This window comes from Serratia sp. M24T3 (assembly GCF_000257645.1).
Classification (GTDB): domain Bacteria; phylum Pseudomonadota; class Gammaproteobacteria; order Enterobacterales; family Enterobacteriaceae; genus Rouxiella.
Genome location: NZ_AJHJ01000005.1, coordinates 1 through 112,716 on the forward strand (window position 1 = coordinate 1; position 112,716 = coordinate 112,716).

General features: G+C 49.3%; 120 protein-coding genes, 1 pseudogene and 1 other annotated feature (1 of these 122 only partly in view). Of the genes and pseudogenes, 74 read left to right on the top strand and 47 right to left on the bottom strand.

What is annotated here, in order from left to right; translation table 11 throughout:
- The 9 genes from SPM24T3_RS05740 to SPM24T3_RS05780 all read left to right on the top strand — a co-directional run.
- Nucleotides 1-701: hypothetical protein (locus SPM24T3_RS05740; protein ID WP_009635773.1), on the top strand; the 701-nt coding region annotated here is incomplete at its 5' end.
- Nucleotides 622-1,494, top strand: coding sequence for a hypothetical protein (locus SPM24T3_RS05745; RefSeq protein ID WP_157135253.1), 873 nt, complete (start codon nt 622-624; stop codon nt 1,492-1,494). The genes SPM24T3_RS05740 and SPM24T3_RS05745, both read left to right, overlap by 80 nt.
- 207 nt (nt 1,495-1,701) lie before the next feature.
- On the top strand, nt 1,702-2,052 hold the full coding sequence (gene hinT, locus SPM24T3_RS05750; protein WP_009635775.1) for a purine nucleoside phosphoramidase: 351 nt from the start codon (nt 1,702-1,704) through the stop codon (nt 2,050-2,052).
- 64 nt (nt 2,053-2,116) lie between these two features.
- A complete protein-coding gene (locus SPM24T3_RS05755) occupies nt 2,117-2,485 on the top strand; it encodes a YcfL family protein (RefSeq protein ID WP_009635777.1) in 369 nt (122 codons plus the stop codon).
- A gap of 21 nt (nt 2,486-2,506) precedes the next feature.
- Nucleotides 2,507-3,121, top strand: coding sequence for a penicillin-binding protein activator LpoB (lpoB, locus tag SPM24T3_RS05760; RefSeq protein WP_009635778.1), 615 nt, complete (start codon nt 2,507-2,509; stop codon nt 3,119-3,121).
- On the top strand, nt 3,072-3,965 hold the full coding sequence (locus tag SPM24T3_RS05765; RefSeq protein WP_202799588.1) for a phosphotransferase: 894 nt from the start codon (nt 3,072-3,074) through the stop codon (nt 3,963-3,965). The genes lpoB and SPM24T3_RS05765 overlap by 50 nt, the downstream gene beginning before the upstream one ends.
- Nucleotides 3,966-3,994: 29 nt before the next feature.
- Nucleotides 3,995-5,017 (top strand): beta-N-acetylhexosaminidase, encoded by a 1,023-nt coding sequence (gene nagZ, locus SPM24T3_RS05770; protein ID WP_037377732.1) that lies wholly within the window; start codon nt 3,995-3,997, stop codon nt 5,015-5,017.
- 261 nt (nt 5,018-5,278) lie between these two features.
- Nucleotides 5,279-6,583 carry an NAD(P)/FAD-dependent oxidoreductase gene (locus SPM24T3_RS05775; RefSeq protein WP_009635781.1) on the top strand — a complete coding sequence of 435 codons (1,305 nt, stop codon included), beginning with the start codon at nt 5,279-5,281 and terminating at the stop codon, nt 6,581-6,583.
- 261 nt (nt 6,584-6,844) lie between these two features.
- On the top strand, nt 6,845-7,387 hold the full coding sequence (locus SPM24T3_RS05780) for a glycine zipper 2TM domain-containing protein (protein WP_009635782.1): 543 nt from the start codon (nt 6,845-6,847) through the stop codon (nt 7,385-7,387).
- A 171-nt stretch (nt 7,388-7,558) separates the two neighbouring features.
- Here SPM24T3_RS05780 and mfd read toward each other — a convergent pair whose 3' ends face one another.
- Nucleotides 7,559-11,008: a transcription-repair coupling factor gene (gene mfd / locus SPM24T3_RS05785; RefSeq protein ID WP_009635783.1), complete on the bottom strand. Its 3,450-nt coding sequence runs from the start codon at nt 11,006-11,008 to the stop codon at nt 7,559-7,561.
- 222 nt (nt 11,009-11,230) lie between these two features.
- On the opposite strand from mfd, the gene lolC reads away from it, so the two are divergent.
- From lolC to pepT, 5 genes are all read left to right on the top strand, one after another.
- Nucleotides 11,231-12,433 carry a lipoprotein-releasing ABC transporter permease subunit LolC gene (gene lolC, locus SPM24T3_RS05790; RefSeq protein WP_009635784.1) on the top strand — a complete coding sequence of 401 codons (1,203 nt, stop codon included), beginning with the start codon at nt 11,231-11,233 and terminating at the stop codon, nt 12,431-12,433.
- Complete coding sequence (gene lolD, locus SPM24T3_RS05795; protein ID WP_009635785.1) at nt 12,426-13,130, top strand: lipoprotein-releasing ABC transporter ATP-binding protein LolD; 705 nt, start codon at nt 12,426-12,428, stop codon at nt 13,128-13,130. The genes lolC and lolD overlap by 8 nt, the downstream gene beginning before the upstream one ends.
- Nucleotides 13,131-13,138: 8 nt before the next feature.
- Nucleotides 13,139-14,380, top strand: a complete 1,242-nt coding sequence (lolE, locus tag SPM24T3_RS05800; RefSeq protein WP_157135259.1) for a lipoprotein-releasing ABC transporter permease subunit LolE — start codon at nt 13,139-13,141, stop codon at nt 14,378-14,380.
- Between the two features lie 52 nt (nt 14,381-14,432).
- Nucleotides 14,433-15,263: a Sir2 family NAD+-dependent deacetylase gene (gene cobB / locus SPM24T3_RS05805; RefSeq protein ID WP_009635787.1), complete on the top strand. Its 831-nt coding sequence runs from the start codon at nt 14,433-14,435 to the stop codon at nt 15,261-15,263.
- 99 nt (nt 15,264-15,362) lie between these two features.
- Nucleotides 15,363-16,592, top strand: a complete 1,230-nt coding sequence (gene pepT, locus SPM24T3_RS05810) for a peptidase T (protein WP_009635788.1) — start codon at nt 15,363-15,365, stop codon at nt 16,590-16,592.
- 47 nt (nt 16,593-16,639) lie between these two features.
- Here pepT and SPM24T3_RS05815 read toward each other — a convergent pair whose 3' ends face one another.
- The 5 genes from SPM24T3_RS05815 to hflD all read right to left on the bottom strand — a co-directional run bounded on the left by SPM24T3_RS05815 (nt 16,640) and on the right by hflD (nt 22,305).
- A complete protein-coding gene (locus SPM24T3_RS05815; protein ID WP_009635789.1) occupies nt 16,640-17,761 on the bottom strand; it encodes a cupin domain-containing protein in 1,122 nt (373 codons plus the stop codon).
- A gap of 124 nt (nt 17,762-17,885) precedes the next feature.
- On the bottom strand, nt 17,886-19,340 hold the full coding sequence (gene phoQ / locus SPM24T3_RS05820; protein WP_009635790.1) for a two-component system sensor histidine kinase PhoQ: 1,455 nt from the start codon (nt 19,338-19,340) through the stop codon (nt 17,886-17,888).
- Between the two features lie 5 nt (nt 19,341-19,345).
- Nucleotides 19,346-20,020, bottom strand: a complete 675-nt coding sequence (gene phoP, locus SPM24T3_RS05825) for a two-component system response regulator PhoP (RefSeq protein WP_009635791.1) — start codon at nt 20,018-20,020, stop codon at nt 19,346-19,348.
- A gap of 214 nt (nt 20,021-20,234) precedes the next feature.
- Complete coding sequence (gene purB, locus SPM24T3_RS05830; RefSeq protein ID WP_009635792.1) at nt 20,235-21,605, bottom strand: adenylosuccinate lyase; 1,371 nt, start codon at nt 21,603-21,605, stop codon at nt 20,235-20,237.
- A gap of 73 nt (nt 21,606-21,678) precedes the next feature.
- Nucleotides 21,679-22,305: a high frequency lysogenization protein HflD gene (hflD, locus tag SPM24T3_RS05835; protein ID WP_009635793.1), complete on the bottom strand. Its 627-nt coding sequence runs from the start codon at nt 22,303-22,305 to the stop codon at nt 21,679-21,681.
- A gap of 247 nt (nt 22,306-22,552) precedes the next feature.
- On the opposite strand from hflD, the gene SPM24T3_RS05840 reads away from it, so the two are divergent.
- Nucleotides 22,553-22,984, top strand: a complete 432-nt coding sequence (locus tag SPM24T3_RS05840; protein WP_037377735.1) for a lysozyme inhibitor LprI family protein — start codon at nt 22,553-22,555, stop codon at nt 22,982-22,984.
- 123 nt (nt 22,985-23,107) lie between these two features.
- Here the strand turns inward: SPM24T3_RS05840 and mnmA are convergent, their stop codons facing one another.
- From mnmA to rluE, 3 genes are all read right to left on the bottom strand, one after another.
- Nucleotides 23,108-24,217, bottom strand: a complete 1,110-nt coding sequence (gene mnmA / locus SPM24T3_RS05845) for a tRNA 2-thiouridine(34) synthase MnmA (RefSeq protein ID WP_009635795.1) — start codon at nt 24,215-24,217, stop codon at nt 23,108-23,110.
- Between the two features lie 168 nt (nt 24,218-24,385).
- Nucleotides 24,386-24,832: an NUDIX hydrolase gene (locus tag SPM24T3_RS05850; RefSeq protein WP_009635796.1), complete on the bottom strand. Its 447-nt coding sequence runs from the start codon at nt 24,830-24,832 to the stop codon at nt 24,386-24,388.
- The gene (rluE, locus tag SPM24T3_RS05855) at nt 24,825-25,451 is read right to left on the bottom strand and encodes a 23S rRNA pseudouridine(2457) synthase RluE (RefSeq protein WP_009635797.1); all 627 of its coding nucleotides are present in this window, start codon (nt 25,449-25,451) and stop codon (nt 24,825-24,827) included. The genes SPM24T3_RS05850 and rluE overlap by 8 nt, the downstream gene beginning before the upstream one ends.
- A 146-nt stretch (nt 25,452-25,597) precedes the next feature.
- Between rluE and icd the strand changes: the two genes are divergently transcribed.
- A complete protein-coding gene (gene icd / locus SPM24T3_RS05860; protein WP_009635798.1) occupies nt 25,598-26,851 on the top strand; it encodes an NADP-dependent isocitrate dehydrogenase in 1,254 nt (417 codons plus the stop codon).
- Nucleotides 26,852-26,930: 79 nt separating this feature from the next.
- On the opposite strand, the gene SPM24T3_RS05865 is transcribed toward icd, so the two are convergent.
- From SPM24T3_RS05865 to SPM24T3_RS05875, 3 genes are all read right to left on the bottom strand, one after another.
- Nucleotides 26,931-27,323, bottom strand: a complete 393-nt coding sequence (locus tag SPM24T3_RS05865) for an amino acid-binding protein (RefSeq protein WP_009635799.1) — start codon at nt 27,321-27,323, stop codon at nt 26,931-26,933.
- A 101-nt stretch (nt 27,324-27,424) separates the two neighbouring features.
- Entirely contained in the window at nt 27,425-27,946 is a 522-nt protein-coding gene (locus SPM24T3_RS05870; RefSeq protein WP_009635800.1) for a GNAT family N-acetyltransferase, read from the bottom strand.
- Between the two features lie 175 nt (nt 27,947-28,121).
- On the bottom strand, nt 28,122-28,364 hold the full coding sequence (locus SPM24T3_RS05875; protein WP_037377788.1) for a hypothetical protein: 243 nt from the start codon (nt 28,362-28,364) through the stop codon (nt 28,122-28,124).
- Between the two features lie 305 nt (nt 28,365-28,669).
- On the opposite strand from SPM24T3_RS05875, the gene SPM24T3_RS05880 reads away from it, so the two are divergent.
- Nucleotides 28,670-28,957, top strand: a complete 288-nt coding sequence (locus SPM24T3_RS05880) for a hypothetical protein (protein ID WP_009635802.1) — start codon at nt 28,670-28,672, stop codon at nt 28,955-28,957.
- Nucleotides 28,958-28,974: 17 nt separating this feature from the next.
- Here the strand turns inward: SPM24T3_RS05880 and SPM24T3_RS05885 are convergent, their stop codons facing one another.
- Together SPM24T3_RS05885 and SPM24T3_RS05890 are read right to left on the bottom strand one after the other, a co-directional pair.
- The gene (locus SPM24T3_RS05885) at nt 28,975-29,187 is read right to left on the bottom strand and encodes a hypothetical protein (RefSeq protein ID WP_009635803.1); all 213 of its coding nucleotides are present in this window, start codon (nt 29,185-29,187) and stop codon (nt 28,975-28,977) included.
- Between the two features lie 172 nt (nt 29,188-29,359).
- On the bottom strand, nt 29,360-30,988 hold the full coding sequence (locus tag SPM24T3_RS05890) for an ABC transporter substrate-binding protein (protein ID WP_009635804.1): 1,629 nt from the start codon (nt 30,986-30,988) through the stop codon (nt 29,360-29,362).
- A 264-nt stretch (nt 30,989-31,252) separates the two neighbouring features.
- Between SPM24T3_RS05890 and SPM24T3_RS05895 the strand changes: the two genes are divergently transcribed.
- Entirely contained in the window at nt 31,253-31,498 is a 246-nt protein-coding gene (locus SPM24T3_RS05895; RefSeq protein WP_009635805.1) for a DUF2766 family protein, read from the top strand.
- Nucleotides 31,499-31,566: 68 nt separating this feature from the next.
- On the opposite strand, the gene SPM24T3_RS05900 is transcribed toward SPM24T3_RS05895, so the two are convergent.
- The gene (locus SPM24T3_RS05900) at nt 31,567-31,803 is read right to left on the bottom strand and encodes a YobH family protein (protein ID WP_009635806.1); all 237 of its coding nucleotides are present in this window, start codon (nt 31,801-31,803) and stop codon (nt 31,567-31,569) included.
- 285 nt (nt 31,804-32,088) lie between these two features.
- Here SPM24T3_RS05900 and SPM24T3_RS24540 point away from each other — a divergent pair, with 285 nt between their 5' ends.
- From SPM24T3_RS24540 to cspE, 7 genes are all read left to right on the top strand, one after another.
- Nucleotides 32,089-32,226: a PhoP/PhoQ regulator MgrB gene (locus tag SPM24T3_RS24540; RefSeq protein WP_369699983.1), complete on the top strand. Its 138-nt coding sequence runs from the start codon at nt 32,089-32,091 to the stop codon at nt 32,224-32,226.
- A 103-nt stretch (nt 32,227-32,329) separates the two neighbouring features.
- Nucleotides 32,330-32,599 carry a YebO family protein gene (locus tag SPM24T3_RS05905; protein ID WP_009635808.1) on the top strand — a complete coding sequence of 90 codons (270 nt, stop codon included), beginning with the start codon at nt 32,330-32,332 and terminating at the stop codon, nt 32,597-32,599.
- A gap of 117 nt (nt 32,600-32,716) precedes the next feature.
- Nucleotides 32,717-33,019, top strand: a complete 303-nt coding sequence (locus SPM24T3_RS05910; RefSeq protein WP_009635809.1) for a phage protein NinX family protein — start codon at nt 32,717-32,719, stop codon at nt 33,017-33,019.
- A gap of 136 nt (nt 33,020-33,155) precedes the next feature.
- A complete protein-coding gene (locus SPM24T3_RS05915) occupies nt 33,156-33,392 on the top strand; it encodes a DUF4060 family protein (protein ID WP_009635810.1) in 237 nt (78 codons plus the stop codon).
- A gap of 298 nt (nt 33,393-33,690) precedes the next feature.
- Nucleotides 33,691-34,677, top strand: a complete 987-nt coding sequence (locus SPM24T3_RS05920) for an MBL fold metallo-hydrolase (protein ID WP_009635811.1) — start codon at nt 33,691-33,693, stop codon at nt 34,675-34,677.
- A gap of 1,195 nt (nt 34,678-35,872) precedes the next feature.
- Nucleotides 35,873-35,989, top strand: a complete 117-nt coding sequence (locus SPM24T3_RS24545) for a DUF2627 domain-containing protein (protein ID WP_071988409.1) — start codon at nt 35,873-35,875, stop codon at nt 35,987-35,989.
- Nucleotides 35,990-36,030: 41 nt separating this feature from the next.
- Complete coding sequence (cspE, locus tag SPM24T3_RS05925) at nt 36,031-36,240, top strand: transcription antiterminator/RNA stability regulator CspE (protein ID WP_002221949.1); 210 nt, start codon at nt 36,031-36,033, stop codon at nt 36,238-36,240.
- 75 nt (nt 36,241-36,315) lie between these two features.
- Here the strand turns inward: cspE and SPM24T3_RS05930 are convergent, their stop codons facing one another.
- Nucleotides 36,316-37,065, bottom strand: coding sequence for a polyphenol oxidase family protein (locus SPM24T3_RS05930; protein WP_009635813.1), 750 nt, complete (start codon nt 37,063-37,065; stop codon nt 36,316-36,318).
- 247 nt (nt 37,066-37,312) lie between these two features.
- Between SPM24T3_RS05930 and rlmA the strand changes: the two genes are divergently transcribed.
- Entirely contained in the window at nt 37,313-38,131 is an 819-nt protein-coding gene (rlmA, locus tag SPM24T3_RS05935; protein ID WP_009635814.1) for a 23S rRNA (guanine(745)-N(1))-methyltransferase, read from the top strand.
- Between the two features lie 49 nt (nt 38,132-38,180).
- Here rlmA and SPM24T3_RS05940 read toward each other — a convergent pair whose 3' ends face one another.
- The 4 genes from SPM24T3_RS05940 to manX all read right to left on the bottom strand — a co-directional run bounded on the left by SPM24T3_RS05940 (nt 38,181) and on the right by manX (nt 41,423).
- The gene (locus SPM24T3_RS05940) at nt 38,181-38,639 is read right to left on the bottom strand and encodes a DUF986 family protein (protein WP_009635815.1); all 459 of its coding nucleotides are present in this window, start codon (nt 38,637-38,639) and stop codon (nt 38,181-38,183) included.
- Between the two features lie 60 nt (nt 38,640-38,699).
- Nucleotides 38,700-39,542: a PTS mannose transporter subunit IID gene (locus tag SPM24T3_RS05945; protein ID WP_009635816.1), complete on the bottom strand. Its 843-nt coding sequence runs from the start codon at nt 39,540-39,542 to the stop codon at nt 38,700-38,702.
- 11 nt (nt 39,543-39,553) lie between these two features.
- On the bottom strand, nt 39,554-40,354 hold the full coding sequence (locus SPM24T3_RS05950) for a PTS mannose/fructose/sorbose transporter subunit IIC (RefSeq protein ID WP_009635817.1): 801 nt from the start codon (nt 40,352-40,354) through the stop codon (nt 39,554-39,556).
- A 94-nt stretch (nt 40,355-40,448) separates the two neighbouring features.
- Complete coding sequence (gene manX, locus SPM24T3_RS05955; RefSeq protein WP_009635818.1) at nt 40,449-41,423, bottom strand: PTS mannose transporter subunit IIAB; 975 nt, start codon at nt 41,421-41,423, stop codon at nt 40,449-40,451.
- A 539-nt stretch (nt 41,424-41,962) separates the two neighbouring features.
- Between manX and SPM24T3_RS05960 the strand changes: the two genes are divergently transcribed.
- Nucleotides 41,963-43,522, top strand: coding sequence for a TerC family protein (locus SPM24T3_RS05960; protein ID WP_009635819.1), 1,560 nt, complete (start codon nt 41,963-41,965; stop codon nt 43,520-43,522).
- Nucleotides 43,523-43,703: 181 nt separating this feature from the next.
- On the opposite strand, the gene SPM24T3_RS05965 is transcribed toward SPM24T3_RS05960, so the two are convergent.
- From SPM24T3_RS05965 to pabB, 3 genes are all read right to left on the bottom strand, one after another.
- A complete protein-coding gene (locus tag SPM24T3_RS05965) occupies nt 43,704-45,068 on the bottom strand; it encodes an L-serine ammonia-lyase (protein ID WP_009635820.1) in 1,365 nt (454 codons plus the stop codon).
- Nucleotides 45,069-45,266: 198 nt separating this feature from the next.
- Entirely contained in the window at nt 45,267-45,857 is a 591-nt protein-coding gene (locus SPM24T3_RS05970; protein WP_009635821.1) for a CoA pyrophosphatase, read from the bottom strand.
- Nucleotides 45,854-47,239, bottom strand: a complete 1,386-nt coding sequence (gene pabB / locus SPM24T3_RS05975) for an aminodeoxychorismate synthase component 1 (protein ID WP_009635822.1) — start codon at nt 47,237-47,239, stop codon at nt 45,854-45,856. Before pabB ends, SPM24T3_RS05970 begins: the two co-directional genes overlap by 4 nt.
- A gap of 139 nt (nt 47,240-47,378) precedes the next feature.
- Here pabB and SPM24T3_RS05980 point away from each other — a divergent pair, with 139 nt between their 5' ends.
- Entirely contained in the window at nt 47,379-47,561 is a 183-nt protein-coding gene (locus SPM24T3_RS05980) for a YoaH family protein (RefSeq protein WP_009635823.1), read from the top strand.
- 81 nt (nt 47,562-47,642) lie between these two features.
- On the opposite strand, the gene purT is transcribed toward SPM24T3_RS05980, so the two are convergent.
- The gene (purT, locus tag SPM24T3_RS05985; protein ID WP_009635824.1) at nt 47,643-48,821 is read right to left on the bottom strand and encodes a formate-dependent phosphoribosylglycinamide formyltransferase; all 1,179 of its coding nucleotides are present in this window, start codon (nt 48,819-48,821) and stop codon (nt 47,643-47,645) included.
- Between the two features lie 263 nt (nt 48,822-49,084).
- Between purT and cspC the strand changes: the two genes are divergently transcribed.
- The 3 genes from cspC to SPM24T3_RS06000 all read left to right on the top strand — a co-directional run bounded on the left by cspC (nt 49,085) and on the right by SPM24T3_RS06000 (nt 53,023).
- Entirely contained in the window at nt 49,085-49,294 is a 210-nt protein-coding gene (cspC, locus tag SPM24T3_RS05990; RefSeq protein ID WP_009635825.1) for a cold shock-like protein CspC, read from the top strand.
- A 252-nt stretch (nt 49,295-49,546) separates the two neighbouring features.
- Nucleotides 49,547-50,929 carry an ATP-dependent RNA helicase DbpA gene (gene dbpA, locus SPM24T3_RS05995; protein WP_009635826.1) on the top strand — a complete coding sequence of 461 codons (1,383 nt, stop codon included), beginning with the start codon at nt 49,547-49,549 and terminating at the stop codon, nt 50,927-50,929.
- Between the two features lie 54 nt (nt 50,930-50,983).
- Nucleotides 50,984-53,023: a S9 family peptidase gene (locus SPM24T3_RS06000; RefSeq protein WP_009635827.1), complete on the top strand. Its 2,040-nt coding sequence runs from the start codon at nt 50,984-50,986 to the stop codon at nt 53,021-53,023.
- Between the two features lie 155 nt (nt 53,024-53,178).
- On the opposite strand, the gene exoX is transcribed toward SPM24T3_RS06000, so the two are convergent.
- Nucleotides 53,179-53,844 carry an exodeoxyribonuclease X gene (exoX, locus tag SPM24T3_RS06005; RefSeq protein ID WP_009635828.1) on the bottom strand — a complete coding sequence of 222 codons (666 nt, stop codon included), beginning with the start codon at nt 53,842-53,844 and terminating at the stop codon, nt 53,179-53,181.
- 17 nt (nt 53,845-53,861) lie between these two features.
- Nucleotides 53,862-54,626: a carbon-nitrogen hydrolase family protein gene (locus SPM24T3_RS06010; RefSeq protein WP_009635829.1), complete on the bottom strand. Its 765-nt coding sequence runs from the start codon at nt 54,624-54,626 to the stop codon at nt 53,862-53,864.
- 490 nt (nt 54,627-55,116) lie between these two features.
- Between SPM24T3_RS06010 and pip the strand changes: the two genes are divergently transcribed.
- Nucleotides 55,117-56,070: a prolyl aminopeptidase gene (gene pip / locus SPM24T3_RS06015; RefSeq protein WP_009635831.1), complete on the top strand. Its 954-nt coding sequence runs from the start codon at nt 55,117-55,119 to the stop codon at nt 56,068-56,070.
- 31 nt (nt 56,071-56,101) lie between these two features.
- Here pip and SPM24T3_RS06020 read toward each other — a convergent pair whose 3' ends face one another.
- Complete coding sequence (locus tag SPM24T3_RS06020) at nt 56,102-56,332, bottom strand: DNA polymerase III subunit theta (protein WP_009635832.1); 231 nt, start codon at nt 56,330-56,332, stop codon at nt 56,102-56,104.
- Between the two features lie 429 nt (nt 56,333-56,761).
- On the opposite strand from SPM24T3_RS06020, the gene ftnA reads away from it, so the two are divergent.
- From ftnA to SPM24T3_RS06040, 4 genes are all read left to right on the top strand, one after another.
- Nucleotides 56,762-57,268 (top strand): non-heme ferritin, encoded by a 507-nt coding sequence (gene ftnA, locus SPM24T3_RS06025; RefSeq protein WP_009635833.1) that lies wholly within the window; start codon nt 56,762-56,764, stop codon nt 57,266-57,268.
- 239 nt (nt 57,269-57,507) lie between these two features.
- Nucleotides 57,508-57,891 (top strand): copper homeostasis periplasmic binding protein CopC, encoded by a 384-nt coding sequence (gene copC / locus SPM24T3_RS06030; protein WP_009635834.1) that lies wholly within the window; start codon nt 57,508-57,510, stop codon nt 57,889-57,891.
- A 4-nt stretch (nt 57,892-57,895) separates the two neighbouring features.
- Entirely contained in the window at nt 57,896-58,780 is an 885-nt protein-coding gene (gene copD, locus SPM24T3_RS06035) for a copper homeostasis membrane protein CopD (protein ID WP_009635835.1), read from the top strand.
- 57 nt (nt 58,781-58,837) lie between these two features.
- Nucleotides 58,838-59,173 (top strand): YebY family protein, encoded by a 336-nt coding sequence (locus tag SPM24T3_RS06040; protein WP_009635836.1) that lies wholly within the window; start codon nt 58,838-58,840, stop codon nt 59,171-59,173.
- Nucleotides 59,174-59,693: 520 nt separating this feature from the next.
- On the opposite strand, the gene SPM24T3_RS06045 is transcribed toward SPM24T3_RS06040, so the two are convergent.
- From SPM24T3_RS06045 to SPM24T3_RS06055, 4 genes and pseudogenes are all read right to left on the bottom strand, one after another.
- A complete protein-coding gene (locus tag SPM24T3_RS06045; RefSeq protein ID WP_237712983.1) occupies nt 59,694-59,975 on the bottom strand; it encodes a hypothetical protein in 282 nt (93 codons plus the stop codon).
- 307 nt (nt 59,976-60,282) lie between these two features.
- A complete protein-coding gene (locus SPM24T3_RS25840) occupies nt 60,283-60,468 on the bottom strand; it encodes a hypothetical protein (protein ID WP_009635838.1) in 186 nt (61 codons plus the stop codon).
- Complete coding sequence (locus SPM24T3_RS25415; RefSeq protein WP_157135254.1) at nt 60,469-60,606, bottom strand: hypothetical protein; 138 nt, start codon at nt 60,604-60,606, stop codon at nt 60,469-60,471.
- 108 nt (nt 60,607-60,714) lie between these two features.
- Nucleotides 60,715-60,942, bottom strand: a pseudogene (locus SPM24T3_RS06055) (tyrosine-type recombinase/integrase); the annotation flags it as partial.
- 86 nt (nt 60,943-61,028) lie between these two features.
- On the opposite strand from SPM24T3_RS06055, the gene SPM24T3_RS25100 reads away from it, so the two are divergent.
- The 4 genes from SPM24T3_RS25100 (at nt 61,029) to SPM24T3_RS06065 (ending at nt 62,995) form a co-directional block, all read left to right on the top strand.
- Nucleotides 61,029-61,211: a hypothetical protein gene (locus SPM24T3_RS25100; RefSeq protein WP_237712984.1), complete on the top strand. Its 183-nt coding sequence runs from the start codon at nt 61,029-61,031 to the stop codon at nt 61,209-61,211.
- A 3-nt stretch (nt 61,212-61,214) separates the two neighbouring features.
- Nucleotides 61,215-61,322: a helix-turn-helix domain-containing protein gene (locus SPM24T3_RS26125; RefSeq protein ID WP_083836212.1), complete on the top strand. Its 108-nt coding sequence runs from the start codon at nt 61,215-61,217 to the stop codon at nt 61,320-61,322.
- Nucleotides 61,323-61,382: 60 nt separating this feature from the next.
- A complete protein-coding gene (locus SPM24T3_RS25110) occupies nt 61,383-61,613 on the top strand; it encodes a hypothetical protein (RefSeq protein ID WP_050956141.1) in 231 nt (76 codons plus the stop codon).
- A 752-nt stretch (nt 61,614-62,365) separates the two neighbouring features.
- Nucleotides 62,366-62,995, top strand: a complete 630-nt coding sequence (locus SPM24T3_RS06065; protein ID WP_009635840.1) for a hypothetical protein — start codon at nt 62,366-62,368, stop codon at nt 62,993-62,995.
- A gap of 199 nt (nt 62,996-63,194) precedes the next feature.
- Here the strand turns inward: SPM24T3_RS06065 and SPM24T3_RS06070 are convergent, their stop codons facing one another.
- Entirely contained in the window at nt 63,195-63,449 is a 255-nt protein-coding gene (locus SPM24T3_RS06070; protein ID WP_009635841.1) for a hypothetical protein, read from the bottom strand.
- Nucleotides 63,450-63,489: 40 nt separating this feature from the next.
- Entirely contained in the window at nt 63,490-63,735 is a 246-nt protein-coding gene (locus SPM24T3_RS06075; protein ID WP_009635842.1) for a biofilm development regulator YmgB/AriR family protein, read from the bottom strand.
- Nucleotides 63,736-64,243: 508 nt separating this feature from the next.
- Here SPM24T3_RS06075 and SPM24T3_RS06080 point away from each other — a divergent pair.
- From SPM24T3_RS06080 to idi, 3 genes are all read left to right on the top strand, one after another.
- Complete coding sequence (locus SPM24T3_RS06080) at nt 64,244-64,513, top strand: hypothetical protein (RefSeq protein ID WP_009635843.1); 270 nt, start codon at nt 64,244-64,246, stop codon at nt 64,511-64,513.
- 167 nt (nt 64,514-64,680) lie between these two features.
- Complete coding sequence (locus SPM24T3_RS06085; protein ID WP_157135256.1) at nt 64,681-65,112, top strand: hypothetical protein; 432 nt, start codon at nt 64,681-64,683, stop codon at nt 65,110-65,112.
- A gap of 4 nt (nt 65,113-65,116) precedes the next feature.
- A complete protein-coding gene (idi, locus tag SPM24T3_RS06090) occupies nt 65,117-65,686 on the top strand; it encodes an isopentenyl-diphosphate Delta-isomerase (protein ID WP_009635845.1) in 570 nt (189 codons plus the stop codon).
- On the opposite strand, the gene SPM24T3_RS06095 is transcribed toward idi, so the two are convergent.
- Nucleotides 65,649-66,365, bottom strand: coding sequence for a peptidase E (locus SPM24T3_RS06095; RefSeq protein WP_009635846.1), 717 nt, complete (start codon nt 66,363-66,365; stop codon nt 65,649-65,651). The two genes, idi and SPM24T3_RS06095, sit on opposite strands and share 38 nt — an antisense overlap.
- Nucleotides 66,366-66,448: 83 nt before the next feature.
- On the opposite strand from SPM24T3_RS06095, the gene SPM24T3_RS06100 reads away from it, so the two are divergent.
- The gene (locus SPM24T3_RS06100) at nt 66,449-67,147 is read left to right on the top strand and encodes an extensin family protein (RefSeq protein ID WP_009635847.1); all 699 of its coding nucleotides are present in this window, start codon (nt 66,449-66,451) and stop codon (nt 67,145-67,147) included.
- An 11-nt stretch (nt 67,148-67,158) separates the two neighbouring features.
- On the opposite strand, the gene SPM24T3_RS06105 is transcribed toward SPM24T3_RS06100, so the two are convergent.
- Complete coding sequence (locus SPM24T3_RS06105) at nt 67,159-68,337, bottom strand: M20 aminoacylase family protein (protein ID WP_009635848.1); 1,179 nt, start codon at nt 68,335-68,337, stop codon at nt 67,159-67,161.
- A gap of 480 nt (nt 68,338-68,817) precedes the next feature.
- Between SPM24T3_RS06105 and SPM24T3_RS06110 the strand changes: the two genes are divergently transcribed.
- The 4 genes from SPM24T3_RS06110 to SPM24T3_RS06125 all read left to right on the top strand — a co-directional run bounded on the left by SPM24T3_RS06110 (nt 68,818) and on the right by SPM24T3_RS06125 (nt 75,684).
- Entirely contained in the window at nt 68,818-71,592 is a 2,775-nt protein-coding gene (locus tag SPM24T3_RS06110; RefSeq protein ID WP_009635849.1) for a WG repeat-containing protein, read from the top strand.
- Nucleotides 71,589-74,489 carry a WG repeat-containing protein gene (locus tag SPM24T3_RS06115; RefSeq protein WP_009635850.1) on the top strand — a complete coding sequence of 967 codons (2,901 nt, stop codon included), beginning with the start codon at nt 71,589-71,591 and terminating at the stop codon, nt 74,487-74,489. Before SPM24T3_RS06110 ends, SPM24T3_RS06115 begins: the two co-directional genes overlap by 4 nt.
- 67 nt (nt 74,490-74,556) lie before the next feature.
- A complete protein-coding gene (locus tag SPM24T3_RS06120; protein ID WP_009635851.1) occupies nt 74,557-74,949 on the top strand; it encodes an ASCH domain-containing protein in 393 nt (130 codons plus the stop codon).
- Nucleotides 74,950-75,006: 57 nt separating this feature from the next.
- The gene (locus SPM24T3_RS06125; RefSeq protein ID WP_009635852.1) at nt 75,007-75,684 is read left to right on the top strand and encodes a hypothetical protein; all 678 of its coding nucleotides are present in this window, start codon (nt 75,007-75,009) and stop codon (nt 75,682-75,684) included.
- Here the strand turns inward: SPM24T3_RS06125 and SPM24T3_RS06130 are convergent.
- The 3 genes from SPM24T3_RS06130 to yebS all read right to left on the bottom strand — a co-directional run bounded on the left by SPM24T3_RS06130 (nt 75,668) and on the right by yebS (nt 80,019).
- Complete coding sequence (locus SPM24T3_RS06130; protein ID WP_009635853.1) at nt 75,668-75,910, bottom strand: DUF1480 family protein; 243 nt, start codon at nt 75,908-75,910, stop codon at nt 75,668-75,670. The genes SPM24T3_RS06125 and SPM24T3_RS06130 overlap by 17 nt on opposite strands.
- A 259-nt stretch (nt 75,911-76,169) precedes the next feature.
- Nucleotides 76,170-78,803 (bottom strand): PqiB family protein, encoded by a 2,634-nt coding sequence (locus tag SPM24T3_RS06135; protein ID WP_009635854.1) that lies wholly within the window; start codon nt 78,801-78,803, stop codon nt 76,170-76,172.
- Nucleotides 78,769-80,019: a membrane integrity lipid transport subunit YebS gene (yebS, locus tag SPM24T3_RS06140; RefSeq protein WP_009635855.1), complete on the bottom strand. Its 1,251-nt coding sequence runs from the start codon at nt 80,017-80,019 to the stop codon at nt 78,769-78,771. Before yebS ends, SPM24T3_RS06135 begins: the two co-directional genes overlap by 35 nt.
- Before the next feature lie 287 nt (nt 80,020-80,306).
- Between yebS and SPM24T3_RS06145 the strand changes: the two genes are divergently transcribed.
- The 6 genes from SPM24T3_RS06145 to htpX all read left to right on the top strand — a co-directional run bounded on the left by SPM24T3_RS06145 (nt 80,307) and on the right by htpX (nt 87,077).
- Complete coding sequence (locus SPM24T3_RS06145; RefSeq protein ID WP_009635856.1) at nt 80,307-80,804, top strand: GAF domain-containing protein; 498 nt, start codon at nt 80,307-80,309, stop codon at nt 80,802-80,804.
- Between the two features lie 95 nt (nt 80,805-80,899).
- Entirely contained in the window at nt 80,900-81,589 is a 690-nt protein-coding gene (gene proQ / locus SPM24T3_RS06150; protein ID WP_009635857.1) for an RNA chaperone ProQ, read from the top strand.
- Between the two features lie 19 nt (nt 81,590-81,608).
- A complete protein-coding gene (prc, locus tag SPM24T3_RS06155; protein WP_009635858.1) occupies nt 81,609-83,660 on the top strand; it encodes a carboxy terminal-processing peptidase in 2,052 nt (683 codons plus the stop codon).
- Between the two features lie 250 nt (nt 83,661-83,910).
- Nucleotides 83,911-84,852, top strand: coding sequence for an RHS repeat-associated core domain-containing protein (locus tag SPM24T3_RS24265; RefSeq protein WP_009635859.1), 942 nt, complete (start codon nt 83,911-83,913; stop codon nt 84,850-84,852).
- A gap of 107 nt (nt 84,853-84,959) precedes the next feature.
- Nucleotides 84,960-86,006 (top strand): RHS repeat-associated core domain-containing protein, encoded by a 1,047-nt coding sequence (locus SPM24T3_RS06165; protein WP_009635860.1) that lies wholly within the window; start codon nt 84,960-84,962, stop codon nt 86,004-86,006.
- Nucleotides 86,007-86,195: 189 nt separating this feature from the next.
- Entirely contained in the window at nt 86,196-87,077 is an 882-nt protein-coding gene (gene htpX, locus SPM24T3_RS06170) for a protease HtpX (RefSeq protein WP_009635861.1), read from the top strand.
- 70 nt (nt 87,078-87,147) lie between these two features.
- Here htpX and SPM24T3_RS06175 read toward each other — a convergent pair whose 3' ends face one another.
- Nucleotides 87,148-88,530 (bottom strand): MFS transporter, encoded by a 1,383-nt coding sequence (locus tag SPM24T3_RS06175; protein ID WP_009635862.1) that lies wholly within the window; start codon nt 88,528-88,530, stop codon nt 87,148-87,150.
- 243 nt (nt 88,531-88,773) lie between these two features.
- Between SPM24T3_RS06175 and kdgR the strand changes: the two genes are divergently transcribed.
- On the top strand, nt 88,774-89,565 hold the full coding sequence (kdgR, locus tag SPM24T3_RS06180; protein WP_009635863.1) for a DNA-binding transcriptional regulator KdgR: 792 nt from the start codon (nt 88,774-88,776) through the stop codon (nt 89,563-89,565).
- 70 nt (nt 89,566-89,635) lie between these two features.
- Here the strand turns inward: kdgR and SPM24T3_RS06185 are convergent, their stop codons facing one another.
- Nucleotides 89,636-91,027: an L-cystine transporter gene (locus SPM24T3_RS06185; protein WP_009635864.1), complete on the bottom strand. Its 1,392-nt coding sequence runs from the start codon at nt 91,025-91,027 to the stop codon at nt 89,636-89,638.
- Nucleotides 91,028-91,263: 236 nt separating this feature from the next.
- Between SPM24T3_RS06185 and SPM24T3_RS24570 the strand changes: the two genes are divergently transcribed.
- Both SPM24T3_RS24570 and SPM24T3_RS06190 read left to right on the top strand, forming a co-directional pair.
- Entirely contained in the window at nt 91,264-91,404 is a 141-nt protein-coding gene (locus SPM24T3_RS24570) for a type II toxin-antitoxin system RelE/ParE family toxin (protein ID WP_009635865.1), read from the top strand.
- 11 nt (nt 91,405-91,415) lie between these two features.
- The gene (locus SPM24T3_RS06190) at nt 91,416-91,703 is read left to right on the top strand and encodes a HigA family addiction module antitoxin (RefSeq protein ID WP_009635866.1); all 288 of its coding nucleotides are present in this window, start codon (nt 91,416-91,418) and stop codon (nt 91,701-91,703) included.
- Nucleotides 91,704-91,809: 106 nt separating this feature from the next.
- Here the strand turns inward: SPM24T3_RS06190 and SPM24T3_RS06195 are convergent, their stop codons facing one another.
- From SPM24T3_RS06195 to hxpB, 4 genes are all read right to left on the bottom strand, one after another.
- Nucleotides 91,810-92,367 (bottom strand): metal-dependent hydrolase, encoded by a 558-nt coding sequence (locus tag SPM24T3_RS06195; protein ID WP_009635867.1) that lies wholly within the window; start codon nt 92,365-92,367, stop codon nt 91,810-91,812.
- A gap of 149 nt (nt 92,368-92,516) precedes the next feature.
- Complete coding sequence (gene kduD / locus SPM24T3_RS06200; RefSeq protein WP_009635868.1) at nt 92,517-93,278, bottom strand: 2-dehydro-3-deoxy-D-gluconate 5-dehydrogenase KduD; 762 nt, start codon at nt 93,276-93,278, stop codon at nt 92,517-92,519.
- A gap of 35 nt (nt 93,279-93,313) precedes the next feature.
- Entirely contained in the window at nt 93,314-94,150 is an 837-nt protein-coding gene (gene kduI, locus SPM24T3_RS06205; protein ID WP_009635869.1) for a 5-dehydro-4-deoxy-D-glucuronate isomerase, read from the bottom strand.
- Between the two features lie 217 nt (nt 94,151-94,367).
- On the bottom strand, nt 94,368-95,036 hold the full coding sequence (hxpB, locus tag SPM24T3_RS06210; RefSeq protein ID WP_009635870.1) for a hexitol phosphatase HxpB: 669 nt from the start codon (nt 95,034-95,036) through the stop codon (nt 94,368-94,370).
- Between the two features lie 179 nt (nt 95,037-95,215).
- On the opposite strand from hxpB, the gene SPM24T3_RS06215 reads away from it, so the two are divergent.
- Nucleotides 95,216-95,767: a YniB family protein gene (locus tag SPM24T3_RS06215; protein ID WP_009635871.1), complete on the top strand. Its 552-nt coding sequence runs from the start codon at nt 95,216-95,218 to the stop codon at nt 95,765-95,767.
- A 108-nt stretch (nt 95,768-95,875) separates the two neighbouring features.
- Here the strand turns inward: SPM24T3_RS06215 and SPM24T3_RS06220 are convergent, their stop codons facing one another.
- Entirely contained in the window at nt 95,876-96,739 is an 864-nt protein-coding gene (locus SPM24T3_RS06220; RefSeq protein WP_009635872.1) for a fructosamine kinase family protein, read from the bottom strand.
- A gap of 4 nt (nt 96,740-96,743) precedes the next feature.
- Complete coding sequence (locus tag SPM24T3_RS25845) at nt 96,744-96,971, bottom strand: hypothetical protein (RefSeq protein ID WP_009635873.1); 228 nt, start codon at nt 96,969-96,971, stop codon at nt 96,744-96,746.
- Nucleotides 96,972-97,061: 90 nt separating this feature from the next.
- Between SPM24T3_RS25845 and SPM24T3_RS06230 the strand changes: the two genes are divergently transcribed.
- The 9 genes from SPM24T3_RS06230 to ihfA all read left to right on the top strand — a co-directional run bounded on the left by SPM24T3_RS06230 (nt 97,062) and on the right by ihfA (nt 105,228).
- Nucleotides 97,062-97,694, top strand: a complete 633-nt coding sequence (locus SPM24T3_RS06230; protein WP_083836214.1) for a transglycosylase SLT domain-containing protein — start codon at nt 97,062-97,064, stop codon at nt 97,692-97,694.
- 359 nt (nt 97,695-98,053) lie between these two features.
- Nucleotides 98,054-99,982 carry a threonine--tRNA ligase gene (thrS, locus tag SPM24T3_RS06235; protein ID WP_009635875.1) on the top strand — a complete coding sequence of 643 codons (1,929 nt, stop codon included), beginning with the start codon at nt 98,054-98,056 and terminating at the stop codon, nt 99,980-99,982.
- A gap of 3 nt (nt 99,983-99,985) precedes the next feature.
- A complete protein-coding gene (infC, locus tag SPM24T3_RS06240; protein WP_071988410.1) occupies nt 99,986-100,537 on the top strand; it encodes a translation initiation factor IF-3 in 552 nt (183 codons plus the stop codon).
- Between the two features lie 100 nt (nt 100,538-100,637).
- Nucleotides 100,638-100,835: a 50S ribosomal protein L35 gene (rpmI, locus tag SPM24T3_RS06245; protein WP_009635877.1), complete on the top strand. Its 198-nt coding sequence runs from the start codon at nt 100,638-100,640 to the stop codon at nt 100,833-100,835.
- Between the two features lie 59 nt (nt 100,836-100,894).
- On the top strand, nt 100,895-101,251 hold the full coding sequence (rplT, locus tag SPM24T3_RS06250) for a 50S ribosomal protein L20 (protein WP_009635878.1): 357 nt from the start codon (nt 100,895-100,897) through the stop codon (nt 101,249-101,251).
- An 88-nt stretch (nt 101,252-101,339) separates the two neighbouring features.
- Nucleotides 101,340-101,464 (top strand) — a sequence feature (Phe leader region).
- Nucleotides 101,345-101,389 (top strand): pheST operon leader peptide PheM, encoded by a 45-nt coding sequence (gene pheM / locus SPM24T3_RS25420; protein WP_106120997.1) that lies wholly within the window; start codon nt 101,345-101,347, stop codon nt 101,387-101,389. Its footprint overlaps the feature before it by 45 nt.
- Before the next feature lie 77 nt (nt 101,465-101,541).
- Complete coding sequence (pheS, locus tag SPM24T3_RS06255; RefSeq protein WP_009635879.1) at nt 101,542-102,525, top strand: phenylalanine--tRNA ligase subunit alpha; 984 nt, start codon at nt 101,542-101,544, stop codon at nt 102,523-102,525.
- Nucleotides 102,526-102,539: 14 nt separating this feature from the next.
- Nucleotides 102,540-104,927: a phenylalanine--tRNA ligase subunit beta gene (pheT, locus tag SPM24T3_RS06260; protein ID WP_009635880.1), complete on the top strand. Its 2,388-nt coding sequence runs from the start codon at nt 102,540-102,542 to the stop codon at nt 104,925-104,927.
- Between the two features lie 4 nt (nt 104,928-104,931).
- Nucleotides 104,932-105,228 carry an integration host factor subunit alpha gene (ihfA, locus tag SPM24T3_RS06265; RefSeq protein ID WP_004717732.1) on the top strand — a complete coding sequence of 99 codons (297 nt, stop codon included), beginning with the start codon at nt 104,932-104,934 and terminating at the stop codon, nt 105,226-105,228.
- A gap of 417 nt (nt 105,229-105,645) precedes the next feature.
- On the opposite strand, the gene SPM24T3_RS25705 is transcribed toward ihfA, so the two are convergent.
- On the bottom strand, nt 105,646-105,798 hold the full coding sequence (locus tag SPM24T3_RS25705) for a hypothetical protein (RefSeq protein WP_009635881.1): 153 nt from the start codon (nt 105,796-105,798) through the stop codon (nt 105,646-105,648).
- 284 nt (nt 105,799-106,082) lie between these two features.
- Between SPM24T3_RS25705 and SPM24T3_RS06270 the strand changes: the two genes are divergently transcribed.
- The 7 genes from SPM24T3_RS06270 to arnA all read left to right on the top strand — a co-directional run.
- Nucleotides 106,083-106,472 (top strand): DUF2502 domain-containing protein, encoded by a 390-nt coding sequence (locus tag SPM24T3_RS06270; protein ID WP_037377805.1) that lies wholly within the window; start codon nt 106,083-106,085, stop codon nt 106,470-106,472.
- A 165-nt stretch (nt 106,473-106,637) separates the two neighbouring features.
- Complete coding sequence (gene btuC / locus SPM24T3_RS06275; protein WP_009635883.1) at nt 106,638-107,645, top strand: vitamin B12 ABC transporter permease BtuC; 1,008 nt, start codon at nt 106,638-106,640, stop codon at nt 107,643-107,645.
- 74 nt (nt 107,646-107,719) lie between these two features.
- A complete protein-coding gene (locus SPM24T3_RS06280) occupies nt 107,720-108,271 on the top strand; it encodes a glutathione peroxidase (RefSeq protein ID WP_009635884.1) in 552 nt (183 codons plus the stop codon).
- Nucleotides 108,272-108,359: 88 nt separating this feature from the next.
- Nucleotides 108,360-109,109 (top strand): vitamin B12 ABC transporter ATP-binding protein BtuD, encoded by a 750-nt coding sequence (gene btuD, locus SPM24T3_RS06285; protein ID WP_009635885.1) that lies wholly within the window; start codon nt 108,360-108,362, stop codon nt 109,107-109,109.
- A 365-nt stretch (nt 109,110-109,474) separates the two neighbouring features.
- Nucleotides 109,475-110,617, top strand: a complete 1,143-nt coding sequence (arnB, locus tag SPM24T3_RS06290; protein WP_009635886.1) for a UDP-4-amino-4-deoxy-L-arabinose aminotransferase — start codon at nt 109,475-109,477, stop codon at nt 110,615-110,617.
- Complete coding sequence (gene arnC, locus SPM24T3_RS06295) at nt 110,617-111,603, top strand: undecaprenyl-phosphate 4-deoxy-4-formamido-L-arabinose transferase (RefSeq protein ID WP_009635887.1); 987 nt, start codon at nt 110,617-110,619, stop codon at nt 111,601-111,603. Before arnB ends, arnC begins: the two co-directional genes overlap by 1 nt.
- On the top strand, nt 111,603-112,716 hold the 5' portion of the coding sequence (gene arnA, locus SPM24T3_RS06300) for a bifunctional UDP-4-amino-4-deoxy-L-arabinose formyltransferase/UDP-glucuronic acid oxidase ArnA (protein ID WP_009635888.1). Its footprint extends 869 nt past the window's final position; 1,114 of the gene's 1,983 nt are visible here — the first part of the coding sequence; it begins with the start codon at nt 111,603-111,605; its stop codon lies beyond the right edge, outside the window. Before arnC ends, arnA begins: the two co-directional genes overlap by 1 nt.

Consider the following 112,716-nt stretch of genomic DNA (forward strand, 5'->3'; position numbering starts at 1 on the left):
CCAGCGTTGATAAAGAAGGGCTAGTCACCGCGCACGGCAAGGGCAGCACGACCCTGACCGTCATCGAGGCGGAGAGTGCCAATTACTGGGGGCAGCAGGCAGAAGCATCCGTCACCGTGGATGTGAAAGACGCGATGCCGCTGAAGGCCACGCCGGTCGCGGTAGAGTTTGGCGCAGCCAAGCAGCAACTGAACATTACCGGCGGCAACGGCGGCGAATTGAGCTACCGCTCGCTGGACGAGAAGGTGGTCAGCATCAGCGCCAAGGGTGAAATGACGTTCGTAGGCGTAGGCAACACAAATATTGCCGTGAGTCAGGCGGCAACGGCGAAGATAGCGGCACCCGAAAGCATTACCGTTTCCATTACGATTGCAGCTGGCAGGCCGTCTATTGAAAATTTGGAAATCACAGGAAAAGGGGTTGTCGGTAGCTTATTAACATCATCATATAAGTATGTGGGTAAAGGTATTACAGAGGGGCAATCAACTTATCAGTGGATGCGAGGTGCTGAGCTTGCGATTAGTGGAGCGAGGCAAAAAAATTATTTGCTTCAAGCCGCCGATAAGGGCCACCAAATCTTTGTTAAAGTCCGGCCCAAAAATATCAATGGTGGGTATGGAGATGTTAGTAACTCACAAAAAAACATCGGTAATTATCGCCTTACCGAGGGTAACTCTGCTGAGCATCAGTGGAACAGCTAAAATAGGCCATACCTTAACTGCGAACTATAAGTTGGAAGATGGCGATGCAGATAAAACCCAAAAAACAATCTTTTGGGAGCGCACCAGTGGAAGTCATCCAGGCAGAATAGCGGGCGCAACCCAGCGGCAATACAAGCTTACTGCTAATGATATCGGCGAAGAAATTCGCTTTGCTATTACAGCAACCAATAGTGATGGGGTAACGGGTGGAAATTCATCGGCAGAAACTGTAGGCCCTATTTTGGGTATTCCAGTCGCAGCAGACTTGAAAATCAGTGGCAAACCCGTGGTCGGTGAACTATTAACCGCCAGCTTTAGTTTGCAAGACGGCGATGATGCAAAAACCAGAAAAACAATCAAATGGACCAGCAAACGAGGAGTAGTAGCCTCCGACACTCGATATTATACGCCGCTGTCGACAGATGTCGGTGGGAATATCAGTTTCGAGGTGACACCAATCAGTGCTGAAAATCTCATCGGCGCCTTGCGTAAGTCAAATCCCATTGGACCTGTTAAAGGAATAGAAATACTAAGGCCCAAGGTGAGTAATCTCGGTGCAACTATCCAAAAGTGCGGCTATGGTTCAAGGGGATATACCGCTAATTATGACTATGATGCCCAAGGGGGGAGTGAGGAACAGGGGACGGTAATAATGTGGACTGGTTCTGCGCCAACGGCCTACGGTAGAAACGTTTGTGTAAACATCTTAAAATATAATGGATTCAACACGCTGACTATCACGCCTAAAAACAAAGAGGGTATCGTGGGTGACGTTGTTAAAAAGAAACTTTGATGGTTCAAAATGATCAGTGATGTCGAGTAAATTATAGTCAATTAAAAGTGGCAGCAGATATTGAAAAGCATGTTTGATTTCTGTTGCCACATCTCCTTATTCTCTTATTAATTTGCAAACTCCTTAATAAACTTGAAAATAGCAGAATGGCTGACTCATACTGCGCTCGCAGTTTTTGTAATATAGAGCTATCAACGGAGAGAAATTATGGCCGAAGAAACGATTTTCAGTAAAATTATCCGCGGCGAGATCCCGGCGGATGTGGTTTATCAAGACGAACTGGTGACCGCTTTTCGCGATATCGCGCCGCAGGCACCCAGCCATATACTCATCATTCCCAATATCCTGATCCCGACGATGAATGATGTCACTGCAGAACACGAGGCAGCGTTGGGGCGCATGATGACCGTGGCAGCTAAAATTGCCGAGCAAGAGGGAATTGCAGAAAATGGTTACCGTTTGATTGTTAACTGCAATAAAGACGCCGGTCAGGTGGTGTATCATATACATATGCACTTGGTTGGCGGTCATAATCTTGGCCCTCTGCTGGCGCACTAAAATGCGGTTACCACATTCAGATGCTCACACCGGTGGGTATCTTGCCGCTTAACGAGGGAAAGGTATGCGATTTTTGATGGCCTGTGCTGTGTTGTTTTTTCTGGCGGGTTGTAGCACTAAACAAGGCATTGCTTTAAATAATCAACAAAGCGTGATTATGGAATCGCCAGTGCTTACCGCCGGTATTATTCCGGGCACGCCGTCGCTTGGCAGCGATCAGGGGCGTCAAAAGGCCACCCTGTCGCTCAGCAATAATCAGCCAAAATCCATACAAGTGCGCTATGTTTTCTATTGGTATGACAAGCAGGGCCTGGATCTGCTGCCTTTTGCCGAACCGCGAACCATTACCGTTCCGGCAGACTCAAGCGTCGATATCTACTCGCTAAACGGCAATCTTGATGCGTACAGCGTGCGTGTACACATCTATCTTTAATATCCCGTACGGAGAGGGTTGATGAAAAAGTATTTAATCGTGGCATTGGCAACTTTAGCGTTAAGCGGTTGTATTTCCACACAGCAAGAACAACAGCAGCAAACACAGACCCAACCTCCGGCGACTACTGCACCTATCACAACGGTGCCGCCTATTGGTGCGCCCGAAACTTCGGGCCAGCCTCCGGTTGAAACTATCCCCCAGCCGCCAAAACTGCAGACTATTGACTGGAGTGCAACGGTACAGCCCCTGGTCGCTAAAATGCTGAAGGCTGAAGGCGTTCAGTCAGGCAGCGTTTTACTGTTGGATAATGTAAAAAACAGCACCAACGGTTCGCTGCAAACCGGTAAAATTACCGACGCAATGCACACTGCACTGGCATCCAACAACACCTTTACTGTCGTCCCTGCCTCACAGTTGGCATCTGCCAAGCAGGCAATGGGATTATCCGCCGATGACAACCTGGTTTCTCGTAGCAAGGCCATCGCGCTGGCGCGTCAGGTGAATGCTCAGTATGTGTTGTACAGCGATGCCAGCGGTAACGTGAAATCACCGACGCTGGATATGCAGCTGATGACTGTGCAAAGTGGCGAAATTGTTTGGTCAGGCAGCGGTGCAGTTCAAAATCAGAATTAATCCTCTCCTCGAAACTTGGGTAGAAAAATATCTTCCGGCGGATTATTCCGCCGGTTGCATTTTTACACCTGTAGAAGGTCTCAGCAGTGAGAGCTGGCGTATCGAAGCAGCAAGCGGTGTGTATCTTGCGCGATTGCAGTCGACTGAAAAACGACAGCTGGGTATCGACAGGCGCAGGGAAAATCGGTTGTTGCGTCATCTATCTTCAAAGCACATTGCCCCACAGGTTTATGCCTGGGCCTGTCCGTGGCTGGTGGTGAATTGGATCGCCGGAGAAACGCTTGATGACAAGCACTTTTTTGCCGCTCAGCCTCAACAACAGCTGGCCGCTCTGCTGGCAAAACTTCACCGCAGCCAGCCGTGTGGCGAAACGCTGGATATCAAAAAGCGTTTTGCCGACTATTGGCAACTGATTGACCGCCGCCGGTTAACGCCGTCCTGGCTGCATTTACATAAACGGTTACTCAAGCAACGATTGCCCAGGGCGTTAAAAATATCTCTCGCGCATATGGATATTCACCCGCAAAATTGGGTCAACAGCCCTGAAGGAATACGTTTGATCGACTGGGAGTACGCGGTGTCTGCGGATATAGGCCTTGAATTTGCCGCGCTATTTAGCGGTAATGCCTATAGCAAAACTCAGCGGTATGAATTGTTGCAACAGTATGCCCGGCAGGGTGGTTATGGCGATGCTGCAAAGCTTGAACGTCAGGTTCGCCAGTGGCGACTTTGGCTCGAATATTTGATGCTGATGTGGTTTGAAGTGCGCTGGCAGCAAACGGCCGATATTCGTTATGCAAGCTGGGCGCAGCCACTGCGTCAGAAATTATTATCTGAATTTTAGAACAGGAGTATTGGGTCTTGGGTCCAGTCATGTTAGATGTTGCCAGCTTCGAGCTGGATGCTGAAGAGCGCGAAATTTTACAGCACCCGCTGGTGGGTGGATTGATATTGTTTACCCGTAATTATCACGACGTTGAACAGTTGCAGGAGCTGATCCGCCAAATCCGCGCGGCTTCCCGCGAGCGTCTGGTGTTGGCGGTCGATCAGGAAGGCGGTCGTGTTCAGCGTTTCCGCGAAGGTTTTACCCGTATCCCTGCGGCTCAGTCTTTTGCTGCTTTAAACGATGAGCGCGAAGCCGGTCGCTTGGCGGAAGAGGCCGGTTGGCTGATGGCGGCAGAAATGATCGCCATGGATATTGATATCAGTTTTGCCCCAGTGTTGGACATCGGCCATATTAGCGCTGCGATTGGCGAGCGTTCTTTCCATCGTGACTCGCAAAAAGCGCTGGATATCGCCGAGCGCTACATTCGCGGTATGCACGTGGCTGGCATGAAAGTGACCGGCAAGCATTTTCCCGGACATGGCGCAGTCACTGCCGATTCTCATAAGGAAACGCCACGGGATAATCGTCCGCTGGAAGTCATCCGCCAGCATGACATGGCCATTTTCCGTCAACTGATTGAACGCAAGATGCTCGATGCTGTGATGCCTGCACATGTGATTTATACCGATGCCGATCCTCTTCCAGCGAGTGGATCGCCTTACTGGTTAAAGAAAATCTTACGCCAGGAACTCGGTTTTAAAGGCATTATTTTCTCCGACGATCTGTCGATGGAAGGGGCTGCGGTAATGGGCAGTTACGCCGAGCGCGGTCAGGCTTCATTGAATGCTGGCTGCGACATGATTCTGGTTTGCAATAACCGTGCTGGCGCAGTTAGCGTGCTCGACAACCTGCCGCCAATGAAAGCCGATGGTGTAGCCTCGCTGTATCACGGCGGTGGCTGGCACGGCAAATCGAGTCGACAGGCATTACGCGACTCCGATCGTTGGAAAAAATCCCACCAAGAGCTTACCGAGCTAGATACTCGTTGGCAGGCACACAAACAGGCTTAATATTTTCTGCGCCAAACATCTGCTGTAACGATTCTCCTCCTCGGCTTCCCGGTGCTAACTAATTGAATAGCAAGATGCAAAATTATTGTTATCACCGGGGATTATCAAAAACAATTGATGTAGATCAATTTTGGTATAATCAACGGACTCCCGCGTGTTATCCTCATTCTTGAAGATGATTTAACTTGAGCAACCCTATGTTATCTAAGGATAATAACGTTACCCTTAGATAACATTTGGTTTACATTTGAGGGAGTCATAGTGACTGAAGCAAAGAAAAAAATTGTGATAATCGGCGGTGGAGCGGGCGGTCTTGAGCTTGCGACCAGCCTGGGTCACAAACTTGGCCGCAGCAGCAAAGCCGAGATAGTGTTGGTCGACCGCAACCACAGCCATCTGTGGAAGCCGTTGCTGCATGAAGTTGCCACCGGAAGTCTTGACGACGGCGTCGATGCGTTAAGCTATCTGGCTCACGCGCGCAATCATGGATTTACATTCCAAATCGGCTCTTTAACCGATATCAATCGTGAAAATAAAACCATCAAGTTGGCTGAAATCCGTGACACCAACGGTGAGCTGCTGGTGGCCGAGCGCGACCTGGCTTATGATCAGCTGGTTATGGCGCTGGGCAGTACTTCAAATGATTTTGGTACGCCGGGCATTAAAGAAAACTGTATCTTCCTGGACAACCCGCATCAGGCGCATCGCTTCCACAATGAAATGCTTAACCTGTTTCTGAAATATTCGGCCAATCCTGATAAAACCGGGACAGTTAATATTGCGATTGTTGGCGGCGGCGCGACGGGCGTTGAACTGTCTGCCGAGCTGCATAATGCAGTAAAAGAATTGCACAGCTATGGCTTTGAAGGCCTTCAAAATAGTGCGTTAAACGTGACACTGGTTGAAGCTGGTGAGCGAATTCTGCCTGCACTGCCTGCGCGTATCTCCGAGGCGGCGCATCAGGAATTGACCAAGATTGGCGTTCGGGTCTTAACCAAAACCATGGTAACAAGCGCGGAGAAAAAAGGTCTAAACACCAAAGATGGCGAATTTATTGCTGCCGATCTGATGGTGTGGGCTGCGGGTATTAAAGCGCCTGATTTCCTTAAAGATATTTCAGGTTTGGAAACCAACCGCATTAATCAGCTGGTGGTCGAGCCTACGCTGCAAACCACGCGCGATCCTGATATCTATGCCATTGGTGACTGTGCTTCCTGTGCCTTGCCGTCAGGTGGTTTTGTGCCTCCGCGCGCGCAGTCTGCGCATCAAATGGCTTCTCGCTGTTTTGCCAATATCATCGCACAGCGCAACGGTCGAACGCTGAAACCTTATGTCTATAAGGATCACGGTTCTCTGGTCTCGTTGTCGCGCTTTAGCACTGTTGGCAGTCTGATGGGGAATCTGACCAAGGGCTCGATGATGATTGAAGGCCGTCTGGCCCGCATGGTGTATGTTTCTTTATACCGCATGCATCAGATTGCTCTGCACGGCTATATTAAAACAGGTTTAATGATGTTTGTTGGCAGTATTAATCGGGTTTTGCGCCCGCGACTCAAGCTTCACTAAGTGGCTATTTGGCCTCCGGTTTTTTTAACTGGAGGCTGAATCGATTCGAGTTTCTTTCTAATTAATGTTTATTAACTTCTTGGCTATTCACCCTATCTTCGGGACAACTTTTAAACTGGTTTGTTAACACTGTTTTCCTGAGAATTATCTTAAAGATAGATTTACACCTCTCACTTCCCGTGTTTTATCCAAATGTCTTATTGTCCGTCGTAGGCTAATTGAGCAAACTTTACCGTGATATCACTTTCAGGAGGATGTCCTGTGAATAAGTCAATGTTAGCTGGCGTCGGGATAGGCGTCGCAGCAGCCCTGGGGGTTGCGGCAGTAGCAAGTATGAACGTTTTTTCTTCCGGTCCTCAATATGCGCAGGTCGTCAGTGCAACGCCTATCAAGGAAACCACGAAAACCCCGCGTCAGGAATGTCGTAATGTGACCGTGACGCATCGTCGTCCAGTACAGGATGAGAATCAAATCGCGGGCTCATTGCTGGGGGCGGTTGCCGGTGGGGTGATTGGTCATCAATTTGGTGGTGGTCATGGGCGCAGTTTGGCGACAGTTGCGGGAGCAATCGGCGGTGGTTATGCGGGTAATCGTGTCCAAAGCAGCATGCAGGACAATGATACTTACACCACTCAGCGTCAGCGTTGTACCACAGTGTATGACAAGTCAGAAAAAATGCTGGGCTATGATGTGACCTACAAAATCGACGGCCAGCAGGGCAAAGTACGGATGGATCACGATCCTGGTACCAAGATCCCGTTGGATAAGAGCGGGCAGTTGGAATTAAGCACCGTTCGTAGTTAAGAACTTGTCCAATAATACGCTCTGCCAAATATCGTGCATTTAAAAACAATAGTTGAAGGTGTTTAAATGACGATGTAGGACACCCATGGCACAGTCGTAAAAGATAAATTGCCAATGAAAAGCCCGAGTTTTAAGCTCGGGCTTTTTTGTGCCTGTTATTTAACCAATAATTTAGCCAGGGAGCTGATTGGCGGCGAACTCTTCCAGCAGCTCATCAACAAACTTCAGACGTTTTGGTCGGTCAGTAAGATCCAGCATAAACTTCAGTTTGCTCGGACCATCGAGGCGATAAACCTGTGGCTGCTTCTGTAACAGGCCAATCAAGTAACTCGGATTGACACGATTTTTGTCGCTGAAATCAACAAAGCCGCCGCGCTCGTTGCCTTCAATGCGCTTGATGCCGAGTTGTTTGGCTTTCAGGCGCAGTATGGCGATGCTGAGCAGGTTGCGCGCGCCGTCGGGCAGGGTGCCAAAGCGGTCAATCAGTTCGACCCGCAGTTCGTCGACCTCCTGTGTGGTACGCGCACTGGCGATGCGTTTATACAGCGACAGGCGAGTGTTAACATCGGGGATAAACTCTTCTGGCAGCAGCGCGGGCATGCGCATTTCGACTTCGGTCTGGCTGGTAGTCAAGTCTTCCAGAGAAGGTTCACGGCCTTCTTTTAACGCTTCGACAGCGTTCTCCAAAAGCTCCATATACAGCGAGAAGCCAATGGTACTCATCTGGCCGCTCTGGCCTTCGCCGAGTAGCTCACCGGCACCGCGGATCTCGAGGTCATGAGTTGCCAGTGCAAAACCAGCACCTAAATCTTCAAGCGAGGCAATAGCTTCGAGGCGTTTATGTGCATCGACGGACATCGCCTTCGGATTTGGCGTCAGCAGGTAAGCGTAGGCCTGATGATGCGATCGGCCTACGCGGCCTCGCAGCTGGTGCAACTGTGCCAGACCGAAATGGTCGGCGCGTTCGATGATGATGGTATTGGCGCTGGGAATATCGATCCCGGTTTCGATAATGGTGGTACATACCAAAACATTAAAACGCTGGTGATGGAAATCATTCATCACCCTTTCGAGATCGCGTTCGCGCATCTGGCCGTGTCCGATGGCAATTCGCGCCTCGGGCACCAATTCAGCCAGGCGTTCGGTGGCTTTATCGATATTGGCCACGTCGTTATAGAGGTAGTAAACCTGCCCACCGCGCAGGATTTCGCGCAGGATTGCCTCGCGAACGACCAGGCTGTCGTACTCTCGCACGAAGGTTTTTACCGCCAGACGTCGTGCCGGTGGCGTGGCGATAATCGACAGATCACGCATGCCGCTCATCGCCATATTCAAGGTCCGTGGAATAGGCGTGGCGGTCAGCGTCAGGATGTCGACATCGGCGCGCATTGCCTTGATTCGTTCTTTGTGACGCACGCCAAAACGGTGTTCTTCATCGACGATCAGCAGGCCCAGATCTTTCCAGCGTAAATCGCTTTGCAACAACTTATGAGTACCGATAATGATATCGACTTTGCCCTCAATGGCCTCTTCCAGCACCGTTTGCTGCTCTTTGGCGCTGCGAAAACGTGACATCATTTCAATACGGATTGGCCAGTTTGCGAATCGATCGCGGAAATTATCGAAATGCTGTTGGGCCAGCAGGGTGGTCGGCACCAGAACGGCAACCTGCTTATTGTTGGAGACGGCAAGAAACGCGGCACGCATCGCAACTTCGGTTTTACCAAAGCCCACATCACCGCATACCAGGCGATCCATAGCCAGTGGCTGGGTCATATCGGTCAGCACGGCGTTAATGGCCTGTGACTGATCCACGGTGGTCTCAAACGGGAAGGTTTGGCAGAACAGCTGGTATTGTTCCTTGTCGTGCTTGAAGGCGAAGCCTGTCTTGGCCTCTCGCTGAGCATAGATATCCAACAGCTCGGCGGCCACGTCACGTACTTTCTCTGCTGCTTTTTGCCGCGCTTTAGACCAGGCTTCACCGCCGAGTTTATGCAACGGCGCAGATTCGTCGGCACCGCCGGAATAGCGGCTAATTAAATGCAGCGAGGAAACCGGCACGTAAAGCTTGTCTTCCCCCGCATAGGTTAAAATCAGGTATTCGGCCTTGATGCCGCCCGCTTCTAGAGTCGTCAGGCCGAGATAGCGTCCGACGCCGTGTTCGAGATGCACTACCGGCTGGCCGGGGCGCAATTCGGCAAGGTTGCGGATCAGGGTATCGGTATTAATCGCCCGGCGAGTATCCTGCCTGCGACGGGCAACGCGCTCGCCGAGCATGTCACTTTCGCACACCAGCGCGAGCTGATTTGCGGTATCGAGGAAACCCTTTTCGCAGGCACCGATCATGATGTATCGGCCCGGGGCGACGACTTCTTCAATTCGCGTAATCAGCCGTGGATTGATCTTGATACGGCCAAGCAAATCTTGCAGCGTTTCGCGACGACCCTCACTTTCCACCGAGAATACCAGGCTGCCGCTAAAGGATTCGTTAAAACGGCGCAGGTTATCCATCGGCGCTTTGTTTTGCGGCACCACAGATAAGTCGGGCAAAGTCTGATAGCCAAGATTCGTATTGGCGGCTTTAGCGGATAACTCATCGGTTTTCAGCTGAACCCGTGGCCACTGTTTCAGTTCGGCAAACAGCCCATCGACTTTTAGCCACAGCAGTTCTGGCTCCACCAGCGGACGCATCGGGTCAACGCGGCGGCTCTCATAGCGCGTCACCACGTCAAGCCAGAAGCGCTCGGCGGCGTGTTCGAGATCGCCAGTATTGAGCAGCAACGTATTTTTCGGCAAATAGCTGAACAGGCTGCTTAGCGGCTGGCTGAAAAACAGCGGCTGCCAGTATTCAATACCCGCCGGGAAAGTGCCTTTAGTCACCTGCTGATAAACGTGCTCGGCGTCGCGGCGCACTTCAAACTTCTCGCGAAACTGGCTGCGGAACAGCTCGATAGCGTTTTTGTCGGTAGGAAATTCGTGTGCCGGAAGCAGATTAATAAAATCGACTTCACTCAACGTGCGCTGGGTGTCGACGTCAAACAGGCGCAGGCTGTCGATTTCATCGTCAAAAAAGTCAATGCGGAACGGTTCGTCGCTGCCCATGGGGTACAGGTCAAGCAGGGCACCACGGGTGGCAAACTCGCCGTGTTCCATCACCTGGTCGACACTGCGATAGCCCGCCTGCTCAAGCTGCGAACGGAGCTTGTCGCGTGACAGGCGCTGGCCTTTCTTCATCACCAGTGCATGGCCGTGCAAAAACTCGTGCGGGCAAACGCGCTGCATCAGAGTATTCACCGGCAGAATAATAATTCCCCGTTCCATTGTCGGCAGTTGGTACAAGCTCGACAGGCGGGCAGAAATAATTTCCTGATGTGGGGAGAAACTGTCATAAGGCAGCGTTTCCCAGTCAGACAAACTGATGACTTTATGCTCGGTAAACTGCTGGATCTCATCGCGTAAACGCAGAGCATTCTGCATGTCAGGAGCGATAAGCATCACCGGACCTGGGTGGCGTTCACTGATTTGCGCACACTCCAGCGCACAGGCTGACCCCGTCAGTTGCCCGAGTTGGCGGGTGTCGCCGGGACGTTCTGGCAGTGAGTAACGCGTTCCTTGAGGCATTTTTTGAAGCATAAGCTATTTCGCTATCTCTTTAGTCGGCGGTAAGGGCCAGATTTATAAACCGTATCTTGCGATGGTGTTTACTATCAGGTCAATCCGATTTGTACACGACTCTTCATAAATAAAAGCCGCATAGTTACACCGTTAATGGTTCCATAAAGCGCATGTAGCCTTTATTATCCTTGATCACTTTGCAATGAGCTACTGCACTTAACGGATTTCATGTATCAACCTGTCGCGTTATTTATCGGCCTGCGTTACATGCGCGGGCGTGCTTCAGACCGCTTTGGGCGGTTTGTCTCCTGGCTATCCACCATTGGCATTACCCTTGGGGTGATGGCGCTGGTCACTGTACTGTCGGTTATGAACGGATTTGAGAAAGAACTCGAAAGTAATATTTTGGGTCTCATGCCTCAAGCGTACATCACCACGCCGCAGGGATCGCTGAATCCACAACAAATTACCCACGATGACGCCGCAAAACTGCAGGGTGTGAATCGAGCTGTGCCGTTTACTACCGGCGATGTGGTGCTGCAAAGCCCCGCCAGCGTAGCAGTTGGCGTGATGCTGGGAATTGATCCGCAGCAAAAAGACAATTTGTCCAATACGCTGGTGGGTGTGAGTCAGCAGGAGCTGCAGCCGGGTCAATTCAAGGTCATTCTTGGCGACCAGCTTGCGCAGCAGCTGAAAGTCAAGCGCGGCGACCAGCTGCGTCTGATGGTCACCAGCGTCAGCCAGTTTACGCCGATGGGCCGTATTCCCAGCCAGCGTCTGTTTACTGTAGCAGGCACTTTTGCTGCCAACAGCGAAGTTGATGGCTATGAGATGCTGGTCAATATTCAAGATGCTTCGCGCATGATGCTTTACCCGTTGGGCAACGTCACCGGCTGGCGTTTGTATCTGAATAAACCGCTGGATGTCGACTCACTGAGTACCCAGTCGTTGCCGAAGGGAACGCAGTGGAAAGACTGGCGCGAACGTCGCGGAGAGCTGTTCCAGGCGGTGCGCATGGAGAAAAATATGATGGGCCTGCTGCTTAGCCTGATTGTGGCGGTTGCGGCGTTCAACATTATTACTTCTCTTGGCCTGCTGGTGATGGAAAAGCAGGGCGAAGTCGCCATCCTGAAAACCCAAGGCCTGACTCGCCGGCAGATTATGGCGATCTTTATGGTGCAGGGTGCCAGCGCCGGTATTATCGGAGCACTGCTTGGTGCCTTGCTGGGCGTGCTGCTTGCAACCCAACTTAACACCATCATGCCTGCGATTGGCGTATTGCTCGACGGCGCTTCATTGCCGGTGGCAATCGAGCCGACGCAGGTCGTGGTTATTGCGCTGGTGGCCATGGTCATCGCGTTGTTGTCTACGTTTTACCCTTCATGGCGCGCCGCCGCCGCCCAACCCGCAGAGGCTTTACGTTATGAGTGATTCTTTGTTGTTGCAGTGCGAAAACCTCTGTAAAACTTACCAGGAAGGCAAACTGCATACTGACGTGCTGCGTAATGTTTCGTTTGCCATCAAGCCGGGTGAGATGATGGCGATTGTCGGCAGTTCTGGTTCTGGTAAAAGTACTTTGTTGCACCTGCTGGGCGGTCTGGACTCTCCCACTTCCGGCGAAGTGGTATTTAAAGGCAAGTCGCTTAACGAGATGTCTTCAGCCGCCAAGGCTGAATTGCGTAATCGTCAGTTGGGCTTTATCTACCAGTTCCACCACTTGCTGCCAGATTTCACGGCGCTGGAAAATGTGGCAATGCCGTTGCTGATTGGCAAAAACAAGGCTTCCGAAGTGCAGGATAAAGCCCGTGAAATGCTGGCTGCTGTAGGGCTTGAGCATCGCAGCAAGCATCGTCCTTCCGAGCTGTCGGGCGGTGAGCGCCAGCGTGTGGCGATTGCTCGTGCGCTGGTGAATAACCCGTCTCTGGTACTGGCCGATGAACCGACCGGTAACCTTGACCAGAAAAATGCTGACAGCATTTTTGAACTGCTTGGTGAGCTTAACGTCCGTCAGGGCACGGCGTTTCTGGTGGTCACCCATGACTTGCAGTTGGCTAATCGTCTTAGCCGTCAGTTGGAAATGCGCGACGGCAAGTTACAGCAGGATTCTACCCTGCTGGGGGCGCGTTAATGTCAGCGATGCCTTTTTCCCTGCTTATCGGCCTGCGTTTTAGCCGTGGCCGCCGTCGTGGCGGCATGATTTCACTCATTTCGGTGATTTCCACACTGGGAATCGCGCTGGGGGTGGCAGTATTGATCGTCGGCCTGAGTGCGATGAACGGTTTTGAACGTGAACTTAAAGATCGCGTGCTTGCGGTCGTGCCTCACGGGCAAATTAGTCCGGTCAATCAGCCTTTTAACGGCTGGCAGGGCGTAATGGATCGCGTTGAGAAGGTGCCGGGTATTGTTGCCGCCGCGCCTTATGTGCAGTTTAGCGGGCTGATTGAAAATGGTGCCAAGCTGCGTGCTTTACAGGTTAAAGGTGTTGATCCACAACAGGAAGGGCGCGTTAGCGCTGTGCCAAACTTCGTACAGGGCGACGCCTGGCAGAATTTTAAAGCCGGCGAGCAGCAGATAATCCTGGGTAAAGGGGTCGCTGATGCCCTAAACGTCAAGCAGGGTGACTGGGTCACGGTCATGATCCCCAACAGTGACCCCGAAATGAAGCTGCTGCAGCCCAAGCGTATTCGTCTGCACGTCACCGGTATTCTGCAATTAAGTGGTCAGCTCGATCACAGCATGGCGATGGTGCCGTTGGCCGATGCTCAGCAATATCAGGAGATGGGAACCAGCGTGACCGGAATCGACATCAAAGTTAACGATGTCTTTGCTGCCAACAAACTGGTTCGTGATGCGGGAGAGGTCACAAAAGCCTACGTTTACATTAGCAGTTGGATAGGTACTTACGGTTATATGTATCGTGATATCCAGATGATCCGCGCCATTATGTTTCTGGCGATGGTGCTGGTGATCGGCGTGGCCTGCTTCAATATTGTCTCTACGCTGGTGATGGCGGTCAAAGATAAAAGCAGCGATATTGCCGTGCTGAGAACCTTGGGCGCTAAAGACGGCCTGATCCGCGCGGTGTTTATCTGGTACGGTTTGATGGCCGGTTTGGTCGGCAGTGTTTGCGGCGTAGTGATCGGCGTGATTGCATCGCTGGAATTGACCAATATTATCAACGTATTGCAAAAACTGGTCGGGCATAAGTTTTTATCCGGTGATATTTATTTCATCGATTTTTTGCCATCGGAACTGCATTGGTTAGACGTGGTCAGCGTTTTGGCTACCGCACTGGTATTGAGCCTGCTCGCCAGCTGGTATCCTGCGCGTCGCGCTAGCCGTATTGATCCCGCACGCGTGTTAAGCGGCGGTCAGTAAACAATCTTAACGATTAAACACGTTTTCCGAGTCAAGAAAAGGAGCGGTGAATATGCGCACAAGCCATCGGCTGCGTCGATTTCGCAAAAATAAGCGCATACGCCATCAGCGTTTTCGGTCAAATATCTTCCATCGCGACAGCATGGCCGCGGCGCAGTTAAAGAGACCGTTTGTTGTGGTGCTCACCGGAGCCGGAATTTCGGCCGAGTCAGGGATACGTACTTTCCGCGCCGCAGACGGCCTGTGGGAAGAGCATAAAGTCGAAGACGTGGCGACGCCTGAAGGTTATCGCCGTGATCCACAGCTGGTGCAGGCGTTTTACAATGCCCGCCGCCAACAGCTGCAGGAAGAAGAAATCAAACCTAATTCCGCGCACTACGCGCTGGCTACGTTGGAAGAGGCGTTGGGCGATAACTTTTTACTGGTCACGCAAAACATTGATAACCTGCATGAGCGCGCAGGCAGTTCACGGATTTTGCATATGCATGGTGAATTGATGAAAGTGCGTTGTACCGAGTCCGGACAGGTATTTGACTGGCCCAAAGACTTATCGGTAGACGATCGCTGTCACTGTTGCCAGTTTCCGGCACCGCTGCGCCCGCATGTGGTGTGGTTTGGTGAGATGCCGGTGCGCATGGATGAAATTTATACGGCGCTTTCCAGGGCGGATTTCTTTATCGCTATCGGTACTTCTGGCCACGTTTATCCGGCTGCAGGATTTGTTCACGAAGCTCGCATACAGGGAGCTCACACCTTTGAACTTAACCTTGAGCCTAGCCAGGTCGAGAGCCAGTTTGACGAGCGTATTTACGGCCTGGCCAGCGAGGTAGTGCCGGAGTTTGTGCACGCCTTCCTAACCAATAAGAGTGAAAGTTGGGGTTAAATCTCGGGTTCCAGTAACGCAAGGTATAATGACCTGAAGCAATATCCGTGATATTCAGGCTGCGCATAATGAGGTCTTATCGCCTCTGGATGCCTGAATATGGATATGTTACTGGAACGCTTCTTGCACTATCTGACTTTTGATACCCAATCAAAAGTGAACGCCAAGTCTACCCCAAGCAGTGACGGGCAAACCCGACTCGCTTACTCACTGCGGGACGAACTTATCTCTTTAGGATTCGACGCGGTAACGTTAAGCCCCAAAGGCTGCGTAATGGCAACCCTTGCCACCAACGTCAGCTGGCCGGTGCCAACTCTGGGGTTTATCGCCCATCTGGATACTTCGCCTGATTTTTCCGGCAAAAATGTCAACCCACAGATTATCGAAAACTATCGCGGTGGTGATGTCGCACTGGGTCAGGGAGAAGAGTATCTCTCACCAGTGATGTTTCCTGTCATGCACCAGCTGCTGGGCCAAACATTAATCACCACCGACGGTAAATCTCTGCTCGGTGCCGATGACAAAGCCGGGATTGCAGAAATAATTACTGCCATGCAGCGTCTGAAAAACAGCAATCTGCCGCACGGCACGCTGCGTATGGCTTTTACGCCCGATGAAGAGATTGGCAAGGGCGCGCAGAATTTTGATGTTGAGCAGTTTGCAGCCGATTGGGCCTATACCGTTGATGGTGGCGGGCTGGGCGAGCTTGAATTCGAAAATTTTAATGCTGCTTCAGCTACCATAAAAATCGTCGGTAACAGTGTGCATCCCGGAAGTGCGAAAGGAGTGATGGTCAATGCCCTGTCATTGGCGATGCGTTTTCATCTCGCTTTACCTGATGATCAAACACCGGAAACCACCTCTGACTATCAAGGGTTTTATCATCTTACCAGCGTCAAGGGCACGGTAGAGCGCGCCGAAATGCATTACATCGTGCGTGATTTTGACCACGCAGGATTTTCTTCGCGTAAACAGAAGATGGTGGAAGTGGCTGAGTGGGTAGGAAAAGGGCTGCATCCTGATTGTTATATTGAAGTGACGTTGGATGACCATTACTACAACATGCGCGATGAAATCCTCAAACATCCGCACACCATCGAATTGGCGAAGCGGGCAATGACAGATTGCAATATCAAACCTGTAATCAGGCCTATTCGCGGCGGCACCGATGGAGCACAGCTCTCGTTTCGCGGATTACCCTGCCCGAATATTTTCACCGGTGGCTATAACTTCCACGGCAAGCATGAGTTCATTACTTTGCAGGGAATGGAAAGTGCGGTTGAGGTGATCATGCGTTTGGCACAATTGGTGGCTGAGGATCATCGTTGATCCTGGTCTTCCCCCGCAAGCAGGGGAAGGAACCAGCAGCGTTAATATTATTCGTTAAAATACCAGTAGCCGTTGTTTACCAGAGCACAAAGCAGTGCAAGGAAGGAAGGATCTTCCATCGCATCGCCGAGCATAGCGTGGGTAACAGTCAGATTACGGCTCAATGCATCAGTCGCATGCAGATGCTCAGTCTCAATCTTTTCGCCGTTTACGTAGCAACGATCGCCAACACGCAGCACGCGCAGGCCACCGAGACGTTGCAGCGTTTCGCCTGCTTCCAGCAATTCGTAAACTTCACCAGGCTGATAAGGCGGCTCGGGTGGCGCAACGTCAAGCTCATGGCGCGATTGGGAAATAAATTCACCCATCCAATTGTTGAAGTGCTCAGGGTTGCCTATCAGATCCTGCATCATGCTGCGCATACCGTCGAGCTCGTGTTGCTGGATCTCGGCAGAGTTTTCGCGTTTCACCAAGTCTGCATCGGTATAGCGTTTGCCACCTAATTCACGTGACAAAACGTAATCTGCAAAGCCGCTTATCATCTCGCGCGAACTTGGCGCACGGAAGCCAACGGAATAGTTGATGGCATTTTCCAGTGAGTAACCTTCGTGCGGGAAACCTGGTGGAATATAGATAATATCGCCCGGTTCCATCTCTTCATCGATGATGGCATCGAAAGGCTCAACCTGCAGCAGATCAGGATGAGGCGTGTGCTGCTTCATCGGGATCTTCTCGCCTACTCGCCAGCGACGACGGCCAGTGCCCTGAATGATAAATACATCGTATTGGTCAAGATGTGGGCCAACGCCGCCGCCGGGAACCGAGAAGGAGATCATCAGATCATCCATGCGCCAATCGGGTATCTGGCGGAAAGGGCGCATCAGGCGTGCTGAAGGCTCGTGCCAATGATCGACAGCCTGAACAAGAATCGACCAGTTGTTTTCGCCAAGGTGATCATAGCTTTCGAAAGGACCGTGTTTCACATCCCAGCGCCCTTGGTCATGGCTGACCAAACGGCTATCGACTTCATTTTCCATGGCAAGACCTGCCAGTTCGTCGGGAGAAATCGGATCGATAAAGTTTTTAAAGCCGCGTTTAAGCAGGACTGGACGTTTTTGCCAATAACGAGCAAAAAATTCGTCCCAGTCTAAATCAAGTTGATAATCCATTTAGTTTTTCCACGGATTGCTAAAGTCTGTGATGGATTATAACGGAACATCGCGGTGCTGGCTTAGGCAATCGCCAGCAAATTTGTACAATGGTGCGTCAATCACATCATGTTGGCACGCTAAATCAGGATTGATCGCTGTCATGCTGCTGGCCAAAGCAGATGCGCATGCTGGCACCCCCCAACTCACTTTCACCGATCAGGATCTTGCCATCATACTGCTCGATAATTTCGCTGGCGAGAGACAGCCCAAGACCCTGACCAGGTCGCAGAGTATCCGCTCGCTGTCCTCGTTTGAAAATTAGCTCACGCTGATGTTCAGCAATTCCAGGGCCGTCGTCCTCAACCAAAATCACTAGCTCGTTTTCAGTGTGCACCGCGCTGATTTCTACAAATTCAAGACAGTATTTGCAGGCGTTGTCGATGACATTGCCCAGAATCTCCATGAAATCGTTTTTTTCGCCGATAAAGGTGATTTCCGGTGAAATGTCTACCGTTAGCTCAACGCCTTTTCGTTGATAAACCTTATTCAGCGCCGAACACAGGCTGTCGAGTAACGCAGGAACCGAGTGGATTTCTCGCACCAGAATCAAATGTTCGGAACGCAACGTGGCGCGATGCAGGTAATAGCCAATCTGTTGTGAAATACGGCTGATCTGCTCGAGCATGATCGGTTCGGCTTTCTCGATTGTCATCTGCTGGCTGTTACGCAGAGAGCGCAGGGTGGTCTGTAACACCGCCAGAGGTGTTTTCAGACTATGAGTCAGGTCGGCAAGTGTCGTGCGGTAACGGTCATAACGACTACGTTCGCTGCTGAGCAAAATATTCAGGTTACGCACCAGCCCGCGCAGTTCGTGCGGCGTGTGCTCGTCAAGCAGTTCACGCTCTTTGGTTTCCAGCTCGGCAACCTGTCCGATGAGCGCCTTGATGGGTCTCAGGCTCCAATAGGCCACCAGCCACAGCAGTGGCACCACCAGCAGCAAGTTGGCGAGCAGCACATAGCTAAACCATTCCCACACTAGGTCAGAGTGCTGCAATTCTTGCGGAATACTGTCGATGACCACGATATTCAGCGCCGGTAAACGAGAGGTCGCCGCATAGGTATTGACCGCCACCGAGTGCGTCATTGCCGTGGCGTTGTTGGCATCATAATTTTTGAGCTGATTCTGTGCGCGCGGATTATTGCCTACTACTTCACTGGAGGTGAGTGGGTCGGTGTCCAGATCGTAAAAGCCGGCTTTGTTCAGCCAGCTTTTTTGTATTTGCGCCTCAAGATCCGGCACGCGGCGCTGCGCCCAGAGTAGCTTGCCGTTATTGTCGTAGATAAATACTAGCGTCGGGAAGTTGAGATCCAAATCCGGGGGCACATTGATGCTGAGTTTGTTGTCTCGCCATTGGGCAAGGCTAAAAAACAGGTTACTTTCACCGCGCAGCAGGCGGTAAGCCGTTTTATCAAAGCTCACCATGTAGCCGACCACCGCCACCAGGCCATAGGCCAGTGAAAGGGCAAGCACCACCGCCGCAGTCGCCATCATATAGCGCGAACGCAGCGAGAACGGATTTTTACTCTTGGATCTCATTAGATTCAAGGCCGAATATCAAAGCGATAACCTTGACCTCGAACCGTTGTAATCACCTCGACCGGATGTTCAACCTGCAGTTTTTTACGTAAGCGACCCATCAAAACGTCAACGGTGTGGCTCTCGCGCAGTTCGGCATCGGGGTAAAGCTGCAACATCAGGCTGTCTTTGCTGACTACTTTTCCAGCATTGCGGATCAACGTTTCAATGATGGTGTATTCAAAAGCGGTAAGTTTAACCGGTTGATCGTTAACGGTAAGCTCACGACGAGACAGGTCAATACTGAACGGCGGCAGGGCAATGACCTGTGAGGCAAGCCCGCTGTTGCGGCGCATCAAGGCCTGCATGCGAGCAATGACTTCTTCCAGATGAAAAGGCTTGGTGACGTAATCGTCGGCACCGGCTTCCAGCACCGCAACTTTGTCTTGCCAGCTTTCACGCGCAGTCAGTACTAGAATCGGCAATTTTACCTGATGATTGCGCCAGCGCTGGATCATGCTGAGTCCGTCTTCACCGGGCAAACCCAGATCGACGATAGCGATATCCGGCGCATGTTCCTGCAGAAAATAGTCGGCCTCTTTGGCATCCTCTGCGGAATCTACCTGATTACCCATTTCCCGCAGCTGCACAGAAAGGTGATGGCGCAAAAGCGCATTATCTTCAACGACTAAAATTCGCATAACGTTCTCCGGTTTCGGCTAAGGCTCATTATGATCGTCATAAGATAAACCTGTTATCAACCATAAGGTGGAAAATATAAACGAAATATAAATGAGAAACGGAAGGCGCGTCGGGTTATTTGTTCATAACGTTACGAAATCGGGCGAGAGTTAAAAAAATAGGGCAAAAACGCGTGGTTTCTGCCCCATCGAACTTATTTTGAACTGACGAGGATTATTTCAGTTCGTCAACCATGGTGGTCGCACGGCCAATATAGTTGGCTGGGGTCATGGCTTTCAGGCGTACTTTCTCTTCTTCCGGCAGCTCCAGGCTGTCGATGAAGACTTGCATGCCCTGAGCATCAACGCGTTTACCACGAGTCAGCTCTTTCAATTTTTCGTATGGCTTTTCAATACCATAACGGCGCATCACCGTTTGAATTGGCTCAGCCAGCACTTCCCAGTTGCGGTCCAGCTCGCCAACAAGGTTAGCTTCGTTGACTTCCAGCTTGCTGATGCCTTTCATGGTTGCCTGATAGGCAATCAGCGCATAGCCAAGACCCACGCCCAGGTTACGCAGCACAGTGGAGTCGGTCAGGTCACGCTGCCAGCGCGAAACCGGCAATTTGCTCGCCAAATGTCCCAGAACGGCATTCGCCAGACCCAGATTGCCTTCGGAGTTTTCGAAGTCAATTGGATTAACTTTATGCGGCATGGTTGAAGAACCGATTTCGCCAGCAATAGTTTTCTGTTTGAAGTGGTTCAGCGCGATGTAACCCCAAATATCACGATCGAAATCGATCAGGATGGTATTGAAGCGTGCAACACAGTCAAACAGCTCGGCAATGTAGTCGTGCGGCTCGATTTGCGTGGTGTATGGGTTCCAGGTAATGCCCAGCGAGGTCACAAACTCTTCGCTGAACTGATGCCAGTCAACCTCAGGATAAGCCACAATGTGCGCATTGTAGTTGCCAACAGCACCGTTAATTTTACCCAGAATTTCAACCTGTTGCAGCTGCTTAACCTGACGATCCATGCGGTAGGCGACGTTAGCCAGCTCTTTACCAATGGTTGACGGGGTCGCAGGCTGTCCATGGGTGCGAGACAGCAGTGGAATGTCGCGATACTGGTGTGCAAGCGCTTTAAGAGAATCAACAATTTTTAACCAGTACGGCAGAACCACGTCCTGACGGGCAGTTTGCAGCATCAGCGCGTGAGACAGGTTGTTGATATCTTCAGAGGTACAGGCAAAGTGGATGAACTCGGAAACCGCATGCAGAGCCGGGATGTCTGCTACTTTTTCTTTCAGGAAATATTCCACAGCCTTGACGTCATGGTTAGTGGTTTTTTCAATGTCTTTAATACGCTGTGCGTCTTTTTCATCGAAATTGGCCACCAACTGGTCAAGGAAAGCGTTTGCGTCGGCATCAAAAGCAGGAACTTCTTTGATTTCTGCACAGGTGGCCAATTTTTGCAGCCAACGTACTTCAACCTGCACGCGAAATTTCAGCAAACCAAATTCGCTGAAGATTGAGCGCAGCGCGCTGACTTTGTCACCGTAGCGTCCATCAACGGGGGAAACGGCTGTCAGTGAGGATAATTCCATCGGTAGCAACTCCAGGATCTTATTAACAGTAGAATTTCATACCTGCTTGCAGCAGGTATAACAAATCAGATTTTCAGCAACGGGCGAGGATGCTTTTCGCCTGTTCGAACAATCGGTTACGGGAAAACATTAGCTGCAGACGGCCACCGCCTACTTGCTGCCAAAGTACTGCTGCGCGGATACCCGCGAGAAGCAAGGCCCGGACTTTAGCCTGAATTTGCGTGTTCTGCAAAATTGCCGGTGTGCCGATCACTTGAATGCGCGGACCGGCAGGGCTGACAATATCGACATATATCGACGCCAGCGAACTCATTACCTGCTCCGATTCCAGTTCAAAATGTGCCAACTGGCGATCTAACTGATCGATGCGCTGACCCAACTGATCCATGGACGATTTTTTTGCGTGCAGTTTACGCTCAAGCACCATCAGACTCAAAGTATAGCGCGTCAATTCCGCGCCTAATCCCTGACGATTGGCGTTGAGCACGCCGAGCAAGGTTTCGAGCCCCATTTTGAGGTTGGCTTCATTATTGCCATACACTGCCAGTGTGGAAGCCGGATTCATTTCGAGCAGGCTGCGCAGTGAAACGGTCATTTCTTCCTTGGCGCAGTTACCTTCGTGGGCCAATTGCTGAACTAAACGCGCAGATTGGCACATACCAGCCAATGCCAGCGTAATGTCATAATAGTTTTTGGCCACGATTACTCCTGTAAGCGTTGCTCAATAGCAACATTCTGCGACTTTTTCTGAGTGCCCAACTAATGGCGACAGATCATGCCATAAAACGGCGGCTAAACACAGCGCCGAAAGGCAGCGAATCCATTGCTAAAGTCGATAACATAAGTCCAAGAGCGTAAACCTGGTGGGTAATAAGCGTTTTATGGCAGAATTATCGTCCAGTTGCGCGCAGAATCAGCAACTGGGTCACCTCAAAAAGGAAAATCAGATGAAGAAGTTAGCCTCATGGGTGTGCTGCATTGGTGTGTTACTTACTGCTATGGCGGCACATGCTGCTACGCCGGGTAAGGCAATCGATAAAAAAATTGAGGATTGCTCCAAAAAGGCCGTCTCGACCTTGGACTCTGAAAGCTGTTTGCAACAGGGGTACACCGACTGGGACAAGGAGTTGAACGTCCAATATCAGGCTCTGTTAAAAGGGCAATCTGCGGCGGCTAAAAAGGCTATCATTCAGTCACAGCGCGATTGGCTGGTTTATCAGAAATCGTATTTCGCCGCGTTGGATAAATTTTATCAGCAGCAGCAGGGCACCGTCTGGGGAATTGTCGATTTGCAGGCCAAGCTCGACTTTATTCGTAACAAGGCGATCGAGTTAAATACCATGGCGGCGAGTCTGGACGTTAGCGGCGGGAATGGCTAATACCTTTCATTTTTCATGCTGCAGCTGTCATGCTTCCTTATTACCCCAGTCACTTATCTATGTAAGCTCATAGGGGAAATTAGGTTGCCACCTTGCTGCAGCATCAAATCTATTGGGTATGAATTATTGAATTAGCGGGATGCGTTGCTCAATAACGCCGCCGCCAAGGCAGATTTCACCCTGATAGAACACGGCTGACTGGCCCGGAGTGACTGCCGCGACAGGTGATTCAAAGCGAACTTCGATACGGTTGTCGTCGAGCGGTGTAATCACGCAGGGAATATCTTCCTGACGATAGCGTGTTTTCACTACGCATTGCACAGCAGCAGAAATTGGCTGGCGATCGACCCAATCCAATTGCTGGGCGATCAGTCCAACGGACATCAGACGCGGATGCTCGTGGCCCTGTGCGACATAAAGAATATTGTTGGCCACGTCTTTATCGACCACATACCACGGATCTTCTCCGCCGTCTTTTTGACCGCCAATGCCCAGACCCTTGCGTTGGCCAAGGGTGTGGTACATCAGACCCTGATGCTGCCCCATGTCCTGACCGTCAACGCTTTTGATAGGACCCGGTTGGGCTGGCAGATAGCGACCCAAAAAATCACGGAATTTACGCTCGCCGATAAAGCAGATGCCGGTGGAATCTTTTTTCTTCGCCGTCACCAGCTCTTGCTCTTCCGCGATGCGGCGAACCTCTGGTTTCTCGAGTTCTCCGACAGGGAACAGGCTTTTGGCAATTTGGTTGCTGCCGAGCGTATACAGGAAATAGCTTTGATCTTTATTGCCATCGAGGCCGCGCAGCAGCTGGCTTTGCCCGTTGCTGTCCTTGCGACGCACGTAGTGCCCGGTGGCAATATAGTCAGCACCTAAATCTTCAGCCGCGAACTCCAGGAAAGCCTTGAACTTGATTTCCTTATTGCAAAGAATATCCGGGTTTGGCGTGCGTCCGGCCTTGTATTCCTGCAGGAAATGTTCGAAAACGTTGTCCCAGTATTCGGCTGCAAAGTTAATGGTATGCAGCTTGATGCCCAACTTGTCGCTTACCGCTTGCGCATCGGCAAGGTCAGTCGCGGCGGAGCAGTATTCTTCATCGTCGTCCTCTTCCCAATTCTTCATAAAGAGCCCCTCGACCTGATATCCCTGTTGTTGGAGCAGGTAAGCAGAGACTGAGGAGTCGACGCCGCCGGACATCCCGACGATCACTTTTTTCTGGCTGTTGTCTGACATAGCAGTTCCAAAACATAGAGTCATAACCCGTTTAATGCCGTTCAGGCGAGGATGAAGGCCGCGCGCCAACGACATTTTTTACGGGGGCTTAAAAATAGCGGGAAGAATTTTATCACGTTGCCGCCTTTGCTGCACCGCCGATCGGTGCGGCGGGCAAGAGAGCGTCAATTAGTGTGGAAGATTGTAATTGCCCAGAAGATCCAGCGGATAGCGTGCGCCTTGTTGATACAAACGAATACTTTCTGCCACTAGCGGGGAGCGCAGCTCGGCCGAGTTGATAATTTGTTCGGCACTTAGCCAACGACAGCCAGAGATATCGCTATCTTGCGGGGAAGTGGCCACAATCTCAGGTAAATCAATCACAAACGAGAAACGCAGGAAAGAGGTTTTATCCGGAGCCTGCCATTGGTGCAACCCAAGGAAAAATTGCGGTGGCGCATCAAGGCCCGTTTCCTCAAACAGCTCGCGTTGAACAGCGGCAATCAGCGTTTCATTGGCCTCAAGATGTCCCGCAGGCTGGTTTAGGGTCAGCTTGCCGTTGACAATTTCCTCAACCAGCAAAAATTGTCCCTGGGCATGAACCACACAGGCGACAGTTACGTTCGGTTTAAACATAAGGTATTTCCTTCCATTGTCCCGGAGCCAAATCGCCAAGGGTAAGATCACCCATGCTGTAACGGATAAGACGTAAAGTAGGATAGCCGATATGCGCCGTCATGCGCCGCACCTGCCGGTTTTTACCCTCATAAAGCGTAATTTTGAGCCAGCGGGTAGGAATATTTTTACGTTCACGGATTGGCGGCACGCGCTCCCAAAGCCATTCAGGTTCTGCAACGAGTTCAACTCCGGCCGGGAGAGTTTGACCATCTTTAAGCGGCAATCCTTGGCGGAAGGCTTTCAAAGCAGATTCTTCTGGTTCACCTTCAACCTGGGCAAAGTAAATTTTGGCGGTGCGTTTACCTGGCTGAGTGAGCTTCGCCTGCAACTGCCCGTCATTAGTCAGCACTAACAGACCTTCACTATCGCGGTCTAAGCGACCGGCCGCATAGACGTCGGTAACAGAAATATAGTCTTTTAACGTTGCTCGCCCAGCTTCATCGGTAAATTGCGGTAACACATCGAAAGGCTTGTTGAAAAGCAGCACCTTACGTGGCTTTTTCGAGTCTTGATTTTCTCGATGAGACTGGGTGCTGAAACGTTTAACCTTGTGATTCTTAACAAATAATTTATTCATGATGGTTGTAGTTGAGAATAATTAGCGCATTATACTTGAAAAAGGTTTCGGTTTGGCGTCGGCAAATTATTGAAGTAATATTAACCGGCATCTTACAAATAATTAACATAAATCATTAACATAATAGTGCGCTGAAGGAGAGGTTAATGGAAAGCAAAGTTGTTGTTCCTACTGAAGGTACCAAGATTACCGTTGATGCCAAAGGTAAACTGGTCGTTCCCAATAATCCTGTCATTCCTTACATCGAGGGGGATGGTATTGGTGTCGATGTGACCCCGGCAATGCTCAAGGTTGTCGATGCGGCGGTCAAGAAAGCGTACAACGGTGAGCGCAAGATTTCCTGGATGGAAATTTATACCGGTGAGAAATCCGTTGAACTTTATGGTCAAGACGTTTGGCTGCCGCAGGAAACGCTAGATCTGATCCGCGAGTACCGCGTTGCGATCAAAGGCCCATTGACCACTCCGGTCGGTGGCGGCATTCGCTCACTGAATGTGGCTTTGCGTCAGCAGCTTGACCTGTATGTCTGTCTGCGCCCGGTTCGCTATTACACCGGTACGCCAAGCCCGGTCAAACGCCCGGAAGATATCGACATGGTCATTTTCCGTGAAAACTCAGAAGATATCTATGCTGGCATTGAATGGAAAGCAGGTTCTGCCGAAGCAGATAAAGTGATTAAGTTCCTGCAAGACGAGATGGGCGTGAACAAAATTCGCTTCCCACAGCAATGCGGCATCGGCGTTAAACCTTGTTCGGAAGAAGGCACCAAACGCCTGGTACGTGCGGCCATTGAATACACTATCACCAACGATCGTGATTCACTGACTCTGGTTCACAAGGGCAACATCATGAAATTTACCGAAGGTGCCTTCAAGGATTGGGGCTACCAGCTGGCTCGCGAGGAGTTTGGCGGTGAACTCATTGACGGCGGGCCTTGGGTTAAAATCAAGAATCCTAACAATGGCAAAGACATCATTATTAAAGACGTTATTGCCGATGCCTTCTTGCAACAGATTCTGCTGCGTCCGGCTGAATATGACGTGATCGCCTGTATGAATCTCAACGGTGACTACATTTCCGACGCATTGGCGGCGCAGGTTGGCGGCATTGGTATCGCACCGGGCGCAAACATTGGTTCTGAATGCGCACTGTTTGAAGCTACCCACGGCACGGCACCGAAATACGCCGGACAGGATAAAGTGAACCCTGGTTCAGTGATCCTGTCTGCGGAAATGATGCTGCGTCATTTGGAGTGGTTCGAAGCGGCAGACCTGATCGTTAAAGGTATGGAAGCGGCGATCGCCAAGAAAACCGTGACCTACGATTTCGAACGTCTGATGGACGGCGCCAAGCTGCTGAAATGCTCAGAGTTTGGCGATGCGATGATCGCGAATATGTAATCTCGGAAAACGAGGTTGCAAACGACGGGAGCCGAGAGGGTCCCGTTTTTTATTAGGCGAACCTTTGTGGGATCCACTATCAGTACGCCGTTGCTATCCAAGGTGCAGTAACTTCCTCGGCAACAAGGTTATTGTCGGTAACTAGAATCAGCCGATTGGCGTGATCGCTGTATTGAGTAATTATATTAATCCCAAACTCGGACAATCTGGCGGCAATATTTCCCAGCTCACCAGGCTGTTGCTGATCCAGCTTTCTGATTAGAGGTTTGTGAATTCCCTGCACTGCAAAGCCTTCGGTCTCAAGCGCAGACTTGGCCTTTTCGCCATCCTTCACCAGAAAATGTGCATGGCATTGCCCATTGACAGTAAACACACCGCCACCTTCCTGACTGATCCCATAGAGACCTAAGATCTTGCCGAGCCACGCCAGCTCTCCGGGTTCATTTTTTAAAATCACATGAATATCGTACATCCGTTTACCATTGCAAATTTCTTAAGAGGAGATGACATGACTGAAGATGCAATGCTTCCACACCCAGCTCGAAACCCATTATTCAAAAACAAAAAAATTCGTTAACCTGCTAAATTTTCTGGTTTTTCCCAATAATATCTTAACGCGTTGAGAGTCGTTCCACCGGGGACTGTCTCACTTTTGATTTCAACAATCTTGCCGCCGCAGCGTTCATAAAACTGGCGTGATGGAAGGTTTTGTTCGTAGCACCAAAGATAGAGGCCATCGCCTGGATGGTTGTTAAACACCCAGCGCGCCGCCGCTTTTAGCAGGGCAATACCAAATCCTTTACCTTTGGTCGCAGGGAGCACGTGCAGGTTGTCAACTAATGATCCCCAGTGAGGATCTTTCGCGCCAAAAACGCTTACAAAGCCAACCGGATGGGAATCATCTTCAGCCACGATCACCGTGTGGTCGGCTTGCTGAGTGTCAAACTTTTCCAGCCAATAATTTAAGCGTTCCTGCTCAATGGCTCCGGCCAAATACTCGGCAGAAAAAATCCCCTGATAGGCGCTACGCCAGCTGGTGGTATGTAGCCGTGCAATAAGAGGAGCATCATGTGAAACAGCGTCCCTGAGCTTCATGTTGTGTCCTTAAAATCATGATAAAAACCTGATTTTACAGATTAACTCTTGTCTGCCAACCGAAAATTACCCACAAAAATTTAACAAAAAAACCAGCCATTAATGGCTGGTTTTATATATCAAAAAAAACGGGTTTCCTGCAATTTATCCAGAGAAACTCCCGTAATGGCAGGAGTTAGTGCTGTGGTTGTTGCAGTTGCTGTTTTTTCGCTTCTGCTTCTTTCTGCTCTCTGGCTTTAGTCGCCATATGGTGACCCACTACGCACCCCCCCACGGCACCCAACACAGCGTGATGATGGGCTACGTGGCCTGCAACAGCGCCTACAGCAGCTCCTTTAATACATCCTTCCGCATGGGCCATTGAAGTTGCTGACATCAGCACGGCGAAAGCAGCGGCATAGCAAGAAAACTTGTTCATAAAATAATTTCCAAAGAAAAAAAGACTCATGATGAAGATCTCACAACTTGCCGTTGTCGTCATGGAGGCTTCTGTAAGCAATTAATGCTATTTTGCCACTAATTTTACAGATGAGTAAAGACGGGGGGATAGCTCTCAGCAGTGCTGCAAGAGGTATTTACAAATCACAGCGCTGTCGTGCAATGATTTGTGAAGGTTTAAGATTGGTTAATCGCGGATTTTGCTTTAAAGTGAAATAGCTGTATGAAATATGCTCAATCAGTTTAGTTGTCAGTTTTTTCTGCAACACAAATGAGGATGCCGCTATGTCCAACCAAGAGCAGTTACAGGCGCTGATAGCACGTATCGATGCGCTGGAACAACGCGAAAAGCAACTCACCTATGCCTCTAATGCCTATCAGGCAATATTAACAACCCTGTTGGGCAATCTCGATAAAACGACTCGCGATAAAGTGATCACGATGGTTGATCAGGCTCACGATATTGCCTATGCCAGAGCCAACGTGGAGCAGAAAAGCAATATTTTGGGAGCTGATGACATTACCCAGCGCATTTTTCTGTTTGCTCAGGGGCGCGCATCTCAGTCCAGATAATGGCTTAACGATAATTATCAGGAACGCCTGTCAGCTTTGAGCAGGTTGATGGCCGCGCCAATCAAAATGCGCTGCTGCACGCCAGCCGTGTTTAGCTCGTCTTCCAAATAATGAATCAACGAATCTGCCGTAAGGGGTTCTCCGCGATGCCGCAGCTGAATCACAGCTTCACCAATAATACGAGCAACTTCGTCCCAAAGGGGTTGGATCTCGCTTTCCGAGAATTGCATAGGGCCTCCCATCTGTACGATTGATGTTCAATTTATCATCTGAGAAACCTGAGGCAAGGGCATTAACCTAACAATTCTGCCTACGTGGGGGAGTAGAAAGGGGATATTTGAGTAATCAACCCCGCCTTTCAAGTACTTGGCGGGGTGATTCTGGCCTGAGTAAATTCTGAAATCAGTGTTTAATCACATAAAGATCTTTAGCAAAAACTCGGCCTTGTGGGTCATGCTCATCAAAACCGCCGATAAAAGGCTTCACCAGTCGGGCGCTGACGTAGTGATAAAGTGGCACCACCGGAGCCTGCTTACTCAGAATATCTTCAGCTTCCTGATAGTCTTTTTGCACCTGATCTTTGCTGGTAGCTGCCAGTGCATCATCCATCACTTTGTCATACTCGGCATTTTTGAAGTGCGGAGTATTTTCACTGTTGCCACTGCGGAAGGTATTCAGAAACGTTGATGGCTCGTTGTAGTCTGCAATCCAGGCATAACGCACTACCTCATAGTTACCTTGATGCATGGTGTCCAGCATGGTTTTCCATTCCTGATTCTGCAACACGGCGGTCACGCCCAGGTTTTTCTTCCACATCGACGAGGCCGCTATAGCAATGCGCTGATGAGATTCATTGGTGTTATAAAGCAGATTGAATTTCAAAGGGTGATCGGGGCCAAAACCCGCTTCGGTCAGCAGTTTTCGCGCCTCGACATTGCGCTGCTCCTGCGTCCAGCTGGCGTAGGCCGCAGGTTTGAAGGTGTATCCGCCGGTATTTTGCGGCGTGATGGTATAAGCAGGAGTTTGCCCCTGTCCCAACACTTTATTGGCAATAATGTCGCGATCCAGCCCCAATGCCAAGGCCTCTCGAACTCTGACGTCGTTAAACGGCGGCTTCTGGTTGTTGAACGCATAATAGTAGACACCGAGATAAGGATTGGCGTGGACTTGAGAACCCAACTCCTTCTTCAACGAGGCAAACTGGATTTCCGGAACACTTCCGGTGATATCAATCTCACCGGCCTTGTAGCGGTTAATATCGGCTGCGCCCGAGCCCACCGGCAAGTAGGTCATTTGCGACAGTACAGTGTGGTCGTTGTCCCAGTATTGGGTATTGCGCACCGCAACGACACGCTCGTTCACTGTCCAGGTTTTTAGTTTAAAAGGCCCGCTGCTAACCATATTGCCAGGTTGGGTCCATTTTTCTCCATACTTTTCAACATTAGCCTGACTTACCGGGAACAGAGAATAGTGGGCAACCATTTGCAGGAAATAAGACATCGGACGGGTTAATTCAATCTGCAGTGTTTGTGGATCCAATGCCTTGATACCTAGCTGGTCAGGAGGCAATTTACCGGCAATGATTTTGTCGGCGTTAACGACGTTAACCGTGCCGAGATAGCTCTCATAGGGCGAGGCGGTTTTCGGGTCGATCAGGCGACGCCAGGTGAAAACCACATCCTGCGCGGTAATGGGGGTGCCATCAGACCAGCGGATGCCGGGGCGCAAATGAAAGGTCCAGGTTTTATTATCTTTAGTCTCCCAGCTGGTTGCGAGCTCGGGATGGGCATTACCGTTATCATCGATGCTGACCAGTCCGACAAACAAATCGCTGAGAATATTACTTTCGACGTCGCTTTCGGCCTTTTGTACATCAAGAGTTGCAGGCTCTGAGGCATTGTTACGCACCACTTCCTGTTTTTGGGCCAGCACGACGCCCTGTGGTACGACGGCGGCCTGAGCGGATAATCCAAGACCTGAAACCAGTGCGGCAAGAGGAAGTAATTTAAGGACGATGTTGCTTCTTTGCATCAGTATTTTCCCATTCAATTAATAGTCAAAATATCAATGAATAACAGGTAATTGATAACGCTAACCGTAAGATTAAGCAACAATTAATGAATGGTTTATTATTAGTGGTTTCAGAGTTTTAAATTTGAAAATCGATGATGAAGAACTCGCCTTCTAAGCTTTTTACTCGATTCAGCCCAGAAGCTTTGATGAAATTCAGCGATGACGTGTTATCCTTTGCGCCGAATTTTTTATGCCTATTTTTAGTACCGAGGAGTCACCGGGATGTCAGAGAGCTTATCCAAAGATCAGGAACTTGAGTCAGACTTGGTCGCGTGCCAACTGGTTATCAAACAGATTCTGGATGTCATCGACATTATTGCGCCGACCGAAGTGCGCGATAAAATGTCTCATCAGCTTAAAAGTATTGATTTCAGCACGCATCCTGCGGGTGCGGATCCCGTTACCCGTCGGGCAATCGAGAAAGCCATTTCGCTGATCGAACTGAAGTTTACCAAACACGACAGCTAATTATTGATGTCGGATTAACCCGCAAGCCTATCCTGCGGGTTAATCCTTAATTCAAACAGCGTTGCTGATTAAGATTTATCGACAACCTTATCAACCTGTTTGAGTATCGGGCATTTGGCAACACCGATTACGCCACTGTCCGTGTGCAGATACTGTGAGTCAACGATACCGCGAGCCGTCAGGTATTGGCACTTGAGGCCCAGGCCAGCTGCATTTTCACTGCTACCGACCGTCACGCCGTAGCCTGAAAACAGAAAAACAGCATAAATGACCGCCAGTACAACAATTGTTTTAATCAAACCCATTTTATACACTCCCTTTATGGCTTAAGCCGCGGAGCAGTATAACCTCAGTGTGGTGGGATCTGCTTCTCTAATTCTCTGAAAAAAATCATGAAAAGACTTAAGCGTTTGAATGATTTGTGCGCGGCCAACCACCTATTGGGCTTACTCTGTTTGAAGTTTGTTTAACTTAGGCAGAGTAGGATAGGCTGATGTTTTACTCGTGTCGGACGCAGTGTTTTGGGCATCTACAAACGTGTGATAAATCCTAAGAGAACTGCTATCAAACTAAAGAAACCGCTATTTTCTATCAGGAAAATTATTGCCTTTATCATTTTTGGGCTACTTTGTGTCGGGCTTTATTTGCTGGCCCTTAACAGCTATTGCGATCAGGGGGGGAATTTCGACCTCGGAATTTGCTCGGTCACCTCATTTATTCCCTGGTAGCCTCTGCCGCCTGTCGGAAGCTTCTGTATTTTTGCTAATACCTTCCCTGTATCTCTGACGATGATAAGATAGTTATCTGGTTAACTACATTGTGGGATCGTCAATGTTCGATCAATTTTTGGGCCAAACTAGTCTGGCCACGATAGTGCTGGGATTACTGTCAGCCTTGCTATTTTTGCTGGTGTGGTTTGTCGTTAACCGGGCCAGTGTCAAAGCTAATCGCCAAGTTCAACTACTGACTGAAATCGCCGAGCAGCAACGCCGTCAAACCGAACTGCTGGAAGTTTTGGCCAAAGCGCAGGGAAAGGGTGTAGTCGATGAATACGATGATGATTCTGTTTCTGGCCTGCGCGGCTTCATTCCTAAAAGATAGTGACACGTCTCTTAAGCCACTGCTGCGCTGGTAGTTCCTCGTTTATTTTTCCATTCATAAAAATGTATTAATTCTGCTGTAGCGTGTTGCATAACAACTCAGCAGGATAATTTCCAGATGATTAAATGGTCTGAAGAACACGACAACGAATTGAATCACAACATCGCTTTACTCACCGGGGAAGATCCCGACAAGTGGTATCCCTACGGTGGAATGAAGGGGAAAGACTACTGCAACAATCCTTCCGATGCCTGGCCAATCATTTGCGCCAACAAAATAAATCTTAATTTCAATGAATTACCAGACAGCAAGTCTTGGTGCGCGCACATTTCCAGTGAAGAAGGCAAGTGGCAGGCGAGCAGCGCCAAGCCATTGCGTGCGGCTATGATTTGTTTTTTATTAAGTAAAACTTGCGCATAGAGAAAAGCAGACAGATACTCATTCTGTTACAAGATCCAAGCAAAGCAGTGATTCGAATAAGCGTCGCGTAAAGCGATGAGTATCAAGTGAGTAATGTTTCCTCAGTTTGACAGTATTGTCTAAGACGGAGTCCATTATGAAGCGCATCATTAAAGGTGATAAAACTCTCTCTCATCTGGTCGTGGCTCATGCAGCCATCGACAGCCACGAAAAAGCCTATGGCAAAAGACGCCAGGGCTGGCCTTCTACGTACATGATCAAATACAAAGACAAACGCGTTGCCGTGGAAGTTGTCACGCGCAGGCAGTCTTATGTTGCGACTTTAATGATTGGAGCCCGAAACCTGACCAAGCTTTGTGGGATGGCAGCCTGAGCCTTGGGCTGACAGTGAAAACAGTTAACCGACCTGATTTGTAACAGTCGTCTTAGTGTAAAGAGTTTAAAGCTGTAAAAACAAAAAGCCCTGCCGGTGCTTTAATCATCCGGCGGGGCTTTTTATTTTTCCTGCCAGGGGCCGTGCTTAAACACACCTGACCGTGATTGACATCTCTTTGCAAATACCCCTTTGCACTTTTTGTAGTGAAAAGCATCAAACCTTTATGATACTAAAGAGATAGAGGTTGGTTTTGTATCAACACTGCCCGCCAAAAAACTTATCGATAAGGGAAACTATGGCCGAAAAAAATCCCTACTATGATCCTGCGAAACCGCATCATACCCCGCAAGGTTTCACTAATCCCGAACCGGACACGCGCAACGAGGGCGATCTCAAACGCTGGCGCAAAGAGCGAAAAGCACAGGGGCATCCTCGCCCACCGGGCAACGGCTACGATCATTTTATTAATCAATGGTGTCAGACCCCTGATTTTGGCGGGACTGAAGATCGTCTGTGGTTTTTGGGACACGCCTGCCTGCTGCTGCGCATTGCAGGGCGTTATATTTTGACCGATCCTGCACTTTCCGAGCGTGCGTCGCCGCTGAGTTTTTATGGCCCTAAACGCAGGACGCCTGCGGCAGTTACCGTGGCCAGCCTTCCGGTGATCGATTACGTCATGATCTCGCACAACCATTATGATCATCTAGATAAATCGACAGTTCGTAAACTCGTCAAACGTTTCCCTCAGGCTATTTTCCTGGTGCCGCTGGGTATGAAGCCTTGGTTGGAAAGGCAGGGCGCTCATTACATTGAAGAAATGGATTGGTGGGATGCGCTGATTTTAGAGGGCGTCAGTTTTCACGCCGTTCCTGCCCGTCACTGGAGTATGCGCACGCCATGGGACAGAAATCGTTCTTTGTGGTGTGGATGGGTGGTCAAGCATCGTGATCTGAGTTTTTATTTCTCGGGCGATAGCGCCTATAGCGAACAATTTATTCAGATTGGTGAGCGACTGGGACCATTTGATATTGCAGCGATTCCTATCGGTGCCTATGCACCAAGATGGTTCATGCATTCTCATCATATGGACCCGCAGCAGGCAGTTCAGGTGTTTAAGGAAACACGGTGTCAACGAGCAGTTCCCATTCACTGGGGGGTGTTTGAATTAGCCGATGAGTCTTTAGATGAACCACCAAAAGAATTAGTGATGGCGATTGAAGAGGATGGGTTAAGCGTAGAGAATTTTGCACCGCTGAAAATAGGCGAGCATATTTCGCTATGAATTGACGGGCGCTTTATTTTCGTCACGAATAATTAGCGCCCGAATACTCACAGATGAGAGTTTTTATCATTTAAAATCTGCTTTTAAACCCGGGTAATTATCTTAACTCAGGCTCATTTTCATCAAAATCTCATCGTTGAATTTTATAAAACTCAAAGTCATCTTGTTCCATTATTCAGAACAAAAAGCTGTCAGGGTTCAATATTAGCCTAGTATCTTGAGATAAATTGATTTTTAGCCCGCAGATGGCCTTTCTGGTCTTAATGAGCGGCCTGCATTTTTGCTCCTGCCTGCAAGCTGCGCCCTGACTGGGTTTGTATATTAAATGTTAACGGAATGATGCCACTCTGAAAATGATGGGGTCGTGCTGTGTGCGTAAACTGGGATAATAATTAATAAAAATTCCAATAAAATCACAGTTATTATTAATTCAAATTTTGAATATGTATTGTCGATTTTTGTATATATTTTTTAAGATCAACTTAGGCCTTTTAATATAAAATTCATCTCACTGTAAACTTTCTGGTTTATAGCGGTGGCTTTGTGATTCACTAATTATGGGTGGCGCGAAAAGTAGACAATTTTCTATGATCTCAACTGCGATAAACTTTATTTTGGTTATCATAATTGCGCACGCTTAAGGTGCAGTCTAATAATAATCAACAGTGTTTTGCACCAGATTAGTACCATTATGCCTGATTTGAATAGTGCATAAACAATCAATCGCTGCTTTGTTCTGGCGCAATGTTTGTGCAGATTTTTTCATTGCCCAGGTTTAAGGTTGTGGGTGGCATTATGCCGCCTGTAAAACTCAAAGAAGCCTGCTATGACTGATAGCAGGGGATGGCGAGGTGCTTAAAATTTGACTGGAAAAAATGCGTAAAAACTTGCGAAAAACCCATTTGTGTTATATCAAATACGATAATAATGCATTAAAAATTGAATTTAACTCTTACTGTCCGCTGATTATTGATCAATAATCAGATGTGAGTCGTTATTGATTTGATTGTTAGGCCCTGCAGAGTTCCGAGCAGAAAGTACTAGTCCTATCAACCTATTTTGGCCTCACTTGACAGTAAGTGCCTTTAAGCGGCTCAAATATGTGCGACAAGTCCATCGCTGATTAAAAATGGCTTGCCATTAAATTCAGAGTATGTGATAACGCATCTGGGTAAAACGAGGTACAGTTCTGTATATGTGTGGCATTTTCAGTAAAGAAGTTTTGAGTAAAGACGTTATCGTTGAATACCGCTTCCTTGCCGATTTTTATCTTAGTGCCTCAAGCAGTAACGACTCAAGTTTGTCTGTGTAACGCCGAAGGGCGGTTTAAACAATCCAAAGGAAATACTCAAAATGGCAAAGATCAAAGGTCAAGTTAAGTGGTTCAACGAGTCTAAAGGTTTCGGTTTCATCACTCCAGCTGACGGCAGCAAAGACGTGTTCGTACACTTCTCTGCAATCCAGGGTAATGGCTTCAAAACCCTGGCTGAAGGCCAGAACGTTGAGTTTGAAATTCAAGATGGCCAGAAAGGCCCATCTGCAGTTAACGTAACTGCAATCTAAGCAGCGTTAGCTGTCAAAAAAAACCCGCCTGGTTGCGGGTTTTTTTGTTTTTGTCTTAAGGCGGCAACGCGATACTTAATCCGGCAAAATGATAATCCCCGATTGCTGATTGCGGCCACTGATACCTGGAATTGAAGGGTCCTGCGCGCGCTTGAGGCTGTTGCGCCGAAAGCTGGTGTATTTGTGGCGGTAAACCTTTCTCGTTTCATCCCGTTGCGCCAAGTCGATTCCTGCCACTGTTGAGGCCTCGGTACAAATCGTGCAGCTGCCGGCATAATCAACGGATGCGAATCCTGCCTGAGTCAACTTGGCGTAGGCAATCGCTGGCAGGTCGAGATGCCGATAAGAGGGGGAAATCAGCGCCGGTGGTAAATCCAGGCCGTGCCGAAACTCATCTACCAGTTCCTGACTGACCTCATAGCAGCAGGCGCCTGCCGCAGGCCCAATAGAAACTACCCAATCCCGAGTTGAACCCGACTGATTAATACGCTGCGCCATTTGTTCAAGAATACCGTTGCGCAAGCCGCGCCACCCGGCGTGTACTACGGCTACCCCGCGCCCCTGCTTGTGGCTAAATATCACCGGCAGGCAGTCGGCGGTAAACACGCTCAGCAAAATTCCCGGTTGTTCAGTATAAAAACCGTCGGCCTCGCCGCAGGCCTGTTGAGGGAATAAGACATCAACAATCCTGACTCCGTGAACCTGTTTCTTTTCCGGCAAACTGGCACTAAAGGGCTGTAGCGATTCGGGCAACAGCGCTTGTTTACAGCCAAATCCGTGCCTGATAGACGGGATTTGGCTGAGCAGGACAGAAATATCACTCATGGCATCACTTATGGTTAATCAGCGCAGGTTAATGATAAGAGATTAATAGAATAGATTTAGTCGCACGAGTCAAATCCAGTTTAGCCTGTTTTTTAGCTCGCCGACCATGCTATTTGTCTTGTTCTCCAGCCTGTCTCGGAACAATCAGGGCAAAAGTTGCAACCTGCAATCGGCTTCTTTAGACTTAGCGCAGCCATCCGCAAGACGCCCGAATAAAATCGGCAGCATCACCTTTCTGGAAACATGCATGACCTATCAATGTCCTCTTTGCCATCAACCCCTGCAACGCCTCGATACACAGTGGCGCTGTGAAAACAATCATCAGTTTGATAATGCCAAAGAGGGATACGTAAACCTGCTGCCGGTGCAACACAAACGCTCCAAAGAGCCGGGCGACAGTGCTGAGATGATGATTTCGCGGCGCACTTTCCTTGAGGGCGGGCACTATCAGCCGCTGCGCGACCGTTTGGTCACTCTTTTGGACCAGCATTTACCGGCAGGAGCTGAATCACTGCTGGATATCGGCTGCGGCGAAGGCTATTACACCTCTGCCATGGAGCAGGGGCTAAATACCCGCCGTGAAATGCAGATTTACGGGCTTGACGTCGCCAAGGTGGCAATCCGTTATGCAGCAAAGCGTTATGGCAAGGTTGAATTTTGTGTGGCCTCAAGTCATCGCCTGCCGTTTGCCGATAACTCACTGGATGCCATTGTACGCATCTACGCGCCGTGTAAAGCCCCTGAGTTACATCGGGTGTTGAAATCTTCAGGATGGGTATTGACGGTGGCTCCCGGCCCAAGGCATCTCTATCAGCTTAAAGGGCTGATTTATAATGAGGTACAGCTGCACAGTGATGTGGAAGAAAGCCTGGCGGGATTTGAACGGGTGAGCACTGAATCGTTGAGCTATAAAATGACCTTAAACGGCAAGCAGGCCTCGGATCTTTTACAAATGACGCCTTTCGCCTGGCGCGCCACTGAAGCGGTGATGTTGAGTTTGTCGCAGCGTGAGAACTTTAGCTGCGAAACAGATTTTACCATCAGCCTGTTTCGTCGCGTTGATTAGGTAAATACAACAGGCGGTCTGACCGCCTGTAATTAAGCCCAGGAGTGACTTACTGATAATTAACCATAAACTTATAAATACTCTCGAGATCGTCCATTTCTTTAACCCGCACCAGCAATCTCTTCTGTTCCAGTTGGATCACCAAAATTCCGTCCTCCGAAAGGTTCATCGCCTTGATGCGATCGTAGGTGATAAAAATATTGGCATAATAGAAGCCGATAGGTTTAAACAGCATTTTTGGCAATCGGATGAACGAGATATAAAAGGCAATAATTGCCAGACTTACCAGCAAGTAGGTGGTGACAGGGCTGCCCTGAGCGTAGATATTGTTGTAGAGCAGGATTGCCAGCAGGCCGATAAAGATCACCGCATCCAGCTTGTTTCTTCTTTGCAGGTTAACCTTGAGCAACGTTTTGCCGCGAGTTTTTCCCATAATAAATTCATCGAAAACGGCATAGGCCAACAGCAGAAAAATAAAGATAATCAAGGCAATATCCGTAACCGTCATTCCGCGTTTCCCTCCAATAAAAAACCGGAGGCGATAATGCCCCCGGTTACACTTTACTGCTTAGCGACCCAGCAGGCCAATCCAGTAACCAAAAATACCCAGCACAAAGAAGCCCATGATGATCCACAGCGCATTGACTTTTTTGCGCAGTAGCCACATACAGCCGAAGGTTAACAGTAAAGGCACCAGACCCGGCATCAGCTGGTCAAGGATCCCCTGTACCGTTGTTACCGTGGTATGACCGGTATTATCGGTAATTTTGGAGACCACCAGCGGGATGTTGACGTGGGTCCATTTGTTAACCAATGCCCCCATGACAAAGAGGCCGAGAATTGACGCCCCCTCAGTCAGTTTTTGCAGGAAACCGCCGCCCATATCGCTAACGATATCAACGCCTTTCTTGTAGCCATAGGCTACGCCGTAATAGCGGTTCAGCAAACGTACAAGGTTGAACAGCACGAAGAACAGCAAAGGACCGAGCAGGCTACCGCTCATCGCGATACCGGCACCCAGCGCTGCAAACACCGGACGTACGGTACCCCAGAAGATCGGGTCACCCACGCCGGCCAGCGGACCCATCAAACCGACTTTCAGGCCGTTGATCGCCGCGTCGTCGATAGGTGCACCATTGGCACGCTGTTCTTCCATCGCCAAGGTTACGCCCAGCACTGGCGCTGCGACGTAAGGATGGGTGTTGAAGAACTCCAGATGGCGTTTTATCGCCTGTTTACGGTCATCGTTGTTTTCAGGATACAGGCGACGAATAACCGGCACCATGCAGAAGCAGAATCCCAATGCCTGCATACGTTCAAAGTTCCATGAACCCTGAAACAGGTTTGAGCGTAAGAACACACCGCGAATATCGCCGGGTGTGAGTTTTTTTACTTGAGTTTGATCAACCATTTCTCTCACCCTTAGTCCAATTCGTTGTCGAGGTCGTTAACGCCATGAGCCGGTCCGGCAGCCTGTGCAGACTTGTTGTATTTTGGACTCAGCTGGATATACAGCACTGCCATCACCACACCAATCACGCCCAGTGCAACCAGGTTAAAGTTGGTGAAGGCGGCAGTCACGAAGCCCAGATAGAAGAACGGCATCAGGTAGCCAGCACGCATCATGTTGATAACCATCGCGTAACCGACAACTACGATCATGCCACCGGCGATGTTAAGACCGCTGGTTACGACTTCTGGAATCGAGCTGAGCATGCTTTGCACGACGCTGGTCCCTACGGACACGGCAACAATTGCAGCCGGAATAGCGATACGCATTGCCTGTAGGATCAGGGCCGAGACGTGTATCCATGAGATGGCACTCAAGTTGCCTTTTTCGGCCGCCTTATCAGCTGCGTGCTGGAAGGCTACGGTTATGGTACGAACGATAATGGTCAATACCTGACCCGCAGCGGCCAATGGAATAGCCAGCGCAATACCTGCACCAATCGACTGCCCGCCGGCAATGACCAGAATGGTCGAGATTATCGAGGCGAGGGCGGCATCGGGTGCGACAGCGGCACCGATGTTCATCCAGCCCAGGGCGATCATTTCCAGCGTCCCCCCGATGATAATCCCGGTTTTCATATCGCCAAGCACGATACCAATCAACGTACAGGCTACTAACGGACGGTGAAACTGAAACTCATCCAGGATGGATTCCATCCCGGCAATACATGCGACAATAAATATCAGCACAATTTGTAGTGTGGTGATCTCCATTGACCTTCTCCTATACCAAGGAAGCTGAGTAAAATAATGCCGACTTGAACAGTCCATTGCCTTGTTATCAGCCGGACTTTCTGCGCTGGCTTTATTAATTCATCTTGTTAATCAAATCCATCATCTTCAGACGGCTGTCGGAAGACACTTTGCGCACTTCAAGTTCGATACCCTGGCTATTTAATTTCTTAAACGCGTCGATATCTTTCTGATCAACGGAGACCGCGTTGGTGACCTGAGTTTTACCTTGTTTAAACGCCATACCGCCAATATTGACCGAAGGAATTTTAACGCCGCCGTCAACCACCCGAACCACATCGGTAGGATTGGTGAAAAGCAGCATTACGCGGTCACCGGCGTATTTAGGGTTGTCATAGACGCGAATGGCTTTGGCAACGTCGACCACGTGAGCGGTGACTCCCGGAGGCGCAACCTGCGTCAGCAACGTTTTACGTACCGTATCGGCCGCCACTTCATCACTGATAACAATGATGCGGTTAACGTTGGTTTCCTTGGTCCAGCGGGTAGCGACCTGGCCATGAATCAGACGGTCATCGATGCGTGCAAGGCCGATTTTCATGTGATCGTTAGGACCCAGTACTCTGGCTGGAGCGGCTGGAGCTGCCGGAGCGGCAACTGGCGGGGCAGTAACGGGCTTATCACTCTCCGGTTCGGCGAACTTCAAGGCCCTGACTCCCAATCTACCGGTTTCGAGCGCAATGCCGGTCAGCTCGGCAAGAGTCGGGTTGTCGTCACGGCCCATAAAGGTCTCGACCAGCATAGGAATGTTAACTCCGGTGACGACCTCATAATTTTCTTTGTCGAGAACAATACGGCTGGCGGCATTAAAAGGGCTGCCGCCCCAGGTATCGACTAAAAACAGCACGCCGCTGCTCTTGTCGAGGTTTTCAAGCTTTATGTTGTATTTTTCAACCAGTGTATCGGCGTTTTCCCCAGGGACGAAATCGATAAAGGCGACGTTGTCTTGATCGCCAATTAACATTTCCGTCGTTTTCAGCAGCTGTTCGGCCGCTGAACCATGAGTGCCGATGATAATAGCAATACTCACTCGCTACCTCCTCTTGTGACCCGTCGAGCGGGTTCTGCACTTAAGTGATAAAGCTTTTATAATTCGTCAGCAGGATCCCTTGACGAATGCTGTGTTCCCTACATTATTTTCGAGTTGAAAAAACTCTGTCTTCCTTTTGTTTCTGAAAAATCAATAACCAAACAGTGTAAAAACCGGTCGAATGTGTCGACTGGATTTATTTTAGTGTGTGAAAAAATAAATTTTGTGACGACTGTCTGCTATTCAGATTCGAATGTTAATCAGCGCGTGCTGTTTTGAACCTTTCAATGATTTACGGCAAAAAACAACTTAGAGCTTAGGCTGAATTGAGGATAAGCGCCCCAAATGGGACTTTGCGAAAACAAATAGAGCTGTTACATTGTATTTCCAATTATTACACAGGAGTGCCGGGCCTCAGCCCACCCTATGGACTGTCACCGACGACGCTTAACTTCGCTTCATTCCGCTACATTATTATTCCCCTTGAAAGCCCCATCCCTTAATGCAAGGCCATCGCGCCGCTGTTTGCGGAGTCTGATATGGAATTTTTAATGGACCCCTCGATTTGGGTCGGGTTGCTGACGCTTATCGTTCTTGAAATCGTGCTGGGTATCGATAACCTGGTGTTTATCGCTATTCTTGCGGACAAACTGCCGCCAAAGCAGCGCGATAAAGCGAGAATCATTGGTTTATCGCTGGCATTAGTGATGCGCCTTGGGCTGCTTTCGCTGATTTCGTGGATGGTTAAACTCACCTCGCCGTTGTTTAGCATTGCGCAATTTACCTTCTCCGGACGCGATTTGATCTTGCTGATGGGTGGCCTGTTCCTTCTGTTTAAGGCTACCAGCGAGCTGCATGAACGGCTCGAAGGTCACAATGGCCTGGGCGGCAATAATCGGGGTTACTCCAGTTTTTGGTCTGTAGTGGCGCAAATTGTGGTGCTGGATGCCGTGTTTTCACTCGATGCGGTGATCACCGCCGTGGGTATGGTCAATAACCTGGCTGTCATGATGACAGCAGTCGTTATCGCAATGGGCGTCATGCTGTTGGCTTCTAAGGCATTGACACGATTCGTCAATGCGCATCCAACGGTGGTGGTGCTGTGCCTCAGCTTCTTGCTGATGATCGGTCTGAGCCTGATTGCTGAAGGTTTTGGTTTCTATATTCCAAAAGGTTATCTCTACGCGGCGATTGGCTTCTCGGTGATTATCGAGCTTTTCAACCAGATTGCTCGCCGTAATTTCTTGAAAAGTCAGTCACACCTTCCAATGCGTGAACGCACCGCCGAAGCTATCCATCGTTTGATGGGTGGCAAACGCGACAGCGATCGTCACGAGGAAGAACAGCATGGCGATGCGCTCAAGGAAGAAACCTTCGCCGAGGAAGAGCGTTTTATGATAAGCGGCGTTTTGACTCTGGCTTCCCGCACTTTGCGCAGCATTATGACCCCACGTAACGATATCTCATGGGTTGACTGCGAGCGTTCGGCTGATGACATCCGCATGCAGTTGCTGGACACGCCGCACAGTTTGTTCCCGATTTGTCGTCAGTCGCTGGATGACGTTATCGGCGTGGTGCGAGCCAAAGACTTGCTGGTGGCATTGGAAAATGGCGAGGATATCGTGGCATTTGCTGCTCAAACGCCGCCGATCGTGGTGCCAGAAACCATGGACGTGATCAAGCTGTTGGCGGTATTGCGCCGCGCCAGAGGCCGCTTGGTCGTGGTCAGCAACGAGTTTGGCGTAATTCAGGGGCTGGTGACACCGCTTGACGTTTTGGAGGCCATCGCTGGCGAATTCCCTGATGAAGACGAAACGCCGGACGTTATTGTTGATGGTGACGGTTGGATGGCAAAAGGCGGCACCGATCTGCATTCGCTGGAGCAGTTGCTGAACACTTCTGATCTGGTGAGTACCAACGCCGATTACGCCACGCTGGCCGGTTTGCTATTGTCTGAATCCGGGCAAATGCCAGTGCAAGGCGAGGTGATTGAGATGGCGGCGCTGCGTTTTGAGGTGATCGAAGTTTCGGAATATCGCATCGAGCGCGTGCGTATTACCAAGATTCCACTTCACAATGAGTGGAGCGAAATAGAGTAACTCAAAGGGGCAGACATCTTAAGATGCTGCCCCTTGGTTTAATCTGCCTAATTAGTTATCCCTGAACGTCATCTTTTTAGAAACAATTCTGCCAGACAACATTAGGCTGCCAACTCAGGCTGCTAACTGAACTTGCTAACTATCATTAGTCACACTGCACTTATTAGTCACACTGCACTTATTAGTCACACTGCACTTTAATTGCCAAACCGCCGCGAGAGGTTTCGCGATATTTAGCATTCATATCTTTACCGGTTTCGTACATCGTCTCGATGACTTTATCCAGGGATACGCGCGGTTCACTGGTGCGGCGCAAAGCCATGCGTGCGGAGTTAATCGCTTTTACCGAGGCAATGGCATTTCGCTCGATGCACGGGACCTGGACTTGCCCGGCAACAGGGTCACAGGTCAGACCGAGATTATGCTCCATGCCAATTTCTGCCGCGACGCAAACTTGTTCCGGGCTGCCGCCAAGCAGTTCGGTAAGACCCGCCGCTGCCATTGAACAGGCCACGCCAACTTCACCCTGACAACCGACTTCCGCTCCGGAAATTGAGGCGTTCATCTTGTAAAGGATGCCAATAGCGCCGGAAGAGAGGAAATAGCGCTGATAAATATCTGGGCTGACCGAGCCGATAAACTTGTCGTAGTAGGCTAAAACTGCAGGCACGATCCCGCAGGCACCATTGGTAGGCGCAGTGACCACGCGGCCGCCGGCGGCGTTCTCTTCGTTAACCGCCAATGCGAACATGTTCACCCAGTCGATCACTACCATCGGGTCATTGGACAGTTTGTCGTTGGACACCAGCATGCGGCGCAGAGCCGAGGCGCGACGCGGCACACGCAGCGGGCCAGGCAGCACGCCTTCAGTATTCAGGCCACGATCGATGCACGCTTGCATGGTGTGCCAGATATTCTCGAAGTACTGATCGATCTCGGCTTTGCTGTGCTGTGCCAGCTCGTTTTTCATCATTAAACCAGACAGCGAAAGCCCGGTCTCACGGCATTTTTGCAGCATTTCGCTGGCCGAGTTGAATGCGTAGGGCACTTCAACCTCATCAAGCACCGGCTGGCCAAAATGCTCATCATCGACGATAAAACCGCCGCCAACGGAATAATAGGTTTTGCTGTAAACCCTCTGCTCGCCGACGTAGGCGTGAATTTGCATGCCATTCTCATGACGTGGCAGATTTTCGCCACGAAACACCATCCCAGTATCGCGAGGGAAATCCACCTCGTGCTGCGTGCCGCCGATAGGCAGGCGCTGGCGCTGTTCAACGTCTTTGATAAAGTGAGGAATGCCGTCGATATCCACGGTATCGGGCTTATTACCTGCCAGACCAAGGATGATCGCAACATCGGTGTGGTGACCTTTACCGGTCAGAGACAATGAGCCGTAGACGTCTACCGCAATGCGAGTCACGTCAGACAACAGGTTTTTTTCCAACAGATCATCGGCAAACTGTTTGCCCGCTTTCATTGGGCCCAGCGTATGAGAGCTGGACGGGCCAATACCCACTTTGAACATGTCGAAAACACTGATCACTTTAACACTCCTGGATAGGGACAACTGGCGCAGGTGAATCACGGGAGACCGCATTGCCCAAATATTGCTTATTTATTGTTCGGTTGTTAGAGGTATAGTGTAAAAGGGTGTGACGGAGAACGCAGCGTTTTTCGCATGAAAAAAAGTAATTCATCAAATAAGTGTGAAGCTGATGAGGACCTGGGTCACAGAGGGCCGTCAATTGGCGATTTGTTGAGCCAATTGCAAGATAATTCCGGCGGTCATTCCCCATACAAACTGTTCTTCATACCAAGAAAAATACACCCGACGGCTGATGCCTTTGCGGTGAATTTCCAGCGGGTGATAGCGTGAAAAATTCAGCGCCTCCTGCAAGGGGATTTCAAATAGTTCGGCGACCTCATCTTCATTGGGGTGCAGCGGAGTATCCACCGGAATCAACCCAACTACCGGCGTTACCCGGAATCCGCTGCTGCTGTCGACTGGATTTAGCTGGCCTAAAACGCGCACCATTGCAGGCGGAATTGCCACCTCCTCGTGCGCCTCGCGCAGAGCCGTGAACACTGCTGAAGGGTCAGAAGCATCGGTTGCGCCGCCGGGGAAGGCAACTTGTCCAGCGTGTTTGCGCAGCCTGTCTGAGCGGCGAGTCAGCAAAATTGTCGGCTGTTCGCGGCAAACAATCGGGATAAGCACCGCCGCCTGGCGCTGTCCGATTGCCTTGCGAACAGGCGTTGTCGGCAAATGCAGCTGAAAACGGCGCACAAAGTCTTCAACCTCGGCGGGGAGAGGGGTGAGCTGAATAAGGCTCATGGCGCGATGCTCTCGCCGAGCAATGGCAGGATCCGGGCGACTTTATCAAAGGTTTCCTGATATTCCGCCTGCTCCTGGCTGTCGGCAACAATGCCGCCACCGGCCCAACAGTAGATTTTCCCGTTCTCGGTCAATAGGGTACGAATGGTGATGCTACTGTCCATAGTGCCGCAGAAACTGAGATAAGCGATGCTGCCGCAGTAGCCATTGCGTCGCTGAGGTTCCAGCTGTTCGATAATCTGCATGGCGCGGATTTTCGGCGCGCCGGTGATTGACCCTCCGGGGAAGCAGGCGCGTAATAGGCTGGCCGCATGACAGCTTTCCGGCAGGGTGGCGGTTATGGTGCTGACCAAGTGATGAACGGCCGGGAAAGGTTCGACCACAAACAGTTCGGGAACCTTGACGCTGCCGGGGATCGCCACGCGGCCAATGTCATTGCGCAACAGATCGACAATCATCAGGTTTTCGGAGCGATCCTTCGGTGAATTAGCCAGCCTGTCAGCCTGTAAGCGATCGGTTTTTGGATCGTCACTGCGCGGCAGCGTACCTTTGATCGGGCGGGTCTGGATCCTGTTTTCCTCGAGCCAGATAAAACGCTCGGGCGACAGGCTTAGCACAGCATTTTCCGGCAGTCGCAAGAAAGCTGAAAACGGCGCCCGATTGGCCTGATTAAGACGTAAAAAAGCTTTCCATTCGTCGCCACGGTAATTGGCCTCGAAACGCTGTGTCAGATTGATTTGGTAGCAGTCGCCGCTGTGCAAATATTCCTGCACCTGCTGGAATCTATCGCCGTATTCTTCGCGGGTCATGTTGGCGCGCCAGGCGGAATCCAGTTTGAATTCATGAGCCGTGGGGGCCTGCTGATGTTGCGCCAGCCAGGCAAGTCGCGCCTCGATATCCTCGTAGCTAACCAGCGTCAGGCGTTGTAAATGGTGGTCGGCAATCAGTGCCCAGCTGTAAATTCCCATCGCCATATCAGGCAGGTTGATATCACGCTGTGCCTGAGTGGGTAAATGCTCGATGGTTCTGCCAAGGTCATAGCCCAACAGCCCAAGCGCACCGCCAAGAAATGGCAGGTCCCTGTTGACCTCAGGCTTGATGCGGCAATGTTCCAGTTCGTTTTGCAGCAGGGTAAAAGGGTCAATTTCACTGACTTCAGGCTGACTCAGTCCCTTACGGCGGATTTCCGTGTACTGGCCGCGAGTGGTCAAAGTCACAATGGGGTCAGCCACCAGAATATCAAAGCGGTTGTGTGCATGATCGGCCGAACCGGAGTGCAGCAGCATTGCCCAAGGCTGGCAAGACAGCGGCGCAAAGCGGGTAAGCAGCGCATCGGGTTGATAAGCGAGGGTTTTAAAATCAATGGACTGGGCGGCTGGCATTTTATTTGAAAGTTCCTGACACGATGAAAACGCGGTTCCTGACTTGCCGATCCTAGCATAGATTTGATGCCGGTAGGTCATCGGCAAATTAAGGCGTATAATGCCCGGCTAAGCCCGAAACAATGACAGGAACACTCTTATGCTCACCGGTATGCCCTCACTTTCACATAAAGAGCAGCAAGAAGCCGCAGATCGCATCCATGAATTAATGCAGACTGGCATGAGCAGCGGTGAAGCTATCGCTACAGTTGCCGCTGAAATTCGTGAGACCCACAAAGGTGATCGCGTGACGGTTATCTTTGATGATGAAGACGACGAATAACTCGTTTTGAGGATTTTGGCCGTTGCGCGCAGGAATGACTATGCGCAACGGCTAGCAGGATTTAGCTTCTAACTGATAGAATTAACCTTTCACGACCACTGCAGCGGCCGCTTTAATCGCTGTTTCAACGGCTTGTTCAATGGTTTCACCAATCGATAGCGCCACGCCTAAACGACGTTTGCCGCTGATTTCCGGCTTACCAAATAAACGCACCTGATTAGACCCGATCAGCGCATGTTCAAGACCGCTGAAGCTAACGTTGTTGCTGGTCAATTCTGGCAGGATCACGGCAGAAGCAGATGGACCGAACTGGCGGATAGTGCCGATAGGCAGGCCCAGGAAAGCGCGGACGTGCAGTGCGAACTCGGAAAGATCCTGAGAAATCAGTGTCACCATGCCGGTATCGTGTGGACGTGGTGAAACTTCGCTAAACACCACTTCATCGCCACAAACAAACAGTTCAACGCCAAACAGGCCGTGACCACCCAGCGCCTTAACCACGCTTTCGGCAATATCTTTCGCACGTTGCAGCGCCAGTTCGGTCATCTGCTGTGGCTGCCACGATTCTCGGTAGTCGCCGTCTTCCTGACGATGGCCGATCGGCGCACAGAAATGAATGCCGTCAACCGCGCTGATAGTCAGCAGGGTTATCTCAAAATCAAATTTAACCAAACCTTCCACGATCACTCGGCCACCGCCAGCACGGCCGCCCAGCTGGGCATAGTCCCATGCCGCCTGCAGCGTTTCTTCACTGCGGATCAGGCTCTGGCCTTTACCTGAAGAGCTCATTACCGGCTTGATAATGCACGGATAACCGATTTCCTGCACAGCCTGCTTAAAGCTGGCTTCATCGTCGGCAAAACGGTAGGTAGAGGTTGGCAGTTTCAGCGTTTCGGCTGCCAGACGACGGATACCTTCACGGTTCATGGTCAGGCGAGTCGCTTCTGCACAAGGCACTACGTTATGGCCCTGTTTTTCCAGCTCGACCAGCATGCTGGTGGCGATCGCTTCGATTTCTGGCACGATAAAGTCAGGACGCTCGCTTTCGATCAGCCGCTTCAGCGCTTCACCATCCAGCATGTTGATAACGAAGCTGCGGTGGGCAACCTGCATCGCAGGCGCGTCAGCATAGCGATCGACCGCGATCACTTCCAGGCCAAGACGTTGGCATTCGATCGCCACTTCTTTGCCCAACTCGCCAGAGCCCAATAACATGACGCGGGTGGCGTCGGTGCGCAGTGCAGTTCCGATGGTTAACATAGCGGGATACCTAACTCTTTGTCAGTGATATTAAAATTAATAATTCTGTTATTAATCAATGATTTTATTGATTAATAGTGCTTGGCTTTAAAACCTGTTTCCGACGGGTCCGGAATTGTTTCGGCGCATTATATAGCAAAATATCCTGCTACGAAAACGATTGCGCGCACAGGCGTCGATTTGCGTGATCGCCATGAATATGCGTTAATAGTCAGGCATTCGCGATCGAGGCGGGTGCTTTTTCAAAAGTAAAGGATAGTAAAATGAGCAAGTTAACTGGTCAGGTAAAATGGTTTAACGAGAGCAAAGGCTTCGGTTTCATCACTCCTGCGGATGGTTCTAAAGACGTTTTCGTACATTTTTCTGCAATCAACAGCGATGGTTTCAAAACTCTGGCTGAAGGTCAGAACGTAGAATTCACCATTCAAGACAGCCCGCGCGGCCCGTCTGCTGCCAACGTCATCGCTCTGTAATCAGTTTGCTGGCTTGTTTAAGCCAGACCGCCAGTTTTTTACCGGCTACTGAAGATGCAAGATCACGTTTCTCTAAAACCCGCCTCTGCTGCGGGTTTTTTTGTGCCGGCCTGATTTGCCGCAAAAAGTGTGCTGCATAAAGTAGAGCGCTAAGGCGCGATTATCCCTTCTCTGTTATTATCTAACCCATTACATGGTGCCGATTATCCTGCGCCGCTTCGTTTTATTCGCCTTACATAAAGAGTTATCGCCTTGAGCACGCATTCTTTCTCCACACTGACTTTGCCATCCGAACAGCTTTCCAACCTCGAAGAGTTGGGTTACGCCCAAATGACGCCAATCCAGGAAGCCTCGCTCCCTGCCATTCTGCTCGGGCAGGATGTGCGCGCCAAGGCGAAAACGGGCAGTGGTAAAACCGCCGCCTTTGGCATTGGCCTGCTGGATAAAATCACCGTTAGCGATTTTTTCTGCCAGTCTCTGGTGCTGTGCCCAACGCGTGAACTGGCGGATCAGGTCAGCAAAGAGCTGCGTCGTCTGGCTCGTTTTACCCAGAACATTAAAATTCTGACTCTGTGTGGTGGTCAGCCGATCGCGCCACAGCTTGATTCGCTGGTTCATCAGCCGCATATCGTTGTGGGTACTCCAGGCCGTATTCAGGAACACTTGCGCAAAGGCACGCTGAAGCTGGATCAGCTGAAAGTGCTGGTGCTTGATGAAGCCGATCGCATGCTGGATATGGGATTTAGCGAAGATATTGAAGACGTGGTGAGCTATACGCCGCCATCGCGCCAAACACTGCTATTTTCCGCAACTTATCCGGCGGGCATCGAGCGCATCAGCGACAAGTTTCAGCGTCAGCCTCTCAATGTTGAAATTGAAGGCGGTGAAGACGTTGCCGATATCGAGCAGGTATTCATCGAAGCCGATCGCCACAGCCGTTTGTCGCTGCTGGCCGCAGTGCTGTATCAGCATCAGCCAACGTCATGCGTGGTGTTCTGCAATACCAAGCGCGATTGTCAGGAAGTAGCCGACACACTGGCCAGCAAAGGCATCAGCGTATTGGCGCTGAACGGTGATCTGGAACAGCGCGATCGCGACCGCGTTCTGGTGCGTTTCTCCAACGGCAGCTGCCGCGTGCTGGTTGCAACCGACGTCGCCGCCCGCGGTTTGGACATCAAACAGCTAGGTCTGGTCATTAACTACGAGCTGTCTTTTGATCCAGAAGTGCACGTGCATCGCGTGGGCCGAACCGGGCGTGCCGGAACCAGCGGTCTTGCCATAAGCCTGGTTGCGCCGCAGGAAATGGGGCGAGTCAACGCGCTCGAAGACTACACTCATAAGCGTTTTAAATGGCAGCCAGCCGCTCAGGCTCTTGCCGCGCCAGCGACCACTCTGGAACCTGAAATGCTGACCCTGTGCATTGACGGTGGCCGTAAAGCCAAGATCCGTCCGGGCGATATTCTCGGTGCATTAACCGGTGATGCTGGCCTGACCGCCGCTGAAGTTGGCAAAATTGATATGTTCCCGATCCACGCCTACGTCGCGATTCGCAAAAACAGCGCCAAGAAAGCCCTGCAGCGTTTGCAGGAAGGCAAGATCAAAGGCAAAAACTGCAAAGCCGTTTTGCTCCGCTAACCTGTAAAGTATTCGATCGCGAACTGAAATAATCGAGAGGAGCAACACCCAACAATGATGACACCTCCAAAGGCTGAAAAACGTCCGTTTCCGATGACTATGCACGGCGACACTCGCGTAGATGATTATTATTGGCTGCGCGATGACGAGCGCAGCAATGAAGACGTATTAAATTATCTTCAAGCTGAAAACGCGTGGACCGAGCAGGCGATGCAACCGCATCAGGCGCTGCGTGAAAAACTGTATCAGGAAATGGTTGACCGTATTGCGCAGCAGGATCACTCCGTTCCTTATGTTAAACATGGTTATCGGTATCAGACTCGTTATGAGCCGGGCAACGAATATGCAATTTACTTCCGCCAGCCGGAAGGCGAAACCGAGCATTGGCAAACGCTGATTGATGGCAACGAACGTGCCGCCGATCGTGAGTTTTATACCCTCGGCGGCCTCGATGTCAGCCCTGACAATGCTCAATTGCTGGTAGCGGAAGATTTTCTGTCACGACGCCAGTATGATATTCGCGTTAAAAACCTGAAAGATGACAGCTGGTCTGAGGAAGTTCTGAGTAATACCTCAGGAAGTGCCGAATGGGCCAACGATTCCAAAACTATCTTTTATGTGCGCAAGCATAAAACCACGCTGTTGCCTTATCAGGTTTATCGCCATGAAGTCGGCACTGATCCGGCCAATGACGTGCTGATCTACGAAGAAAAAGACGACACATTTTATGTCGGGCTGGATAAAACTACTTCCGAGCGTTATATCCTGATCCATCTCGACAGCACCACGACGTCTGAAGTGTTGCTGCTGGACGCCGATAATCCGCTGGCAGAGCCGGTGATGTTTGTGCCGCGTCGCAAAGATCATGAATACGCCTTTGATCACTATCTGGGTCATTTTTATATCCGTTCAAATAAAGACGGTAAAAACTTTGGCCTTTATAAGAGCGAAACTGCCGATGAAGCCAGCTGGCAGACACTGATCGCTGCGCGCGACGAGGTGATGCTCGAAGGTTTCAGCCTGTTCCGCGACTGGCTGGTTATCGAAGAACGTCAGGATGGCCTGACCCATCTGCGTCAAATCCACTGGCAGAGCGGTGAAGAAAAATCGCTGAAGTTTGACGATCCGACCTATGTGACCTGGCTGTCATTCAATCCTGATCCCGACACTTCCAAGTTGCGTTATGGTTACTCTTCCATGACCACTGCCAGCTCATTGTTTGAGTTGGATCTCGATACTGATGAACGCAAGCTGCTGAAACAGCAGGAAGTTAAAGATTTTGATTCTGCCAACTATCGCAGCGAACGCGTGTGGGTAAGCGCTCGCGACGGCGTGAAGGTGCCAGTATCAATGGTCTATCGACAGGATACCTTTAAGCCTGGGCACAACCCGCTAATGATCTATGCTTACGGATCCTATGGCAGCAGCATGGATCCAGGGTTCAGCGGCAGCCGTTTGAGCCTGCTGGATCGCGGTTTCGTATTTGCGCTGGCACATATTCGCGGTGGTGCCGATCTCGGTCAGCAGTGGTATGACGACGGCAAACTGCTTAACAAGCTGAACACCTTCCATGACTTTATCGACGTTACCCGTGAGCTGGTTGCTCGGCAATATGGCGACAGCGAACAAGTTTATGCGATGGGCGGCAGCGCGGGCGGCCTGTTGATGGGCGCGGTGATTAACCAGGCACCCGAGCTTTATCACGGTATTGTTGCGCAGGTGCCATTCGTTGATGTGGTCACCACCATGCTTGACGAGTCAATCCCGCTGACTACCGGCGAGTATGACGAGTGGGGCAATCCAAATGATAAAGCCTATTACGACTATATTCTGCAATATAGCCCTTACGATCAGGTAAAAGCGCAGGCATATCCACACATGCTGGTCACTACCGGTCTGCACGATTCTCAGGTGCAATATTGGGAACCGGCCAAGTGGGTCGCCAAGTTACGTGACTTGAAGACCGATGATAATCAGCTGCTGATGTACACCGACATGGATTCGGGACACGGCGGTAAATCGGGGCGCTTCAAGGCTTACGAAGATATCGCGATGGAATACGCTTTCGTGATTGCGCTAAGCCAGCCAAAATAAGACCTGCTAAGGTAAACTCAGGGTTACTCAGGTATTACTCAGGTATTACTCAGGGTTTACTCACTAGTCACGGTCAATAAAAAAGAGGCGGTTCTCCCTGCCTCTTTTTACTTTCAACTTCTGCTTATTCAACCTCTGCTTAGTTCCGCAGCCCGTTAGTTCTGTAAAAAATACTTCAGGCTGTAGCGCATGTCGGCACTCAGGTTGTCGATCGACTTCAGCATCCATCGCAGATAGCCCGGATCTTGCGCCGCTATCTCGGCAATTTTCTGCCCACGATATTTGCCAAATTTCAGCGTGCGTAACAGAGTAGGGCGGTCAACAAGTGCGACCATCTCTTCCGCGCTCCAACTTGTCTCTTTTAAAATCAGCTGCAGCAGCGAGGCCGTGACATAGCAATCATACAATGCGCGGTGTGGATGCAGATGTGCCGGTGGCGTGGTGTCGAGTTGCAAGCTGTTTCGCAAATTTTGCAGGCTATAGCTTGGCTGATTGGGGAACACTTCACGCGCCAGTTTTACCGTACAAATCCACTGACCGTTCATCTCAGGCAGCATTGCGCGATCAAAGGCTGCATTGTGAGCCACATAGAAGGGATGATTTTGATACCTTCTAACCGCAACGGCAATGCGCGGTTTGTCTTCCACCATTTCTTCAGTAATGTGATGGATAGCCATTGCCTGCGGGCTGATTTCCCGGTCAGGACAGACCAGATCGCTCATGGGCTGAGTAATGATACCGTCGACCACATCGACAGAGGCAATTTCCACCACACCGCCGTTAAAGCCACAGGTTTCTGTATCTATCACCCTAAAAGTCATGCTTTGCTCCTGATGGTTTATGTCCCCTGATAGCTTAACAGCTCAACCTGTCCTTGCCAGCCGTTTTGAGTTTGCCTGGCGAGGGTAATGGCGTCCTGATTAGCCGGAGCCACGGCAATCACATGTCCCTGCTCGGACCAAATCGCGCTTTTACCGGCCGGAACCCATCCCCCAGTCGGAGCGCAATGATTTGCCATCACGACAGTCATGCGGTGTTTTTCGGCATAGTTGCGCATCATCTCGCTTTCGCGCAGATAGCTAGGCTCTGAGACAAGCACTCCGGCAGCGTAAATTTCAGCCCCGTGCTCGGCCGCAAACTGTGGATGAGATGCGAAACCGATATCTGCACAGATTGCCAGACCCAAAACTTTGCCACTGACGTTAAGCTGTGGACCGCCCTGACCGGCAGTGAAAAAGTCTTCTTCACTGTCGTGCAGATGCTGCTTGGTATAAGAATAAAGAGTGCCGTCGGGGGCAAACACGACAGCGCCAATATAGAGAGCATCACCATCGTTGCAGCATAAAGGAGCGCCAACTACAATCGTCATTTCATGATTTTTTGCCAGATTTCGCAAGGTTTCGAGACGGGAGTCCTGCAAAGTCAGACCTAACTTGCGGGCTAAATCAGGTTCATAGCCTGTTAATGACAGTTCGGGAAAAATCAGCAGGTTTACACGATGCGAGGCGGCGAGCGCGATGGCTTGTACATGGCGATTGATATTTACTTCGATATTACCAGCCAGGCAGGTGATTTGCGCTGCAGCAATAATAAAGTCACTCATTGGTTACTCTCAGATGTTTTTTAGCTCGGGCCTTTTAACAAAAAACCCGCGTTAGGCGGGTTTATCTTGATACGAAGTCATGTGTTAAGCAGAAGCCTTCTTGGCCTTTTTATCTGCTTTTTTCTCAGCTGGGGTTTTCAATGGCTTTTTCTTCGCATTTTTTTTGCTATCCATTCCTTTACTCATACAGGCCTCTCTATAGCGGGTTGGATTGGGTTGCTATGCTATTTACTGCCTATTTGAGTAAAGTTGCAATAGAAGAGCGGCTTTTTTTCAACAATCTGTTGTTATGACAGCGGTTGTTTTTATTTGGCAACACCAAGCGCTTATTATCTGCACAGTGGCGCTGATTTAATGTGCTGTTAATCGAAAATATCCCGCTTTTTTAGTATTGAGAGTGCAAGGAGATTGACCCCTCTCGCTGGATACGCTGTTATTAAGACGAGCAAGCAAATCAATACACTGGAATGAAAAAACAACAGGAAATGTCATGCCTAAATTGAAAGGGTTGTATTTACCTCGGGAAGCATATGCCAGTGGATTGCTGGATACCGGTGATGGCCATCAGATTTATTGGGAGCGCAGCGGCAACCCAAAAGGTAAACCGGCGGTATTTCTTCACGGCGGTCCAGGCGGCGGCTGTTCGGCGGTTCATCGCCAGCTTTTTGATCCCAACGATTACGACGTGATGCTATTTGATCAACGCGGCTGCGGACGTTCGCTGCCCCATGCCAGTCTTGAAAATAACACCACCTGGCATTTGGTAGAAGATATTGAACGACTGCGTGAGATGGCCGGTGTCGAAAAATGGCTGGTGTTTGGTGGTTCATGGGGATCGACGTTGGCGTTGGCCTACGCGCAAAAGCATCCCGACTGCGTCAGTGAATTAGTTATGCGCGGCATTTTTACCATTAGAAAGCAGGAACTGCTGTGGTATTACCAGGACGGAGCCTCACGTTTCTTCCCCGAAAAATGGCAGAACGTTTTGTCGATTCTTTCTGAAGAAGAGCGCAAAGATGTGATCGCGTCATATCGTGCGCGCCTGACCAGCGGCGATCGCGCCGTTCAACTTGAGGCAGCAAAAGTCTGGAGCTTGTGGGAAGGGGAGACCGTGACCCTATTGCCGACAGAAGACTCGGCTTCCTTTGGCGAAGATGATTTTGCACTGGCTTTTGCCCGCATCGAGAACCACTATTTTACCCATCTGGGCTTTATGGATTCCGATGACCAGCTGCTGCGTGATGTTGAAAAGATTCGCCACATTCCTGCAGTGATTGTGCACGGGCGCTACGATATGGCCTGCCAACTGCAAAATGCGTGGGATCTTTCACAGGCTTGGCCAGAAGCCGAATTACACATCATCGAAGGGGCAGGGCATTCGTTTAATGAACCCGGCATTCTTGATCAACTGATCCGCGCCAACCAGAAATTCGCCCGCACATGATCCTTTATTCTCGCCTGCGCCATAAAGCCGATTATTTTTGTTTCGGCTCATAAGGCAGGCGGGAATATTTATGTGATTCCGCACGATAAAACGCCACTCGTTCCCGAAAATAGTCGCGCAAATGGGCTACTTGCTCACGTTCGGCTATCTCTGCTACCACCGGCATGTTATAGCGCTCTTTAAATGCCACTGCGGAGGCTGCCAAATCAACGTTAATTTTATCCATCTCTTCTTTACTGGTTTCCGCCAGATTACGATTCATTATCTCTTCCTGCTCATGGGGTGTTAACAGCCATTCATGCTTGTATTGTACAAGAGCCAGAGGCTGAGGTGAATGCCTCAAGAGGGCCTTATCGAGAACAATTAAATCTAAATGAGATTATCAATCATTTATATTCACTTTTGAGAACGAATGTTAATGGGTGATATTTAGATAAATAAATAATAAATCGAAATAAGAATGATTCTTTTTAATAGGAATTTATTGTTGTAAATAATTATCAATAACAACTTAATTATTATTTATGGAAAATAAAATCGATGTAAATCAGTAAGTTAAAATTATTCTTTGATTTTAATTATATTAGTTTAATCAAGGCTTTTTATTTTAATTCGAGTTGTGCATAATGCTCACAAATAATGCAATATAACGAATAAGAAATTTAATTTTATTAAATTCTGGAGATTCATCGTGCTTAAAGAAGATATGATCAAACAGCTTAATGACCAACTGAATCTGGAATTCTATTCAGCTAATTTATATTTGCAGATGAGTGCCTGGTGTAGTGATAAAGGTTATGAAGGTGCTGCTGCCTTTATGATGGAACACTCCCGTGAAGAAATGACTCACATGCAGCGCCTGTTCAAATACGTGAGTGACACTGGTGCTCTGCCGTTACTGGGCACAATTCAGGCACCACGCTCAGATTTCGAATCACTGGCCGACGTGTTCAATCTTGCTTATCAACACGAGCAATTGATCACTGAAGAGATCAACAAACTTGCCGATCTGGCAATGACCACTAAAGATTATTCGACCTTCAACTTCCTGCAATGGTATGTTGCCGAGCAGCATGAAGAAGAGACCCTGTTCAAGTCTGTTCTGGACAAACTTGGCCTGGTTAGCGATACCGGAAACGGCCTGTTCCTCGTCGATAAAGATTTGAAGGAAATTGTCGCTCAATCACCGGTGGTGTGATTTAAACACAATAATCGATTTTCGTAATTAAGACCAAGCGCAGAGCAACCTAAAAGGGCTCTGCGTTTTTTATCCTTATTAATCATAAGATTATTAGTATCTCAGCCTTGGCTTTTTGTGCGAAAATAGTCTATTCATGCTTCTCATCTTTGTTTACATAACAATTTTCACAGATCCCGGCGACAGTTTGCGCTAAAGTTGCGCGTGAAATTTTCATATTCACTAGCCAAGGATAAATTGTGTCTATTAAAAAACTGAAGTCTTTGCGTATTCTCAGTTCTGCCTGCGTATTAGCCGCAGGTTTGATTTCACAACAGGCTTTTGCTCACGCGCATCTAAAAACCGAGACCCCAGCCGCAGATAGCCAAATTAGCGTGGCACCCACTGAACTTACGCTCGGTTTTAGCGAAGGCGTTGAGCCAAATTTCAGTAAAATCGAACTACGTGGTCCTGACAATAAGTCAGTGAAAACCGGTGATTTCAAACTGGCTGCCAAAGATAACACTCAAGTTTTGATTGCGCTGCCAACACCGCTAACCAGCGGAAAGTATTTGGTTTCTTGGCACGTTGTTTCCGTAGACGGCCATAAGACCCAAGGTGAATACAGCTTTACTGTGAAATAATCCTATGAGCCTGGCGTCACTTTTTGTCATTTGCCGTTTTGTGCATTTCGTTTCGGTGATGCAACTTTTTGGCGCCTGCGTTTTTACCCGCCTGCTGTCGCCTGAAGTTTTCACTTCAATACTGGCGCGTAAAAACCAGACGCTAATTACCGCTTCAGCCGTTGTTTCAGCATTCAGTGCGTTTGTGATGCTGGCGATCCAGGCCGGGGTAATGGGGAATGGCTGGCCCGATACCATCAACCTTAACGTCATGATGCTGGTGCTCACGACCACTTTTGGCGACGTTTGGCGCTGGCATATGCTGATGGCCGTTTTCGCATTGTTGCTGGTGCTGATTGATGGCTTGCCTTGGCGTTATCTGCTATTGATTTTGCTCAGTATCGGGTTGCTGATAGGCCAGGCGCTAATTGGGCACGCGGCCATGCTTGAGGGCTCATTAGGCGTATTGCAACGAATTAACCACGCCATACATTTACTGAGTGCTGGCTACTGGTTTGGAAGTCTGATCCCCTTGACGACCTGTATGACATTTACCCATCAACCCGCGACACGTCCGGCTGCAATCCTGACTCTGCTGAGATTTTCCACTTATGGGCACATCGCTGTCGCGCTAGTGATATTGACCGGGGTAATAAATAGCGCCTTTATACTGCAGAGATGGCCCATTAACATGCATTCGCCGTATGAATTGCTGCTGGTCTGTAAAGTCTTGCTGGTGGCGCTAATGGTACTAATAGCAGTCTATAACCGTTATCGATTGGTCCCAAAGCTGGCGATGCACACACAGTTGGCCCAAAAGCGCATGATGGTTATTTGCTGGGCTGAGTTCGGATTGGCCCTTTTGGTGATTGCGTTGGTCAGCCTTTTTGCTACCCTATCGCCCAATTAAATCGGCTTAGTGCCTTTCGCTGCAAGAATGAATTAGAAAGTTAAACGAGGAAGAGTCATGAAGAAAATACTACTTGGGTGCCTGCTGTTTACCCTGTCGGCCAGCTGCTTTGCGGCACCGCAAGTTGTCACCGTTAGCCGCCTGGAGTATGGCAAAACATGGGCATTTACCCGTGAAGAAGTGATGCTTCAGTGCCGACCGGGCAAAGCTTTGTACGTAATTAACGACAGCACCCTGGCTCAGTATCCGCTAAATGACATCGCTATTCAGCAGGTAAAACAAGGCTTGACCACTGCACTACCGTTGAACACTATCCAACTTGATGATCCTAATAACCCGGGCCATAAAATGAGCCTCGCGCCGTTTATCGAACGAGCAGAAACCCTCTGTTAAATGCTGAATTATGTCCAGGGGCTGACTGTGTTGGCCTCTGATTGGCAATGCGCAAAATCCCTTCTTAATAACGATTTTTGAAGCCAATTTCGAATCTTAAATGGTTGGTTTTGAGGTTGTGGTCACAAATCTAAACTCATTTCCTAAAGTTATTATCACTTAACGTCAAAGTGGCTGGAAAAGCATCACACCTCAACTACTCTTTAACATGTAAGGCTTAACCGCCTGCATCAATGCCAACTTTTAGCGCACGGCTCTCTCCCAAGAGCCATTTCCCTAGACCGAATATAGGAATCGTATTCGGTCTTTTTTTTGCCCTCTATCCAAATCAATCACTTGTAATAAAATTAACTACTTAACCTCACCGAGTTACCCTGTATTGTACCCAGAAAGAATCTCTGCCGCCATTTTGCCGCCACTTTTACCCGCTGTTTTCACCCCCAAAATCGATAACGGATTATTGGTTAAGGCATGGTTTTTTAGGGCAGTTGTATGCTGTGAACTTTAGTGCAAGATTGGCCTAGTTTTGCCAGTTAATCAGTTCGTCCAAATCATTGAGCAAAGCCGGGAAGTAACTTTCATCAATACCGATCAAGTCAGTTAACGTAATGCTTTCAACATTGTTTTCAGGTTTTAATACCATCTCTAAGGCAACAGAGCCCGTTGATTCATCAGGATAAAAGGTCAACATTACTTGTTCAAAAACACTGCTGAAAACAATTTTATCACTCTTCTTTTGGTTCTTAAGAGATTGGTATAACCCAATCAATTCTTCTTTGATAGTCTCAAGATCGCCAGCCATAAACTCTGCCGAGAATTGGGTTTTCAGTTGTGGAATTGAAAATTCAACCCACACCATAATGCGGTCATAATTAGCACTCTCTGGTTCAGATTACGAGAAAATTCTACTTATGGACACACCGGTTTTTAGGGGGGATTACCTTTCTCTCTGACTACAACCTCAAGACGATATAACTTATAGATATACTTGCCTTTGTTTTGTTTGTCTTCCACAAGTCTATACATTCGACTTTCATAACGGAATAAGCCGGGTTTTTTTAATGAATCTGCTGTTCTGACACCATAGCGAATCTAGCCGCTGCTTTGACTCAACTTTCAAGCAACGCTTTTCCAAGTCTAATAAGGCGAAAAGCGCCAAATGCGAGCAGTGCTATATCGGTAGGATCGATCAGAGGTGTTTCAAGCGGGGCTTCTTCCAAACGAATAAAAATGCCACTGCTGTCATAAATACGCCATAACCCAGGAGCCTGCATTACAGAGTAGCCAATACACATTCAAGACTCATCATCGAGAATAGGCTTCGAATCAAGAGGCACATTACGCGGAGGAAGTTCAAAATAGTTGCCTGGCTGCAACGGTGACTTAAAAGCATAAAGCCTTCCCGGCTCTTCCGTCGTTATAGATCCTTGCATAACGAGTGTGGCCTCCTGATGATGGTTGATGACCAAAGCATAATTACATTGAAGTGTTCATCTACAGCGGATTTAATTACGCAGGAATTAATTACTTTCAGAAGATATTTATACCTTCGACATGCTCAATTGATTACCATTTTTGACAGACATTTTCGCCCCTAAAATCGATAATGGGTTATTGGTTAATGCGTCTTCTAAGTGGTCCGGTGCAAAGTGCGCATAACGCATGGTTACCCTGATATCTGAGTGTCCAACGATGCGTTGTAAAACGATGATATTGCCACCGGCCATCATGAAGTGGCTGGCAAACGTGTGGCGCAGAGCGTGGGTCATCTAATCACCTAGGAATAGCAAAGAGTAATATTGCAGGTTGGCTCCAGCGCGTGCAGATCCTATGCAATGCAATTGTACAATGTGCCTTGGATACAAGGGCAGATGCTAACTTGTTATTTAATGAAGAACTTGCAAAAGCAAGTTTTAAAGGGATGGGCAAGCTCAATAAGGATAAACCTCTTTTAGACGAGATTTTGGCATTAGGTATAAAGGTCATGCTAACTCGTATGTTTGACGCCTACGGCTTTAGCATACAAAAAGAGTTGTAGGATTTGCTTGGCATCTCTACTAGAACAATCAGTACATGCATAAGAGGCGATTATTTCCAAGGTGAAGTGGTGATCGCTTGTACATTGAATACAGGGGGTTCTCTGCAATGACTTGCAACAAGAAAGGGAGAGCAAATCAGTAGCCTCAAAAGTGGATTTGCCATCCCAAAAATGATTTTAAATGGCGGTAATCTTGAACATGCAGGTTATTGGGAAGCCGATTTAAGTTTCGTTTCTAATAATTTTTCAGACCCTAATTTTGTGTATAATAACTCAGGATCTTGGTTAGTAGATTTAGGCGTAAAAGATTTAAGTAATGGATGTTGGATTTTGCGAGTTGACGACAAGTACGACATTTATGATGATATTTTTTTGCCAGGTAAAAATAAGCATTATGAATAATGGCTCAAGTTTCAGTTGTGGTATCGATGAAGTTGCCGCAACAGATAAAGTCATAATTGCATTAGAGTATAAATTTTAAAGGGAATAAGCATGTAAGCTATAATTATTGTTGTCTCATTCGCTTTTGCAATTTGGGTGATTAGTCATATATTTCAAAAGATACAAGATGTTTTTAGAAAAATAGTAAAATCGTTGTTCTCATTTATCTATTTTTTTATAGCAGGAGCAGTGAGCGATATTCTTGAGTGCCTGCCCATAAGTATCATTATATTTTTGATTGGCTGGAGTGTCATCCATTACGCTAATCGATTATACAACAAACGAATGGCACCTAATGAAGATCTATTTCGTGAACATAAAGAGGTTTTAAGAGTCTACGAAATAGATAATATATTATGTTGCGAAATAGAATAGGATTAAGAACCTTCTGTTCAAAATATACAGCTTAAAGCAAGAAAAACTTCTCTAATAATTTTTTTCCACAGCATGATTTTAAATAATGAGCCAAATATCTTTCTTAAATATCAATGCAAAAGATGAATATGAATTTAGAAATTTAGACGTTTTTAAATATGATGAATACTCTTCAAAAGGATGTTGCCACTTAGCGCGAAAAATGAGATCGTTCATCTAGATAGGATTGAAGTCGATATCATTTTAAAGAAACAGGTGAGGATGTCGATCCTTATAAATGGGCAGAAATGTTAGAAATTTCATAATTAATGCATATAAAATTAAAAGGAAATATAATCATGGAAGAAATTTTATCACCACTGGTTAAGTATATAATTCCATTTATTACTACATTAATCGCTGTTGTTGCATTATTCAAAGGTTGGGTTTTTCCAAGCGACCGTCTTTTTGATAAACAAAAAAAATTAAGTAAGTTTTCATATGAGCTTTATAAAATATCAGGGGAAGAGCATCTTAAAGAACTTTCAGTTGAATATGGTTATGCTGCAATAACTAAAGAGTTGTTTCTTACGAAAGCACAACGCATAGCACTAATTAAAAGTAAAGATCCTACTCGCGATATAGATTTATTTAGAAAGTGTAGTAGCTTACTGACTATAAGACCTTCCCCCCTTTCATTTGAGTGGAAGGCACCAAGGCATAAATTTAAATTATATCGAGGATTAGTTGAGCTAGTGAGGGTGACCTTATATTTTGGCGGAGCTTATTTAGCTACTCTCCCACTAACATTCAATGTCTTACTACCAGAAAGAGCTTATGCGAAATTCTTAACATTGAGTTTACTTAATAAATGGCTATTGGTCTTGTATATAGTCTCTGTAGGTGCTGGAGTAGCTTTGACTAGTTTGCACGGGTTATCTAAACTAACATTCGCCAGAGAGCTAAGAAAGCGACATCTAACATATTGATTACTATAGTTCTATTGCCAATAATGAGTAACCTTGTCTTATAATGCATCGATTATAATGGCCGAGATTCAGCTTCGATATTTTTTAATTATTTATTTATAACGAATAATTGCAGAATTATCCTGAGGTTTCCACTAATTTTCATATTCGGTCTTTTTAAAGCATGATGTACTCTTTCCCCTTTGTATCAAGCTATTTGTTAGTCATTTTTGAACCATTGAGGTAATTGATTAGCCGCGAGCTTAATAGTTCTGTATTGCTCCAATTCAAGCCGTTCGCGTCTAACTGTGATTTTGATGGCACGGATAAGCGCGAGATGCTTGATTACATTGAATGCACCGGCAATGGCCGATGGTTCGAGCCACCAATCGATTAAGGTTGAATGTTCAGATGAAAATGCTGGAAAATATTGATTGGGGAATGCAGGTAAATAATCCGAAGGGGCAGTATTCATCACAAGGTATACGACTAATCCTACCTTGTGATGTGTGTCATCATATCAAATCATCTGGAGTGCGATAGACCACGTGTTCAAGTGCGTTGCGGAAGATATCTGACTGTACGACATCTTTTTCTGTCTCTAAACGCTCAAGAAGTTTGATCATAATGGCCTTGTTGTTTACCAACCGTCCGCTCGATGCTAATTCTATTTTTATGTCCTGGATAACATCCGATTCGCTTATGTAGACTGTGGAATTGAAACGGGATCCACCTAACTCGACGCTGTTTATTTGAGACATGTTTGTAACCCTATAAGTATCAAAAAAAATACCACTGAAGATGGAAATCAAATAGCACCTTCAGTGGCAATGCAAAGCATCTTCGTTACTTGCCCCAGAGGAGCACTTGGTAAAGTTATACAAAAAATCTTAGTTGTACAACTTTAGGTGGGGCATTTTGTGCTAATTAACTTTTCTTAAACGAAATCCCAAGTTTGTTAAGTTAACTGAAATTAAAGGGGTTTTCGTCCATCGAAAATATGCGAGATGTGGCCAGTTTTTCTTGACTAGTACAATGTCCACGCAGATTGCTGTCAGTTAATACTTCGACGAGTTCCTCGATAAGGCTTGAATTGATAATTATTCTCATTAAGGTTTTAGCCCTTGAATGTTGGAAAACCAAATCTGTACCGCAAATAAAAAATACAAAATGTTCTACGCTAACAATGTTGTAAGTTAATACCGCCGTAACAAGCTGCAATAGACAGTTTTTCATCGTGCGATTTTCTCATCCAAAAGGAACTGAAAAATGAGCGAAGCAATGTTTGAACAGGCTCCATTACAACTGCTGACGCAGTTTGGGTTGGGTGATAAAGTCACATTAGTCAGTTTTCCCGTGGGTATTCCGCCAGTTAGTTATCGGCTGGAGGCATTGATTACCGAGGCTTACGACGGTAATTTCGAGGGTGAAATAACAAAAGTGATCCCATTGGGGCGCGAAGAGTTTCAGCTGCATCACTTCCAGCCCGGCGGCCATGTGGAGTTTCGGAGCGGGAATATTCTGGGAAACGCACCATAAGAGAATTTTAAATTTTCAACTTCCGTTACATTACACTTCTTCTTTATTCGCTGTGCTGACGGTAGCCTTATCTGTGTTGGCACAGCTGAAATCAGATACCGCTGATTTATGCGCAACCACTACTCTGCCACGGTTTAGCTCTGTAACTTTATATCGCTACATTGGCGATGGATTCATCTTGGTTAATTCGTGGAGGCTTAAAAGTGCGAAAGTTTATACTTGTTTGTGCTGCATTGGTGTTGGCGGGCTGTTCTGCTGGTCCTTATGAACCCACGCAGCAGGTGTTGCAAGCCTATGCTAGTCAAAAACCCGGTACCACTAAAATTCGCGTTCATCGCCAACCGCAGATTGCGGGGTCCATCCTCGACGAAAGCTGTCCTTTGATCGTATATATGGATAACAAAGAAGTTGCCGGGCTGCAGAAAAATCAGTACGCGGATCTCTATGTGCCTAACGGTACTCATAGTCTGAAAGTGAAGTTTTCATGTGCTATCACACCGCTAGATAAAGCTATGACCATACAACTGGACGGTACGCCGCAAACTTATGAAACAGGGTTGAATAGCGCACAACGTTACAGTTTGACAAGAGTGAATTAAAGTTATGTCCCTGATGATTCAAAATAATGTGCTAGAAGAACGGCTGATTCTGGTTGACGAACATGATAATAATGTCGGAGTCGGTACCAAGCTGCAGGTTCACCGCCAGGGTGCGCTGCATCGTGCTTTCTCGGTGTTTATTTTTGATAGTCAGGGACGATTAATGCTGCAGCAGCGGGCTAGTGGCAAGTATCACTCTGGCGGATTGTGGACAAACTCCTGCTGCGGGCATCCTCGTCCCGGTGAAAGTAACCATGCAGCCTCTACGCGCCGGCTGTTTGAGGAGATGGGGTTTACCTGCGAACTTAACGAGGTTGATCAAATTCTTTATCGCGTAGACGTGTCCAACGGTCTGGTGGAAAATGAATATAATCATACTTTTATTGGCTCATTCGACCAGATGCCAAATCTGAACCCGGAAGAAGCTGAAGGATGGAAATGGATGCGGGTGGCTGACGTTTTCACCGCCATCAAGCAAAACCCTGCGCACTTCACTGCCTGGTTTAAAGTCATTCTGGCACATTTTGGTGATGAAACTATTCAACAGTGGGCCGATCGCTATCGTTCAGCATAATCAGCGACTTGCCGTCTTTAGCTGAGTCGGTGGTGATGATGCCATGCAATTTACCATCGCGGAAATGCAAGGCCACGCCATCATCAGCGGCATAGGCCGGAAAGATACTCTGCTCTTTTTGCAGATTGGTAAATGACTCTTCTCGTCCTTCTTCCGATCCAAAATGCGGGCACATTACGCCGGTGATAAGCCCCATTCCAGGTATCAGCGAATAGCCTCCACCAGAATCGGAATGCCCCAAATCAAACCAGCAAATCGCGCCCGCGCTGACGCCACATAATACTGTGCCGTGACGCATGGCGGATTTGAGTTGCTGGTCGATGGAAAATTCGCGCCACACTGCCAGCATGGCGCGGGTATTGCCACCCGCTACAAAGATGACGTCGGCCTGCGAGATGAGTTCATCTATTTGTTTAACGGTATGGTAGGGCGCTCGAAATAGTGAAAGGATTTGTACCTTGTGCCCAGCAGAAACAAATTTTTTCTCAAACTGCTCGATTCTTTCCGGCACGTCTCCACTTGCGGTAGAGATGTAAAGTATCTGCGGATCGTCTTTATTCGTTAAGGATAGAATATAGGCGTCGATAGGCGTGATTTGCTGTAAATCTGCCTCAGTTTCACCGCCGATGGCCACAATGTTTGCCTGAATGGCTACAGCATTTTCAGAGTTTGCTTCCATCTTGACCTCTTTTAAAGTAAATCGCATATCCTTCACTATAATAGAAAATTCGGAATTCTATTGTCGCCAGAGGAGCAAAGAGTATGCGCTATATCCTCTTCGCGTTAATTATATTGACTGCAGGAGTCATGTTTTTCCCCAGACTCTCGCAACAATTGCCTCCGCAATACAATCCTTTCACGCCGTTATCCGTTACTGATCCCCCTGGGCTGATTACTCAGTATAAACTCAGACGATTAAGTAAAAATCCTGACGCCTGTCTAGCCGTTCTCAACCGGGCGCAGTCTGATGGATTCCTGAGTTTTCAAACTGTCGGTGATACTTCTGGGCAGTGTCCGCTGACGGGCGCAGTGCGCATTCGCAATTTTGGTAAAGTCTCACTTAGTTCAAGCTTTCTGGCCAGTTGTCCATTAGCGGTAAGCACCACCATGTTTGTTGCCCAGGCGGCAGCGCCGCTTGCCGATAGCCTGCTGGGGCAAAAACTGGTACGTCTCGATCATCTTGGAAGTTTTGCCTGTCGCAATGTTTACCATCGAGCACAGGGCCGATTGAGTGAGCATGCCACCGCTGATGCATTAGACCTCGCGGGATTTAAAATGTCTGCAGGAGAAACTATTGGCGTTGCCAGAGGCTGGAAAAAAGAGGGGAAAGAGTCGAGTTATTTGCATCAGGTATTCAGCGAGGGCTGCCCGTTTTTTGGCAACATCATCGGGCCTGACTATAACGCAGCGCATGCCAATCATTTTCATCTCGGCATGCACTGGTTTGGTTTTTGTCGCTGAGTTAATGAAACTTACCTGGCCAGGTAGCGTTCGACTAAACGGGTCCAGTAAGCCACGCCAAACGGCAAGCTTTCATCATTAAAGTTGTAGGCCGGGTTGTGCAGTACCGCACTGTTACCGTTACCCAGGCGCAAGAAACAGCCCGGTTTCTGTTGCAGGAAATAGGCAAAGTCTTCGCTGCCAGAAATCGGTGGCAGGTCGGCGACGACATTCTCTTCACCCAGTAATTCCTGAGCAACCAGCGTAGCGAATTCAGTTTCCTGCTGGTGGTTGACCAATACAGGGTAACCAGGAACATAGTCAATCTCTGCGCGAGCCCCGTAACCTTCAGCGTGACTGGTTACCAGCGACTTGATGCGGTCTTCCAGAATCTTGCGCACGCCGGGTTCAAACGAGCGCACGCTCATTTCCAGACGAGCCGAATCAGGAATAACATTGGCCGCGAAGCCTGAGTGCAGGGAACCAATGGTGATGACCGCAGTCTCATTAGGGTCAATATTGCGCGAGATTATGCTTTGCAGCGCCACGACCAGGCTGCTGGCGACCAAAATGGGGTCAACCGTCATGTGTGGACGAGCCGCATGGCCGCCTTTGCCGTGGATTGTGATGTTAACGGTGTCGCAGGCCGCCATAAACGGACCGGGGCGGAACATCATCTTACCCACCGGATAACCCGGGTGATTGTGAAGGCCATACACCGCGTCGCATGGGAAGCGGTCAAACAGGCCTTCAGCCAACATGCGTTCAGCGCCGCTGTTGAAACCGATTTCTTCAGCCGGTTGGAAAATCAGATGCACGGTACCGGAAAAGTTACGGCTGCGTGCCAGCTGTTCAGCCGCGCCCAACAACATCGTGGTGTGGCCATCATGGCCGCAGGCGTGCATTTTCCCGCTGTTCTGGCTGGCGTAGGCCAAACCGGTTTGCTCGTCGATAGGTAACGCATCCATATCGGCACGAATGCCGATGCTGCGAGTGCCGCTGCCTACTTTTAGTGAGCCGACCACGCCGTAGCCGCCGAGGCCAGTCGTGACTTCGAAGCCCAGCTGGTGCAGCTTTTTAGCCACCAGTTCGGCAGTTTTGGCTTCTTCGTTAGACAGTTCTGGATTTTGGTGCAGGTGTTGGCGAATTTCACGCAGGCCGGGTTCTAAATCGGCTACGTCAGCAAGGGTGCAAAGGTTTTTAGTCGTCATGTCTGGTGTCTTTCTCTTTATAAGAGGATTAGCCCGGTACTGCCGGGTAGGGGCGTGATGCATAACACAGAATGCAATGTCTCTGCGCCGTTGGCAATGCCTGTGGGCGCTGGAATCGCAGGACGGATAATCACCCTGCGTCTGCTATAAATTTAAGAAGAGAATATTGTGAAATGGCGCTGCAGGCGCAGCCTGTGGGGTGGTCGCCAAAACTTGGAAAACAGATCATACGTTATTGAACATTTAAAAGCGTAAAATGTCGGTTTTTTACACGATTATAACGTTATAAAGTGTATTGATTGGTTACCAGCTAATAAATTAGCTGCTTTTTCTTTCGCAAGCTGACACCCTATAAGAAACAGCGGACAACAAACCATTGAAGTTGATTATTATCGTATTTTCGCTGCCAGCTGTGCCTTGTGAATCTACTTGGGTTCCAGCGTCAAACTTTTCATCATTTTTCAGTCAAAAGGGAATCGGATGATTTATTCCGAAACACTAAAACATGTCATGAATTTCAGTGCATTGGCACTGGTTCTGGGTTCTGCATTTTCTGTGCCGGCCCACGCCGATGAGGCCTGGTTAAAAGCCTGCGCCAATGCAAAAACTGCCGACAGCTGTCAGCAACCCTTTCAGCAGGGGCTGGCGCCGGTCTTGATGGGCACAGGCCGCGAGCAACAAGGGCTATGGGGGTACATTGATACCTCTGGCAAGATGGCAATCGAGCCTGCTTATCGTCAGGCCCGTGGTTTTGTCAACGGACTGGCCGCCGTCAAGAAAGATGATCTGTTTGGCTATATAGATGCAAAAGGTAACCTGGCTATACCCGCGCGTTTTACCCGTGCGACTGACTTTAATGCCAAAGGTACGGCACTGGTGGTAACTGACGATCGTTTGGCGCTGATTGACAGCAAAGGGGCGGTAATAAAAACGCTGCCGTTTGCGGCGTCGCTCGACTCAGAAGGCTTTAAACAGGGCCAACCACTGGCAAGCGTGCAAATGCAAGTTTCTCCGGCACTGTGGAACGCGGCTACAGGCCGCTCGGTTTCACTCCCCGATGACGTGATGAACCTCGATGAGCCGCAGTCTGGCCTGATCCCGGCCCAGCAGCGCGATGCGGCGCAAAGTGGCTATTGGGGTTATCTGGACGATAACGGCGAGTGGGCGATTGATCCGATGAAGCTCAAAACTCGCAATGAGCCGTTGCTCAACGGTGATGTTGTGGCGGTTAAAGGTAAAACCACCTGGAGCTTCCTCGATCGTTCGGGTGTGAGTCTGAGCAAGGAACAATATAAGTCGGTCAAGCCGCTGGCTTCTGGCAGTTGGCTGGTGGTGGATGCCAACAATACTCAGCAATTACTCAACAATAAATTAGAAAAAACTCAGGAAATTCCCGCAGAGCAGGCGGAGGATTATCAAACCTGGGGCAGTTGGCTGATTGGCAAAGGCAGTAAAGGCGTAGTGATGATCGGTCCTGACAACCGGGTTATCGACGTAAAAGCCAATAAGCCGCAATGGCTAAAACAGAACGGTAAATTGCTGATTCTGCAGGCCGATAGCCGCAGCGGCGAAACCAAAACTCCACAGCTGGTACAGATTTTTGACAGCAATGGCGTAGGTCTGCTGACTCAGACCACGCTGACTGCTTTAAACGAATTCAAACTTCAGCCACTTAATACTCGCAGTATTGATGATAATTCAGCCGCACCATCCAGTGATCTGCCTGTCGCGTTACTGACACCGGTTGATAAAAAGAAAACTCCAGCGATTTTGACTGCTCAAGGTGAAATTTTCACCGATCCGCAGTGGTCTGAGCTGATTGCCCCGGGCCGCGGTGCGCCGCTGGTGGTGAAAACCGAAAATGGTCAAATGGGTGCGGTAAACGGCAATGGTCAGTGGGTGATCCAACCCAAATTTAAACAAATTGATGCGTTTAATGGCAACTATACCTGGGCAACCGTAGTTGATGACAAGAACGCCGAAAGTCGCAAAATTATTGATGCGCAAGGTAATGTTATTGATGTGCCAACTCGTGTGCTGCAAAGCGCGCAGGGTATTTCTGGTGAGAGTCTGCTGTACACCGAAGGGGCCGATAATGCTCGCCGCTGGGGCATTTGGGATCTTGCCAGCAACAGCGCCAAAATTCCGGCTCGCTATACCCAGCTTGAATCTTTCCAGGATGGCTATGCGCTGGCGAAAGTTGATGCTGGTTGGGGCGTAATCAACGAGAAAGGACAGTGGGCGATAGCCCCCGATGCTTCTCGTAGCGGCAAGCCGCAGCCGGTCGGAGATAACATTTTCGAGGTGGCCGATGGCGATCAGCCCGGTGAACACAGTAACACCCGTTACAGCCTTTATAGCGCGGTTACTGGTTTGTTATTGGCCGGTGATCTGCAGAGCAACCCGCAAAAAATTGGCGACGATCACTGGCTGATTCAGCCTGCCGGCGGCGGCGTGGCGCTAATGGATGACGACGGCCGCTCGGTTGTCAGTAAAGAGATTATCCCCCAGACGATTCGCATTGACGCCGTCTGGGCGTTACTGAGCTTTAGCCCGCACTTTGGTGCCATCGATAGCCAGGGTGACTGGCAGATTGCTCCTATTTACTCCGCGCCGCTAAACTTTGTCACACCACAGAACTGGGCCAGCGCGTTGAGCGACAAACGTATCTCGCTCATCGACGCCAACGGCGTGGAGCCAATGGCAGACAAAGACAGCGCACTGCCATTGGCCTCAATGGATCGCGAGGTGATGAACGACGATTCCACCGGCGAGACGGTGCTGTTTGATACACAGGGCAACGAAATCCAGCGTTATCCGGGCCTCAATAGCATTGACGCCAGCGCCTCCAGCGAGGGCATGGTGCCGGTTCGCGCTGCCAACGGTCTGTACGGTTTTATTGATGCCAGCGGCAAGCAGCTGATTGGCTCTTACTTTACTCAGGTCGGCCCGATGAAGGACACCCGAGCCAGAGCCGTCAAGCAGGACACCTACGGGGCACAAATTGGCTATATCAACGGCGCGGGCAGTTTTACCATCTTGCCGAAATTCGATTGGGCCACTGACTTCAGCGAGCAGCGCGCGTGGGTGGCGGCCAAAGGTCTGGTGCAACTAATTAATACCGACGGTGCCGTGCAGGCACAGTTGCCATTACGCTGTAATCAGCGGGTAATTCTTGATGCCAAAGGCAAGCAAATCTGGCCTGCCAAAGCGGTAAATTGCGCCAATCCAGCTCAAACCGGAGGCGCACAATGAAGCCGATGAAATCATGCAAAAGCAAAATGAAGCCGTTATCGCGTGCAGTTTTCCAGGTTTTGGCCGTTGGCGGCACGCTGAGTATGCTGGCAGTCTCTCTGCCAACCGCCGCCGCCGATGCTGATTATTCCTGCTATAGGCCATCGATTATTACTGATGATGCTCAGCGTGCGGAACTGGCGCAGCCAGCCACTCAAAACCTGTGTATTCGCCCAGTGCATGAAAGCCGGGCTGCGGTTTTTCTGCCTAACGCCGAGCAGGCGATTGATGACGTCGCGTTAGCCAAAGATATGAGCGGACACCGTTGGGGGTTCCTCGATAACCGCGGGCAGCTGGTCATCAAGCCGGTATTCGAGCAGGTAGGCGACTTCCATTATGGTCTCGCCGCCGCGAAGCTTAAAGGCAAATGGGGTTATATCGATACCGCCGGAAAATGGGCGATACAGCCGACCTTCGATAAGGCCGCTGACTTTACTCAGGTAGAGCTTGCGGTCGTGAGCAACGCCGGTAAGAACGAAATAATTAATCGCAAAGGCCAAACAGTCGGCAAGCCTCTGGACGCGCTGGTGGATGATGTACAGCTTAGCGATGGTAATCCGGCGCGGTTGTCACTGAGCTATAAAACGGTTCTTTTGTCGCCGGACGAACAGCGTCACGTTGCCAACGACAAGATGGAAGTCGTGCAGCCTTTCGGCCAAAGTGATCTGTTTATCGCCCGTGATGCTGATAAAGGCTTTGGTATTGCCAGTCAAAATCTAGACTGGCGCATTAATCCACAATTTAGTGCGATCACCGTCAGTGACAACAACAGTGCGCTGGCGCAGGCAAAAGTGCAGGCCGGCGTTCAGCTGATCCGCTCGGACGGTAGCCTGGTCGAACCGATTTATCAGACAGTCAAGGCACTCAACGATCAGTTCTGGCTGGCTAAAAGCGCCGATGCTACCCACTTGCTCGACAACAACGGTAACTCGCTGGCGACTTTAAGTGACGACGCGGTGAGCGCCCTGACGGTTCAGGCCGAATTCTTGCTCGACAACAGCGCGAAAGAGAGCGTTTTAGTTTACGTTCCCGGTAAGAAACAGCCTATCGCCCTGCCAAAAGGCAGTGTACCGCTAGACCAGCCAACCGGGCGTTTCCTGCTAACTACGCGTGGCGAACAGAACAAAGTTAATGCGATTATCTCACCTGATGGCACCTTGATTGGGGGCAACCAGCCGGTAAGCTGGTTAGCGCAGGTTAATAATGCAGAGGTAATCAATGGCCGTCTGTGGCTGCATGACGATCAGGGGCAACTGCTCAATATTATCGACAGCAATGGCAAAACGCTGCTGGGCCCGAAAAACGCCGCACTGCTTAACGATTACCGCATTCAGCCACTAAATCAGCCGTCGGGTGAGGGTAACTCTCCGCTGGCGCTGGTCAGGCCGGATCCTGATGACAGCAAGCCAGGGGCTGGATTTATCCGTGCCGACGGGAGTGTTCAGCTTGAGAACAAATGGCAGGATATTCAACCGGCTGACAGCAGCGAATCGGCGCAGGGCGGCATGGCGCAGCAGTTTATCGTCAAAACAGCGCAGGGCACCGGCGTAATTGATGCGCAAGGCAAAACGCTTATTCCGCTTACCGAAGACAATATCGCGCCATTCGTCAATGGCTACGCCTTCGACTATCAGGACGGCAAACTCACCACAATTGATGCCAGCGGTAAACATTTTGCACTGCCTGACGCCTTCGAGTTGCAGTCAGTGGGCAATGGTTGGTTCCGTTTCCGCCAAACCGCTGCTGAAGGCGCGCAGTGGGGCATTTATGACGTCATTAATCACAGGCAGATAGCCGCTCCGGGCTACCAGTCAGTGGGAACCTATGCCAACGGATTGGCAGACGTTCAGTTGCCTAACGGTCAATGGGGGATTATCGACAGCAGCGGCAAGCAGCTGGTTCCCGCAGAGTATGCCAGCGTTCGTCGCATCAACGATGCATTGTGGCAGTTAACTCCGCCGCCTGAGTCTTCGGATGAGCCGGTTTCTTCACAACAGTCGAAAATTATTGCCAATAATGGTCAGGTTCGTATTGATCTGACCAACGAGCTCACCGTCAATCAGTTCAACGATGGTCGTATTCTGGCAACCTCGGCGGAAGGCCAGTCATGGTTGTTCAACGCCCGGGGTGATATTGAGCTGCACGAACAACAGACCAAAATTTCGGCGGTAGGCGACTGGGTTAAACTCTCTCGCCAGCCGCAGGTGGGTTATCTCAACGCGCAGGGCATTTGGCAGATTCAGCCACAGATTGTGCCAAGCTCCGCCTTTGTCAATTCCCGCGCGCTACGAGTGCAGCCACAGGGTACTGAACTTATCGATGAAAAAGGTGTGCGAGTTGCCGCGATGCCTGAGGGGGACTGGGCCTTGCCGCCAAACAGTGATATGTCAGTGTCTTACGATGCTGATGAAGGCAACGCAACCACGCGCTATGTTGATGCCACCGGCAAGCTTGCGATCACTGCTTCCGGCATAGGCAGTCTGATGCAGGGCAGTCAGGCAGTACTGACTAAACCTGACGGCATGAAAACCTGGATTGACGCACAGGGGCATCCTGCCGCCGAAGTAAATTTCACTGATTTAGGCTTGATTTCCGAAGGGCTGGCTTTTGCCCGCGTTGGTCAGGATTATGGCTACGTTAACGCGCAGGGCAACTTTGTTATCCCTCCTGTGTTTGCCGCAGTTTCGGCGTTTAACAGTGGTGTGGGAATTGTCTCGACTGCCAAAATGTCGATGATGCTGGATTCCTCCGGTAAACCACTGGCCCGCGTGACTCACCAGTGCGGCGTACAGGTGCTTTATAACAGCGGCAGTACGCGTCAATGGCCGCAGACTATGCCAGTGAAGTGTTCGCAATAAAGGGTAGATTTTCGTGCTAATGTTTACAGGGTAGGCCCGTAGACTGACTCAATAAAAAGGATAAATTATGCTCCCTCAAATTCCGCAAAAGTACAAGGCCGCAGAGCGTTGGTCTTTTGGTGACAACGAGGCGCTGGCTGATGAATTGGCAAAAAAGGTTATCGATGGAGTGAAAACCGCGACCTGTGCCAATCTTGACGACGAAGGCACGCCGGAAGTTGGCGAAGTATTCGTAGTGGTCGACGGGCGTAACAACCCGGTTTGTGCCGTGAAACTCACTGAAGTGAAGCAGGTGCCTTTCGACCTGGTACCAGAAGAACACGCGTTTGCCGAAGGCGAGGGCGATCGTACTCTGGCCTCCTGGCGCGCCGATCAGCAGCGTTTCTTCGAGGCTTACGACATGTTTGCCCCGGATATGCCACTGTTGCTGATGAAATTCACGCTGGTTGAAACGTTCTGATAGACCTTACCGGCTGGCCTGCAAGGGTTGGCCGGTTTTTCCAGGAGAATAAGCCTGATGTTGACCGCTGCCAATACTCTTTTACCCGATATTTCCTCTCTCGAAATAACCACTCCACTCGTTATACCTTATTTCAGCCAATGGGAATCCCCGAGTTCTGCGCCGGAAATTCTTAGCGGTAAAAAGACCTTGCAGGAGATTGAAAACTGGCCCCAGTCGGGTGCTCAAACTCAGGAAGAGTATATTGAATGGGCGAATCACGTATGTGGAATGTGTTGCCTGAAAATGGCATTGGCTGCCACCACGGGTGAAATAGTGCCGATCCTTGAATTGACGCGACGCAGCTTGCCTTACGGCGCTTATGTACAGGAAGGGGATAACATTCGCGGGCTTATCTACGCGCCTTTTGTCGAGTTTCTTAAGCAGGAATTAAATATTGGCGGACAAGTCAGAGTGGAAATGACCGCAGAGGATATTGCGGCTGAGCTGGATAAAAATCATTTCTTTATTGCCTCGGTACACCCCGGCATTCGTCATCCTGAAATTGCGCCGCCTCGAACCGGTGGACATCTGGTGCTGGTCACCGCCGTCGAGCAGGAAACCCTCACCTTTCATAATCCATCGGGCCACAACGAGGCCACGCAGTCTTACGTAAAAATGCCCGTAAGCCAATTTGCCCAATTTTTCGCCGGGCGAGGTGTGGCAATGATGCCGCGCATTATTCAAGACGCATAATCCACTCGTCTTCCTGACTGTCGTATTTTTCTTTGTACAACACAGACTGTCGGCCATCAACTACGGCAGGAACGCTGACGGTTTCATCCCAGGCATCAAGCTGCATGCATAAATCAGGGTCGGATTTACAAGGAATGCGTACCTTGTCTCCGCCCTGACCATCCGGTGATGTACGCTGTGCGTCATCTATCTCAAAACTGCCGATTCGTATGCTGGATTTCCCCATCGTATTCTCCTCGTCCTGTCTTTTGCCTGGAAATAAACCTTTGCATCTCATTAAATGCACAGAGGTAAGACCAGTAAGGTCAACTTTTAGAATAGATGATTGTGCAAAAAGTGCCATCAGAAAACTCTAACTGGCGCGGACTATATCTGTTGTCCAACAGGTTTTCGGAGGTAGATAGTTGATGTGCAAGGAAGAGATGAATGCAGGCGGGCAGGCCCCAAACCGGAGACCTGCCCGCTTTTTAACTGCCATCAAGCTGTTAGTTTTTTGGAATTGCAGTTCCCCATTGCTGCCAGTTTTTAGGCTCTTCGGTCATCAACAGGAAATGACGTCCGGTAGAAGCTTTTGGCGCAATCGGCACGGTTGGCGGCGTAGCAAAGGCGATACCTCCACGAATAAACTGCTGGAAGGTCCCGCTTTTGAAGCTACCGCCAGTAAGGCCGAACTGCAGGTTATAGCCTGATGCTAACCAGAAGGTGGTGTTATCACGCACCAAGTATTGATATTTCTTACTGATCCGCAGTGAAACGTTAACCCTGTCGGCCATCACGCCGAGGTTAAATCCGGTTACTGTACCCACCTCGATACCTCTGAACAGCACAGGGGTACCAATCTGTAGGGAACCCACTTCGGCTGCATCAACCTCAATAGCCAGACCATCGGTATAGCGTGAATCGGTAATGGTCGAGGATTGCAGATCGAAGGTGCGATTAAGCGGCCCTTTCCCTGCTTCAACGTTGATATAAGGCTGCAGCAGGGTATCCAGATTCTGCACACCGGCTGCTGAAATTTCAGGCGAAACGATGGAAAAACGCGTACCCAGACGAGCGAAAGTATCGACATACTCAGGATAAAGCACCGCCTGAGCGGACACCTGATTAAGCTGAGGATTCAGTTTCAGGGATTCAACCTGGCCGATGGTAATCCCCAAATATCGGATCGGCATTCCAGGGGAAATCTTGCTGGCATCATAAGTGTTCAGCGTGATCTGGCTACCTACTGCACGCGCTGCGGTTTCGTTTTCGTAAAGTACGCGTTTACTGCCTTTGTTTAGCGTCACGCCTTCCAGATTATCAAAACTGATGGCGCCTTTTAACGCGCGATCCAGCGGCGAAGCCTGCACCGTCAGGCCGCTGCCGTTAAGCTGCACCTTAGCTCCGCCCTCGGCCCAGAAGATAGTTTTCGAGCTTAGCAGATTGCGATATTCGGGGCTGATGTAAACATCGACCTCAAAATCATTGGTTTTAGGACGCACATTGACGATTTCCCCGACCGGGAATTTGCGGTACAGCACCACCGAACCGGTCTGAATGTCCGGCAGGCTTTTGGCGGTCAAGGTCAGCGTAGTGGCAGGCTTATCACCTATGATCCCATCTGTGGCTTTTTCAGAATTGCTATACAGTGGATACTGGCCGGAAGGCGTACCTTTGGTGCCTGGCATCACGCGGATACCGCCGTCAATCCACTCCTGGGCGCTGGCACCGAGCACTTCCATGCCGTCGACACCCAGTTTCACATCCAGGCGGCTGTTGACCACAAACTTGCTGTCTTTATGCAACAGCTGCTTGTACTGCGATCGTACCGCGATATTAAACACAATACCGTCATCGGTGAGCGTGCGGTCTAATACCTGGCCAACCACCATGCCATTCAACAGCAGCGGTTGCCCGGCATCAATGCCGTAACTTTGTGGTGCAATAAGCTGTAATTTCATCACGCCGGGGTCTTGCAACATGCGCTGGCTGCTGTCGAGTACGGTAAAGTGATTCTGCGGCTGACCTTCGCCGGGGATCAACTCTAAAGTATTTCCGGTCAGCAGTTGGCTAAGTTTGGCATTGTTAAGACTGATTTTTGGGCTGTTCATCTCGATGCGCGAGCCGGTACGCATCAAGTCGATGACTGAAGGATCGACTGTCAGCTGGCCGGTAACTTTGCTATCCGGCTGCAGGTTTATCTGCGTCAATGTGCCGACTTGCAGACCCTGATACATCAGCGGCGTGTGCCCTTCACTCAAACCATCACCGCTTGGCAAATCCAGAGTGATATCCACGCCGCGGTGACTTTGTGCCAGATCGGGATAAAGCTCGTAAGACTGATCGGTTTTGGCCTGATTTCCGTCGGCGGGGGAGTCGAGCGCGATCGCGCCGTTGACCAATGCGGCCAGGCTTTCCATTTCAATCTTGGCGCCGCTAAGACTAAAATCGCCCTTGAAGCCAGAAACGTTCCAGAAACGGCTGTTATCTTTCACCAAATGCGCAAAACGTTTGTCGATCAGCACATCGATGGTCACGCCGTTATTGCCTGACTCGATATCGTAATCGTAGACCTTGCCGACTGGAATTTTGCGGTAGTAGACCAGTGAACCGGTATTGAGTGAGCCGAGATCGCGTGAGTGCAGATGAATCATCAGTTCACCGGTGTTCAGGCGGTATTTCGGCTGGGTGTCGAGGGCGGTGAAGTGACTCTGCTCCTTGCCCGTTCCCGGCATCATGCCGATATAGTTACCGCCGACCAGCGCATCGAGACCGGAAATACCCGCCAGCGAGGCTTTTGGCGTCACCAGCCAGAACTGAGTGCCTTCACGCAGGGAATCGGCCAGCTCGCTGCGAATGCTGACTTTAACCATAATAGTGCGCAAGTCCTTGCTCAGACTCAGCGATTGCACAGTGCCGACCTCAACCCCTTGATATCGAACAGGAGTTCTTCCCGCCACGATGCCTGCCGCGGATTGGAAGTCGATCGTTACCGTGGTGCCCTGTTCCTGATAATTGCTGTACACCAGCCAGCCAGCAATCAGCAAGGCGATGAACGGCAGCAGCCAGAAAGGTGAAATTCGGCGTCTGTTTTTGACCCGAGCTTCAATCGGTGTATTCGGTGTGTCTTGTTGTTGCATGTGCGTCCCAAATCAGGCGGCTGTCCAGCCATTCAACGGCAAGAATAGTCAGTATCACGGCAGAACCAAAGTAAAAGGCGGCCGGACCCATGGTAAAGGCGAGTAATTGGTCGCGGTTGACCAATGACATCATTAACGAAATAACGAACAAATCTAGCATTGACCAACGGCTAATCCAGGTGATCAGCCGCAAAAGTCGAATTCGGGTCTTTAGTCCCTGATGAGCCCTGAAGTGAATGCTGAGCAACAGGGTCAGCAGAACAATCACTTTGGTAAAAGGCACCAGCACGCTGGCAATAAAAACGACTGCAGCTATGGGCGCATTGCCGGAAGTATATAGCGAAACGACGCCAGAAAAGATGGTGTCTTTCATCTGTTGGCCGTTGGTGTAAATCACTGAAATCGGCATCAGATTGGCCGGAAAAAGCAGCACCATTGCCGAAATCAGCGCGGCCCAGGTTTTTTGCAGACTATGCTTGTAACGCTTTGGCATCTGTAAATGGCAGCGTGGGCAGCGGCCTTTTAAATCCGGATGACCCGTGAATTTGCAGGAAATACACAGTATCAGTGATTCAGGTACGCCTTTGGGGCGGGGCTGAGGATAAAATTCCTCCCAAAGTTGCCCGACATTGAGATTGATTTGGGTTAGAGTCACCAGAACTGTCATCGTAATATACGCAGCCAGCGCCGGGCCAATGTTGATATCGGCAAAGTCTTTAACTTTGATGCAGGCGACGCCCATGCCGATCAGGTAGATATCCAGCATGACCCAATCTTTCAACCGTTCCAGCATCAGCAGCACAGGTTTGAGGTTCATGCCCACCTTGCTGCCAAAATGCAGATACAGAATCGAGCAGGCTAGAGTTAGCGGCGCACCGACGGTGCAAAAAGCGACCATTGTGGCAGTGAGTGGCGAGCCTTGAATCGTCATTTGCCAAATCCCTTCAAAAAGGCTGGCATCAATGCGCGTTCCCAACAGGCGGATGCTGATGAGTGGCTCGGTATAAGCGAACGGCATCAGTAAAAGAATACAGACTGCGATGATCAACAGGCGAGGCAATGAGCACACTTTACCTTTTTCAACCTTGCTATTGCAGCGCGGGCAGTGAGCAGTTTGAGTTCTGCGCAACGCCGGCAGGGCGAAAAGATAGTCGCATTCGCTACAGCGCTGGTAGCGCGATGGCGGCAACGGGGCGGACATTGTTAATATTTTCATAGGACCTGTAAGCAAAATGACCTGTAGAAATCGTGACTGATTGTATCAAATACCGGACATTTTAATTATCTGGGCTCTGAAAGGCCAAGAAGGTCAGGATTTTTAGACAAAATAACGTATCATGCAAACGTCAGAACAACCATTTGTCTCTGGCGAAACATATATTGTAGGCCAGTCTTTTTGAAGTCACACAGGATTAACCTTGTCGAGATACGCATTTAATGCTTATTTTATAGAGGCTAAGCATGCAAAATAGCGGTCTACCCTTAGGTTCTAATGGTTACTAAATGACTAAAGAAGCATTCTACACGGAATTAAAACGTGACCTGAACGCGTTAATCGCCGGGGAAAACAATTTTATTGCCACACTGTCCAACGTCAGTGCCTTGCTTTATGAGCGTCTTGAGGGCGTCAACTGGGCAGGATTTTATCTGATGGATGGTTCCACGCTGGTACTGGGTCCGTTTCAGGGCAAAATCGCCTGTGTGCGCATTCCGGTTGGCAAAGGCGTATGCGGAACGGCGGTTGCCGAGAACGCGGTGCAGCGGGTGGGTGATGTGCATGCCTTCCCGGGACACATTGCCTGTGACGCAGCCAGCAACGCAGAAATTGTCTTGCCCATTACCGTTGCAGGTCAGGTAATAGGTGTTTTAGATATCGATAGCACTATTTATCAACGCTTCGACGAAGTGGATGAACAGGGGCTAACAGAATTGGTAGCCGGGCTTTGTAAGCACCTGGAAAACAGTGACGCTGCAAAATATGTCAATTTGATCGCAAGTTGATCGACGGATAACGTAGCATTTACGGACGGGGTCATTATAATGTCGCCTGTTCATGCCTGCGCCGGTTGGCAAACCCGTTGTAATCAGGAAATTTCATGGAAAATCAACCTAAGTTGAACAGTAGTAAAGAAGTCATCGCCTTTTTGGCAGAGCGTTTCCCGCTTTGCTTCAGCGCCGAAGGTGAAGCGCGCCCATTAAAGATCGGTATCTTTCAGGATCTGGTAGAGCGCGTTCAGGGTGAAGAGAATTTGAGCAAGACACAATTGCGCTCTGCTCTGCGTCTGTATACCTCAAGTTGGCGTTATCTGTATGGCGTTAAAGTTGGCGCTCAACGCGTTGACCTTGACGGCAATGCTTGTGGTGTTCTCGAAGAACAGCACGTCGAGCACGCCCGTAAACAATTGGAAGAAGCAAAAGCCCGCGTTCAGGCACAACGTGCCGAGCAACAGGCCAAGCGTCGCGAAGCCAACGGTGAAAATGCCGAGCCGCGTCGCCCACGTCCGGCAGCAAAAAAACCTGCTCCGCGTCGTGAAAATGCGCCTGCCGCTGTTTCTGGTCAAGAAAATCGCAAACCGCGCACTCCACGTCCAGTACGTGAAGTGAGCCAACCGCGTCAGGTGCCAGTTACAGATATCACAAAACTGCAAATTGGTCAGGAAATCAAAGTCAGAGCAGGTAAGAGTGCTATGGACGCTACCGTTTTGGAAATTGCAAAAGACGGCGTTCGTGTGCAGCTCTCTTCGGGTCTGGCGATGATCGTACGCGCAGAACACTTGCAGTTCTGATACGGAGGCCAACTCAGGCATGAACAAATTTGTCAGATTAAGCGTAATTGCGGGTCTGCTACTTACGGGAACAGGTCTGGTTAACACCAGCTTTGCGAATGACAGTGCACCGGTCACTATCAGTCAGCTCCCGCAATTAGCACAAGAGCCTCAAGACGCAACGGTTAGTGAGCGTGTCACTGCACGCTTCACCCGTTCGCACTATCGTCAATTCGATCTTAATGCGGACTTCTCAGGTAAAATTTTCGATCGTTACCTGAACATGCTCGACAACGGTCATAACGTGCTTATGGCTTCCGATGTCGCCCAGTTTGCCGATAAACGCGGCACCTTGGGTGAAGAGTTGAAATCCGGTCAATTGGTCACGCCTTACGCTTTGTATAATCTGGCGCAGAAACGTCGTTTCGAACGCTACGAATATGCTTTGTCCGTGCTTGAGCGGCCAATGAATTTCACCGGTAATGATTCAATTACCCTTGATCGCACCAAGGCTCCGTGGCCGAAAGACTCCACCGAGCTTGATGAGCTTTGGGACCAGAAAGTCAAATATGACGAGCTGAACCTGAAGCTGACCGGTAAAAACGATCAGGAAATCCGCGATATTCTGGGTAAACGCTATCGTTTCGCCATGAAGCGTCTGACGCAAAGCAACAGCGAAGACGTCTTCCAGCTGATCATGAACGCGTTTGCGCACGAAATCGATCCCCATACCAACTATTTGTCTCCGCGCAGCACCGATCAGTTCAACACCGAAATGAGCCTTTCTTTGGAAGGTATTGGTGCGGTTCTGCAGGGCGACGATGACTATACCGTAATCAACTCGATGGTAGCAGGCGGCCCGGCGGCCAAGAGCAAAACTATTGCTGTCGGTGACCGTATCGTCGGCGTTGGCCAGACAGGTAAACCGATTGTCGATGTGATCGGTTGGCGTCTTGATGACGTCGTTGCTTTAATCAAAGGTCCAAAAGGCAGCAAGGTTCGTCTGGAAGTGTTGCCTGCGGGCAAGGGCACCAAGACTCGGACTATCACCTTAACGCGTGAGAAAATCCGTCTTGAAGACCGTGCCGTTAAAATGACCATCAAGAAAGTCGGCAATGAAAAAGTTGCCGTGATGGACATTCCAGGCTTCTACGTCGGTCTGACCGATGACGTGAAAGTCCAGCTGCAAAAAATGGCCAAGCAGAACGTCAACAGCCTGGTTATCGACCTGCGTACAAACGGCGGCGGCGCTCTGACCGAGGCAGTTTCACTTTCTGGTCTGTTCATTCCAAGCGGCCCGGTAGTGCAGGTTCGTGATAACAACGGTCGTATTCGTCAAGACAGCGATAACGACGGCGTTGAGTACTATAAAGGTCCGCTGGTAGTGCTGGTCGACCGTTACAGCGCTTCTGCTTCTGAAATCTTTGCTGCTGCGATGCAGGATTACGGCCGTGCACTGATTGTCGGTGAACCGACCTTCGGTAAAGGTACCGTTCAGCAATATCGATCCCTGAATCGTATTTACGATCAGATGCTGCGTCCTGAATGGCCAGCGCTGGGCTCTGTGCAATACACTATCCAGAAATTCTATCGAATCAATGGTGGTAGCACGCAGCGTAAAGGTGTCACGCCAGATATCGTTATGCCAACCGGTATGATCGACAATGACGTGGGCGAACGATTTGAAGATAACGCCATGCCTTGGGACAGCATCAAAGCTGCGACCTATACCAAGACGGGTGATCTTGCGCCGTTGGTCCCTGAGCTGCTGAAAGAGCACGATGCACGCATCGCGCAGGATCCAGAGTTCCAGTACATCGAGCAGGATATTGCCAAGTTTAAAGCCAATAAAGACAAGCAGAACGTGGTTTCTTTGAATTACGCCCAGCGTGACAAAGAAGACAAAGAAGATGATGCTACGCGTCTGACTCGTCTGAACGAGCGTTTTAAACGTGAAGGCAAGAAGCCAATCAAGTCTCTCGACGATTTGCCTAAAGATTATGTAGCCCCGGATCCTTATCTGGATGAGGCTGATAATATTGCTGTCGACCTGTCGAAGCTTGAAAAAACACAGGACAGCCAGTCTAAATAAGTCTGCTGGTACCGTGTAATAAGAATAAAGGGCTGCCTCTTGGAGGTGGCCCTTTTTTTATGACTGTGATGGGTCCTAAATAACGATGCCTATTTCTGGTTCAAAATAACCCAATCCCAAACCCTAATTTTTGATCGTTACCTCATTCCTGCTTTTTGCTGATTTTTATGATGATTAATGATTTCTTCTATTTTGGTGATGCTGCTAATACATCTGGCAACTCAATGGCATCAATTATCAGGAAGGAACCATGAATAATTCAACTCTAGGATTTAACGGCGAACGCCGTGATTTCATCAGCGAGGCAGCGCATCTTGGCAATGGTTATCGGGCTTATAATCCGATATTAATGCGTTTTAATTCTCCTGATAGCTGGAGTCCATTTGGTGAGGGGGGAATTAATCCCTACGCTTATTGTGACGGCGATCCAGTTAATCTCAGCGATCCTTCGGGGCATATGGGCTGGCAATCATTAGTCGGCATTATTACCGGCGTAATAGGTATCACATTGATGGCGTTTACCCTGGGTTCTTCAATGGCTGTCAGCGCCAGCGTGATTGCCGGTATGGGGTTAGCCGCCGATACTGCAGGAATTATCAGTGCCACGCTAGTAGATAAAAATCCCAGGGCTTCGGCAATATTGGGCTGGACCGCGATGGCGTTTGGTGTGGTTTCAATGGTCGCAGGGGCAAGGGCGACGACAATCAGCGCCGTTCGTTCAGTAAAAACGTTGACTGCAAATGCCGTGCGATTATCAAGAGTAATCGGTGAGGCTGTCGCAGAGCCTAATTTTGTTTTTAGCACTGCTGGAGACAGGGATCATCTATCCAAGGCTGATAAAACATTGCCTACAGAGGCAAAGCAAAAATCGTTAAGAAGGATGTCTATGCACGCTTCTTTAAATAATCCTCACGTGTGGGCTAAAACTTCCCAAGATCAAGGGAGTTTAACGACTGCTCAGGCGCAAGAGGTCAAATTCAGGCAGCCTGAAGACTCTGTCAATCAGCATATCCGCAGTATTTATAATGAGACTTTACCGCTGAATGGTTTTGCTGGCCTATTTGATTATTTCAAAATACGCAATAGGGAAGAAAAGAGTTGGCAAAAGGAAACAGTAGATATTTTTCAGCATATTTTTCATAAGCAACCCTCTAAGTATGGCATCAATTCTGCTAAATCAATGTGGTTTTAATATTCACAGGAAACAATGTTGTTGGGCGATTGATTGAATATATATCGCCGAATTCACGCTATTTTTTCATTAATGTAAGTCTGATTTAATTAATAGGGATTTTAAAAATGAATAATTTAATTTTAGGATTTAATGGCGAGCGCTGCGATCCAATTAGCGGAACAACGCATTTAGGTAACGGTTATCGAGCTTATAATCCAATTCTTATGCGTTTTAATTCTCCTGATAGCTGGAGCCCATTTGGTGAAGGAGGCATTAATCCCTACGCTTATTGTGACGGCGACCCGATTAATCGCAGCGATCCTTCGGGGCATATGGGCTGGCAATCGATAGTAGGTATTGTTACCAGCACATTGGCGATAGCACTCATTCCATTTACGATGGGTTCCTCTATGGCAGCCAGCACCTGCGTGATCGCCGGTTTGGCATTGGCAGCTGACGTTACGGGCATTGCCAGCATGGCGCTGGAGGATCAGCATCCACAAGCCTCGGCGATTCTTGGATGGACCTCGATGGCTTTGGGCGTAGTTTCATTAGGCATGAGTACGGCGGCGGCGGTGCAGAGATTTCGTTCCGCGCTAAAGACAAGGGCGCTGGCGAGCAGCGTCGCTGATGTCGGGGCGAGTCGCCAGGCGGGAGTTGGCGTAGCGCATACCGAACCCCGTTTAGCATTCTCGGTGCCGGGGCAGCAGCCGCAGTCTTTGCGTTCGTTAGCCATGGATGCTGCTACAGACGATTCTCGTATTCGCGCTAAAATTAGTTTAGGTGCAGGTGAATTGCCGACTTCTCTGGCGAAAGAAGCCGTATTCAGGCGGCTGGGGAATTTAGTTAACCATCACCTTAGCGGTGGCAATCATATTGACGACATTCAAGACTGCTTTATACAGTTGTTTAAAAGTTTCACGAACAAAGCCAACGGCTATCAAAGGAAAATGGTGGTAGAGAATTTTGAACGCATTTATCAGGCAAAATTTCCAGAACCTCGATTAAACACTTATTTATTACAATTTTTTTCAGAAGAATACGGCATAGGCTTTGGATGGGATCCTTCTCACTCTCTTTATGAAGCTTCTGATATAGGTAGCCACGCGATGCCGTTAAACTCCATAAATAGAGATTTGTATAATCAGTTCAATTTTAAATTCTGGCCCTAGAAACAGCTTGCAATAGTCTGGTGTTATCTACAAAAAGCTTCAAAATGTAAAGTATTGTGAATTACGACCTCTACCGTGTCCTGACACTTGAATCCTGTGGGAAAGCCCATAGGATCAAGGTATCCCGCTGATTGAATCTCGGGATAATCTGTTCGACAACGAAAACAACAATGAGGAAGTATTAATTTTATGATGCGTATAGCGTTGTTCCTGATGACTAACCTGGCAGTCATGGTGGTTTTCGGGCTGGTACTCAGCCTGACAGGCATTCGTTCTAGCAGCGTAATGGGGCTGATGATCATGGCTGGTCTTTTCGGCTTTGGTGGTGCGTTTGTTTCTTTGCTGATGTCAAAATGGATGGCGTTGCGCTCCGTAGGTGGGGAAGTGATTGAGCAGCCGCGTAACGAAACCGAACGCTGGTTGATGAATGTGGTAAGCCGCCAGTCCCAGCAGGCAGGGATTAAGATGCCGCAGGTTGCGATTTATCATGCTCCTGACATTAACGCCTTTGCCACCGGCGCGCGCCGCGATGCGTCACTGGTGGCGGTCAGCACCGGCCTGTTGCAAAGCATGAGTCAGGACGAGGCAGAAGCCGTTATCGCCCACGAAATCAGCCACATTTCCAACGGGGATATGGTGACCATGACCCTGATTCAGGGCATTGTGAACACCTTTGTGATCTTTATTTCACGTATTCTCGCGCAGATTGCCGCCGGTTTTCTGTCTGGCGATCGTGAAGGCGAAAACAACAGCAACGGTAATCCACTGGTTTATTTCGCAGTTTCAATGGTGCTTGAACTGGTGTTCGGTATTGTCGCCAGTATCATCACTATGTGGTTCTCTCGTCATCGCGAGTTTTACGCTGATGCCGGTTCTGCCAAGTTGGTCGGCCGCGAGAAGATGATCGCCGCGTTGCAACGACTGAAAACCAGCCATGAACCGCAGGAAGCGGGCAGTATGATGGCCCTGTGCATTAACGGTAAATCTAAAACCTTTAGCGAACTGTTTATGTCACACCCGCCGCTTGATAAACGCATTGAAGCACTGCGTAGCGGGGAATACATCAAATAATCGCTGTTTTAAATGACAAAGGCCCGGCATTGATTGCCGGGCCTTTTTGCTGCTGACTATCAAACGAAAATTAAGCTTTTTGCTGTTCGACCAGTTTTTGCGTCATCCGCAGCATGCTGACAACCGCACCGGCCAACGCCAACGTACCGGCCAGGATCAGCGAGGCGTGTGTCCCGCTGGCGCTAAACAGGTTAAACATCAGCGCAACCATCGCTGCACCGGTAGTTTGTCCCAACAGTCTGGCAGTACCGAGCATCCCGCTGGCACCGCCGCTGCGGCTGCGCGGGGCAGAAGAAACAATGGTGTGATTATTAGGTGACTGAAACAGGCCAAAGCCCGCTCCGCACACTATCATCCGCCAGATAATATTCAGATGAGAAGGGTGTTCAGGCAGCAAGGCTAGCGAATACAGGCCGATTGAGAAAACGACCAGTCCTACGCCGCCCAGAATTCCCGGATGGAAACGCTCAACTAAACGCCCGGAAATAGGTGCCATCACCATGGTCGCCAGCGGCCACGGCGTCAGCAAGAGACCGGTGGAAACCGCGTCCAGCCCCAGAGTGTTTTGCAAAAAGAATGGCAGCGAAACGAATGCCAGCATTTGCGCTGCAAAAGAACACATTGAGGTGCAGATAGACATAGTGAAAATCGGAATACGCAGCAAGTCGACCGGCAGCAGCGGCGAGCTTTTGGTTAGCTGACGACGAATAAAGAACCAGCCGATAACCACCAGGGCAACCATCTCGCCAAGGATCAGCCGGTGATCAAGGCCTTGTGCATAGCCGCTTATTGCGCTGATTAACAGCCCGAAAGTCAGGGCATTCATTATGCTGCTGATGAAATCAAATTTGCGGCCAGTGGCTTTCGAACTATTGCCCGGTAAAAACTTCAGTCCCATACAAAAGGCAATCAGGCCGATTGGCAGGTTGATTGCGAACAGCCAAGGCCAATTGGCGAAAGAAAGGATAGCCGCGGCGACAGTAGGGCCGGCAGCAGAAGACACGGCCACAATCAGCGCGTTGATGCCCATTCCGCGTCCGAGAAAGCGTTGTGGATAAATGATTCTCACCAGCGCCACATTGACGCTCATGATACAAGCCGCACCAAACCCCTGTAATACCCTCGCCACCGTTAGCGTCATCAGTGAGTCAGACATCGCGCAGGCCAAAGAAGTAAAGCTAAATAATACCAGCCCAATCATATAGATACAGCGATAACCGAATATCTCGCCCAGTGATGAAAGCGAAAGCAGCGAAATGGTAATCGCCAATTGGTAGGCGTTGACTATCCAAATCGAGGAAGCAGGGCTAGCGTGAAGATCTTGTGCAATCGTGGGAAGCGCCACATTTGCAATGGCCCCGTCGAGCACCGAAACAGTGATCCCCAATGCAATAGTAAGGATTGCCCCATAGCGTTGAGGTATAGGAAGTCCGTCAATAACCGTGGTTGTCATGTTTGATTGTCAGCATTGTGCTTATAAGAGTGGATAATATTATCACGCTAACTAGTCTGCGTCTGAAGCGCGGCGGCGTGTAACAACTTAATTAATTGTAACAGGAGTTAACATTTTTATCACAAACCCCTTTTGCATGGTTCATTCTCATAGAAATGCTGTTCCATTTTTTATGAAACAAAAAAAGTATCTGCCCATTATTTATGAAATAATGCATAAAACAATCTCATGACAGGTAAAACTATGGCTATCGCAGACCTTGATAAGCAGCCCGATTCTGTTTCATCGGTGTTGAAAGTGTTTGGTATTTTGCATGCTTTGGGCGACGAGCGCGAGATAGGCATCACCGAGCTTTCGCAGCGCGTAATGATGTCGAAAAGCACTGTTTATCGTTTCCTGCAGACGATGAAGTCATTAGGTTATGTCGATCAGGAAGGGGAGTCAGAGAAGTATACCCTGACGCTGAAACTGTTTGAGCTGGGTGCCAAGGCGTTGCAAAACGTCGATCTGATCCGCAGCGCCGATATTCAGATGCGTGAAATTTCGCGTTTAACGCGCGAAACCATTCACCTTGGCGCGTTGGACGAAGACGGCATTGTTTACATCCATAAAATTGACTCGATGTATAACCTGCGCATGCATTCGCGCATTGGTCGCCGTAATCCATTGCACAGCACTGCAATTGGCAAGGTCCTGCTGGCATGGGGTGAACATAATGATGTTGAGGCACTGTTGGCCGGGATTCAGTTCACACGCAGCACCGATAATACTATTGCCGATGCGCCGAGCCTGGTCAAAGTGTTGGAGAAAGTCCGCGAGCAAGGTTATGGCGAGGATATCGAAGAGCAAGAGCAAGGATTGCGCTGTATCGCCGTTCCGGTTTTTGACCGTTTTGGCGTAGTGATTGCCGGGCTCAGTATTTCTTTCCCTACTATTCGTTTTTCTGAAGAAAGTAAGAAAGATTATGTAGCGATGCTGCACACTGCCGCGCGTAATATTTCCGAACAGATGGGCTTTCATCAGTACCCGTTCTGACTTTCAGCTTGATATATAAAGAAAGGCGAAGCCCATAAGCTTCGCCTTTTTTGCATTTCCGGGGATGATATTAGCGGTGTGCCAGTTCGGCGTGCTCTTCTTCATCCATCACTTTTTTATCGGTGAGTTTAAGCAGTTGACTGGTAATAGTGCCAGCGGTCATTGAACCGCTAACGTTTAGCGCGGTGCGCCCCATGTCGATCAAGGGTTCGATGGAAATCAGCAACGCGACCAGCGTAACCGGTAGACCCATGGCGGGCAGCACAATCAGCGCAGCAAAGGTTGCACCGCCGCCTACGCCTGCCACGCCAGCAGAGCTGAGAGTGACAATGCCAACCAGCGTTGCAATCCACATTGGCTCAAACGGATTGATGCCCACGGTAGGAGCAACCATTACCGCCAGCATGGTCGGATAAAGACCGGCACAGCCGTTTTGGCCGATGGTGGCGCCAAACGAAGCCGCGAAACTGGCGATTGATTCAGGGATACCTAAACGACGAGTTTGCGCTTCTACGCTTAGCGGGATAGTGGCCGCGCTGGAACGGCTGGTAAAGGCAAAAGACAACACCGGCCAAACCTTGCGGAAGAACTTGGCAGGATTCACACCGGTAAACGACAGCAGCAGGGCGTGAACCGCAAACATAATCGCCAGTCCGAGGTATGACGCCACAACGAAACTGCCCAGCTTGATGATGTCGTGGATGTTCGAACCAGCAACCACTTTGGTCATCAGTGCCATCACGCCGTAAGGGGTCAACTTCATCACCAGGCGTACCAGCTTCATCACCCAAGATTGCATAATCTCGATAAAGGCCAGAACTTTAGGTCCTTTTTCGGCGTCATCCTTCACCAGCTGCAGCGCCGCTACGCCCACAAAAGCAGAGAAAATCACCACGCTAATGATCGATGTCGGGCTTGCGCCGGTCAAATCTGCAAACGGATTTTTCGGAATAAATGACAGCACCATTTGCGGTACGGTCAAATCGGCAACTTTGCCCACATAGTTGGTTTGCAGAGCCGCCAGACGCGCGGTTTCCTGGGTGCCTTGTACCAGTCCTTCAGCCGTCAGGCCGAACAGTTTGGTCACGAATACACCCACCAAAGCGGCAATCAGCGTGGTAAACAGCAGTGTACCAATCGTCAGGAAACTGATTTTACCCAATGAAGACGCATTATGCAGGCGAGCAACGGCGCTAAGAATTGACACAAACACCAGCGGCATCACAATCATTTGTAATAGCTGGACATAGCCGTTACCAACAATATTGAACCACGGGATAGAGTTCTTCAAAACAGCGCTGTCGGGACCATAGATTAGCTGTAATGCCAGACCGAAGACTACGCCGACCAACAGGCCTACGAGAACCTTCTTTGCCAAACTCCATTGCGAACGGCTTGATTTAGCCAACAGCAAAAGGAGGGCAACAAAAACCACCACGTTTAATCCCAGCGGAAGATTCATACCCAAAGCTCCAGAGAAAACTTATGAAAATGTTTTGATGATGCCGCGCAAAGAGCAACATTTCAGGATGTAACGATGGGCGTAGAATAGCAGACTGCAAAGGTGCAACATTATAACCAAAAAGAATTCATTATTACTCCTGGTTATATACAACCAATTGATTGGTAGATAATAATTATTCCAAGTGCCCATAATGTGCCCTGGCTTCAATGTAAGGGGCGCATTGTTCGGGAGTTATGCATGGATGGGACCTCCACCCTTTGAAGGGTAACGAGGCCGGTGTGTGGTCTGTGTCGGTCAATGGTAACTGGCGCATGACATTTCGTTTTGATAATGATGGTGACGCTGTTCTTGTCGATTACCGCGACTATCACTGATGGAGGTTGCTATGCACATGTTTAATCCGCCGCACCCAGGCGAGGTTCTGCGGGACTATCTGGAAGGGGTTAGCGTAACTGACGCAGCGATTGCCCTGAAAATTACCCGTACTCAGTTGTCTCGCATTCTAAATGCGCACGCAGCAATCACTGCTGATATGGCGCTGCGCTTGTCTTCCCTGCTTGGTACGAGTGCCGAAATGTGGGTCGATATGCAGTCTGAATATGAGTTATGGCAGGCTTCTCAGAAGCCTCGTCCAATTATTGAGCCGCTGCAAAGGCATTCCCTTTGCACATAATAATGCCCGCACTTTGCGGGTTTTTTAATTTAGTCCAAACGGGATTAATAGGCGTGTCCATAAACTTGGCCGGAATTTTTGGCGGACTTAATTTAAATTCTTCAATTTAAGTTAAATACTTCAAAATAAAACTTAGGCCATGCGGGTTGATAGCATCAATGATGGGCGACCAGTTAGGCCAAAACAGCGTCAGTCCAACCATAATCAGACAAAACATTCGTTCCAGCTGGTTGCCTTTTTGGCTGCTAATCAATGGTAGACGAAAGCGCCATCGGCAGGGCCACAGCAGCGGAACGCCTGCCGGTGTGAGCATGTCAGCCAAAATATGGCTTAAATAGCCGACTACCATTCCGTGCAGTGCATCAATCGGAATTACCCAGTCGTGGGGAAGACGCGTTTTAAGCAGAAACACCCCGGCGGCAACTGCCAAAAGACTGTGAGTAAATCCACGATGACCAAACATGCGTGCTATGGGTTGTGAAATCCATCGCAGCCGTTGCCCTAACAAAGATTTAGGATGATCGATATCCGGAAGCAGTGAGGTCAGCAGCGAAGCCGGGATAATATGCCACCAGTCACCATGAGCAAGCTCTGGCGATAGCTGGGCCTTTTTGGCGAACACTGCGCAAGCAATGGAAAAAATGAGATGACCTTCCGCAGTCATAATGCATCCGAACTGAATAACTGTTATTTTATCCAGTATAGATGAAAGCGATTTTCTGCGGAAGGTGTTACCCTGTAACTATTTGTCAATTAATTGATAATTAAGGTAAAAATAGTTGCATTGTGACAGTGTAATGTGACGTTTTGTCACTATCTGGCCAGCCAGCCGCCATCAACGGCTAGAGTGTAGCCATTGACATAGTCGGAGGCTGCCGAGGCCAGAAACACCACAGGCCCCATGATATCCTGCTGTTCGCCCCAACGCCCGGCCGGGATACGGTCCAGAATGGCCTGGCTACGATCCTCATCGGCGCGCAGTTGCTCGGTGTTGTTGGTGACCATATAACCGGGCGCAATCGCATTCACATTGATTTTATGCTTGGCCCATTCATTGGCCAGCAGGCGGGTAATACCCATCACCGCGCTTTTCGAAGCAGTATAAGAGGGCACGCGGATCCCGCCCTGGAAAGACAGCATTGAGGCGATGTTAATGATTTTTCCACCACTGCCTTGCTTGATAAACTGGCGAGCAACGGCCTGAGCCATAAAAAACAGCGTCTTGCTGTTGACGTTCATCACATCATCCCAGTCTTGCTCCGAAAAATTCAACGCATCTTCGCGGCGAATAATTCCAGCGTTATTGACCAGAATATTTATTTGCCCCATCTCACCGATCGCGGTCTCAAGCAGGCGCGGTATGGCTTCTATACTGGTCAGATTGGCTCGTAAATCAAGAAATCTACGGCCCAGAGCATGTACTTTATCCATGGTTTCAATGGGTTGTGAGCGATTCACTCCGACTATGTCACAACCGGCCTGCGCTAGACCGATTGCCATGGCTTGTCCTAGCCCAGTATTGCAGCCGGTGACTATCGCCACCTTTCCCTGAAGATCAAAGCTGTTCAGCACCATAGCGGTATCCTGTCTGACGTTGCTTAATAAAAGGTTTATCTGAGCGCGTTAACGGCAACGTGGTCCATATCATCAAACACCTGATTTTCGCCAACCATGCCCCAGATAAAGGTGTAACGCTTGGTGCCTACGCCCGAGTGAATCGACCAGCTTGGAGAAATCACTGCCTGTTCGTTGTGGACCAGCAAATGACGCGTTTCTTGTGGCTGCCCCATCATGTGGAACACGGCGGTATCGTCATCCATATCAAAATAGAAATATACTTCCATGCGGCGATCGTGGGTGTGGCAAGGCATAGTGTTCCACAGGCTGCCTTCCTCGAGCTTGGTTAGCCCCATGGTTAACTGGCAGGTTTCCAGTACATCGGGAACGATAAATTTATTGATAGTGCGGCGATTGCTGGTACTGGCGTCGCCAAGAGTTTGAGGCGAAGCTTCTGCCAGCGTTATTTTCTTGTCCGGGAAACGAGTGTGTGCAGGCGCACTGTTGTAATAGAACTTGGCCGGGCGTGCCGCATCAATGCTGCTGAACTCAACCTGTCGGGCACCTTTGCCTACATACAGCGCCTCTTGGTTGCCAATTTCATAGGTTTTTCCGTCGACCTTGATAAGTCCGGGTCCGCCAATATTGATCACCCCCAGTTCACGACGTTCAAGGAAGTAGCTAACGCCGAGTTGTTTACCGACTTCATCTCCGACCGTCACGGCCTTTTGAACCGGCATTACACCGCCGATGATAATGCGGTCAATATGACTGTAAGTCAGGGTGTAAGCATCTTTCTCAAAGATTTTCTCGATCAAAAACTCACGGCGTAATCCTGCGGTATCGAGCTGTTTGGCGTGATCGCTGTGAATACTTTGGCGGACTTGCATAGCGGGACCTCTTCATCGTAACCAATGGGGAATTAATCGCAGCAGTAACCACTGCTTGATTTCGTCGATGAGAGAAGCATAGAAGTATTGGTATGTGAATTCAATAAAAATGAAATGATGTTTTATTTTTATTGGTTGCGATTCTTAAGTTTGTGATGCAGGTCAAAAAAATAGCGGACTCAAGAGGCCGCCATGATAGAAATACAGTTTTCAAAACCTACAGGCCCAAATGCGCCGACGTCAGTTGTGCTAATGATGAAAGCTTGGCATCGGCCAGCGCCCAGCGCGGGTCCGCGGCATGTTGCTTGTCTGGAACGACAATCGAGCGCATTCGTGCCGCTTTGGTCGCGATCATCCCGTTAAAGGAATCTTCCAGAGTGACGCAATCCAGTGGGTCAATACCTAATTCAGCAGCAGCCAGCAAATAAACTTCTGGATGTGGTTTGCTGTAAGCCAGATATTCTGCCGATTGTCGCGTCTCGAAATACGATTGAAGATTAAACATATCCAGCACCTGATTAATCATGTGCAGCGGCGATGCCGAGGCGATACCAATTTTCAAACCTTGGGACTGACAAAGTTTCAACGCGTGTTCTACACCGGGCAGCAGAGGGCGGGTCGCTGCAACCTTTTCAACGGTAGTGGCGATAATTCGTGCCGTTACCTCGGCTTCGCTGGGGCCTTGCCACGGCAGAACGCGTGCCCACATGCGAACCGTCTGGTCGATTCGTAACCCTAATGTACTGGGAACAAGATGTTTTTTGGAAATATCGACACCGATACTGGCGAAAACCTCCAACTCGGACTCCATCCAAAAAGGCTCTGAATCAATCAGAAGTCCATCCATGTCAAAAATTGCGGCCTGAACGGGTTTTACATGACTCATTTTTAAAACTCCCAGTTACACTGAATTAGCTTGATGATAAAAAGAGCATAACACACCCAAACTCTGTGCTCAGCGCCGAAATAATGAGCCATTCAAAGATGTTAACTAAAATTTTGGGCGTGTTTCGATAACTATGGTTAAACTGACGCTTCTAAGAGACGTCCTAACAAGGGGAATTCATGACGTATCAACAAGCAGGCCGCGTAGCCGTCTTAAAACGGATCCTGGGATGGGTCATTTTCATCCCAGCTTTGCTATCGACGGTTATTTCGATGCTTAATTTCTTTTATGCGCAAGCCAAAGGCGAGAAGGGCATTAATGCGGTGATGGTTGATTTCGTCCACGTCATGGTGGATATGGCCAAGTTTAACACCCCGTTTCTGAATGCATTCTGGTATAACGCGCCGCAGCCGGTATTAGGGCAGGGCGTCACCAGCGCCAATCTGATGTTTATCGTCATTTACTGGCTGATTTTTGTTGGATTGGCTTTGCAGGCCAGCGGCGCGCGGATGTCCCGTCAGGTGCGTCACATCCGTGAGGGCGTGCAGGATCAGCTGATTCTGGAACAGACTCGTGCAAGCGAAGCCAGAACACAGCAGCAAATTGAAGAGAAGATTGTTATTCCTCGACACACCATCTTCCTGCAGATTTTCCCGCTATATATTCTGCCGCTAATTATTGCAGTTATTGCCTATTTCGTTTTGAAATTATTAGGTTTACTGGGGCAATAAACACCACGCGTTAATCTCGGTAAGTTAAGCATTCTAAATAGAATAAAGCCTGAGCATAAGGATAGGTTCAGGCTTTATTTTTCCTCTGGAAATTGCGCATTATTGCCATTATTTATCGTGTAATAATCTCTCAATGGCGCGTTGCGCGACCACCTCATGCTGTCCGCCAAACAGGTTACTGCGATTCAATAAATAATAAAGCTGATACACCGTTTGACGATCAATATAGCCAGCTGGAAGCGGGGTAATACTTTGATAACCATCAATAACCTGATTAGGAATATTCGGATATAGCGGCAACATAGATAAATCACATTCCCGGTCTCCCCAATAGCATGCCGGGTCGAATATTATCGGGCCGTGTTCAGACTGGCCGCAGTTATGTGGCCATAAGTCGCCATGTAACAGCGAAGGTTGTGGCTGATGGTTTTGTAACTTTGACCGTACTCGCTCGATAATCAGCTCGGTATCGCCGAAATTCATGCCTTTTTCAGCCGCGAGTTGCAACTGCCAACCGATGCGCTGTTGAGAGAAAAAGGTCGACCACTTGCGTTGCCAGGCATTAGGTTGCGGCACGGTAGCGAGCTCGTTATCAAAATCCAGGCCAAATTCCAGCTGTTCGCTCCACTGATGCAGTGCGGCTAGCTGCTGCCCCAAAAGGTACGCGTTATCGACATCAAGCGAGATAAGTGGCAGATATTCCAGTAACAGAAAACTGTAATCACGGTCACTGCCGACACCATAAACCTCTGGTACGCGTACCGTTTTACTTTTGGCAAGCATGGCCAACTGGTCTGCTTCGGCAGCGAACAACGGCAACAGTTCTCGTGAGTTACATTTTACGAACACTTCTTTATCCCCGTAGTTCAAGCGCCAGGCGGCATGGATTTCTCCTCCCGGTAGCTCGACACGTTCACGGATTTCTGCACTTCCAAGATGTTCACTCAACAGACGATTAACGGCTTGCCACATGGTATCACCCCTTCGGACTGGCCAGATAATTCATTAAGTTAGCGGTTTTGTTGCCGGAAAACCCCGATCGAGCGCACAGCGCGACTGGCTGATGTCGATTATTTAACGCCCACGAATTAGGACTTTCATTAATCTTGAACAGGTCAACGATATTATTAAATGCTTTATGAGTATAAACAGACATTAATACAGGAATTATCCGATCGACTAATTCCTTAGATTCTTGTTTCATCTACCATTCTCAATAATAGCCGAAAAAAATATTCTCGTGTTCAAAAAATGTGTATATGCTGGCTTTCGTCCAAGTCGCGAGAGATCTCAAGTGAAACTCAAATTTCTATATTTGATGACTGCGCTATTTTTGGCGGGGTGCGCAAAACAAACCCCAATACAAACAAGTAAATTGATTACCCAACCCAGTGTTCAGGAAGAGCCATCGTTAATGCATCAGGGCCCTTACGGCACGGTGATTAAACAGGCTGCGAGTACTTACGGTGTTGACGAAACACTGGTTAAAGCGATTATTCAGGTCGAATCAGGATTTAACCCAGGGGCAGTGAGCAGATCCAACGCAGTGGGTTTGATGCAGCTTAAAGCTTCCACCGCCGGGCGCGATGCCTACCGGTTGAAAGGGCGAGATGGGCAACCGACCACGCACGAACTTAAAGATCCACGAGTTAACATAGATTTGGGTACTGCTTACCTAAGCATGTTGCAGCAGCAATTGGCCGGGATTAACAATCCAGAGACCCTGCGCTATGCCACTACGGTTGCTTATGTAAACGGAGCTGGAGCACTGTTGAGAACCTTCTCGAAAGACCGGGTTTATGCGGTGGCACAAATCAATCAGCTAACACCTGAACAGTTCTACAAACATATACAAAAAAACCATCCGGCAGCTCAGGCACCACGTTATCTTTGGAAAGTTAACAACGCCTATCTGGCGATGCGTTAAGCCAAATATAACAAGTATCTATTCTGAACGCTCCGTAGTGTATCTCTCGCTGCGGAGCGTTTGATCTTTCTGTGCTGACTATAATCTCACGATTTACCGCCATGACTGGCTTTGCGGCATACCGCGGGTCATTTCATGAAAAAAGCCACGTAAGTTGCTGGAAAAATGCGCTTTACGGGTGATACACTCTGCCTCAGTTCTTTGCGTCACACCCTGTGTTCTGCCGTTTTTAGAATCCAGGCGTGTATATATTTGGCAAGGTAAAGTCGAATAGCGCAATCAACCAAATGAATTCAAATACAAATATTTTTCTATATGTGCTCTGTCGTGTGGGGCACCACTGTAGATGAGGAAAGACCATGCCTGTTATTACTCTCCCTGATGGTAGTCAGCGTCAGTTTGACCATCCTGTTTCTCCTTATGATGTTGCACTGGATATCGGCCCAGGTCTGGCGAAAGCCTGTATCGCTGGCCGTGTAAACGGTGAGCTGGTCGATGCCGGCGATCTTATCGAGAACGATGCTCAATTAGCCATTATCACCGCAAAAGATGATGCCGGTTTAGAAATTCTCCGTCACTCCTGTGCGCACTTGCTGGGTCACGCTATCAAGCAGCTTTGGCCTAACACCAAGATGGCTATCGGTCCTACAATCGACAACGGTTTTTACTACGATGTAGACTTGGACCACACGCTGACTCAGGAAGATATCGATCTGCTTGAAAAGCGCATGCACGAACTGGCTGAAAAGAATTACGACGTTATTAAAAAGAAAGTCAGCTGGCAGGAAGCGCGCGATACCTTTGAAGGTCGCGGCGAGCAGTACAAGATTGCCATTCTTGATGAAAACATCAGCCACGACGATCGTCCAGGCCTGTATCATCATGAAGAATACGTTGATATGTGTCGTGGTCCACACGTGCCAAACATGCGTTTCTGCCACCATTTCAAGCTGCAGAAAACGTCTGGTGCTTACTGGCGTGGTGACAGCGACAATAAAATGTTGCAGCGTATTTACGGCACTGCCTGGGCTGATAAAAAGCAGTTGAATTCCTACCTGCAGCGTCTTGAAGAAGCGGGCAAGCGTGACCACCGTAAAATCGGTAAAGCCCTTGACCTCTATCATATGCAGGAAGAAGCGCCTGGTATGGTGTTCTGGCACAATGACGGCTGGACTATCTTCCGCGAGCTGGAAGCCTTCGTGCGTATGAAGCTGAAGTCTTATCAGTATCAGGAAGTCAAAGGCCCGTTCATGATGGACCGTGTGCTGTGGGAAAAAACCGGCCATTGGGACAACTATAAAGATGCGATGTTCACTACCTCTTCCGAGAACCGTGAATACTGTATCAAGCCAATGAACTGCCCGGGTCACGTACAGATTTTCAACCAAGGGTTGAAGTCTTATCGCGATCTGCCACTGCGTATGGCCGAATTTGGTAGCTGCCACCGTAACGAGCCGTCAGGTGCCTTGCACGGTCTGATGCGCGTTCGTGGTTTCACTCAGGACGATGCCCATATCTTCTGTACTGAAGAACAGGTTCGTGATGAAGTGAATAGCTGCATCAAAATGGTCTACGATGTGTACAGCACTTTCGGTTTTGAAAAGGTTGTGGTCAAGCTGTCGACCCGTCCTGCCAAGCGTATCGGCACAGACGAAACCTGGGATCGTGCAGAAGCCGACCTCGCCGCTGCATTAGTCGAAAATAACATCGCTTTCGAATATCAGCCGGGTGAAGGGGCGTTCTATGGTCCTAAAATTGAATTTACCTTGCATGATTGTTTGGATCGTGCGTGGCAGTGTGGTACCGTGCAGCTCGACTTTTCATTACCTGAGCGTTTAGACGCAACTTACATCGGCGAAAGCAACGATCGTAAAACCCCGGTAATGATTCACCGAGCAATTTTGGGTTCAATGGAACGCTTCATTGGTATTCTGACCGAAGAATACGCGGGCTTTTTCCCAACCTGGATTGCACCGGTACAGGTAGTTGTGATGAATATTACTGATTCACAAGCGCCTTACGTCGAAGAATTGACAAAAAAACTGCAAGATGCAGGTATTCGCGTTAAAGCCGACTTGAGAAATGAGAAGATTGGCTTTAAAATCCGCGAGCACACGCTGCGTCGTGTTCCCTACATGTTAGTTTGTGGCGATAAAGAGGTCGAATCAGGCAAAGTTGCCGTTCGTACTCGCCGTGGCAAAGACTTGGGAAGCATCGACGTTAGCGAAGTCGTAGACAAACTGTTGGCGGAGATCCGCAGCAGAAGTCTTCATCAACTGGAGGAATAAAGTATTAAAGGCGGAAAACGAGTTCAACCGGCGCGTCCAAATCGCATTAACAGAGAAATTCGCGCGCAAGAAGTTCGCCTCACAGGTATCGATGGCGAACCCCTTGGGATTGTGAGTCTGAATGAAGCTCTTGAAAAAGCTGAGGAAGCTGGTGTTGATTTAGTAGAAATCAGTCCGAATGCCGAGCCGCCGGTTTGCCGAATCATGGATTACGGCAAGTTCCTCTACGAGAAGAGCAAATCGACCAAAGAACAGAAAAAGAAACAAAAAGTTATTCAGGTTAAGGAAATCAAATTCCGACCTGGTACCGATGATGGCGACTATCAGGTCAAACTACGCAACCTGATTCGCTTTCTGGAAGATGGCGATAAAGCCAAAATCACACTGCGTTTCCGCGGTCGTGAAATGGCGCACCAGCAGATCGGTATGGAAGTGCTTAACCGCGTCCGTAAAGACCTGTGTGAAGATATTGATCTGGCAGTGGTCGAATCCTTCCCTACGAAGATCGAAGGCCGTCAGATGATTATGGTGCTCGCACCCAAGAAGAAACAATAAGGCTCTACAAGTAGCCTGACCCACAGTGTGCTTGCACGCTGTGGGTCATGTTCGCCTTACTGATTCATGTTATTAACAATGCGAAGTGGAATTATTAATAATGCCAAAGATCAAAACAGTACGCGGCGCCGCTAAACGCTTCAAAAAGACTGCCAATGGCGGTTTTAAGCGTAAGCACGCTAACCTGCGTCACATTCTGACCAAAAAATCGACTAAGCGTAAACGTCACCTGCGTCCAAAAGGCATGGTATCCAACAACGATTTGGGTCTCGTTGCTGCATGTTTGCCGTACGCTTAAAAATATATCTTTAAAGATATATCACTTTTTTTAATCAAGAATAAAACTCAGGAGAGCATATGGCTCGCGTAAAACGTGGTGTGATTGCACGTGCACGTCACAAGAAAATTTTAAAGCAGGCGAAAGGTTACTACGGTGCCCGTTCGCGCGTATATCGTGTTGCATTCCAGGCTGTTATCAAAGCTGGTCAATACGCTTACCGTGACCGTCGTCAAAAGAAACGTCAGTTCCGTCAGCTGTGGATCGCGCGTATCAACGCAGCAGCTCGTCAGAACGACATGTCTTACAGCAAATTCATCAATGGCTTGAAAAAAGCTTCTATTGAAATTGACCGTAAGATTTTGGCTGATATCGCAGTATTCGATAAAGTGGCATTCTCTGCACTGGTCGAAAAAGCGAGAGCAGCTCTGGCGTAAGTCAGGTGAAAGAGGGAGCTTGCTCCCTCTTTTATATTGCGTTGATAACATTATTACGTCGATAACACCGTAAATATTTAAGGTAATGCAAGCATGAATGCTGCTATTTTCCGCTTCTTTTTTTACTTTAGCGCCTGACTCAGGAAGGCTTTCGCGCGTAAGAGAAGAAACGGAAACTAGCGCTAAAGCCTCCCCTGTGGAGGCTTTTTTTTTACTATTACCTTTCGAAAATCAGTTACTCATACTTTTATTTCACATCGGGTCACATCGGCCAGAAGAAGAGGAAAGCAATGTCACATCTCGCAGAACTGGTTGCCAACGCCAAGGCCGCCGTAGAGAGTGCCCAGGACGTCGCCGCGCTGGATTTAGTGCGCGTCGAGTATTTAGGTAAAAAAGGGCATTTGACCCTTCAGATGACTTCACTGCGCGAACTGCCAGCGGAAGAACGTCCAGCAGCCGGTGCAGTAATCAACCAGGCCAAGCAGGAAGTTCAGGATGCGCTGAATGCCCGCAAACACGACCTGGAGTCTTCCGCGCTGAATGCTCGACTGGCTGAAGAGACTATCGATGTCTCACTGCCTGGCCGCCGCATCGAAAACGGTGGTTTGCATCCGGTGACTCGCACCATCGACCGCATTGAGACTTTCTTCGGCGAATTAGGTTTCTCTGTTGAGACCGGTCCGGAAATTGAAGATGACTATCACAACTTTGATGCGCTGAATATTCCTGGCCATCATCCGGCGCGTGCCGATCACGATACCTTCTGGTTTGATGCCACCCGTTTGCTGCGCACCCAAACTTCTGGCGTGCAGATCCGTACCATGAAAGAGCAGCAGCCGCCTATTCGCATCATTGCACCGGGTCGCGTTTATCGTAACGATTACGACCAGACTCACACCCCGATGTTCCATCAGATGGAAGGCCTGATCGTTGATAAAAATATCAGCTTCAGCAATCTGAAAGGTACGCTGCACGATTTCCTGAATAACTTCTTTGAAGCTGATTTGCAGATTCGTTTCCGCCCTTCATATTTCCCGTTCACCGAACCTTCTGCAGAAGTCGATGTAATGGGCAAGAACGGCAAATGGCTCGAGGTACTGGGCTGTGGCATGGTGCACCCAAACGTGTTGCGCAATGTGGGTATCGATCCTGAGATCTACTCCGGTTTTGCGTTCGGCATGGGCATGGAGCGTCTGACCATGCTGCGTTACGGCGTGACCGATTTGCGTGCGTTCTTCGAAAACGATCTGCGTTTCCTCAAACAGTTTAAGTAAGGCGGGAATATCACATGAAATTCAGTGAACTCTGGTTGCGTGAGTGGGTAAACCCAGCCATCAGCAGCGAAGCATTATCCGAACAAATTACTATGGCCGGTCTGGAAGTTGACGGCGTTGAAGCAGTGGCCGGTGCCTTCCACGGCGTGGTGGTGGGTGAAGTGGTCGAATGCGGCCAGCACCCAAATGCCGATAAGCTGCGCGTAACTAAAATCAACGTGGGTGGCGATCGCCTGCTAGACATCGTTTGCGGCGCACCAAACTGCCGTCAAGGCTTGAAAGTGGCCGTGGCGACCGTGGGTGCTGTTCTGCCGGGCGATTTCAAAATCAAGGCAGCCAAACTTCGCGGCGAACCTTCAGAAGGCATGCTGTGCTCGTTCTCAGAATTGGGTATCGATGTCGAAAGCGAAGGCATTATCGAACTGCCGCTGGATGCGCCAATTGGCACTGATATCCGCGAATTCTTGCAGCTTGATGACAACACTATTGAAATCAGCGTCACTCCTAACCGCGCTGATTGTCTTGGTATCATCGGTATTGCCCGTGATGTTGCTGTTGTAAGCCAGCTGCCACTGATCGAGCCAGACATGTCACCGGTTGCTGCGACCATTACCGATACGCTGCCAATCGATGTTCAGGCGAGTGACGCCTGTCCGCGCTATTTGGGCCGTGTGGTTAAAGGCATTAACGTTGCTGCCGCGACTCCGCTGTGGATGACTGAAAAACTGCGCCGCTGCGGGATTCGTTCTATCGATCCGGTTGTCGATGTCACCAACTATGTACTGCTCGAACTGGGCCAACCCATGCACGCTTTCGATCTGAATCGCATTGAAGGCGGCATCGTAGTGCGTCTGGCGCAGAAAGACGAAACTCTGACTCTGCTCGATGGTACCACTGCCAAGCTGAACGACGACGTGCTGGTCATTGCCGACCATAAGAAAGCGCTGGCAATGGGCGGTATTTTCGGCGGCGAACATTCCGGCGTCAATGAACAGACTCAAGACGTGTTGCTGGAGTGTGCTTTCTTCAATCCGCTGTCTATCACCGGTCGCGCTCGCCGTCAGGGCCTGCACACTGATGCTTCACATCGCTACGAACGCGGTGTTGACTCACAGCTGCAATATAAAGCCATGGAACGTGCTACCGCGTTGTTACTGGAAATTTGCGGCGGCCAGGCTGGTCCGGTAATTGATGCAAGCAATGAAGCAACACTGCCGAAAGCGGCCAAAATCACTCTGCGCCGTGAAAAGCTGGATCGTGTGATTGGTCACCACGTTGAAGATGCTCAGGTCACTGATATCCTGCAACGTCTGGGCTGTGAAGTCGACGTTAAGGCTGATACCTGGATAGCTGTTGCGCCAAGCTGGCGTTTCGATATGCAAATCGAAGAAGATTTGATTGAAGAAGTCGCACGCGTATACGGCTACAACAATATTCCAGATGTGCCTGTCAAAGCGAATCTGGAAATGACTCAGCATCGTGAGGCCGATCTTTCGCTGAAACGTGTGAAAAATCTTTTAGTTGATCGCGGTTTCCAGGAAGCGATCACCTACAGCTTTGTCGATCCTAAGGTTCAGCAATTGCTGCATCCGGGTGAAGACGTGCTAATGCTGCCAAGTCCAATCTCGGTAGAAATGTCAGCGATGCGCCTATCACTGTGGACTGGCTTGCTCTCATCAGTGGTTTACAACCAGAATCGCCAGCAAAGTCGCGTGCGCCTGTTCGAAAGCGGCCTGCGTTTTGTACCTGATTCCGCAGCATATTTGGGTATCCGTCAGGATGTCATGCTGTCTGGTGTGATCTCGGGTCATCGCAACGAGGAACACTGGGATCTGGCGCGCAATGCGGTTGACTACTACGATTTGAAGGGTGATCTTGAAGCGATTCTAGAACTTACCGGCAAATTGGATCATATCCAATTCAAGGCCGAAGCTAACCCGGCGTTGCATCCAGGACAAAGTGCTGCAATTTATTTACACGGCGAACGCATTGGTTTCATTGGGGTAGTGCATCCGGAACTCGAACGTAAGCTTGACCTCAATGGCCGAACTGTAGTGTTCGAAATGTTGTGGAACAAGCTCGCAGACCGCGTCCTGCCTGACGCGCGCGAGATTTCACGCTTCCCGGCGAACCGTCGCGACATCGCTGTTGTGGTCCCTGAAAACGTCGCTGCAGAAGATATTTTGGTAGAGTGTAAGAAAGTTGGCGCAAATCAGGTAGTTGGCGTAAACTTATTTGACGTGTACCGTGGCAGGGGCGTAGCGGAAGGTTTTAAAAGCCTGGCTATTAGTCTGGTATTGCAGGATACCGCTCGTACACTGGAAGAAGAGGAGATCGCCGCTACTGTTGCAAGATGTGTAGAGGCTCTAAAACAGCGATTCCAAGCATCCTTGAGGGATTGAACCTATGGCGCTTACTAAAGCTGAAATGTCAGAACACCTGTTTGAAAAGCTCGGGCTGAGCAAACGGGATGCCAAAGACCTGGTTGAGCTATTTTTTGAAGAGGTACGTCGTGCTTTGGAAAATGGTGAACAAGTTAAATTGTCTGGCTTTGGCAATTTTGATCTGCGTGACAAAAACCAACGTCCGGGGCGTAACCCGAAAACTGGCGAGGACATTCCTATTACGGCGCGCCGTGTGGTGACCTTCCGTCCAGGACAGAAGTTGAAAAGCAGAGTGGAAAATGCCACTCCGAAAGAGTAAATCAGTGTGATAAAAAGGCCGCGAATGCGGCCTTTTTTTTTGCTTTAAATTTGGCCGGTAACCTGGGATAAAAACGAGGTGAAATATGACAGAAATATGTCTAATGAAAAGGATTTACTAGAAGTGAAAAGATAACGTTAAAGCAGTGGGATCTTCAAGATTAGTCTGATAGATTAAATTTCTCAGCGAAAGGAAGCGTTTTATTATTTGGGTGGTAATTTCAGATTTAATATTTACTCTTTATAATTCGCTAGCATTATTAATAACTACAGGTGACAGTTTCTGTCTGTAAGAAGTTTTTAGTGGTAATAAAAAAGGGACCGAAGTCCCTTAGTATAAAGTTAGATAGCATTTTAACTTAAGCCAAATAATATCTTGTCGAATAAGTAATATTTGAAAAGTTAAATCAGATCGCTATTAACGAGGGCCACCACCGTGCCAGCCACCGCCGCCACCGCCATGATAACCACCACCGCCGCCGCCACCTGGGCCCCAGAACGGCGGGAATAAGCAGCCGCTTAGGCTACAGGCGACCAGAGCTACGGTAACAAATGCCAATATACGACGCATAATTATTCCTTGGTTTGATTAAACGTTCCAATTATAAATAAAACAAAAATTAACTGTTGTCAGACTAACGTTAAGAGTTGTTAGCGTAGTTATGAAAACTGAATGTTATTTACGCACAATTCTGCTGAGTTATTTCAGGTGGGATACATTTGTATGTTTATTGTAATCATGCTGCAATTTCAGCGAAAGCCAGCATTATTCTTATAGTCTGCTATCATTTTATTGAGGTCATATATTATTTATCGGATAGTAAACTTTTAGAAATTAATACTAAGGTGGACGTTGTGAAGAAAACTCATTTAATGCTGTGCGTTGCACTGGCTCTGCCTGCTATCGCACAAGTAAACTTTGTGCAGGCTGCTTCTATAAATGTGAATGCTCCAGGTGTCTCTGTGCACATTGGTGACAAGGACCGTCATGGTAACTACTGGGATGGTTATGACTGGCGTTCACCGCAGTGGTGGCGTGAACATCACAATCAACGTATTGGCGAGCGAAACAATCGCGGGCAATACTGGCACGGCGATCGCTGGGATGCAGCACCACCGCCCAAGCACAATAATGGTGGCCGTCCACAGCCGCACGGTCAGGGCGACCGTCCCGACCAGGGGAATGGCACCCACGGTATCAATGGTAGTGCGCCGATCCCACCAACCAGCGGTCCACACAGCTAACATTGCCGTTTTAAATTCAGTTTTCAAAAAACCGTCGCACTCAACTGTGGCGGTTTTTTTTATCTCTTTTTATCATCGTACGGCATTAAACATTCAAATGTGGCGTTAACTGTTTAATATAGGGAACATAATCACCGAGAAGTCTCAGGAGCCTGTCCCCAAAACATGTCATCTTCTCCTAACTTGACCGAGCTTGTGCGCCAGCAAAAGCGCCGTGACTGGCAGCGGCTTTGGCTATTGGCACTGCTACTGGCTGTGGTGCTGGTTCTCAGCCTGTGCGCTGGCGATCGCTGGTTTTGGCCAGATCAATGGTTAACTTCTTCCGCTAAACTCTTTGTCTGGCAAATTCGATTGCCTCGAGCGCTAGCCGTGATTTTGGTTGGGGCAGGGCTGGCCGTTTCCGGCGCAGTAATGCAATCGCTGTTCGAGAATTCATTGGCTGAGCCAGGTTTGCTTGGCGTCGCAAGTGGCGCAGGCGTGGCTTTGGTCATTTCTGTGATGCTGGGGCACGGTCTGTTACCGTCATGGGCTATAAGCTTAAGCGCTATTTCAGGCGCGCTGGCGGTGACCTTTCTCCTGATGCATTTCGCCCGCCGCCGACTTTTTGCGCATTCCCGCCTGCTGCTGGTTGGCGTGGCCATCGGCATTATCTGTAGCGCAGCCATGACCTGGGCCGTGTATTTTAGTTCGAGCCTGGATGTGCGCCAGCTAATGTACTGGATGATGGGCGGTTTTGGCGGTATCGACTGGCGTCAGTCCTGGCTGGGCCTGCTGCTTTTGCCGGTAGTGTTGTGGCTTTGTTTTCAGGGCCGCCCCCTTAATTTGTTGGCGCTGGGCATTAGTCAGGCGCAACAGCTCGGTTTACCCGTGGTGGTCTGGCGCAATGTGCTGGTTCTGGCGATAGGCTGGACAGTGGGTATCAGCGTCGCGCTTGCCGGGGTGATTGGCTTTGTTGGCTTGATAATCCCACACTTACTGCGGCTGATAGGGATAACCGACCAGCGCCGTTTGCTCCCGGCCTGCGCACTGGCGGGCGGAGGTATATTGCTGCTGGCTGATGTCACCGCACGTGTTGCCCTTTATTCGGCTGAGCTGCCGGTTGGCGTCGTCACTGCCGTACTAGGTGCGCCGCTGTTTATCTGGCTTTTATCCCGGGCAGAAAAGCATGATTAACTGAGGCAGCAGCTGTTTCGGCTTTAATAAACATCCCTCACAGTTATTACATTCCACAAAAAAGGAAATGACTTATGAGTAACGCAATTTATGATACCTCGCTTACCACTATTGATGGCAAAGCGACAAAGCTGGGTGCTTTTGAAGGCGAAGTTTTGCTAATAGTAAATGTTGCCTCGCAGTGCGGTCTGACAAAGCAGTATGAGGGGCTTGAAAGCCTTTATCAGACCTGGCATGACAAGGGTTTTGAAGTGCTGGGATTCCCTTGCAATGAGTTTGGTGCTCAGGAGCCTGGCACTGAAGAAGAGATTCAGACCTTTTGCAGCACGCAGTTTGGCGTCAAGTTTCCGATGTTCAGTAAAATTGAAGTCAACGGCGAGGGGCGTCATCCCTTATATAAGTCACTGATTGCGGCCCAGCCAAAGGCTATATTGCCAGAAGGGAGCGAATTTTATCAGCTTCTGGCGAGCAAAGGGCGCGAACCTGTGAAACCAGAAAATATTCTGTGGAACTTCGAGAAGTTTTTGGTAGGTCGTGATGGTAAGGTTATCCAACGCTTTGCACCTGATTTGACGCCGGAAGACCCGCTGTTGGTCGATGCTGTCAAAAAAGCTCTGGATAAATAATTCTGAGTAATGAAATGGGCGGGTTCCTGCCGCCCGGTAATTCCGAGACTGCTCAATTTCTGTCAGATCTGATTATGATGGTTAAAACATGCTGGAAATAAATCATCTTGCTGTGATTTCACGCTTATTACCCTTTAGCGCAAAGGTCAAACGTGGAGACCGAGTACATATTATTGGCCCAAATGGCGCAGGAAAGAGCAGCCTGTTAGCCGCGATTGCCGGAATGCTAAAAGCGGAAGGTGAGGTTGTTATTGCCGGAAACAGGATTACTGAATTATCAGGCAGGGAGCTTTCTCGTTACCGTAGTTATTTATGCCAGCAATATTTACCGCTGTCGGCCATGCCAGTATATCAATATTTATCTTTGCACCAAATAGCAGGCAGCAGCGCGGAAGCAGTGGATAAAACATTAACCCAACTCTGTAATCTGCTGCATCTCAATGACAAACTCGCACACAAAATAACTCAGCTTTCCGGTGGTGAATGGCAGCGAGTGAGGCTTGTTGCAACACTGTTACAGGTCTGGCCATCGGTGAATCCTCAGGGCTGCCTGCTACTGCTGGATGAGCCTGCCAACAGTCTGGATATTGCACATCAGCAGGCATTGGATTTGATTATTAACGAGTTTTGTAGTGAAGGGGGGATAGCTATTATTAGCGATCATGATCTTAATCACACCCTGCAGCATGCCTGTCGAGTGTGGATGCTTTCACAGGGAGAAGTGATAGCCAATGGCCTGACAGCCGAGGTTATGCAGCCTGAACCGTTATCTCTTAATTATGGCGTTTTTTTTAAATTGCATCATTTTGAAGGCAGGTCGTGGATTATGACCGTTTAATTTAAGCCTTATTAAGAACAAATAAATTTTTACTTTGTGAGCAAATCATTGCTCATTGATATTAATACAAGATTTATATTCCTTTATGAATTTTTTTTAGATACTGTTCTAGATTCTCCAAAAGGAAGGGAGTCAGAGATGTTTTTCACCTCATTTTTCGATGTAAAATCGCAATCTTTTAATTGCCAACAAACACTTGTTTTTACTTGTCAAATACTTGAATTTCCTTAATGTTAAATTAAGATTAAACAAGGATAATTGAGACAACTTTTCTTCTATACGTTTACTCGTTGTTAAATAACTAACATATACAGTTTGGCTCAACTAATGCCCTTTTGCGGTCCTTAAATTACAGGATATGCTCCATGGAAAATTTTTTGCCGTTTTCCCGCCCATCAATGGGTGATGAAGAAATCAACGCCGTTGAACAAGTTCTAAGATCAGGCTGGATTACCACCGGTCCGCAAACCCATCAGCTCGAACAGGATTTTTCTGCGGCATTTGGCTGTAAACACGCAATAGCGGTCAGTTCGGCAACCGGTGGAATGCATGTCACGCTGCTGGCGCTAGACATTGGACCCGGCGACGAAGTCATTACTCCTTCGCAAACCTGGGTCTCCACGCTGAACATGATTGTCCTGCTCGGCGCCGAGCCAGTAATGATCGACGTCGACCCAAATACTCTCATGGTCAGTGCCGAAACCATCGAAGCAGCGATTACGCCAAAAACCAAAGCCATTATTCCGGTGCATTATGCTGGCGCTTCGTTAGATCTCGACCCAATCTACGCCGTGGCAAATCGCCACAATATTACGGTTATTGAAGACGCTGCCCATGCGGCAGGCACTCAATACCGCGATCGCTGGATTGGCGCACAGGGCACCGCCATTTTTTCATTCCACGCCATTAAAAACATGACCTGTGCAGAAGGTGGATTAATCGCAACCGATGACGACGCGCTGGCTGCCAAGGTTCGCGCGCTGAAATTCCACGGTCTGGCGGTTGATGCTTTCGACAGGCAAGTGCAGGGCCGTCGTCCGCAGGCGGAAGTGATTGAACCAGGCTTCAAATATAACCTCTCAGATATTCACGCCTCGATTGCCGTGGTGCAGCTGAAACGTCTGGCGGCAATGAATGCCCGCCGTGCAGCTCTGGCCCGGCTTTATCTTGAAAAACTGGAAGGCACGCCGTTCCTGCCTATGCATGTGCCGAATTACCCGCATTTGCATACTTGGCATCTGTTTATGATCCGCGTAGATGAAGAGCGCTGTGGGCTTAACCGCGACACGCTGATGGAACGTTTGAAAGAGCTGGGGATCGGCACCGGCCTGCATTTCCGTGCTGCCCATACGCAAAAATACTATCGCGAGCGTTATCCAGACCTCTCATTACCCCACAGTGAGTGGAATACCGCGCGCCTGTGCAGTTTACCTATGTTCCCTGATATGCAGGACAGCGATGTTGACCGTGTAGTCGATGCGCTTAAATCCCTGGTGGAGAAGCAGTAGTGGCTCAGTTTGAAGAAATAAATAAAGTTTCAGTGGTTATTCCCGTATTCAATGAAGAAGAGAGCCTGCCTGTTCTGCTGTCACGCACGATTGCCGCCTGCCGCCAACTGACCATGCCTTTCGAAATCGTGCTGATTGATGACGGCAGTACCGACAACTCGGCAGAGCTGCTTACACAGGCCGCCGAGCAGCCAGAAAACTGCGTCGTTGCCGTATTGCTAAACCGAAACTATGGCCAACATTCGGCGATCATGGCCGGCTTCAATCAGGTCAGTGGCGATCTGGTGATTACTCTGGATGCTGATTTACAAAACCCGCCGGAAGAGATCCCGCGCCTGGTTGCCAAAGCTCAGGAAGGTTATGACGTCGTGGGTACTGTACGCTCGAATCGTCAGGATTCCTGGTTCCGTAAAAATGCCTCGAAAATCATCAACATGATGATTCAGCGCGCTACCGGCAAGTCGATGGGGGACTACGGCTGCATGCTGCGTGCCTACCGCCGACACATTGTTCAGGCGATGCTCAACTGTCACGAGCGCAGCACCTTTATTCCTATCCTCGCCAATACGTTTGCGCGCAAGACTGCTGAAATTCCAGTTTTGCACGCAGAACGCGAGTTTGGTGACTCAAAATACAGTCTGATGAAACTCATCAACCTGATGTTTGATCTGATCACCTGTTTGACCACCACTCCGCTGCGTATGCTCAGCGTGGTGGGCAGTTTTATTGCTCTGTTCGGCTTTTTACTGGCGCTGGTATTGATTCTTATGCGCTTGATACTTGGCCCTGAATGGGCTGCGGAAGGCGTATTTACGCTGTTCGCTCTGCTGTTTATGTTTATCGGTGCGCAATTTGTCGGCATGGGGCTGCTGGGTGAATACATCGGCCGCATCTATACCGACGTGCGTGCACGCCCGCGTTATTTCGTTCAAAAAGTCATCGGCGCCATAGCCGTAGATAACGATAAAGATCAGGAAATTAAATAATGAAAGCGATTGTTTTTGCTTACCATGACATTGGTTGTGTTGGCCTGAAGGCTCTGGTTGAGGCGGGTTATGATGTGCAGGCCGTATTTACCCATACCGACTCTCCTGACGAAAATAATTTCTTTGCCTCGGTCGCCCGTACTGGTGCCGAATTGAATTTGCCGGTGTATGCCCCGGAAGATGTTAACCACCCGCTGTGGGTAAGCCGTATCCGCGAACTGCAGCCAGACGTTATTTTCTCGTTCTACTATCGCAACATGCTGAGTGAAGAGATCCTTTCACTGGCACCAAACGGCGGATTTAACCTGCACGGCTCGCTTTTGCCACGCTATCGTGGCCGTGCGCCGGTTAACTGGGCGCTGCTTAACGGCGAAACCGAAACCGGCGTGACGTTGCACAAGATGGTGAAACGCCCAGATGCCGGCGATATTGTGGGTCAGCAGGTGGTCAGCATCACCCCACAAGACACCGCGCTAACGCTGCATGGCAAAGTACGCGATGCCGCTCAGGCACTGTTGCAACATTATCTGCCTGTTATGAAGAAGGGTGAAATCACTCTGACGCCGCAGGATGAGTCGCAGGCTAGCTACTTTGGTCGTCGCACCGCCGCTGACGGCGAGATCCACTGGCATAAATCTGCCACCGAGATCAATAACCTGATCCGTGCCGTGACTGAGCCTTATCCTGGGGCATTCACCTATCTCGGCCAGCGAAAAATGACCGTCTGGCGTGCAAACGTTGTTGATAAACAGCACGATAAACAGCCTGGTACAGTTATCTCAGCAGAGCCGCTAGTGATCGCCTGCGGTGAAGGCGCGCTGGAAATTGTTGCCGGTCAGAACGAATCTGGTCTGTATGTTCACGGTACGCGTCTGGCGCTGGAAATGGGAATTATGCCTGATGTCCGCCTGACTGGTCGACCAAACGCGGCTTTAAAACGCCGGACACGCGTGCTGATCCTCGGGGTTAACGGCTTTATCGGTAATCATCTCAGCGAGCGACTGCTTCGCGACGGTAAATACGAAATCTACGGTCTGGATATCAGTTCTGACGCGATCAGCCGTTTTATGGATAACCCGAATTTCCACTTTGTTGAAGGCGATATCAGTATTC

Bases quoted from the DNA above. Each gene is read 5' to 3' on its own strand.
- SPM24T3_RS05745 (WP_157135253.1), top strand. From the start codon at position 622: ATGTTAGTAACTCACAAAAAAACATCGGTAATTATCGCCTTACCGAGG.
- hinT (WP_009635775.1), top strand. From the start codon at position 1,702: ATGGCCGAAGAAACGATTTTCAGTAAAATTATCCGCGGCGAGATCCCG.
- SPM24T3_RS05755 (WP_009635777.1), top strand. From the start codon at position 2,117: ATGCGATTTTTGATGGCCTGTGCTGTGTTGTTTTTTCTGGCGGGTTGT.
- lpoB (WP_009635778.1), top strand. From the start codon at position 2,507: ATGAAAAAGTATTTAATCGTGGCATTGGCAACTTTAGCGTTAAGCGGT.
- nagZ (WP_037377732.1), top strand. From the start codon at position 3,995: ATGTTAGATGTTGCCAGCTTCGAGCTGGATGCTGAAGAGCGCGAAATT.
- mfd (WP_009635783.1), bottom strand. From the start codon at position 11,008: ATGCCTCAAGGAACGCGTTACTCACTGCCAGAACGTCCCGGCGACACC.
- lolC (WP_009635784.1), top strand. From the start codon at position 11,231: ATGTATCAACCTGTCGCGTTATTTATCGGCCTGCGTTACATGCGCGGG.
- lolD (WP_009635785.1), top strand. From the start codon at position 12,426: ATGAGTGATTCTTTGTTGTTGCAGTGCGAAAACCTCTGTAAAACTTAC.
- lolE (WP_157135259.1), top strand. From the start codon at position 13,139: ATGCCTTTTTCCCTGCTTATCGGCCTGCGTTTTAGCCGTGGCCGCCGT.
- cobB (WP_009635787.1), top strand. From the start codon at position 14,433: ATGCGCACAAGCCATCGGCTGCGTCGATTTCGCAAAAATAAGCGCATA.
- pepT (WP_009635788.1), top strand. From the start codon at position 15,363: ATGGATATGTTACTGGAACGCTTCTTGCACTATCTGACTTTTGATACC.
- SPM24T3_RS05815 (WP_009635789.1), bottom strand. From the start codon at position 17,761: ATGGATTATCAACTTGATTTAGACTGGGACGAATTTTTTGCTCGTTAT.
- phoQ (WP_009635790.1), bottom strand. From the start codon at position 19,340: ATGAGATCCAAGAGTAAAAATCCGTTCTCGCTGCGTTCGCGCTATATG.
- phoP (WP_009635791.1), bottom strand. From the start codon at position 20,020: ATGCGAATTTTAGTCGTTGAAGATAATGCGCTTTTGCGCCATCACCTT.
- purB (WP_009635792.1), bottom strand. From the start codon at position 21,605: ATGGAATTATCCTCACTGACAGCCGTTTCCCCCGTTGATGGACGCTAC.
- SPM24T3_RS05840 (WP_037377735.1), top strand. From the start codon at position 22,553: ATGAAGAAGTTAGCCTCATGGGTGTGCTGCATTGGTGTGTTACTTACT.
- mnmA (WP_009635795.1), bottom strand. From the start codon at position 24,217: ATGTCAGACAACAGCCAGAAAAAAGTGATCGTCGGGATGTCCGGCGGC.
- SPM24T3_RS05850 (WP_009635796.1), bottom strand. From the start codon at position 24,832: ATGTTTAAACCGAACGTAACTGTCGCCTGTGTGGTTCATGCCCAGGGA.
- rluE (WP_009635797.1), bottom strand. From the start codon at position 25,451: ATGAATAAATTATTTGTTAAGAATCACAAGGTTAAACGTTTCAGCACC.
- icd (WP_009635798.1), top strand. From the start codon at position 25,598: ATGGAAAGCAAAGTTGTTGTTCCTACTGAAGGTACCAAGATTACCGTT.
- SPM24T3_RS05865 (WP_009635799.1), bottom strand. From the start codon at position 27,323: ATGTACGATATTCATGTGATTTTAAAAAATGAACCCGGAGAGCTGGCG.
- SPM24T3_RS05870 (WP_009635800.1), bottom strand. From the start codon at position 27,946: ATGAAGCTCAGGGACGCTGTTTCACATGATGCTCCTCTTATTGCACGG.
- SPM24T3_RS05875 (WP_037377788.1), bottom strand. From the start codon at position 28,364: ATGAACAAGTTTTCTTGCTATGCCGCTGCTTTCGCCGTGCTGATGTCA.
- SPM24T3_RS05880 (WP_009635802.1), top strand. From the start codon at position 28,670: ATGTCCAACCAAGAGCAGTTACAGGCGCTGATAGCACGTATCGATGCG.
- SPM24T3_RS05885 (WP_009635803.1), bottom strand. From the start codon at position 29,187: ATGCAATTCTCGGAAAGCGAGATCCAACCCCTTTGGGACGAAGTTGCT.
- SPM24T3_RS05890 (WP_009635804.1), bottom strand. From the start codon at position 30,988: ATGCAAAGAAGCAACATCGTCCTTAAATTACTTCCTCTTGCCGCACTG.
- SPM24T3_RS05895 (WP_009635805.1), top strand. From the start codon at position 31,253: ATGTCAGAGAGCTTATCCAAAGATCAGGAACTTGAGTCAGACTTGGTC.
- SPM24T3_RS05900 (WP_009635806.1), bottom strand. From the start codon at position 31,803: ATGGGTTTGATTAAAACAATTGTTGTACTGGCGGTCATTTATGCTGTT.
- SPM24T3_RS05905 (WP_009635808.1), top strand. From the start codon at position 32,330: ATGTTCGATCAATTTTTGGGCCAAACTAGTCTGGCCACGATAGTGCTG.
- SPM24T3_RS05910 (WP_009635809.1), top strand. From the start codon at position 32,717: ATGATTAAATGGTCTGAAGAACACGACAACGAATTGAATCACAACATC.
- SPM24T3_RS05915 (WP_009635810.1), top strand. From the start codon at position 33,156: ATGAAGCGCATCATTAAAGGTGATAAAACTCTCTCTCATCTGGTCGTG.
- SPM24T3_RS05920 (WP_009635811.1), top strand. From the start codon at position 33,691: ATGGCCGAAAAAAATCCCTACTATGATCCTGCGAAACCGCATCATACC.
- SPM24T3_RS24545 (WP_071988409.1), top strand. From the start codon at position 35,873: ATGTGTGGCATTTTCAGTAAAGAAGTTTTGAGTAAAGACGTTATCGTT.
- cspE (WP_002221949.1), top strand. From the start codon at position 36,031: ATGGCAAAGATCAAAGGTCAAGTTAAGTGGTTCAACGAGTCTAAAGGT.
- SPM24T3_RS05930 (WP_009635813.1), bottom strand. From the start codon at position 37,065: ATGAGTGATATTTCTGTCCTGCTCAGCCAAATCCCGTCTATCAGGCAC.
- rlmA (WP_009635814.1), top strand. From the start codon at position 37,313: ATGACCTATCAATGTCCTCTTTGCCATCAACCCCTGCAACGCCTCGAT.
- SPM24T3_RS05940 (WP_009635815.1), bottom strand. From the start codon at position 38,639: ATGACGGTTACGGATATTGCCTTGATTATCTTTATTTTTCTGCTGTTG.
- SPM24T3_RS05945 (WP_009635816.1), bottom strand. From the start codon at position 39,542: ATGGTTGATCAAACTCAAGTAAAAAAACTCACACCCGGCGATATTCGC.
- SPM24T3_RS05950 (WP_009635817.1), bottom strand. From the start codon at position 40,354: ATGGAGATCACCACACTACAAATTGTGCTGATATTTATTGTCGCATGT.
- SPM24T3_RS05960 (WP_009635819.1), top strand. From the start codon at position 41,963: ATGGAATTTTTAATGGACCCCTCGATTTGGGTCGGGTTGCTGACGCTT.
- SPM24T3_RS05970 (WP_009635821.1), bottom strand. From the start codon at position 45,857: ATGAGCCTTATTCAGCTCACCCCTCTCCCCGCCGAGGTTGAAGACTTT.
- pabB (WP_009635822.1), bottom strand. From the start codon at position 47,239: ATGCCAGCCGCCCAGTCCATTGATTTTAAAACCCTCGCTTATCAACCC.
- SPM24T3_RS05980 (WP_009635823.1), top strand. From the start codon at position 47,379: ATGCTCACCGGTATGCCCTCACTTTCACATAAAGAGCAGCAAGAAGCC.
- purT (WP_009635824.1), bottom strand. From the start codon at position 48,821: ATGTTAACCATCGGAACTGCACTGCGCACCGACGCCACCCGCGTCATG.
- cspC (WP_009635825.1), top strand. From the start codon at position 49,085: ATGAGCAAGTTAACTGGTCAGGTAAAATGGTTTAACGAGAGCAAAGGC.
- SPM24T3_RS06000 (WP_009635827.1), top strand. From the start codon at position 50,984: ATGATGACACCTCCAAAGGCTGAAAAACGTCCGTTTCCGATGACTATG.
- exoX (WP_009635828.1), bottom strand. From the start codon at position 53,844: ATGACTTTTAGGGTGATAGATACAGAAACCTGTGGCTTTAACGGCGGT.
- SPM24T3_RS06010 (WP_009635829.1), bottom strand. From the start codon at position 54,626: ATGAGTGACTTTATTATTGCTGCAGCGCAAATCACCTGCCTGGCTGGT.
- pip (WP_009635831.1), top strand. From the start codon at position 55,117: ATGCCTAAATTGAAAGGGTTGTATTTACCTCGGGAAGCATATGCCAGT.
- SPM24T3_RS06020 (WP_009635832.1), bottom strand. From the start codon at position 56,332: ATGAATCGTAATCTGGCGGAAACCAGTAAAGAAGAGATGGATAAAATT.
- copD (WP_009635835.1), top strand. From the start codon at position 57,896: ATGAGCCTGGCGTCACTTTTTGTCATTTGCCGTTTTGTGCATTTCGTT.
- SPM24T3_RS06040 (WP_009635836.1), top strand. From the start codon at position 58,838: ATGAAGAAAATACTACTTGGGTGCCTGCTGTTTACCCTGTCGGCCAGC.
- SPM24T3_RS06045 (WP_237712983.1), bottom strand. From the start codon at position 59,975: ATGGCTGGCGATCTTGAGACTATCAAAGAAGAATTGATTGGGTTATAC.
- SPM24T3_RS25840 (WP_009635838.1), bottom strand. From the start codon at position 60,468: ATGTGTATTGGCTACTCTGTAATGCAGGCTCCTGGGTTATGGCGTATT.
- SPM24T3_RS25415 (WP_157135254.1), bottom strand. From the start codon at position 60,606: ATGCAAGGATCTATAACGACGGAAGAGCCGGGAAGGCTTTATGCTTTT.
- SPM24T3_RS25110 (WP_050956141.1), top strand. From the start codon at position 61,383: ATGATTTTAAATGGCGGTAATCTTGAACATGCAGGTTATTGGGAAGCC.
- SPM24T3_RS06065 (WP_009635840.1), top strand. From the start codon at position 62,366: ATGGAAGAAATTTTATCACCACTGGTTAAGTATATAATTCCATTTATT.
- SPM24T3_RS06070 (WP_009635841.1), bottom strand. From the start codon at position 63,449: ATGAATACTGCCCCTTCGGATTATTTACCTGCATTCCCCAATCAATAT.
- SPM24T3_RS06075 (WP_009635842.1), bottom strand. From the start codon at position 63,735: ATGTCTCAAATAAACAGCGTCGAGTTAGGTGGATCCCGTTTCAATTCC.
- SPM24T3_RS06080 (WP_009635843.1), top strand. From the start codon at position 64,244: ATGAGCGAAGCAATGTTTGAACAGGCTCCATTACAACTGCTGACGCAG.
- SPM24T3_RS06085 (WP_157135256.1), top strand. From the start codon at position 64,681: ATGGATTCATCTTGGTTAATTCGTGGAGGCTTAAAAGTGCGAAAGTTT.
- idi (WP_009635845.1), top strand. From the start codon at position 65,117: ATGTCCCTGATGATTCAAAATAATGTGCTAGAAGAACGGCTGATTCTG.
- SPM24T3_RS06095 (WP_009635846.1), bottom strand. From the start codon at position 66,365: ATGGAAGCAAACTCTGAAAATGCTGTAGCCATTCAGGCAAACATTGTG.
- SPM24T3_RS06100 (WP_009635847.1), top strand. From the start codon at position 66,449: ATGCGCTATATCCTCTTCGCGTTAATTATATTGACTGCAGGAGTCATG.
- SPM24T3_RS06105 (WP_009635848.1), bottom strand. From the start codon at position 68,337: ATGACGACTAAAAACCTTTGCACCCTTGCTGACGTAGCCGATTTAGAA.
- SPM24T3_RS06110 (WP_009635849.1), top strand. From the start codon at position 68,818: ATGATTTATTCCGAAACACTAAAACATGTCATGAATTTCAGTGCATTG.
- SPM24T3_RS06115 (WP_009635850.1), top strand. From the start codon at position 71,589: ATGAAGCCGATGAAATCATGCAAAAGCAAAATGAAGCCGTTATCGCGT.
- SPM24T3_RS06120 (WP_009635851.1), top strand. From the start codon at position 74,557: ATGCTCCCTCAAATTCCGCAAAAGTACAAGGCCGCAGAGCGTTGGTCT.
- SPM24T3_RS06125 (WP_009635852.1), top strand. From the start codon at position 75,007: ATGTTGACCGCTGCCAATACTCTTTTACCCGATATTTCCTCTCTCGAA.
- SPM24T3_RS06130 (WP_009635853.1), bottom strand. From the start codon at position 75,910: ATGGGGAAATCCAGCATACGAATCGGCAGTTTTGAGATAGATGACGCA.
- SPM24T3_RS06135 (WP_009635854.1), bottom strand. From the start codon at position 78,803: ATGCAACAACAAGACACACCGAATACACCGATTGAAGCTCGGGTCAAA.
- yebS (WP_009635855.1), bottom strand. From the start codon at position 80,019: ATGAAAATATTAACAATGTCCGCCCCGTTGCCGCCATCGCGCTACCAG.
- SPM24T3_RS06145 (WP_009635856.1), top strand. From the start codon at position 80,307: ATGACTAAAGAAGCATTCTACACGGAATTAAAACGTGACCTGAACGCG.
- proQ (WP_009635857.1), top strand. From the start codon at position 80,900: ATGGAAAATCAACCTAAGTTGAACAGTAGTAAAGAAGTCATCGCCTTT.
- prc (WP_009635858.1), top strand. From the start codon at position 81,609: ATGAACAAATTTGTCAGATTAAGCGTAATTGCGGGTCTGCTACTTACG.
- SPM24T3_RS24265 (WP_009635859.1), top strand. From the start codon at position 83,911: ATGAATAATTCAACTCTAGGATTTAACGGCGAACGCCGTGATTTCATC.
- SPM24T3_RS06165 (WP_009635860.1), top strand. From the start codon at position 84,960: ATGAATAATTTAATTTTAGGATTTAATGGCGAGCGCTGCGATCCAATT.
- htpX (WP_009635861.1), top strand. From the start codon at position 86,196: ATGATGCGTATAGCGTTGTTCCTGATGACTAACCTGGCAGTCATGGTG.
- SPM24T3_RS06175 (WP_009635862.1), bottom strand. From the start codon at position 88,530: ATGACAACCACGGTTATTGACGGACTTCCTATACCTCAACGCTATGGG.
- kdgR (WP_009635863.1), top strand. From the start codon at position 88,774: ATGGCTATCGCAGACCTTGATAAGCAGCCCGATTCTGTTTCATCGGTG.
- SPM24T3_RS06185 (WP_009635864.1), bottom strand. From the start codon at position 91,027: ATGAATCTTCCGCTGGGATTAAACGTGGTGGTTTTTGTTGCCCTCCTT.
- SPM24T3_RS24570 (WP_009635865.1), top strand. From the start codon at position 91,264: ATGCATGGATGGGACCTCCACCCTTTGAAGGGTAACGAGGCCGGTGTG.
- SPM24T3_RS06190 (WP_009635866.1), top strand. From the start codon at position 91,416: ATGCACATGTTTAATCCGCCGCACCCAGGCGAGGTTCTGCGGGACTAT.
- SPM24T3_RS06195 (WP_009635867.1), bottom strand. From the start codon at position 92,367: ATGACTGCGGAAGGTCATCTCATTTTTTCCATTGCTTGCGCAGTGTTC.
- kduD (WP_009635868.1), bottom strand. From the start codon at position 93,278: ATGGTGCTGAACAGCTTTGATCTTCAGGGAAAGGTGGCGATAGTCACC.
- kduI (WP_009635869.1), bottom strand. From the start codon at position 94,150: ATGCAAGTCCGCCAAAGTATTCACAGCGATCACGCCAAACAGCTCGAT.
- hxpB (WP_009635870.1), bottom strand. From the start codon at position 95,036: ATGAGTCATGTAAAACCCGTTCAGGCCGCAATTTTTGACATGGATGGA.
- SPM24T3_RS06215 (WP_009635871.1), top strand. From the start codon at position 95,216: ATGACGTATCAACAAGCAGGCCGCGTAGCCGTCTTAAAACGGATCCTG.
- SPM24T3_RS06220 (WP_009635872.1), bottom strand. From the start codon at position 96,739: ATGTGGCAAGCCGTTAATCGTCTGTTGAGTGAACATCTTGGAAGTGCA.
- SPM24T3_RS25845 (WP_009635873.1), bottom strand. From the start codon at position 96,971: ATGAAACAAGAATCTAAGGAATTAGTCGATCGGATAATTCCTGTATTA.
- thrS (WP_009635875.1), top strand. From the start codon at position 98,054: ATGCCTGTTATTACTCTCCCTGATGGTAGTCAGCGTCAGTTTGACCAT.
- rpmI (WP_009635877.1), top strand. From the start codon at position 100,638: ATGCCAAAGATCAAAACAGTACGCGGCGCCGCTAAACGCTTCAAAAAG.
- rplT (WP_009635878.1), top strand. From the start codon at position 100,895: ATGGCTCGCGTAAAACGTGGTGTGATTGCACGTGCACGTCACAAGAAA.
- pheS (WP_009635879.1), top strand. From the start codon at position 101,542: ATGTCACATCTCGCAGAACTGGTTGCCAACGCCAAGGCCGCCGTAGAG.
- pheT (WP_009635880.1), top strand. From the start codon at position 102,540: ATGAAATTCAGTGAACTCTGGTTGCGTGAGTGGGTAAACCCAGCCATC.
- ihfA (WP_004717732.1), top strand. From the start codon at position 104,932: ATGGCGCTTACTAAAGCTGAAATGTCAGAACACCTGTTTGAAAAGCTC.
- SPM24T3_RS25705 (WP_009635881.1), bottom strand. From the start codon at position 105,798: ATGCGTCGTATATTGGCATTTGTTACCGTAGCTCTGGTCGCCTGTAGC.
- btuC (WP_009635883.1), top strand. From the start codon at position 106,638: ATGTCATCTTCTCCTAACTTGACCGAGCTTGTGCGCCAGCAAAAGCGC.
- SPM24T3_RS06280 (WP_009635884.1), top strand. From the start codon at position 107,720: ATGAGTAACGCAATTTATGATACCTCGCTTACCACTATTGATGGCAAA.
- btuD (WP_009635885.1), top strand. From the start codon at position 108,360: ATGCTGGAAATAAATCATCTTGCTGTGATTTCACGCTTATTACCCTTT.
- arnB (WP_009635886.1), top strand. From the start codon at position 109,475: ATGGAAAATTTTTTGCCGTTTTCCCGCCCATCAATGGGTGATGAAGAA.